Origin of the sequence: Shewanella colwelliana ATCC 39565 (assembly GCF_000518705.1) — a bacterium.
GTDB lineage: Bacteria > Pseudomonadota > Gammaproteobacteria > Enterobacterales > Shewanellaceae > Shewanella > Shewanella colwelliana.
Genome location: NZ_JAEC01000017.1, coordinates 1 through 115,343 on the forward strand (window position 1 = coordinate 1; position 115,343 = coordinate 115,343).

Annotated in this window: 92 protein-coding genes, 2 pseudogenes and 2 riboswitches; of the genes and pseudogenes, 45 read left to right on the forward strand and 49 right to left on the reverse strand. The window is 46.7% G+C overall.

Going from position 1 to position 115,343, the window contains the following annotated elements; all coding sequences use genetic code 11:
• Positions 1 to 191 (reverse strand): phage integrase N-terminal SAM-like domain-containing protein (locus tag L876_RS0108940; protein ID WP_028763494.1); only part of this gene is annotated, 191 nt, incomplete at its 3' end.
• A 246-nt stretch (positions 192 to 437) separates the two neighbouring features.
• On the opposite strand from L876_RS0108940, the gene L876_RS0108945 reads away from it, so the two are divergent.
• Complete coding sequence (locus tag L876_RS0108945; RefSeq protein WP_028763495.1) at positions 438 to 896, forward strand: hypothetical protein; 459 nt, start codon at positions 438 to 440, stop codon at positions 894 to 896.
• A gap of 1,448 nt (positions 897 to 2,344) precedes the next feature.
• Here the strand turns inward: L876_RS0108945 and xseA are convergent.
• Positions 2,345 to 3,673 carry an exodeoxyribonuclease VII large subunit gene (xseA, locus tag L876_RS0108960; protein ID WP_028763497.1) on the reverse strand — a complete coding sequence of 443 codons (1,329 nt, stop codon included), beginning with the start codon at positions 3,671 to 3,673 and terminating at the stop codon, positions 2,345 to 2,347.
• A gap of 119 nt (positions 3,674 to 3,792) precedes the next feature.
• On the opposite strand from xseA, the gene guaB reads away from it, so the two are divergent.
• The 3 genes from guaB to tadA all read left to right on the forward strand — a co-directional run bounded on the left by guaB (position 3,793) and on the right by tadA (position 7,545).
• On the forward strand, positions 3,793 to 5,259 hold the full coding sequence (gene guaB, locus L876_RS0108965; RefSeq protein WP_028763498.1) for an IMP dehydrogenase: 1,467 nt from the start codon (positions 3,793 to 3,795) through the stop codon (positions 5,257 to 5,259).
• Positions 5,260 to 5,367: 108 nt separating this feature from the next.
• On the forward strand, positions 5,368 to 6,945 hold the full coding sequence (guaA, locus tag L876_RS0108970; RefSeq protein ID WP_028763499.1) for a glutamine-hydrolyzing GMP synthase: 1,578 nt from the start codon (positions 5,368 to 5,370) through the stop codon (positions 6,943 to 6,945).
• A 48-nt stretch (positions 6,946 to 6,993) separates the two neighbouring features.
• Positions 6,994 to 7,545, forward strand: a complete 552-nt coding sequence (tadA, locus tag L876_RS0108975; RefSeq protein WP_081730665.1) for a tRNA adenosine(34) deaminase TadA — start codon at positions 6,994 to 6,996, stop codon at positions 7,543 to 7,545.
• A gap of 23 nt (positions 7,546 to 7,568) precedes the next feature.
• Here the strand turns inward: tadA and L876_RS23175 are convergent, their stop codons facing one another.
• Together L876_RS23175 and mltF are read right to left on the reverse strand one after the other, a co-directional pair.
• Positions 7,569 to 7,697 (reverse strand): hypothetical protein, encoded by a 129-nt coding sequence (locus L876_RS23175; RefSeq protein WP_259651095.1) that lies wholly within the window; start codon positions 7,695 to 7,697, stop codon positions 7,569 to 7,571.
• Positions 7,698 to 7,752: 55 nt separating this feature from the next.
• The gene (gene mltF, locus L876_RS0108980; RefSeq protein ID WP_028763501.1) at positions 7,753 to 9,186 is read right to left on the reverse strand and encodes a membrane-bound lytic murein transglycosylase MltF; all 1,434 of its coding nucleotides are present in this window, start codon (positions 9,184 to 9,186) and stop codon (positions 7,753 to 7,755) included.
• A 324-nt stretch (positions 9,187 to 9,510) separates the two neighbouring features.
• Between mltF and purL the strand changes: the two genes are divergently transcribed.
• The 4 genes from purL to cydX all read left to right on the forward strand — a co-directional run bounded on the left by purL (position 9,511) and on the right by cydX (position 17,479).
• Entirely contained in the window at positions 9,511 to 13,392 is a 3,882-nt protein-coding gene (gene purL, locus L876_RS0108985; RefSeq protein ID WP_028763502.1) for a phosphoribosylformylglycinamidine synthase, read from the forward strand.
• Positions 13,393 to 14,636: 1,244 nt separating this feature from the next.
• Positions 14,637 to 16,193, forward strand: a complete 1,557-nt coding sequence (locus L876_RS0108990; protein WP_028763503.1) for a cytochrome ubiquinol oxidase subunit I — start codon at positions 14,637 to 14,639, stop codon at positions 16,191 to 16,193.
• 15 nt (positions 16,194 to 16,208) lie between these two features.
• The gene (gene cydB / locus L876_RS0108995; protein WP_028763504.1) at positions 16,209 to 17,348 is read left to right on the forward strand and encodes a cytochrome d ubiquinol oxidase subunit II; all 1,140 of its coding nucleotides are present in this window, start codon (positions 16,209 to 16,211) and stop codon (positions 17,346 to 17,348) included.
• 14 nt (positions 17,349 to 17,362) lie between these two features.
• On the forward strand, positions 17,363 to 17,479 hold the full coding sequence (cydX, locus tag L876_RS22450) for a cytochrome bd-I oxidase subunit CydX (RefSeq protein WP_028763505.1): 117 nt from the start codon (positions 17,363 to 17,365) through the stop codon (positions 17,477 to 17,479).
• 239 nt (positions 17,480 to 17,718) lie between these two features.
• Here the strand turns inward: cydX and L876_RS0109005 are convergent, their stop codons facing one another.
• Positions 17,719 to 18,933, reverse strand: coding sequence for a porin family protein (locus tag L876_RS0109005; protein ID WP_028763506.1), 1,215 nt, complete (start codon positions 18,931 to 18,933; stop codon positions 17,719 to 17,721).
• A gap of 598 nt (positions 18,934 to 19,531) precedes the next feature.
• Entirely contained in the window at positions 19,532 to 20,338 is an 807-nt protein-coding gene (locus tag L876_RS0109010) for a substrate-binding periplasmic protein (protein WP_051413043.1), read from the reverse strand.
• Between the two features lie 173 nt (positions 20,339 to 20,511).
• Here L876_RS0109010 and L876_RS22725 point away from each other — a divergent pair, with 173 nt between their 5' ends.
• On the forward strand, positions 20,512 to 20,673 hold the full coding sequence (locus L876_RS22725; protein ID WP_156029394.1) for a hypothetical protein: 162 nt from the start codon (positions 20,512 to 20,514) through the stop codon (positions 20,671 to 20,673).
• Positions 20,674 to 20,789: 116 nt separating this feature from the next.
• On the opposite strand, the gene add is transcribed toward L876_RS22725, so the two are convergent.
• Together add and L876_RS0109030 are read right to left on the reverse strand one after the other, a co-directional pair.
• A complete protein-coding gene (gene add, locus L876_RS0109020) occupies positions 20,790 to 21,785 on the reverse strand; it encodes an adenosine deaminase (RefSeq protein WP_028763508.1) in 996 nt (331 codons plus the stop codon).
• Between the two features lie 97 nt (positions 21,786 to 21,882).
• Positions 21,883 to 21,982, reverse strand: a riboswitch (purine riboswitch).
• Between the two features lie 373 nt (positions 21,983 to 22,355).
• On the reverse strand, positions 22,356 to 24,065 hold the full coding sequence (locus L876_RS0109030) for a proline--tRNA ligase (protein WP_028763509.1): 1,710 nt from the start codon (positions 24,063 to 24,065) through the stop codon (positions 22,356 to 22,358).
• Between the two features lie 362 nt (positions 24,066 to 24,427).
• Between L876_RS0109030 and L876_RS0109035 the strand changes: the two genes are divergently transcribed.
• The gene (locus tag L876_RS0109035) at positions 24,428 to 24,964 is read left to right on the forward strand and encodes a GNAT family N-acetyltransferase (protein WP_028763510.1); all 537 of its coding nucleotides are present in this window, start codon (positions 24,428 to 24,430) and stop codon (positions 24,962 to 24,964) included.
• Positions 24,965 to 25,022: 58 nt separating this feature from the next.
• Here the strand turns inward: L876_RS0109035 and L876_RS0109040 are convergent, their stop codons facing one another.
• The 7 genes from L876_RS0109040 to L876_RS0109070 form a co-directional block, all read right to left on the reverse strand.
• Positions 25,023 to 26,585 (reverse strand): M28 family metallopeptidase, encoded by a 1,563-nt coding sequence (locus tag L876_RS0109040; protein ID WP_428829718.1) that lies wholly within the window; start codon positions 26,583 to 26,585, stop codon positions 25,023 to 25,025.
• Positions 26,586 to 26,743: 158 nt separating this feature from the next.
• Complete coding sequence (locus tag L876_RS0109045) at positions 26,744 to 27,361, reverse strand: acyltransferase (RefSeq protein ID WP_156029395.1); 618 nt, start codon at positions 27,359 to 27,361, stop codon at positions 26,744 to 26,746.
• Positions 27,354 to 28,115 carry a tRNA (N6-threonylcarbamoyladenosine(37)-N6)-methyltransferase TrmO gene (tsaA, locus tag L876_RS21435; protein ID WP_051413045.1) on the reverse strand — a complete coding sequence of 254 codons (762 nt, stop codon included), beginning with the start codon at positions 28,113 to 28,115 and terminating at the stop codon, positions 27,354 to 27,356. The genes L876_RS0109045 and tsaA overlap by 8 nt, the downstream gene beginning before the upstream one ends.
• Before the next feature lie 37 nt (positions 28,116 to 28,152).
• Entirely contained in the window at positions 28,153 to 28,539 is a 387-nt protein-coding gene (gene rcsF, locus L876_RS0109055; protein WP_028763513.1) for an Rcs stress response system protein RcsF, read from the reverse strand.
• Between the two features lie 77 nt (positions 28,540 to 28,616).
• Complete coding sequence (locus L876_RS0109060) at positions 28,617 to 29,891, reverse strand: amidohydrolase family protein (protein ID WP_028763514.1); 1,275 nt, start codon at positions 29,889 to 29,891, stop codon at positions 28,617 to 28,619.
• Positions 29,891 to 32,890: an amidohydrolase family protein gene (locus tag L876_RS0109065; protein ID WP_248674540.1), complete on the reverse strand. Its 3,000-nt coding sequence runs from the start codon at positions 32,888 to 32,890 to the stop codon at positions 29,891 to 29,893. Before L876_RS0109065 ends, L876_RS0109060 begins: the two co-directional genes overlap by 1 nt.
• Before the next feature lie 292 nt (positions 32,891 to 33,182).
• A complete protein-coding gene (locus L876_RS0109070; RefSeq protein ID WP_028763516.1) occupies positions 33,183 to 33,575 on the reverse strand; it encodes an H-NS histone family protein in 393 nt (130 codons plus the stop codon).
• 297 nt (positions 33,576 to 33,872) lie between these two features.
• On the opposite strand from L876_RS0109070, the gene L876_RS0109075 reads away from it, so the two are divergent.
• The 3 genes from L876_RS0109075 (at position 33,873) to L876_RS0109085 (ending at position 37,557) form a co-directional block, all read left to right on the forward strand.
• Positions 33,873 to 34,622: an electron transfer flavoprotein subunit beta/FixA family protein gene (locus L876_RS0109075; protein ID WP_028763517.1), complete on the forward strand. Its 750-nt coding sequence runs from the start codon at positions 33,873 to 33,875 to the stop codon at positions 34,620 to 34,622.
• Positions 34,622 to 35,545: an electron transfer flavoprotein subunit alpha/FixB family protein gene (locus tag L876_RS0109080; protein WP_028763518.1), complete on the forward strand. Its 924-nt coding sequence runs from the start codon at positions 34,622 to 34,624 to the stop codon at positions 35,543 to 35,545. Before L876_RS0109075 ends, L876_RS0109080 begins: the two co-directional genes overlap by 1 nt.
• Before the next feature lie 148 nt (positions 35,546 to 35,693).
• Positions 35,694 to 35,910: riboswitch (Lysine riboswitch) on the forward strand.
• Positions 35,911 to 35,988: 78 nt separating this feature from the next.
• The gene (locus L876_RS0109085) at positions 35,989 to 37,557 is read left to right on the forward strand and encodes a Na+/H+ antiporter NhaC family protein (RefSeq protein WP_028763519.1); all 1,569 of its coding nucleotides are present in this window, start codon (positions 35,989 to 35,991) and stop codon (positions 37,555 to 37,557) included.
• A gap of 76 nt (positions 37,558 to 37,633) precedes the next feature.
• On the opposite strand, the gene L876_RS0109090 is transcribed toward L876_RS0109085, so the two are convergent.
• Positions 37,634 to 39,772 carry a M3 family metallopeptidase gene (locus L876_RS0109090; RefSeq protein WP_028763520.1) on the reverse strand — a complete coding sequence of 713 codons (2,139 nt, stop codon included), beginning with the start codon at positions 39,770 to 39,772 and terminating at the stop codon, positions 37,634 to 37,636.
• 264 nt (positions 39,773 to 40,036) lie between these two features.
• On the opposite strand from L876_RS0109090, the gene L876_RS0109095 reads away from it, so the two are divergent.
• On the forward strand, positions 40,037 to 40,615 hold the full coding sequence (locus tag L876_RS0109095) for a thymidine kinase (protein WP_028763521.1): 579 nt from the start codon (positions 40,037 to 40,039) through the stop codon (positions 40,613 to 40,615).
• A 147-nt stretch (positions 40,616 to 40,762) separates the two neighbouring features.
• Here L876_RS0109095 and L876_RS0109100 read toward each other — a convergent pair whose 3' ends face one another.
• From L876_RS0109100 to L876_RS0109135, 8 genes are all read right to left on the reverse strand, one after another.
• Positions 40,763 to 41,419, reverse strand: a complete 657-nt coding sequence (locus L876_RS0109100) for a 3-oxoacid CoA-transferase subunit B (RefSeq protein WP_028763522.1) — start codon at positions 41,417 to 41,419, stop codon at positions 40,763 to 40,765.
• Positions 41,420 to 41,430: 11 nt separating this feature from the next.
• A complete protein-coding gene (locus L876_RS0109105) occupies positions 41,431 to 42,138 on the reverse strand; it encodes a CoA transferase subunit A (RefSeq protein WP_028763523.1) in 708 nt (235 codons plus the stop codon).
• A 47-nt stretch (positions 42,139 to 42,185) separates the two neighbouring features.
• Positions 42,186 to 43,076, reverse strand: coding sequence for a hydroxymethylglutaryl-CoA lyase (locus L876_RS0109110; protein WP_028763524.1), 891 nt, complete (start codon positions 43,074 to 43,076; stop codon positions 42,186 to 42,188).
• Entirely contained in the window at positions 43,073 to 45,112 is a 2,040-nt protein-coding gene (locus tag L876_RS0109115; protein ID WP_028763525.1) for an acetyl-CoA carboxylase biotin carboxylase subunit, read from the reverse strand. Before L876_RS0109115 ends, L876_RS0109110 begins: the two co-directional genes overlap by 4 nt.
• 55 nt (positions 45,113 to 45,167) lie before the next feature.
• Positions 45,168 to 45,974: an enoyl-CoA hydratase-related protein gene (locus L876_RS0109120; protein WP_028763526.1), complete on the reverse strand. Its 807-nt coding sequence runs from the start codon at positions 45,972 to 45,974 to the stop codon at positions 45,168 to 45,170.
• A 51-nt stretch (positions 45,975 to 46,025) separates the two neighbouring features.
• The gene (locus L876_RS0109125; protein ID WP_028763527.1) at positions 46,026 to 47,633 is read right to left on the reverse strand and encodes a carboxyl transferase domain-containing protein; all 1,608 of its coding nucleotides are present in this window, start codon (positions 47,631 to 47,633) and stop codon (positions 46,026 to 46,028) included.
• A gap of 91 nt (positions 47,634 to 47,724) precedes the next feature.
• A complete protein-coding gene (locus L876_RS0109130) occupies positions 47,725 to 48,894 on the reverse strand; it encodes an isovaleryl-CoA dehydrogenase (protein WP_028763528.1) in 1,170 nt (389 codons plus the stop codon).
• 100 nt (positions 48,895 to 48,994) lie between these two features.
• A complete protein-coding gene (locus L876_RS0109135) occupies positions 48,995 to 49,390 on the reverse strand; it encodes a MerR family transcriptional regulator (RefSeq protein WP_028763529.1) in 396 nt (131 codons plus the stop codon).
• Between the two features lie 405 nt (positions 49,391 to 49,795).
• Here L876_RS0109135 and L876_RS0109140 point away from each other — a divergent pair, with 405 nt between their 5' ends.
• From L876_RS0109140 to L876_RS0109165, 6 genes and pseudogenes are all read left to right on the forward strand, one after another.
• Entirely contained in the window at positions 49,796 to 51,700 is a 1,905-nt protein-coding gene (locus L876_RS0109140; protein ID WP_051413046.1) for a propionyl-CoA synthetase, read from the forward strand.
• A 136-nt stretch (positions 51,701 to 51,836) separates the two neighbouring features.
• The gene (locus tag L876_RS0109145) at positions 51,837 to 52,169 is read left to right on the forward strand and encodes a VOC family protein (protein WP_028763531.1); all 333 of its coding nucleotides are present in this window, start codon (positions 51,837 to 51,839) and stop codon (positions 52,167 to 52,169) included.
• Between the two features lie 33 nt (positions 52,170 to 52,202).
• A pseudogene (locus L876_RS23010) lies at positions 52,203 to 52,583 on the forward strand (GFA family protein).
• Positions 52,584 to 52,647: 64 nt separating this feature from the next.
• On the forward strand, positions 52,648 to 53,064 hold the full coding sequence (locus tag L876_RS0109155) for a GNAT family N-acetyltransferase (RefSeq protein ID WP_028763532.1): 417 nt from the start codon (positions 52,648 to 52,650) through the stop codon (positions 53,062 to 53,064).
• Between the two features lie 50 nt (positions 53,065 to 53,114).
• Positions 53,115 to 53,564, forward strand: a complete 450-nt coding sequence (locus L876_RS0109160; RefSeq protein ID WP_028763533.1) for a hypothetical protein — start codon at positions 53,115 to 53,117, stop codon at positions 53,562 to 53,564.
• An 82-nt stretch (positions 53,565 to 53,646) separates the two neighbouring features.
• The gene (locus L876_RS0109165; RefSeq protein ID WP_028763534.1) at positions 53,647 to 53,838 is read left to right on the forward strand and encodes a DUF3185 family protein; all 192 of its coding nucleotides are present in this window, start codon (positions 53,647 to 53,649) and stop codon (positions 53,836 to 53,838) included.
• A 69-nt stretch (positions 53,839 to 53,907) separates the two neighbouring features.
• On the opposite strand, the gene L876_RS0109170 is transcribed toward L876_RS0109165, so the two are convergent.
• Complete coding sequence (locus L876_RS0109170) at positions 53,908 to 54,906, reverse strand: NADP-dependent oxidoreductase (RefSeq protein WP_028763535.1); 999 nt, start codon at positions 54,904 to 54,906, stop codon at positions 53,908 to 53,910.
• Between the two features lie 203 nt (positions 54,907 to 55,109).
• Here L876_RS0109170 and L876_RS0109175 point away from each other — a divergent pair, with 203 nt between their 5' ends.
• Together L876_RS0109175 and gndA are read left to right on the forward strand one after the other, a co-directional pair.
• Positions 55,110 to 55,592: a MarR family winged helix-turn-helix transcriptional regulator gene (locus tag L876_RS0109175; RefSeq protein ID WP_028763536.1), complete on the forward strand. Its 483-nt coding sequence runs from the start codon at positions 55,110 to 55,112 to the stop codon at positions 55,590 to 55,592.
• Positions 55,593 to 55,843: 251 nt separating this feature from the next.
• Positions 55,844 to 57,385 (forward strand): NADP-dependent phosphogluconate dehydrogenase, encoded by a 1,542-nt coding sequence (gndA, locus tag L876_RS0109180; RefSeq protein ID WP_028763537.1) that lies wholly within the window; start codon positions 55,844 to 55,846, stop codon positions 57,383 to 57,385.
• Positions 57,386 to 57,476: 91 nt separating this feature from the next.
• On the opposite strand, the gene L876_RS0109185 is transcribed toward gndA, so the two are convergent.
• Complete coding sequence (locus tag L876_RS0109185; protein WP_028763538.1) at positions 57,477 to 59,009, reverse strand: DUF3612 domain-containing protein; 1,533 nt, start codon at positions 59,007 to 59,009, stop codon at positions 57,477 to 57,479.
• 190 nt (positions 59,010 to 59,199) lie between these two features.
• On the opposite strand from L876_RS0109185, the gene L876_RS0109190 reads away from it, so the two are divergent.
• Entirely contained in the window at positions 59,200 to 59,748 is a 549-nt protein-coding gene (locus L876_RS0109190; protein ID WP_028763539.1) for an aldolase/citrate lyase/malate synthase family protein, read from the forward strand.
• Between the two features lie 63 nt (positions 59,749 to 59,811).
• Here L876_RS0109190 and L876_RS0109195 read toward each other — a convergent pair whose 3' ends face one another.
• Positions 59,812 to 60,687, reverse strand: coding sequence for a 1,4-dihydroxy-2-naphthoate polyprenyltransferase (locus L876_RS0109195; RefSeq protein WP_028763540.1), 876 nt, complete (start codon positions 60,685 to 60,687; stop codon positions 59,812 to 59,814).
• 409 nt (positions 60,688 to 61,096) lie between these two features.
• Between L876_RS0109195 and L876_RS0109200 the strand changes: the two genes are divergently transcribed.
• The 6 genes from L876_RS0109200 (at position 61,097) to ompW (ending at position 67,370) form a co-directional block, all read left to right on the forward strand.
• Positions 61,097 to 62,014, forward strand: coding sequence for an SDR family NAD(P)-dependent oxidoreductase (locus L876_RS0109200; protein ID WP_028763541.1), 918 nt, complete (start codon positions 61,097 to 61,099; stop codon positions 62,012 to 62,014).
• Positions 62,015 to 62,122: 108 nt separating this feature from the next.
• Positions 62,123 to 62,986, forward strand: coding sequence for an acyl-CoA thioesterase II (tesB, locus tag L876_RS0109205; protein ID WP_028763542.1), 864 nt, complete (start codon positions 62,123 to 62,125; stop codon positions 62,984 to 62,986).
• Positions 62,987 to 63,004: 18 nt separating this feature from the next.
• Positions 63,005 to 63,403 carry a YbaY family lipoprotein gene (locus L876_RS0109210; RefSeq protein ID WP_028763543.1) on the forward strand — a complete coding sequence of 133 codons (399 nt, stop codon included), beginning with the start codon at positions 63,005 to 63,007 and terminating at the stop codon, positions 63,401 to 63,403.
• 166 nt (positions 63,404 to 63,569) lie between these two features.
• Positions 63,570 to 65,771, forward strand: a complete 2,202-nt coding sequence (locus tag L876_RS21445) for a hypothetical protein (RefSeq protein ID WP_051413047.1) — start codon at positions 63,570 to 63,572, stop codon at positions 65,769 to 65,771.
• A 65-nt stretch (positions 65,772 to 65,836) separates the two neighbouring features.
• Complete coding sequence (locus L876_RS0109220) at positions 65,837 to 66,454, forward strand: nucleotidyltransferase family protein (RefSeq protein WP_248674543.1); 618 nt, start codon at positions 65,837 to 65,839, stop codon at positions 66,452 to 66,454.
• A 271-nt stretch (positions 66,455 to 66,725) separates the two neighbouring features.
• Positions 66,726 to 67,370, forward strand: a complete 645-nt coding sequence (gene ompW, locus L876_RS0109225; RefSeq protein ID WP_028763545.1) for an outer membrane protein OmpW — start codon at positions 66,726 to 66,728, stop codon at positions 67,368 to 67,370.
• 63 nt (positions 67,371 to 67,433) lie between these two features.
• Here ompW and L876_RS0109230 read toward each other — a convergent pair whose 3' ends face one another.
• Positions 67,434 to 68,216, reverse strand: a complete 783-nt coding sequence (locus L876_RS0109230) for an SDR family NAD(P)-dependent oxidoreductase (RefSeq protein WP_028763546.1) — start codon at positions 68,214 to 68,216, stop codon at positions 67,434 to 67,436.
• 119 nt (positions 68,217 to 68,335) lie between these two features.
• Here L876_RS0109230 and L876_RS0109235 point away from each other — a divergent pair, with 119 nt between their 5' ends.
• The 5 genes from L876_RS0109235 to L876_RS0109255 all read left to right on the forward strand — a co-directional run bounded on the left by L876_RS0109235 (position 68,336) and on the right by L876_RS0109255 (position 73,049).
• Entirely contained in the window at positions 68,336 to 68,737 is a 402-nt protein-coding gene (locus L876_RS0109235; RefSeq protein WP_028763547.1) for a YbaY family lipoprotein, read from the forward strand.
• A gap of 78 nt (positions 68,738 to 68,815) precedes the next feature.
• Positions 68,816 to 69,769: a homoserine O-acetyltransferase MetA gene (gene metA, locus L876_RS0109240; RefSeq protein ID WP_028763548.1), complete on the forward strand. Its 954-nt coding sequence runs from the start codon at positions 68,816 to 68,818 to the stop codon at positions 69,767 to 69,769.
• Positions 69,766 to 70,299 carry a GNAT family N-acetyltransferase gene (locus L876_RS0109245; RefSeq protein WP_028763549.1) on the forward strand — a complete coding sequence of 178 codons (534 nt, stop codon included), beginning with the start codon at positions 69,766 to 69,768 and terminating at the stop codon, positions 70,297 to 70,299. Before metA ends, L876_RS0109245 begins: the two co-directional genes overlap by 4 nt.
• A 174-nt stretch (positions 70,300 to 70,473) precedes the next feature.
• A complete protein-coding gene (locus tag L876_RS0109250) occupies positions 70,474 to 71,094 on the forward strand; it encodes an NAD(P)H-dependent oxidoreductase (protein ID WP_028763550.1) in 621 nt (206 codons plus the stop codon).
• 2 nt (positions 71,095 to 71,096) lie between these two features.
• Complete coding sequence (locus L876_RS0109255) at positions 71,097 to 73,049, forward strand: monovalent cation:proton antiporter-2 (CPA2) family protein (protein ID WP_028763551.1); 1,953 nt, start codon at positions 71,097 to 71,099, stop codon at positions 73,047 to 73,049.
• Between the two features lie 81 nt (positions 73,050 to 73,130).
• On the opposite strand, the gene L876_RS0109260 is transcribed toward L876_RS0109255, so the two are convergent.
• Positions 73,131 to 73,964: an RluA family pseudouridine synthase gene (locus L876_RS0109260; RefSeq protein WP_028763552.1), complete on the reverse strand. Its 834-nt coding sequence runs from the start codon at positions 73,962 to 73,964 to the stop codon at positions 73,131 to 73,133.
• Positions 73,965 to 74,180: 216 nt separating this feature from the next.
• Between L876_RS0109260 and L876_RS0109265 the strand changes: the two genes are divergently transcribed.
• The gene (locus tag L876_RS0109265; RefSeq protein ID WP_248674545.1) at positions 74,181 to 75,041 is read left to right on the forward strand and encodes a substrate-binding periplasmic protein; all 861 of its coding nucleotides are present in this window, start codon (positions 74,181 to 74,183) and stop codon (positions 75,039 to 75,041) included.
• 115 nt (positions 75,042 to 75,156) lie between these two features.
• Here L876_RS0109265 and L876_RS0109270 read toward each other — a convergent pair whose 3' ends face one another.
• Positions 75,157 to 75,939 (reverse strand): type 2 periplasmic-binding domain-containing protein, encoded by a 783-nt coding sequence (locus L876_RS0109270; RefSeq protein ID WP_028763554.1) that lies wholly within the window; start codon positions 75,937 to 75,939, stop codon positions 75,157 to 75,159.
• 203 nt (positions 75,940 to 76,142) lie between these two features.
• On the opposite strand from L876_RS0109270, the gene L876_RS0109275 reads away from it, so the two are divergent.
• From L876_RS0109275 to L876_RS0109300, 6 genes are all read left to right on the forward strand, one after another.
• Complete coding sequence (locus tag L876_RS0109275; protein ID WP_028763555.1) at positions 76,143 to 77,894, forward strand: phospho-sugar mutase; 1,752 nt, start codon at positions 76,143 to 76,145, stop codon at positions 77,892 to 77,894.
• 195 nt (positions 77,895 to 78,089) lie between these two features.
• Positions 78,090 to 79,091, forward strand: a complete 1,002-nt coding sequence (locus L876_RS21450) for a hypothetical protein (protein WP_248674547.1) — start codon at positions 78,090 to 78,092, stop codon at positions 79,089 to 79,091.
• Positions 79,092 to 79,215: 124 nt separating this feature from the next.
• Positions 79,216 to 79,599: a VOC family protein gene (locus L876_RS0109285; RefSeq protein WP_028763556.1), complete on the forward strand. Its 384-nt coding sequence runs from the start codon at positions 79,216 to 79,218 to the stop codon at positions 79,597 to 79,599.
• A gap of 28 nt (positions 79,600 to 79,627) precedes the next feature.
• Entirely contained in the window at positions 79,628 to 80,095 is a 468-nt protein-coding gene (locus tag L876_RS0109290; RefSeq protein WP_028763557.1) for a GyrI-like domain-containing protein, read from the forward strand.
• Between the two features lie 51 nt (positions 80,096 to 80,146).
• Complete coding sequence (locus L876_RS0109295; protein ID WP_028763558.1) at positions 80,147 to 80,836, forward strand: helix-turn-helix transcriptional regulator; 690 nt, start codon at positions 80,147 to 80,149, stop codon at positions 80,834 to 80,836.
• Complete coding sequence (locus L876_RS0109300; RefSeq protein WP_037428288.1) at positions 80,833 to 81,246, forward strand: thiol-disulfide oxidoreductase DCC family protein; 414 nt, start codon at positions 80,833 to 80,835, stop codon at positions 81,244 to 81,246. The genes L876_RS0109295 and L876_RS0109300 overlap by 4 nt, the downstream gene beginning before the upstream one ends.
• Before the next feature lie 59 nt (positions 81,247 to 81,305).
• Here L876_RS0109300 and panP read toward each other — a convergent pair whose 3' ends face one another.
• From panP to L876_RS0109340, 8 genes and pseudogenes are all read right to left on the reverse strand, one after another.
• The gene (gene panP / locus L876_RS0109305) at positions 81,306 to 82,949 is read right to left on the reverse strand and encodes a pyridoxal-dependent aspartate 1-decarboxylase PanP (protein WP_028763560.1); all 1,644 of its coding nucleotides are present in this window, start codon (positions 82,947 to 82,949) and stop codon (positions 81,306 to 81,308) included.
• Between the two features lie 173 nt (positions 82,950 to 83,122).
• A pseudogene (locus L876_RS21455) lies at positions 83,123 to 84,269 on the reverse strand (glycerate kinase).
• 85 nt (positions 84,270 to 84,354) lie between these two features.
• Positions 84,355 to 85,713, reverse strand: coding sequence for a GntP family permease (locus tag L876_RS0109315; protein ID WP_028763561.1), 1,359 nt, complete (start codon positions 85,711 to 85,713; stop codon positions 84,355 to 84,357).
• A 247-nt stretch (positions 85,714 to 85,960) separates the two neighbouring features.
• Positions 85,961 to 86,731 carry a gamma-glutamyl-gamma-aminobutyrate hydrolase family protein gene (locus L876_RS0109320; RefSeq protein WP_028763562.1) on the reverse strand — a complete coding sequence of 257 codons (771 nt, stop codon included), beginning with the start codon at positions 86,729 to 86,731 and terminating at the stop codon, positions 85,961 to 85,963.
• A gap of 307 nt (positions 86,732 to 87,038) precedes the next feature.
• On the reverse strand, positions 87,039 to 87,233 hold the full coding sequence (locus tag L876_RS0109325; RefSeq protein WP_028763563.1) for a hypothetical protein: 195 nt from the start codon (positions 87,231 to 87,233) through the stop codon (positions 87,039 to 87,041).
• An 89-nt stretch (positions 87,234 to 87,322) separates the two neighbouring features.
• Complete coding sequence (locus L876_RS0109330) at positions 87,323 to 87,772, reverse strand: hypothetical protein (protein ID WP_028763564.1); 450 nt, start codon at positions 87,770 to 87,772, stop codon at positions 87,323 to 87,325.
• A 118-nt stretch (positions 87,773 to 87,890) separates the two neighbouring features.
• Positions 87,891 to 88,328 carry a hypothetical protein gene (locus L876_RS0109335; RefSeq protein WP_028763565.1) on the reverse strand — a complete coding sequence of 146 codons (438 nt, stop codon included), beginning with the start codon at positions 88,326 to 88,328 and terminating at the stop codon, positions 87,891 to 87,893.
• Between the two features lie 92 nt (positions 88,329 to 88,420).
• On the reverse strand, positions 88,421 to 88,783 hold the full coding sequence (locus L876_RS0109340) for a hypothetical protein (RefSeq protein ID WP_028763566.1): 363 nt from the start codon (positions 88,781 to 88,783) through the stop codon (positions 88,421 to 88,423).
• A gap of 296 nt (positions 88,784 to 89,079) precedes the next feature.
• Between L876_RS0109340 and L876_RS0109345 the strand changes: the two genes are divergently transcribed.
• Both L876_RS0109345 and L876_RS0109350 read left to right on the forward strand, forming a co-directional pair.
• Positions 89,080 to 89,718 carry a hypothetical protein gene (locus L876_RS0109345; protein ID WP_028763567.1) on the forward strand — a complete coding sequence of 213 codons (639 nt, stop codon included), beginning with the start codon at positions 89,080 to 89,082 and terminating at the stop codon, positions 89,716 to 89,718.
• A 148-nt stretch (positions 89,719 to 89,866) separates the two neighbouring features.
• Positions 89,867 to 91,561 (forward strand): RluA family pseudouridine synthase, encoded by a 1,695-nt coding sequence (locus tag L876_RS0109350; RefSeq protein ID WP_037428310.1) that lies wholly within the window; start codon positions 89,867 to 89,869, stop codon positions 91,559 to 91,561.
• Between the two features lie 2 nt (positions 91,562 to 91,563).
• Here the strand turns inward: L876_RS0109350 and L876_RS0109355 are convergent, their stop codons facing one another.
• From L876_RS0109355 to L876_RS0109405, 11 genes are all read right to left on the reverse strand, one after another.
• Positions 91,564 to 92,715 carry a sugar diacid recognition domain-containing protein gene (locus L876_RS0109355; RefSeq protein WP_028763569.1) on the reverse strand — a complete coding sequence of 384 codons (1,152 nt, stop codon included), beginning with the start codon at positions 92,713 to 92,715 and terminating at the stop codon, positions 91,564 to 91,566.
• Between the two features lie 66 nt (positions 92,716 to 92,781).
• Positions 92,782 to 93,783, reverse strand: a complete 1,002-nt coding sequence (locus L876_RS0109360; protein WP_051413050.1) for a sensor domain-containing diguanylate cyclase — start codon at positions 93,781 to 93,783, stop codon at positions 92,782 to 92,784.
• A 166-nt stretch (positions 93,784 to 93,949) separates the two neighbouring features.
• Positions 93,950 to 96,049, reverse strand: a complete 2,100-nt coding sequence (locus tag L876_RS0109365; protein ID WP_028763571.1) for an MtrB/PioB family decaheme-associated outer membrane protein — start codon at positions 96,047 to 96,049, stop codon at positions 93,950 to 93,952.
• Positions 96,050 to 96,061: 12 nt separating this feature from the next.
• Positions 96,062 to 97,051, reverse strand: a complete 990-nt coding sequence (locus L876_RS0109370; protein ID WP_028763572.1) for a DmsE family decaheme c-type cytochrome — start codon at positions 97,049 to 97,051, stop codon at positions 96,062 to 96,064.
• A 79-nt stretch (positions 97,052 to 97,130) separates the two neighbouring features.
• Positions 97,131 to 99,143, reverse strand: a complete 2,013-nt coding sequence (locus tag L876_RS0109375) for an OmcA/MtrC family decaheme c-type cytochrome (RefSeq protein WP_308444919.1) — start codon at positions 99,141 to 99,143, stop codon at positions 97,131 to 97,133.
• A gap of 377 nt (positions 99,144 to 99,520) precedes the next feature.
• Positions 99,521 to 101,692, reverse strand: a complete 2,172-nt coding sequence (locus tag L876_RS0109380; RefSeq protein ID WP_162148995.1) for an OmcA/MtrC family decaheme c-type cytochrome — start codon at positions 101,690 to 101,692, stop codon at positions 99,521 to 99,523.
• A 486-nt stretch (positions 101,693 to 102,178) separates the two neighbouring features.
• Entirely contained in the window at positions 102,179 to 104,449 is a 2,271-nt protein-coding gene (locus L876_RS0109385; protein WP_156029397.1) for a multiheme c-type cytochrome, read from the reverse strand.
• A gap of 658 nt (positions 104,450 to 105,107) precedes the next feature.
• Positions 105,108 to 107,279 carry an OmcA/MtrC family decaheme c-type cytochrome gene (locus L876_RS0109390; protein WP_028763576.1) on the reverse strand — a complete coding sequence of 724 codons (2,172 nt, stop codon included), beginning with the start codon at positions 107,277 to 107,279 and terminating at the stop codon, positions 105,108 to 105,110.
• 60 nt (positions 107,280 to 107,339) lie between these two features.
• Entirely contained in the window at positions 107,340 to 109,262 is a 1,923-nt protein-coding gene (locus L876_RS0109395) for an OmcA/MtrC family decaheme c-type cytochrome (protein WP_028763577.1), read from the reverse strand.
• 35 nt (positions 109,263 to 109,297) lie between these two features.
• Positions 109,298 to 111,409: an MtrB/PioB family decaheme-associated outer membrane protein gene (locus L876_RS0109400; protein ID WP_037428290.1), complete on the reverse strand. Its 2,112-nt coding sequence runs from the start codon at positions 111,407 to 111,409 to the stop codon at positions 109,298 to 109,300.
• 13 nt (positions 111,410 to 111,422) lie between these two features.
• Positions 111,423 to 112,334 (reverse strand): DmsE family decaheme c-type cytochrome, encoded by a 912-nt coding sequence (locus L876_RS0109405; protein WP_373316118.1) that lies wholly within the window; start codon positions 112,332 to 112,334, stop codon positions 111,423 to 111,425.
• Positions 112,335 to 112,783: 449 nt separating this feature from the next.
• Here L876_RS0109405 and L876_RS0109410 point away from each other — a divergent pair, with 449 nt between their 5' ends.
• Positions 112,784 to 113,023 (forward strand): FeoA family protein, encoded by a 240-nt coding sequence (locus L876_RS0109410; RefSeq protein ID WP_028763580.1) that lies wholly within the window; start codon positions 112,784 to 112,786, stop codon positions 113,021 to 113,023.
• Entirely contained in the window at positions 113,016 to 115,310 is a 2,295-nt protein-coding gene (gene feoB / locus L876_RS0109415; protein ID WP_028763581.1) for a Fe(2+) transporter permease subunit FeoB, read from the forward strand. Before L876_RS0109410 ends, feoB begins: the two co-directional genes overlap by 8 nt.
• Positions 115,311 to 115,343: the final 33 nt, after the last annotated feature.

Sequence of the window (115,343 nt, forward strand, 5' to 3'; positions counted from 1 at the left end):
ATCAGTTGAGCAAAGTAGCGCTTCAAATCGTCGGTGCTCAGGTTATCAGGGCAACAGTCAAAGTAAGCAGCAATACGCCGAACTGCTCGGCTATAGGCATCGATGGTAGCGGGTCGCTTGCCTTGCAGTGTTAAGTTGGTAAGATGTTGTTCATAAAGAGAATCAAAGCGTTGTTGTTCGGATGTGTTCATGACAATACTCCTAGATTTACGACCAAGGCCGGTCGCCTCTAGAAAGTATTTAGGATGGAAAAGTAAACAGGCTTGTTATCTCTTCTGCCGCACAGCGGCTTCGTTCAACAAAGCGTTTAAGACAGATTCCCAACGCATGGCATTTTTCATTCCATCGTTGGGTTTTGTGTTTACGCTGCAATGGTTTAGGTTAGGTGGTCGCGTTGCTCACTACTTAACGCGGCGGTAGATTTTTTGGAGACATTAATGGGTGATTTCGCATATTTGAGTAATAAATATGGTTTGAGTGCCGAAAATGCTGATGAATTAGTAGAACGAATTTTAGAATCAGACGTGAAAATCGCTAAAAGTGAGGCTGAAAAAATTTCTCTCAACAAAGGTAGGGACGTACACCTCATTCGGTTGACGAAAGAGAAACCAGCGAAAGTGTTCGAAGTAGAGCTTAATACTCAGTTGAGTGAATCTATTTTATTTTCTGGTTTTAACTACCTTGATAGCCCAGATTATCGAAGTCCTGGTTCTTGGTTCGTTGATAGGGGCTTTACTGTTAGGTCTAAGGATTTTGGGAGTTATTGGCTACAAGTAGCATTTGCAGAGTCTGGTCCTGTAAATATTACTAGAAGTGAAGTTATTGAATATTTGAAGCTAATCGGACTGCCTTTCGATGAGAGTAAGATAGGTGAGTTTTGTGTCACTAAAATTTAGATGCGTTTGTAAACACAAATCTTACAAACAATTTAAGAGTGATTCGGCACACGTGGCATTTTTACTATGCGTTAGTTTTAATGGTTAAGGTGGCATGCGGAAGCATCGGTATTGCTTGCGTACGTTGGGCCTTAGAGTAATTGGAGATAAAGTGGATATTATTAGTATATTAGGAACGATAGTTGGTTGTGTTGGCCTTATCGTTGCATTTTGGCAATATCGGAAAACTAAGAGCCTTGAAGGCAATATTCGTTCCCATAATTGGTTTATGTATCAGAGAGTTAACAATACAAATGGAACCACGCAAATAGCGTTAGAACTATACAAAAAAATCACCAATCTGAAATAGACTTAGATGTATTTGAGCAGTTAGCAAGAGCTGACAGTTGTGGTCAGGAGCTATTCAAAGAGATAATCAAACAAATTCATATGCATGAGCCTTCTTTTACAGAGAAGGACTTTGAGCGCTGGAAACGTGAGGGTAAGTTGTCAGACTCTAAGTTTGATTTGTTCTTGCAATTTTCTACTGATGCAGAAATGAAAGTAATAAATAAAAGCACGGAGTAAAATTACTCTACAAAGCATTTAAGAGTGATTCGCAACGCTTGGCAGTTTCGCTTCGCTCAAGTATAGCCAAGCGTCGCTCACACCTTAATGCGGCGTTACGAATACTTTTCCTAATCCTTCAGTCTACCTTTAGAGTGTTTGCGTTAGCGCACTTCTGTCCAAAAATGATTTAACTTTTGATTGTTAGATTGATACCCGAAAGGTTAAATCGGAGAGATAAAATAACCCTGTGTAGATGCGGCTGAGGGTATCGAAAACATGGATGTTTTCGTTAAGCGGTCAGGGATGACGTATAGCGTCCCGAAGCAGTATCTGCACATAAGCGAGCCGCAGGCTTTTAACTACAATGAAGATTCGACTTTAAACACAAATTCCAATTCCAATTCCAATACAGCCAAATGTTACAAGCCAAAAATGCCAACACCTTCATTCGAAGGCCAACACATTTTTGTCCAAAAACGATTTAACTTTTGATTGTTAGATTGATACCCGAAAGGCTAAATCGGAGAGATAAAATAACCCTGTGTAGATGCGGCTGCGAACGTTGATGGCATGGCCGAAAATGTTCCCGACATTTATCGGCACTCCCTACTTCCATGTAGGTCAGATGTTTTCGTTAAGCGGTCAGGGATGACGTATAGCGTCCCGAAGCAGTATCTGCACATGAAGGTCGTTCCGTCACATCCATGTGATCACGACATTCGTATATCCATATACATCACCGCTGCAGGCTTTTAACTACAATGAATATTCGACTTTAAACACAAATCCCAATTCCAAAACAGCCAAATGTTAAACCACAAAAATGCCAACACCTTCATTAGAAGGCTTACCTAGTAGGGGGGAAATAACTGAGTTAGTTAGGCTAACTTAGCCGTCAGTCATAACACGGTTGATTGCACTTCACCATCGATGAGCTTAGTGGTTAGCTTGTCGCCGGCGTTAACATCGGTAACCTTCTGAACGACTTTTCCATTGATGTCCAAGGTGATGCTATAACCGCGACTTAAGGTGGCGAGCGGGCTGACAGTGTCTAACTGATGGGCTGTGTGGCGCAGCGAATTGTCCGCGTGACTTAATTGGCGATTAATTGCCCCTTGCAGTCTTTGGTTGAGGTGATCGAGACGATTAAACTCTAGCGTTAGCCGATTGCATGGAGACTGTTGATTGAGTCTTGCCTGTAGCGATTGATGTCGATTCTCAAGTCGGTGGAGTTTGTGGCTCATTACCGCCCAGAGCCTTAATTGCATCTCATCGAAACTTTGCTCAAATTGCTGTAGGCGACGTTTGGGGTCCTGACGTTGTAATCTGTGTTCAAGCTGATTAAAGCGTTGTCCCTGTTTAAGCTGATAATGTTGCCAGCTTTGTTTAAGCCGGGTTATAGCCATCGTCAGCTTGTCGCTTTTACTCAAGGCATCTTGTGACAATACCTCAGCAGCCGCTGAAGGCGTTGGCGCGCGCAGATCGGCAACATAGTCACTGATAGTGGTATCAACCTCGTGACCGACCGCTGAGACCACTGGAAGCGCACTGTTATAGATAGTATGGGCTAAGGCCTCGCTATTGAAACACCATAAATCTTCTAACGAACCGCCGCCGCGGGTGACCAAGAGTACATCGACCTCGTTGCGGTCATTGGCTTGCATAATGGCGTGGCAGATTGAGCGGTCAGCGTGTTCGCCCTGTACCGCAGTAGGGTAAATGATCACTTCAAGGGATGGGTCGCGACGTTTTAATACATGCAAAATATCGCGTATTGCAGCGCCGGTGGGCGAGGTAATAATGCCGATACGTTGGATATTGCTTGGCAGTGGGCGTTTAGTGTCAGCGGCGAACAAGCCTTCAGCAGCCAGCTTCATCTTGAGTGCTTCATATTGCTGAGCTAGCAAGCCGTCACCAGCGGGTAGCATCGACTCAATAATCAGTTGATAGTCGCCTCGCGGCTCATAAACGCTAATGGAACCTTTTACCAGTACCTGTTGACCATTGACGGGACGGAAGCTGACGCTGCGGTTTTTTCCTTTGAACATCGCCGAGCGGATTTGAGCCAAATTGTCTTTTAAGGTTAAATACCAATGGCCTGAACTTGGCGCCGAAAAATTGGAGATCTCGGCTTCTAGCCAGATCCTGCCCAGTTCGCCTTCAAGCAGTTGTCTGACCTCTCCATTGAGGCGTGACACGGTGTAAACGTTATTTTTCGGCATTTTCATAGAAATTTTGCATCTAAAGCGACTTTTTTACTATTTTCCATTTACCAAGCCCAATATGCAAGGTATAATCCCGCCGCAATATTTTACCTCTTATATCACCTACATGGGGAGATGTTGCCATGCTACGTTTAAAAAAAGAAGCACTAACCTTTGACGATGTTTTGCTTGTTCCTGCACACTCGACTGTACTCCCTAATACTGCTGTTCTCAAAACACGCTTAACTCAAACAATAGAACTCAATATGCCGATTGTGTCTGCAGCCATGGATACCGTGACTGAAGCACGTCTTGCCATCGCAATGGCGCAAGAAGGCGGTCTTGGTTTTATTCATAAAAATATGAGCATAGAGCAGCAGGCGGAGCAAGTTCGCCAAGTGAAGATCTATGAGGCTGGTATCGTGCAGCAACCTGTAACGGTCACGCCTTCGACAACCCTTGCTGACCTTAAAATATTAACCCAAAAGAATGGCTTTGCGGGTTACCCCGTTGTTGATGATGCGAACGAATTGGTGGGTATTATTACCGGCCGTGACGTACGTTTTATCACAGATTGGAGCCGCACCGTTGAGCAAGTGATGACGCCTAAAGCGCGCCTTGTGACAGTACCAGAAGGTACGCCGCTTGATGAAGTGCAAAAGCTGATGCATGCGCACCGTGTTGAGAAAGTGCTAGTGGTCGATGCTGATTACCGACTTAAGGGTTTGATCACCGTAAAAGATTTCCAAAAAGCAGAAGAGAAGCCAAACGCCTGTAAAGATGAGTTTGGTCGTTTACGTGTTGGCGCTGCTGTTGGTGCTGGTGCAGGTAACGAAGATCGTGTTGACGCACTCGTTGCTGCTGGTATCGACGTACTGCTTATCGACTCATCGCACGGCCACTCTGAGGGCGTGTTACAGCGTATTCGCGATACGCGTGCTAAATACCCAGATCTACAAATTGTTGGCGGTAACGTTGCAACGGCTGAAGGCGCATTAGCCTTGGTTGAAGCGGGCGTTAACGCGGTTAAAGTCGGCATTGGCCCTGGCTCTATTTGTACTACGCGTATTGTTACCGGTGTAGGTGTGCCACAAATTACGGTGGTATCTGATGCGGCAGCCGCGATTAAGCACCTAGATATCCCTGTGATTGCCGATGGTGGTATCCGTTTCTCGGGTGACTTGGCTAAAGCATTGGCTGCAGGTGCATCATGTATCATGGCCGGTTCTATGTTTGCTGGTACTGATGAAGCACCAGGCGAAACAGAACTACACAATGGCCGTGCGTATAAATCATACCGTGGTATGGGCTCACTGGGCGCCATGACTCAAGGTTCATCAGACCGTTACTTCCAAACCGATAATGCGGCGGACAAGCTTGTCCCTGAAGGGATTGAAGGCCGTGTACCTTATAAAGGTAAGCTTAAAGAGATCATTCATCAGTACATGGGTGGTTTGCGTTCATGCATGGGACTAACAGGCTGTCCTACCATTAAGGACCTCAGCGAGAAAGCGGAATTTGTGAAGGTGACATCGGCAGGTATGGGTGAGTCTCATGTGCATGATGTGACCATCAGTAAAGAAGCGCCTAACTATCGTAGCCGTTCATAAAAGATTGATATCAGGCAGTGTTATTGAAAAATGCACTGCTTTTTTATAATTGTATTGGTCGATGCTAAGTCGACCATCAGCAACAATTTGAAAGAGATAAGGTAAACCATGAGCAATATTCATGATCATAAGATCCTAATCCTAGATTTTGGATCTCAGTACACGCAATTGATTGCCCGCCGTATTCGTGAGATCGGTGTTTACTGTGAGCTTTGGGCCTGGGATGTGTCTGAAGCGCAAATCAAAGAGTTTGCCCCAAACGGTATTATCCTTGCTGGTGGCCCTGAAAGCGTGACCGCTGAAAACTCACCGCGTGCGCCTGAGTATGTATTTAATGCAGGCGTGCCAGTGTTGGGTATCTGTTATGGCATGCAAACTATGTCTGAACAGCTTGGCGGTAAGGTGATCCAAGGTGTTGGTGAAGGCGAGTTTGGTTATGCTCAAGTTGAGGTTCAAACCACTTCTGCACTGTTTAAAGCCATTGAAGATGCAGTAAGCCCTACCGGTAAGCCGCTGCTTGATGTTTGGATGAGCCACGGTGACAAGGTTTCAGAAATTCCTGAAGGGTTTGTGACGGTAGCCAATACTGAAACCTGTCCGTTTGCAGCAATGGCCAATGAAGAGAAGCAGTTTTACGGCGTGCAGTTTCACCCAGAGGTGACCCATACCCGTCAGGGTAAGCGGATGCTAGAGCACTTTGCGTTAGATATCTGTCAGTGTGAAGCCAACTGGAAGCCATCATCAATTATTGAAGATGCCGTTGAGCGCTTAAAGCAACAGATTGGCGACGATGAAGTGATTTTAGGTTTGTCTGGCGGCGTTGATTCATCGGTTGTAGCTATGCTATTGCACCGTGCTATTGGTAAAAAACTGACCTGTGTATTCGTCGATAATGGTTTGTTACGCCTTAATGAAGCGGACCAAGTATTAGAGATGTTCGGCGATCATTTTGGACTTAACATTGTCCATGTTGACGCAGAAAATCGTTTCCTTGATGCCTTAGCCAGCGAAGCTGAGCCAGAAGCTAAGCGTAAGATCATTGGTAAAGTGTTTGTCGATATTTTCGATGAAGAGTCGAAGAAATGCGCCAATGCAAAGTGGCTAGCACAAGGCACTATCTACCCAGATGTGATTGAATCTGCGGGCAGTGCAACAGGCAAAGCGCACGTGATTAAGTCGCACCATAATGTGGGCGGGTTGCCTGATGATATGGAGCTGGGCTTAGTTGAGCCGCTGCGTGAGCTGTTTAAAGATGAAGTGCGTAAGATTGGCCTAGAACTCGGTCTGCCTTACAATATGCTTTACCGTCACCCGTTCCCAGGACCTGGTCTTGGCGTACGTGTGCTAGGCGAAGTGAAAAAAGAGTATTGTGATCTGCTTCGCCGCGCAGATGCTATCTTTATTGAAGAGCTGCATAAAGCCGACCTATACAATAAAGTTAGCCAAGCCTTTACTGTGTTTTTACCGGTTCGTTCGGTTGGCGTTATGGGTGATGGTCGTAAATATGATTGGGTGGTATCGCTACGTGCAGTAGAAACAATCGACTTTATGACGGCACACTGGGCACATCTGCCTTACGACTTCTTGGGTCGTGTGTCGAACCGCATTATTAATGAGATTGATGGCATCTCGCGTGTGGTTTACGACATTTCAGGTAAGCCACCTGCGACCATTGAGTGGGAATAATGGGTTAAGTTTTACCCATTAGATGATTGAAAAAAGGAGCATACAACTATGCTCCTTTTTTTGCTTACGATGTTGTATGGAGAGATGATAGTGTCTCAGCAAGAGCTTGATATTCATTATATGCAGATGGCTTTAGCTTTGGCGGAGCAAGCTGAGCAGCATGGTGAAGTGCCCGTGGGTGCAGTACTGGTGCAGAAAGACAAAGTTGTTGCGCGTGGCTTTAACCTCAATATCCTTAATCATGATGCATCGGCGCATGCCGAAATGGAGTGTATTCGCGCGGCGGGTAAAGTGTTGGATAACTATCGTCTGCTTGATACCACACTTTACGTCACACTCGAGCCCTGTGCCATGTGTGCGGGGGCGATGGTGCATGCAAGGATCTCAAGGTTGGTATTTGGCGCAGCCGATTTGAAAACAGGGGCGGCGGGCAGCGTACTTAATCTGGTGAACAACGAGGCATTTAATCATCAGCTTTCAGTTACCTCTGGTGTTTTAGCCCAAGAGTGTAGTGAGCAGTTGAGTGCGTTTTTTCGACGTCGTCGTAAAGAGAAGAAGGCGTTAAAGATGGCGGAAAAACAAAAAGGGCTTAATGAATAAGCCCCCGTTCTTTTCGTTGATAGTTAGCTGTCCATACAAGGCTGCTTGATAAAGGTAAAGTACTGTTTCTGCCTATTCATGGTTTGCTGGTGCCGCGTTTTAAGTTGAGTACGGCGTCTTGATGACATGCTGTTTAATGTTTTTTTTCTCATCTTGTTGCTCCTGTAAGTCTTAGCAGACAATCCTTTTGTACTGCATTGGCTTTTTTTATTGAGGTTGCGCCCCAGACAACTGGTTTTCCTCTTGTTTCTCAGCGGTCTGCTGAGTTTCATCCATTAAATCTTGCTGTAATTCTTGATTCTGATTATCAATCCATACCAAGGTATCATAATAACGCCTTATGTTATCAACATAATGCACCGCTTCACTGCCTCGGGCATAGCCATAACGGGTTTGCTTATAGTATTTACGTTTTTGCAGCAGGGGTAATACCTGTTTCAGATCCCGCCATGCACTGGGGTTGAGTCCCATCGATTGCGCTAGCTTACGTGCATCTTCCACATGGCCATAGCCAATATTATAAGAGGCCAATGCAAACCACATGCGTTGGTTTTCTGGGATCGACTCTGGCAAGCGATTGAGAATGTCATTGAGATATTTAGCACCGCCTTTAATGCTCTGCACCGGATCGAGACGATTAGAGATCCCCACTTGCTTCGCTGTTGGTAGGGTTAACATCATCAGGCCGCGAACACCGGTCGGTGAGCGAGCGTTAGGGTTCCAATGGGATTCTTGATAGGCCGTTGCGGCGAGCTTACGCCAGTCGAGATCGCCCGCATATTCTTGAAAGCGCTCTCGATACTTAGGTAACTTACTATCGATGGCGCGTAAAAAGGCGCGAGTATCGACGTAGTCAAAACGTTTAACGTGGGCAAAATATTTTTCATTGAGATGAGCTAAGGTGCCCGATCGGCGCTCGTTGTGCCAAAAGTTCAATAGCTGGCTCATCAGCAGGTCGCTATTGTTTGGCGGTAACAGCCATACGACGGCTTGATCCTCGCGCAGTACTGGACCTGCTCTCAGTTCAGGCATATAGCGGCGATTAATTTCAAAGGTGGTGGAGTCGGCAATGGTATAGGCTATCTCATCGCGGGCGATCATTGCCAATAACTCTTCGCTGTCTTTATCTTCCTCTTGTGCCCACACCAATTCAGGGTAGAGCTTTTGCAACTCGGCTAGCGTTTCAATAAACGACGAGTCAGAGATGACGGTGATGTCCTTGTCCAGTTGACTGACATCGCCTGGGTATTTGATCCCCTGTTTGTAGACTAAGACTTGGTTGACATAGTACAGCGGTGGCCCTAGCCGAAACTGTTGACGTCGGCTGTTGGTGTCGGCCAAACCGGCGGCAATTAGATCAATTTCCCCCGATTGTAAGGCTTTGTAGAGTTCACCAATGGTGGCATACGCTTGCATGTCGAGTTCAAGGTTTAAATAGTCGGCAAATCGACTGGCCATTTCATAGTCAAATCCTGCCGTGCCTTGGCCTGTGGTGACGTAGATTTGGGCCCCATAGAGCGTGCCGACGTTCAGGTGAGTTTTGACCACTTGTGGGGAGGGCGATTTTGTCTGTTCCACGCTGGGTTGCTGACAGGCAGTCAGTAACAAAAGGCAGCTTAGAATAAACAAAATTTTTCTCATTAAGGTCCTATTTTTAAGTCAGTTTTTACAGGGCAGTCGACAATTATATCATAAGGAAATCAAACTGAATAATGGCTGGGTTTTGCGGGCGCCTACCCACACTAAATTGGGGCGAAAACAGCGACAAATACGCTTTAATTATGGAGCATATTTAGCGGTGCGGGTGACTTTCTTTATCTCGCGAAGCTGTTTTCGCTTTATGGTGATAATAAAACTCAGGAAACTCTGTTTTGAAGCGACTCTACGGATGATTTGTGGGCGACATTTCCCTATAATAGCGCCAGATCTGACCCTGCAATTATAAATATAAGGTGAATAGACGTGATGGAGATCATCCGCGGAGCCCCTGCTTTATCAGCGTTTAGAGTTCAAAAGTTAATGGAAGCCTGTGAAAATGCAGCACTTCCAGTACAAGAAATCTATGCTGAGTATGTTCATTTAGCCGATTTAACTGATGCGTTAGATGCTGAAGAAACTCAGCAACTAGAGAAACTATTGACCTACGGTCCAGCCATCGAAGCGCATGCGCCTGAAGGTGCACTGTATTTCGTAACCCCACGCCCCGGTACCATCTCTCCATGGTCATCAAAAGCAACCGACATTGCGCATAACTGCGGCTTAGACAAAGTTAAGCGTTTAGAGCGCGGTGTTGCTTACTATGTTCAAAGTGACACGCTGAGCGATGAGCAACAAAAACTGTTAAAGAGCTTACTGCATGACCGCATGGTTGAAGTGATCATCAGTGAATTTACTCAGGCTAGTCGCTTATTTGTCAAAACCGCTCCAGCTGCAGTGACTAGCGTTAATATTCTTGGTGAAGGTAAGCGTGCCCTAGAGGTCGCAAACGTTGAGCTTGGTTTAGCACTCGCCCCTGATGAAATTGATTACCTGGTTGAGAACTTCGTGCGATTAGGGCGTAACCCTAACGACGTGGAGCTGATGATGTTTGCTCAGGCAAACTCTGAGCATTGTCGTCACAAGATTTTCAACGCCGATTGGACAATAGACGGTGAAGTGCAGCCTAAATCATTATTTAAAATGATTAAGAACACTTTTGAAAAAACGCCAGAGTATGTGTTGTCTGCCTATAAAGATAACGCCGCCGTGATGGAAGGCTCTGTTGCTGGACGCTTCTTCCCTGAGCAAAACGGTGTCTATGCTTATCACACCGAACCTATGCATATCTTGATGAAAGTTGAGACCCATAACCATCCAACGGCAATTAGCCCTTATCCAGGCGCAGCGACAGGTTCTGGCGGTGAGATCCGTGATGAAGGGGCGACCGGGCGTGGCTCTAAGCCAAAAGCCGGCTTAACAGGTTTTAGTGTCTCTAACCTTAAAATACCAGGCTTTGTTCAGCCATGGGAAGCCGATTACGGTAAGCCTGATCGTATCGTGACCGCATTAGATATTATGACTGAAGGTCCGCTGGGCGGCGCAGCATTTAACAATGAGTTTGGTCGTCCGGCACTATTAGGTTATTTCCGTACCTACGAACAAGAAGTGGCCAGCCATAATGGCGTTGAGGTGCGTGGTTATCACAAACCTATCATGCTAGCTGGTGGCTTAGGTAACATTCGCGAAGAGCATGTGCAAAAAGGTGAGATCACCGTTGGTGCAAAATTAATTGTACTGGGTGGCCCTGCGATGAACATCGGCCTTGGTGGTGGTGCTGCCTCTTCAATGGCCTCTGGCCAGTCTAGCGAAGATCTCGATTTTGCTTCTGTACAACGTGAAAATCCAGAGATGGAACGTCGTTGCCAAGAGGTTATCGATCGCTGTTGGCAGATGGGCGACGACAACCCAATTCAGTTTATTCACGATGTGGGCGCGGGTGGTTTGTCTAATGCTTTCCCTGAGTTAGTGAACGATGGTGAGCGTGGCGGTAAATTTGAGCTGCGTAATGTCCCCTCTGATGAACCAGGCATGAGCCCACTTGAGATCTGGTGTAACGAGTCGCAAGAGCGTTACGTGATGTCAGTCGCGCCTGAAAACCTAGAGGTTTTCACTAAGATTTGTGAGCGTGAACGCGCACCCTTTGCAGTAGTGGGTGTAGCAACCGAAGAACGTCACCTATCACTGTCTGACGAGCATTTTGATAATAAGCCTATCGACCTGCCGCTTGAAGTGCTACTAGGTAAAGCGCCTAAGATGAGCCGTGATGTTGAGACCAAGAAGGCGGTATCGCCAGCATTGGACCAAGCTCAAGTCGATCTGAAAGATGCCGTGCGCCGCGTACTACGTCTTCCAACGGTTGCAGAGAAAACTTTCCTTATTACCATTGGTGACCGCACGGTAACCGGCTTAGTCAATCGTGATCAGATGGTCGGCCCTTGGCAGGTTCCTGTCGCCGATTGCGCCGTTACTGCGTCGAGCTTTGACTCTTACACGGGTGAAGCGATGTCTATGGGTGAGCGCACACCGCTAGCGTTACTCGATTTTGGTGCCTCAGCCCGTATGGCCGTGGCCGAGTCAATCATGAATATCGCGGGTAGTGATATTGGTTCCTTCAAGCGTATTAAGCTATCGGCGAACTGGATGTCAGCAGCGGGTCACCCAGGTGAAGATGCAGGTCTTTATGAAGCTGTTAAAGCGGTTGGCGAAGAGTTATGTCCTGAACTTGAGCTGACGATTCCTGTTGGCAAAGACTCTATGTCGATGAAGACGGCTTGGCAAGACAATGGCGTCGATAAAGCGGTTACCTCACCGATGTCTTTGGTGATCACCGCGTTTGGTGTCGTACAAGACATTCGTAACACTGTGACCCCAGAATTACGCAGTGATAAGGGCGATACACAACTGCTGCTGCTTGATTTAAGCCAAGGTCAAAATCGTCTGGGTGGTTCATGTTTGGCTCAGGTCTATAGTGAGCTAGGCGATGTTGCTCCAGACCTTACCGATGCCGGATTACTGCGCGGTTTCTTTGAGGTGACCCAAGCTTTAGTGGCAGACAAGCGTGTGATCGCTTACCACGATCGCAGCGATGGTGGTTTACTCACGACGCTAGTTGAGATGGCCTTTGCGGGGAATACCGGTCTAGATATCGATGTTAGCCGCTTAAGCGGTACCCATGTTGAGCGTCTATTTAACGAAGAGTTGGGTGGCGTGATTCAAGTGGCTGCTGGTGAGGCTGCAGAGATCACTGCAATGTATGAAGCGGCGGGCGTTGCTTGTCATTGTATCGCCACTCCAGTTGCTGGTGACACCCTTGTTATCCGTGACGGTGATACGCAACTGTTAACTGAGTCTCGTACAGAACTGCGTACCATTTGGGCTGAAACGACTTATCGTATGCAAGCGATGCGAGACAACCCTGAGTGTGCGCTTGAAGAGTTCAAGCTCAAACAGGTCGCCGATGCGCCAGGTTTGACTGTCGACCTAAAATTTGACCCAAGCGAAGATGTTGCAGCGCCTTATATCCTTAAGGGCGTGGCACCTAAAATGGCTATTTTACGTGAGCAGGGCGTGAACTCCCATCTTGAGATGGCAGCGGCATTTGATCGTGCTGGTTTCGAAAGTCGTGACGTACATATGTCAGATATCTTAGCTGGTCGCATTAACCTTGAGGAATTCCAAGGCTTAGCAGCATGTGGTGGTTTCTCATACGGTGACGTATTAGGTGCGGGTGAGGGTTGGGCGAAGTCGATATTGTTCAATGCGCGTGCGCGTGAGCAGTTCAGCCAGTTCTTTGCTCGCCAAGATAGTTTTGCTCTTGGTGTGTGTAACGGTTGTCAGATGTTGTCTAACCTGAAAGATATCATTCCTGGTACCGAGCACTGGCCGCATTTTGTGCGTAACCGCTCTGAGCGTTTCGAAGCGCGTTTCAGCTTAGTTGAAGTGCAAAAGAGTCCATCGTTGTTCTTTGAGGGCATGGAAGGCTCGCGTATGCCAATCGCTGTGTCTCATGGCGAAGGTCGTGCCGAATTTGCATCAGCTGAAGCCCTAGCAGCTGCTGAGGCCTCGGGCACAGTTGCACTGCGCTTTGTTGATGGGTATGGGCAAATTGCCACTCAGTACCCAGAAAACCCAAATGGATCACCTAATGCACTAACAGGGATTTGTAGCACTGATGGCCGTGTGACTATCATGATGCCACATCCTGAGCGTGTATTTAGAACGGTGGCTAACTCATGGCATCCGGATGAGTGGGGTGAAGATAGTCCATGGATGAGAATGTTCCGCAATGTAAGAGCTAATTTAGGCTAAACGTAAGTTCAGCGCTAACTCGCTAAAAAGGGCCTCGAAATTTCGAGGCCCTTTTTTATACCTATTTATAGATACTTTAAAGGCTCTTTTAAACAGTAGCTTAGTTGATAAATGCTATATCACTGGATGCTAAATCGCCACAAACTCACCTTATAGACTGATTTTTATCTAACAGTGGGGAAAGTGAGTTTTTTTACAGAATAGGTGTTTAGTGCAGAAAACTAGGTTAGGATTATTAGCGTTCGCTAAAGTAGCGGTGTTGTGAATGCCGTTTTGCGGCATAACAAAAAGCCACCACTCCGTAAACGAGGTGGTGGCCGCTTTGCGCTAACAAAACTTCAAGTAAATCTTTGGTACTAAAAAGCGGGTTAAAGCTCTCTAGCTGTATACAGTTCAACGAAAGTACGCTTGTAGCTGTTAACTAGACGTTCGAATAGGTTTCTCATTTTAACTCTCCACACAGTGATTGATGATGTGAGCGGAGTTGGACTTTACCGGGCTACTTCACCGGGTTGACCAGGCCGTCTCCTTAACACAGGGCATATATTAAGGGTTTTGAATGAGCACGACAAACGATTAAAACTTTAAATTGGGATTAGTTTTTTTAATGGTTGGTTTGTTCTTTTGTTTTTATTATTTGCTTTGACTCGATACAACTGGTTGATTTGCATTGATATTTGTGGGTCTGGCCTTTCTGGTTTTCATCAGTTATGCTATCCCTTGATTTGTTAAGTTTTGTTAAATACTATCTTTTCCTGCTATATGCTATTAAGTGGGTGAAAAAATATTTTTCATTACTCCAGGTTGCGCTCCTACCATTTTTTTTAATTATTAGCAATAGTGTTGCCAGGTGAACTGTGTAGTCGGCCGCAAAACCCATTATTCGCACTATGATTGATTGATTTGAATCAATTTTGAATGGTATAAAATACCCACGGCATACTTGCGTTTTATTTCGTAAGCTCCTGAATAAAAAGATTTAAAGTATTTGTTGTTTTTGTTTTTGTTTTTAGTAATCTTGATCGCAGAATACTTCCGATTTGTGATCTAGGTCTCTAGATTGAGTGTGAAATGTTCATTTTGAATTATGTGAGAGTCAAATTGAGCAAAAAGTAAAAAATTGACGGTTTGCGGGGCTAGCCCATTGCTGACCACTTTTTATAATAAAATTCCTACATAGGCATCTATTATGGTTGATGGGGATCTAATCATAGTAGATGGTCGTACCACCTAAGGAGTCACTGATGATTTTAGAAGAGGTTGTAGAGCTATCGCGTTTGCAGTTCGCGTTAACAGCTATGTATCACTTCCTGTTTGTACCTTTGACCTTGGGGCTAGCATTTATTCTAGCCATTATGGAATCACTTTATGTGATGACCGATAAGCAGATCTATAAAGATATGACCAAGTTTTGGGGTAAGTTGTTTGGTATTAACTTTGCCCTCGGTGTTACCACCGGTCTGGCGATGGAGTTCCAATTCGGAACTAACTGGTCATATTACTCACATTATGTGGGCGATATTTTCGGTGCACCACTTGCGATTGAAGGTCTAATGGCCTTCTTTTTAGAATCTACGCTTGTGGGTATGTTCTTCTTTGGTTGGGATCGCTTCAGTAAGCGTCAGCATCTCGCCGTGACCTGGTTAGTGGCTTTAGGCTCTAACATGTCTGCATTGTGGATTTTGGTGGCTAACGGTTGGATGCAAAACCCAGTGGGTAGCGTTTTTAACTACGAAACCATGCGTATGGAGATGACCAGCTTTGCAGAGGTGTTGTTTAACCCTGTTGCTCAGGTGAAGTTTGTTCATACCGTTGCATCGGGTTATGTCGCAGGTGCCATGTTCGTCTTGGCGATCAGCTCATACTATATTTTGAAAAAGCGTGACCTACCTTTTGCACGTCGCTCATTTGCGATTGCGGCAAGCTTTGGTATGGCCTCAATTCTATCTGTCATCGTATTAGGCGACGAGTCTGGCTATAAAGTGGGTGAGGCGCAGCGTGTTAAGTTAGCGGCTATCGAAGCGGAATGGCACACAGAGCCTGCTCCTGCAGCATTTACTGCGGTAGGTTTCCCTAATCAAGAAACCATGCATACCGATTATGCTATCAAGATCCCTTATGCAATGGGGATTATTGCTACCCGTTCATTGGATGAAGAGGTGACCGGTATTCATGATCTCATTATTGATCATGAAGTACGTATTCGTAACGGTATGAAAGCCTACGCTATGCTAACCGAGCTTCGTGCGGGTAATGAAACGCCTGAGCTACGTGCCGCTTTTGAAGAGGCTAAGGTTGATTTAGGTTACGGCTTACTGCTTAAACGCTATACGGATAAAGTGGTTGATGCGACTGAAGAGCAGATTAAAGCGGCGGCTAAAGATTCGATTCCGAATGTTGCGCCTATGTTCTGGACTTTCCGCGTGATGGTGGGTGCTGGTATGGTGATGTTACTGGTATTTGCCGCAGCGTTTTGGCAGAGCACACGTCATCGCATTGAAGAGAAGCCTTGGGTCCTTAAAGCTGCGCTATATAGCTTACCGCTGCCATGGATTGCCATTGAGTGTGGTTGGTTTGTGGCTGAGTATGGTCGCCAACCTTGGACTATCTCAGAGGTGCTACCTACCTTTATGTCGGCATCAAGTCTGTCGGTGGGTGACTTGTGGTTCAGTATTATCTCTATCACGCTGTTCTATTCAATTCTATTGGTTATCGAGCTGTTCTTAATGATTAAGTTTGCTCGCAAGGGACCAAGTAGTTTGAAGACGGGTCGTTATCACTTTGAAAAGCTAGATGCTTAAGCCGGAGATCTGATTATGTTTGATTATGAGATGTTAAGATTCATCTGGTGGGCACTGATTGGTGTGCTTTTCATCGGATTTGCCGTGACAGACGGTTTTGATATGGGCGTTGGTGCGCTGTTGCCGATTATCGGTAAGGATGACACTGAGCGTCGTATCATGATTAACTCCATCGCTCCCCATTGGGATGGCAACCAAGTATGGCTGATTACTACTGGTGGTGCGTTGTTTGCTGCGTGGCCTATGGTATATGCCGTATCATTCTCTGGTTTCTATGTGGCGATGATGCTTACCCTGTTTGCCTTGTTCTTAAGACCTGTAGGCTTTGACTACCGCTCTAAGATTGAAGATCCAAGATGGCGTAAGTCTTGGGACTGGGCACTGTTTGTTGGCGGATTTGTTCCACCTTTAATTATTGGTGTGGCATTTGGTAATTTGCTCCAAGGTGTACCGTTTAACTTTGATGAGTATTTACGTGCCACTTACCATGGTGGATTCTTCGGTCTACTTAATCCATTTGGTTTACTCGCGGGCTTAGTTAGCGTCAGTATGTTTATGATGCAAGGTGCCTCGTGGTTACAGATGAAGACTGAAGGAGAGCTACGTGTTCGTGCCGTGAGAGCTACCCAAGTGTTTGCAGCGCTGTTAGCGGTACTCTTTACCCTTGCGGGTGTGTGGCTAGCGACAGGCATTGATGGCTACGTTATTACCTCTACAATTGATACCGCAGGTGCATCGAACCCTGAGTTGAAAACCGTCGCCATTGAAGCGGGTGCTTGGTTGGCCAACTATGATAAGTATCCGTTAACCATGCTATTCCCAATATTGGGTATCGCTATGCCGTTGCTAGTGCTTGTGGTTAGTCACTTTAATCGCTCAGGTTTTGCGTTTTTATTTAGCTCTGTGGCCGTTGCTATGGTTATTTTAACTTGCGGTGCAGCCATGTTCCCGTTTGTTATGCCATCTTCACTTGAGCCAAATGTGAGCTTAACCATGTGGGATGCGACAGCAAGCCACATGGCACTAACGGTAATGACTTGGGCTGCAGCCATCTTCGTCCCGATTGTATTAAGTTACACTGTGTGGACTTACTTGAAGATGTTTGGTCGCCTAAGCCGCAGCTTTATTGAAAACAATAAAACGTCACTTTACTAATAGGAGCCTAGACTATGTGGTATTTTGCTTGGATTTTGGGCGTATTGTTAGCTTGCTCCTTCGGTATTATTAACGCGCTTTGGCTTGAAAATACTGAGAATATGGATAGAGATATCGATAAAGAAGATTAAGCGCGTGCCGCTGTTGCATCCGCTTATTGATTAAATCGATCGCTGGTTTTATCTGTAAACATTGACTAAATCCGAGTGCATAACATGCACTCGGATTTTTTATTGCAAAACGATTAGGTAACGACTGATACCGATTGGTATTAAGTACGCGGATAGACGGACGAAAAAAACCGCATCCATTAGGGATGCGGTTTTCGTTATCGATTGAACTGCTTTGACTTACCTAATGATGGCTTCGTTTAGAAATAGTAACCGAAGTTGATGTTTAGGCGTTTGTTGGTTTCACCATCACCGACCATAGTACCGCCGATAAAAGGCTGATTCTCTGCGACGACAAAGTCGACATAGGTATACAAGCCGCCAGCAGTTATGGCCATGCCAGTTACGTTCATAAAGGTATCAGCTTGCATTGACGGTTTGTCGGTAACTAATGAGTAATCATTATAGAAAGTCAGATTGGATATAGGGCCAATATCAACGGGAAGGCTATAAGCGACGTTGGCGATATAGGTAGTTGCTTCTGACGGAATTGAGTCGTAGAAGTGGTAGGCGGCGACGACAACACGTTCTAGATCCATACCATCAACATCGTATTTATAGTCAGTGACCTGCAACTTAACGTTCCAGCGGTCATAGTTAATCACACCATGTAAGGCGGCTGCGACGTTGTCGCCATCGGTACCACTTTCAATCTCCAGTTGACCAGCTTGCAATGACACACCCAGTTCAATTTTTAGATCATCAAATGCCATATTATGGGCATAACGGCCATTGAACGTATTGAGTTCGGCTGCAGCATTCCCGTCACTCGGGGCATCATAGATCCCTTCGCCTGGTAAGCGAATCCCAACCACGTCATAGGCATAACGGTCGGTTCGGTCAGAGACATAACCATCAAGGCCACCTTGCTCATCATTTTTGTAGAAAGCGAGGTCAAGTTGATTATTGTCACCCTTATAGGTGTAATTAAGGCCTAAATCATAGTCATCCTCTAAGCCTAGGTAGAAGTTAGAACTAAAGAAGTAGTTATTAGACGCGTAAGTCAAAATACCAAACGGCACCTGAGTCACACCAATTTTACCTTGTTGTTTATCATCAAAGTTGTAACCCACCCAAGCATGATGGATGACGTTCATGTACTCGAACCAGCGGTATTGCGCTGAAAAAATGATGTCGTCGAGGTTGCCATTAACATCTATGCGAAACAGGTCGAAGTCAAAATCACCACTACGATCGCTATTGCCATCGTTATAGTCTTCATAGGAGTATTGGAAACGGGCTGCACCGCCAAATTTAATGGCGTTGCCTTTATCTTGCGCTGTCTGCTCTTTGTCAGACTCCAACTGATCGATACGCGCTTTAAGCGCCGCGATCTCTTCATCTACTGGCGCAGCATAGGCGTTAGCGGTGAGTGCTAACGCAATACAGGAGGCCACAAGTGTATGTCGAATCATCATTTATCCTTGTTTGCTCAAATTGTTTTGTGAGTCGTTGTTAGTAGAAGAACCTGATTGCTAGGCACAAGTGATTCTTCCTAGTTTCGTTGGTTTTATGGTATTTGCTACTCTCAGTTGGGACTCAACGGTGAGTCCCATTTATCAGCGTTCATACTCATATAGCGAATGTATTGTATACATGCCGCCCTTAATAATAGTTAGTGTTGAAACTACTCGTGCTGGTTTTTTGTCGAGCGACCATTATTGTTTAACTCTTATTTTCCAAAATATAAGAAAAAGATATTAAAAGTAGTGGTTAAACCGTAACATATGCGGCCTTTGCTTAACAGTTTTGTGCGTAAAAGTTGTTATCTGAAACGAATTTTCGTATTGGCATTGTTAGTGGACTAACTAATTTTGGCGGCTTAGAAACCTAAATTTAGGACGACGCTGTTGATGCCTAGCCTTTTAACCTCTGATTTGAGGTGGAAACAACGTCGGTGAGGTTTGTGTGTTAGTGAGGTGTCAAGCAATGACATTTTATCAGGCTTTTTTAGCATGGTTAGCGCTGATTAGGTTACGGCTGTCAAAACCTTCAATAGATTGGCGGTGGGGTTTACTGAATGTCTGCTGTCGACTTTTTAGACTGCAAGCCAGGTGTATATTTTGAGTAAATTTGATCGTGTAGCGGACTGTCTTTTAATGCTTCAAAGTGCTGATTAAATGCATCTCTTGCTGCTTTGCTTCTAAATAAAAAACCACAATGGTTTTGTCCAAATAACGGAAACATATCCACGCTCTGCTGGGTATTTATGATTGCTTTTTGGCTTACTAAGCCCTGATAGTATTTGAAAATTTGTAAGTCCATCTGGATCACATCGACCCGTTTGAGGTAGAGCATTTTGATTTGGTTTTCTTGATTGTAGGTTTCAGCATAATTGGGGTTCGCGCGAACCATCTCGACATATTCCCCACCCAGTGTATTCGCTGCACCTTGCCAAGACAGCACGTTTAAAGTGGTTAAGTCCATAATCTTGTCAAATTGATAATTGCGTTCAGAGAGTGAAATTGCAAAATTCTCATAGCGATAAAACAGCAGTGATAGATAACCTTCGAGACCTTCTTTGGCTACCATACTGGGGGTTATATCGGTAACCACATCAACCTGATGCTTTATATAGGCTGTCACACGTCTAGCATAGGGGTAGTATACCGGCACGACTTGATACCCCGCGGGCTCAACACTGGCACGAGTGATATCCAGCAAAATTCCGCTATCGGTATCGGCAAATACCCATGGGGGTAAACTATTTCCGTAGGCAATTCTCAATGGCGTAGCACCTGCAACCGTCGGCCAAATAAATAACGCCACAGCGAGCCATTTCAAGCAGGCTCTTGGAATAAGAATCAAGAACTCAGTCATCCGTATGGGTCCAGTATGCACAGTTAAGCGAGTGCATTAAGTATAATGCATAATTTTCTACCTAGATTGGCATGCAAATCCATGCATCGAAATCTTCTGGTCATCCATAGTGAAGTAACACTGCTCGATTGGGTGTGCTCTGCAATTGTTTGTGTGCCTGTTGCTAGCCTGTAATGGCAGCTGAAAATGATCGGGAAGGGATTGGCTTGCTCGACGGTCAAGGCCATTCGCTGCGAGGTGTTGAAGCGCGTGTTGAGTTAGGGCGAAAATTCGGATTAGATGTACCAGATCAAGAAGGGGCGACTTTGTTAGGCAGTGACTTCGGCCTTGATTAAGGGGGGATTTTAGCGTGCCCAAACAGCCCCTTAATAGAGTGGGGCTGTTTGGGCACAGTGTGGTTTGACGATGTCGGTGCGGTCATTAAGCTGGGTAGCGTCATGACCGCCTTTATCTATTTGGCGAAACTTAGCAGATGTTGTTTGACGTCGTTAGAGGTAAAAGCCTGATCGATACTGGTGCGGTAGATGTTGTAGTAATCCGCTTCAGACAGATCAAATGTTTGCATGATTTTGCGCACTTCATCGGTCATTGTAGTATTCGATACCGTGCGGTTGTCGGTGTTGATGGTTGTTGGTAAATTATCATCGTAAAATGCCTTGATGGGGTGGTCACTGAGCACCTCAACCGCTTTGGTTTGAATATTACTGCTCGGACAAGTTTCTAAGCCAACATTGTGCAGTTTAACTTGCTGATAGGCCCCTTCATGACTCGTGATATGAATACCGTGTCCAACGCGCTGAGCATGAAGCAAAGTGATTGCATCAAAGACGTTTTGGCCAACGCCTTGCTCTCCCGCATGAATGGTGATGTTGTAACCTTTTTGTTTAGCGTATTCAGCGTAAGGAATAAACGCTTCGCAAAAGCCGGGTAACTCGGCTCCCGCTAAATCAAATGCTGCAACACCTTTGTTAAGAAACGCTGCACCGGCATCAATGACGGCGTAGATATTGTCTTTGGGGAAGGTTCTTAATATCGATAAAATATAGTTACCCTTGATATCATACTTTTGCTCAGCGCGTTGCATTCCTGCAACGGCGGCCGCAATAATGTCATCAAAGCTAAGGCCTTGCTGTTGGTGCAACTGTGGACCAAAGCGGACCTCTAAATATTTAACATTTTCTAGGGCAGCATCTTCAAACAACTCAAAGGAGGTGCGCTCAATGGCGTCGGCGGTCTGCATCACGGATAGTGGCAGCTCGAAACGCATTAAATACTCTTCTAAGTTGGGACAGGTTTCCGGCGCAATCATCAATGCATTGATTTCATTAATGTCTTGGCTGGGTAATGATAGATTTTGGCTAGCTGCAAGATCGATAATTGTTTGTGGGCGAACACTACCGTCTAAGTGACAATGAAGATCGATCTTGGGTAAGCTTAAATAATTCATGAGTCTCTACCTTTATGAGATAACGCCAAATTTGCTCTATTAATGAATGCAAGCGCTCGACTTCCATACTGATTATAGATAGACAATATCTGGCTGGGTATAAAGTTACAGACTTCATAATCAAGAATTTAAGGCTCTTGGTAGAAACTCCCAAACCATATTATTGGGATTATACGAAGCGATTTTTCGGACTATACCATCCCAGATACTGCCATGCAACGGCCGTAATGTGTTTATGTTAATGGAATATCTCAATAGTGTGAAGCCAATATAGTTGAGTCGCTAACAAAAGCAAAATGCCAGCTATAGCGACAGATTGTGATTGGTATAAAGAGTGTTTATTCCTCTTTCGGGGCGATTACCTAATGAAGAGTGAGTGCGGTAGGTTGAACACGCTGTTGATCTGACTGTGGCCAATAACGCTTATCGACAATGTATAGCGTAATATCAATCGGTGGTTGTTTATGAGTCATAAAAAAACGCCTAGATCACTCTAGGCGTTTTTATTTATTTGCTGTCAGTCATGACGATACAAACTCAATTCATTCAGTCTGAGTTAACCCGTCTAATCTAGCTATTAGACTTAATGAAGTCGATGATTTTATCGAATGGGATATCTTGCTTTTCACCCGTGCGACGATTCTTATATTCGAATACGCCATTGTCGATGTTACGATCTCCAATCACGATAACATGTGGCAAACCAATTAGCTCCATATCGGCAAACATCACACCTGGGCGCTCTTTACGGTCGTCAAACAGTACTTCGATACCCGCATCATTAAGGTCTTTATACAGCTGTTCAGCCATATCTTTGACGCGATGTGACTTATGCATGTTCATCGGTAAGATACCGACTTTGAATGGCGCAATGGCTTCTGGCCAGATGATACCGCGATCATCATGGTTTTGCTCAATGGCTGCGGCAACGATGCGGCTAACACCGACACCGTAGCAACCCATGAGTAGGGTTTTTGACTTACCGTTCTCATCTAGAACGTTAGCGCCCATAGACTCTGAGTAGTTAGTTCCTAACTGGAAGATATGACCCACTTCGATACCGCGCAGTAGACCGATAGTACCTTGACCACATGGGCTGGCTTCGCCTTCAATCACATTACGTAGGTCGGCTACCTCTGCTTGTGGCAGGTCTCGCTCCCAGTTAATACCCACATAATGCTTACCATCTTGGTTAGCACCAGCTGAAAAATCGCTCATGATATTAACACTGTGGTCAATATATACTGGGATCTCAAGGCCAACTGGACCTAATGAACCAGGTCCTGCGCCAAGGGCTTTACGGATATCGGCTTCATCGGCCATTTCGAACGGTGCAAGCACCGCGTCAATTTTTTCCGCTTTCACTTCATTTAGCTCATGATCGCCACGAACGATGATAGCAACTAGCGGTGTCTCCTCGCTCGCACCCTTAACTATAATGGTCTTAACTGTTTTTTCGATAGCGATACCATGTTGCTCAACCAGCTCTTCGATAGTTTTAGCATTTGGCGTGTCGATAACGCTCATTTCCATCGTTGCTACGCCACGAGGCTCTGTTGGGATTGGCGCTTCGGCTTTCTCGATGTTAGCGGCGTAATCACTCTCAGTAGAGTAGGCGATTAAATCTTCACCACTATTGGCCAGTACGTGGAACTCATGGGACAGGCTACCCCCGATTGAACCGGTATCGGCCAATACAGGACGGAAGGCTAGACCCATACGGCCTAGAATATTGCTGTAGGCGCTATACATGTCTTGGTAGGTGGCGTCCATCGTGTCTTGATCAAGATGGAAAGAGTAGGCATCTTTCATCAAGAACTCACGTGAGCGCATCACACCAAAACGTGGACGTACTTCATCACGGAACTTAGTTTGGATCTGGTAAAGGTTTAGTGGTAACTGCTTATAAGAGTTCACTTCTTTACGCACGATATCGGTGATCACTTCTTCATGGGTTGGGCCTAAGACGAAGTCACGGTTGTGACGGTCTTGGAAGCGCAGTAGCTCAGGACCAAACTTTTCCCAACGACCCGTTTCAACCCAAAGATCTGCTGGCTGAACCATGGGCATTAAGATCTCAACAGCACCTGCATTGTTCATCTCTTCACGAACGATTGCTTCAACCTTACGCAATACACGTAAGCCTGTCGGCAACCAGCTGTAAAGACCTGATGCGTTACGACGGATCATACCCGCACGTAGCATTAATTGATGACTAATCACCTCAGCGTTAGCTGGGGTCTCTTTTTGTGTTGACAGCAGGTACTTGCTAACTCGCATTCCCAATATCCAGTTTAATAGTGAAATAGGCCGACATTTTAGCACCCTGTGTCTTGATGTCACCTAGTTTGTGAGCTGGTTGAGTCGCGATTGCCTGCGGGGAGGGACTAACGGCTAAAACCACGCTAAATCGATGATGTGTCAAAGAGTGAACAAAGATGACAAGGTTCAAATATGCCCTTAAAAACCCTAGCGGTACCGAATATGTCGCACATAAAGCGGCTTAAAATTTGCTTTATTAGTACGAACAAGGATACTTTTGCTAAATTGGAACCATTGCAGTGCCATTAACATTTTGTGTCGAGAATATTCGGCCTGCTAATAGCTTGCTAGGCTCGCCTAGCGAACAGGGAGTTTGACTATTGGAAATAAGAGTCGCAACACGTTCAGATTTACCCGCTTTTTTTGAATACCTTGATAAGCAGATAAGAGAGAATGGCGCTGATGACTTTCCACTGTTTCAGCCCATGTCCCGTGACGAGTCATATTTGAACGACGCGATGAGAACGCGCTTTACTCAAGGTATCGACAAGATGATAGGGGAGAGTGGTTGGCGTAAAATGTGGTTAGCAATGGTCGACGACAGGGTGGTGGGTCACATAGATATTCGACCGCATCCAGAGAATCATACCCAGCATCGTGCACTATTGGGGATGGGCGTTGACTTGGCGATTCGTGGTCAAGGCCTTGCTGGAAAATTGCTTAATACCTTGTTTGATTGGACGGCGAATAGCAGCCATTTGGAGTATCTTGATTTGTGGGTGCTATCTGATAATCAAGCGGCTTATAAGCTCTACCAGCGCAATGATTTTATTAAATGCGGTGAAGTGAATGACATGTTCAAGATTGATGGTCGCTCACTCTCTTACACCATGATGTCGCGTCGAACTGCGCTCTAATCTCATCAGGGATTAATCGAATAAAAAGGGAGGCTTTCGCCTCCCTTTTTCAATCCTTTTATAAGCCATCTTGCGCGCGGCGCTTCTTAAAATCAGAGGCTTCGAGCCATTTAGGCCAATCACTGCTATTGGCTAACTGATTTAATATATCGCTGATAAGACTCAAATCTTGCGCGACGCCACCAAGATCCCAATTGGGAGCATAATCATCGGCTCCCTGATGGTATTTATGGGCGATATAGTCTGGGTCGGTATCACCTAGGCTCATAAACATTAAGCCTGGTACGCCTTGCTTGGCGAGCGCAAAATGATCTGAGCGGAACATCAAGCCATTTTGGGGACGCGGATCGGCTTTAACCCAGCGACCGTTCGCTTTCGCTGCCTTATCTAAGTAGCTCTCTAGCTCAGAGACTCCTTCACCATAGCGTAAAATGTAATCGACCCCTTTACCAACATTCATGCCATCGATATTTAAAAATGACACCAATTTTTTGGTGGCAACGGGAGGATGCTCGGCAAAATATTGCGCCCCAATCAGTCCCGTTTCTTCGGCGGTAAAGGCGGCAAATAGCATAGAACGTTTTGGCGCATCATCACCTGTTAACCCTTTGAAGTGACGGGCAAGTTGCAATACCCCTGCGACGCCAGAGGCATTGTCGACTGCACCATTATAAATACGTGTTTTGCCATCTTGAACCGTTTTACCTAAGTGATCCCAATGGGCATGCATCACTAGCCACTCATCTGCTTGGCTGGTGCCTGGCAACAAGCCTGCAATATTATAGGAGGTGGCGAGCTCAATCTCATTGTCTAGCGTGAGGTTGGCTTTTAGATTGAGGGGAATGGCTTTGAATCCGGGCTTGGCAGCGGTTAGCTTGAGTTGATCGTAATTGCGTCCTGCAGCGGTAAATACCTTTTGTGCCACACTGTGCTGTATCCAGCCCATGACGCCAACTTGAGACAAGTTGTTATTGTTATCCACTAAAGTGTATTTGGTGTTGGTATTGCTGTTTTGCACCACATTCCAGCCATATGCTGCGGGTGCGGTCTCATGGACGATAAATACCGCTTTCGCCCCTTGTCTGGCCGCTTCCTCATATTTATAGGTCCAGCGCCCATAATAGGTCATGGCGTTGCCTTTAAAGAGGTTGGGATCTTGGGTGGCAAAACCGGGATCGTTGACCAGTACGATAACGGTTTTGCCTTTAACGTCGATATTGGCATAATCGTTCCACTTATATTCAGGCGCATTAATACCATAGCCAACGAAGATAACGTCGCTGTTGTTGACGGCGACTTTTTCTTGGATCTGCTGAGTACGTGCGGTGAACTCTATGCCATTGTTAAAGCTTAAATCACCGATGTGGAGCTGCATCGTTTGTGCGGCGCTGATCTTTGCCATCGGCACACTCTGTTTGTAGCTGTCACCAAAGCCTGGTTTTAGGCCCATCGCTTTATAGGCTGTTTCAAGGTAATCAAGAGTGAGTGTTTCTCCCTTTGACAAGGGGCCGCGTCCTTCGAACTCGTCGCTGGCGAGGGTTTGTACGTCTTGACGGAAGGAGGCTTGGTCAAACACAAATGGTGCGGCACTGGCGGCTGGCAACAGCAATAGGCAGAGCACACCCAAGAGGCGAGAGGTATTCACAGACGACGTCCTTTAGTGATGATTATGGATGTTATTGTTAGCGCATTGTAACGCTAATTCCGTCGATGATGATAGTTTATGAGCAAGGCATTGCCACAGTCGGAAGGTGGCGTATATGGTTGATCCGCTTTACCCTATCTTTTATCTCTTCTATCGCCAATGATTTTGGCTGGATTACCGGCGACGATGGCGTAATCGGGCACATCTTTGGTGACGACTGCGCCCATGCCAATGACCGCGCAATCACCTATGGCGACACCATCGACAATACCCGCTTGAGCACCAATCCACACATCCTTACCGATAACAATGCCTTGAGAGTTAGCGCTTTGCTGGTAGATTGGACTATCTGGCGACATGCCGTGGTTAAAAGCGTAGATGGTGACATTATTGGCGATGCGAGTTTGGTCACCAATGATGATTTTTCCTCGGCCACCATCTAATGAGCAGCCATGGTTGATGGCGACTTCGTTGCCCATAACAATAGGACCGTGTAAAAAACTATCGGCGGCTATCATACATTGGTCGCCCATCACGATATCACGCCCCGGTTCGGCAAACAGTTTTGCTTGTGGTGCGATAAAACAGTTGTTACCAATGGATACGGTTTCTACTGCCATCAAATGGGCTTGAATGGCGTCTTGCCAAGGTCTGGCCCAGCTCAGGTGTTTTGGCTTTAATGAGAAATAGAGCCAAGGCATGTAAGCTAAGCGTTGCTTATGTTGGGCTTGATAATCAATGGCCTCAGACATGTTTTCGGTCCAAGTCCTGTTGTTCATTGGCGCCCTCGGCTATGGTCGAGCGCCGTATCGCTTCGACGATTATCACTTCATCAACCACTCGCCACAAAATATCTAAATCGTATAGTGCGACTTGATACTGCTTAGGGTCGGCTTTCGCTTTCTTGTAAGCTGGTCTTGGGTCTTGGGCGAGTACGCCTTCAATAATAGCTTGCAGGTTAGGGTATTGTTGTTGCTCATATTTGGCCAATTGAGCGACCACATCATTAGCAAATTTAACTTTGGCTAATATAGGTGCCTCATGGGCAATACCACCCTGTGCATCGCTAATGGCATCGGAAAAGGGGATGTAAGGTTTAATGTCTAAAATGGGCGTGCCATCGAGCAGATCCATCGCCGAGATCTCTAACACCACCTTACCTTTGCGCTGATGGATGCCGTGCAGTTTCACTACGGATTGACCTATACCGTTGGGTCGAAAAGTTGAGCGAGTCGCAAAGACCCCTAATTTTTCATTGCCGCCCAAACGCGGTGGTCTTACCGTGGTTTTCCAGCCCTGTGCTAAGTTTTCGTGAAAGCTAAATAGCAGCCAGATGTGAGAGTACTGCTCAAGCCCACGTACAGTGTCGATATGATTGAACGGGGCTTGTAGTTCAACATATCCGCGGGCGGCCGTGACTAGGCCTGGTTGTCTAGGTATGCCGAATTTTTGCTTATAGGGGCTGCGGCAAATCGCCACTGCCTGAATTTCACGGGTCATGGTCATTAATTAGGTTTCTTCTGCGGTGCAGGGCGATGATAGATTAGTTAGCTTTAGCCGTTGGTGTGAGAATCGCTTGGCCAACACAGATTGCACGGGTAACGCAGGCCTGGGTGGCTTCTTCAAACATAAGGCAACGTTTGACCAATAGTCCATTAGCCCCTTTGTCTGCAGCGGCACGGCGTGCTGCAGTGCGTGCTTCGCTGATAGACGCAGGCACATCATTTGCGCGTGCTTGGCAAGACTCGCCTTCGACTAAACCTTTGACCTCATAGACCTCACTGGGCTGGCTACCCTCTTGGTAAAGCACGACATCGGTGACGGCAAAATAGTCGTTAATGGCTTGACCATCTAAGTTACTGTTGAAGGTGTATTCACCTGCACAGCCACCTAAGAGTAAGGCGAATAAAGCGAGCGTTGTCTTTTTCATGGTAAAGGCCTGTGTTGTGGGGCCAGCCAATGTAGATCAGGATAACTGACCTACATTGAACTGTTTAGGGCAAAATTCTAACGCTTTAGATACTTTTGATAAAGTTGTTGTTGACGATTATTGAGATCTATTTGGCGACCATCGATAAACAGCGCTTCAATCTTGCTCGATAATGGGTCAAGAATGTCGCCAGCAGAAATGATTAGGTTGGCTTTATAGCCGACGCCTATCGCGCCCATATCCTCAAGACCTAAGATTTTTGCGGCATCTAAGGTGATGCTTTTTAGCGCCTCTTGGCGGCTGAGTCCGTAAGCAACGGTTTGGCCTGCGGCGAAGGGCAAGTTACGCGCGTTCCAATCAGAGCTAAAACCGAGGGCAAAAGGGATATCGGCTTGCTTTAACAGTGATGGGATCTTAAAGCTCATCTCTGTCGGTTCATCGGTGCGCATCGGCAGGCTTAAGGTGCGGGTATAGATAACCTTAGCGTCGACCTCTTTGAGTTGGTCTGCCACACGCCAAGCATCATATCCGCCTACAATCACCAGCTTAAACTGGTAAGGCTTTGTCATCGCAATGGCTTGCTCAATCTGCTCGGCGCTATTGGCGTGCACAAATAGCTGACCTTTCCCTTGATAGAGGGATTGCATGGCTTGCCAACGGTTGTCGGTTTTATCTATGGTGCCAGCCTGCGCCGCCATATGGTACCTATAGCCGTCGATGAGTGTGGTCTCGATAGTATCGAGTTGCGCATCATATTGGGCTAATTGCTTTTTTTGTGTCTCTTCGTCGTGGGCAAGGCGCCTAAGGGTTGGCCAATAAAGATGAAATTGTGCTTGGGTTGGCACTAAAGCATCTTCAATGGTCCAACTGTCTAATGACACCAGTGATGACTGACCCGCTAGTGCTTCACCTTGGGGCACGACTTGAGCATGGGTAATGCCATTAACGCGGACGGTGGGGATGATCTCTGAGTCAGGATTAAAGGCACTTATTGCCAGTAGTTGTGGGTTGCTTTCGCCTGCCTCATAACTGTCGTTACTCGGGCGCATCATTTCCACTTCCACTAAGCCCATGCTGGTGTCTAGGGCGATTAAGCCAGGGTAAACATGTTTGCCTTTGGCATCAATAACCTGTGCATCTTGAGTACTGACCTCTGGTCCTATGGCCACAATCTGCCCCTGCTCAATGCGCAGTGAACTGCCCGTTTGTACACCATCAATGACGGTATGTAAGGTGGCATTTTGAATGACAATTGGCCCTTGTTGAGGGCTGGCTGGCACCATGTCGTGAGCTAAAACAAGGCTACTGCTTAGTGCACAGGTGACGGCTAAAAGTCTTGGAAATTGTTTCATTAGTGCGCCTCCGTTGCCGCTGTTTGATGCCAAACGTCATATTGTGTATCGCAGTGCCATTCCGGTTCGAGGATTTCGGCTGGTTTTTCGCCCTCTACCGCAGGATGTTCACTTTGTAATATGGCTTGGATCAATGCGGCGCGCTCTGTTGCAACAGCAGTCTGCATCGCTTTGTCTTGCTGGCGGTCAAAGTAGCGACGTCCCTCAATCCAGGTGGCATCAACTGTGGCATATACTGATAAAGGTGAGTTATCCCACAGTACTAGATCCGCCTGTTTACCTCGCTCGATTGAACCGACATATTCATCGATACCAAGTTGCTTGGCAGGATTAATCGTCAGCATATTCCATGCGTCGACCTGACTCATGCCGCAATACATCACAGACTTAGCTGCTTCTTGATTGAGGCGTCGTTGCATCTCATAGTCGTCAGAGTTAATGCTGGTTAATACGCCCTTGTTGTTCATTAAGCAGGTATTTTGCGGAATGGCGTCATACACCTCAAACTTGTATGCCCACCAATCGGAGAACGTTGAAGCATAGGCACCATGTTTTGCCATCTCATCGGCGACCTTGTACCCTTCCAAAATATGGGTGAAGGTGCCAACGCGAAAATCATAGGCTTCGGCGAGCCGTAAAAACATTAAGATTTCAGATTGCACGTAGGAGTGAATATGCACTTCACGCTCGCCTTTGAGCACTTGGCTTATCGCTTCTAGGCGGTAGTTAGGCTTAGGCGCTATCTGGCGACGTTTCTCGCTTGAGCGTAGATTTTGATAATCACGTGTGGCCTTGTCATAGGCTAATGCTTCATTAAAGGCTTCTTCGAAAAGCGACCTGACACCCATACGACTTTGTGGAAAGCGACGGGTAAAGTTATCGCCCCAGTTACTCTGTTTAACATTTTCCCCTAAGGCGAATTTGATACTGGCGGGGGCTTGGTCAAACTTAATGCCCTCGGCATCTTCGCCCCAACGCATCCGAATTACTTGCGCCTGCCCACCGATAGGATTAGCGCTGCCATGCAGCAGTTGAGCTGTGGTCACACCACCTGCCAGCGCACGATAGATTCCGATAGAGTCTGGATTGAGTACATCGCTGATGCGAACTTCAGAGGTGATGGCGTCGGTGCCCTCATTCGTACCGCCATTGAGGGCGATATGAGAGTGCTCATCAATAATCCCGGCGGTAATGTGTTTGCCAGTTCCATCGATCACCTGGTAGCCAGAAGGCGTTGATAGCTTTTGCCCTACCTTTTCTATTTTTCCTCGTGTGATTATTAGGTCGCTATTGGTCAATATCCCTTCGGGCGTTGATGTCCAGATGGTGGCATTTTTGATATGTAGCTTTTCGGTTTTTGGTTGATTTAGCAAACCATAAGCGACATTGGGCTGTGTCAGCCGTGAGATTAACATCTTACTGGGCTTGTTGGTTTGGTCAGATTCTTCCGCCTCTTTAGCCAACTGAACACCTGCGACTGGGTGGGTGCGGTTATTTTTGTCTAACATGCGTCCATGGATCCCTTGCTCGTCAAACCAGAGTGTAAAGCGGTTGACGCCATCAAAACCTGCTTGGCCCATATCGGCATTAAAGGTGAGTCGCTGCTTGGCGTAGCTGACATCTCGTAGTGTGATCTCCTGTTCGCCGCTGCTTAAGAGCCCTTTAAGCTTGTCACCGGTTTCAATGCTTAGATCTAAGGTTAAATCACCAAGACTTATTTGGTAATCATGGTTTAACCACTGCTGGTCGCGCGAAATAAGCGCTGTTTCTTGGCCTTGTAGCCAAACGCTGTGGATTTTCCCGTTATCAAATAGATCCCCATTTGCGATAACTAAGTCAGCCATGTAGCCAGCTTTTAACTTGCCGCTAAACTCACTTATTCCTGCTATTTCTGCGGCATCAGTGGTTAACGCTGCAAGCGCCGCTTGTTTACTTAAACCCGCTTTGACCGCTTGTTTAAGGCGTGGCCAAAATGCGTCGGGTTTGATGCCATGCTGAGTCAAGGCAAAGGGGATTTCTGCGTTGGCGATAACCATTGGGTTACTTGGCGCTCTGTCCCAATGCCGTAATTGTGCCAGCGGAATTTGGCGTTCACTGCCATCATCTTTTACTTTTGGCGCCGCAGGGAAATTAAGCGGCAAAATAAGGCTATATCCGGTGGCCTTAATTTCATCTATTCGTACATATTCTCTTCCACTTGCTAATAAACTGCCTGGTAATTGATGCTCATTCAGTAACCGGCCTGCGCGTAATAATCCGTTAAGGTCATTGCTAGCAAATATCGTTGGCTCTTTTTCTATATTGGCTAAACGGGCCAAGGCGATATTAAATTCTATTTTCTCATTAGTGGTGTTTGAAAAAGATTTATCGATATTGGCGTTATACCATTTTGCATCAGCAAGAGTTTGTCTGATTAGCGCCATACTGCCCATTAATGAACTGGGGTAATCTTGCAACGAACTGCCTTTATCGAATGCCATTAAATGGCTAGACTTGGCCTGATAGATAATGTCGTTGGCTTTTAATTGTGCCAATGACACTGTGGTGGCTCGGCCTCTAAAAATACCGTCTTGGAGTCCGGTTTGCACACTGGTAAAGCCATTATTGACCCACTTTTTAGCAGCTTCACTATCAGGGTAGATATAGTTAATCCACTCTTTTTCTGCATGGACGGCCCCATTTTCAGCATTACCGCCGATACGCTTAATTTCGTAAACCGGTGGGCTGGTCGTTTCCTGAGGGTATTTAAAATCGATGCCATACTCGGCATAAGGATCAATAAACCCCGGGTAGATAGTGTGGCCAGTTAAATCGATAATATACGCATCTTGAGGGAGCTTTCCGTCGGTGATGACAGCGCGTATTTTACTATTCTCTATCAGTAGGGTGGCATTATCGAGTTGTTTACCGGGTTCTACCATCAGCCTTGCATTGGTTAACGCAGTTAATTTTGGTGTATTATCAGTGAGTTGACTGTTTGCTTGCAGTGTTGGACTCATCAATATACCCGCTAGTATCGATAGAGTCGCAAGAGAGTGAGCGTTAGACATAGTTATTATTAGGCTTTACAGAGCGTGAAGATGGTCAAAGATTATCTTAATTTGTGAACAATTACCAAAGTGGCGTGTGCTTGTGAGATAAAATTTATGCTGGTCTTATCAGTTTATCATTTAGCGGTATTGTAAACGCGCCAAGTTAGTTCAACGCTGTCGACGAAAAAATAAAGCCAACATAAATATGTTGGCTTTATTTCTGACTAAGTCATTTACTCACTTAGTTTTGCAAAATGTGTTAGATAAGGAAGTCTTCTAGACTCTTACCATTGTCTAACTCATTTTTAAATACAGTCGGTGTACGACCTTGGCCCGTCCAAGTGATTGTTTCACCATCGACGACAATTTTATATTTAGCTGGACGCGGGGCACGTTTCTTCGGTGCCGCTTTAGTCGCTACAGCACCTAAATCATCAATAGATAAACCGACAGCTTCCATCTGTAGGCGGATCTCTTCGATTTTTGCATTACGTTCAGCCATTGCTGCACTTTCTTCTTCAGCTTGCTGGGCTTTTTCAGTGATGATTTTTTCAAGCTTAGCTGCAACATCTTTTAAATCTTCAACTGACAGTTCTTTAACAGCAGCTTTAAAACGGCGACCATGGGTCAAAATATCTAGAAATTCGCTCATGTTAATAAATTCCTGCTCGAATATATAAAGTAAATATGATTACGGCGTTAATAATAGAAACTAATATCCGCTTTATCAAACTAATTAAATAATTATTTAGCTATATATTGTAAATATTATTTCATAAGGGCAATTTCGGCTTAATTAGCTACTGTAATTCAGGCCATACATCCTAGACACAAACAACTGTTTGACTTCTTGTTGACGTTAACGTCAATGGCACGTAAAGTGACATAAGTTTGTGATAGCTCGCTATGCACTATTTTGTCCAGATTAAAGACGTAAGAAGGAAGCCTTATGAAAGTTTTGGTGCCAGTTAAACGCGTCGTCGATGCCAATGTTAAAGTCAGAGTTAACGCTGACAATACTAATGTCGATACCGCAAATCTTAAGATGGCGATTAACCCATTTTGTGAGATTGCTGTAGAAGAGGCCGTTCGTTTAAAGGAAGCTGGTGTTGTCAGCGAAATCGTTGTCGTAACGATTGGCCCTAAAGCGGCACAAGAGCAACTTCGTACAGCCATGGCACTTGGTGCTGATCGCGGTATCCATGTTGAGACCGATGATGAGTTTGCATCGCTTTCAATTGCTAAGATGCTTAACGCGATTCAAAATCAAGAACAGGCACAGTTAATCCTTCTGGGTAAACAATCTATTGATGGTGACAACAACCAAACAGGCCAGATGTTGGCGGCGCTTGGTAACATGCCACAAGCGACTTTTGCTTCTGAGGTCAAGGTTGAAGGTGACAGTGTTATTGTGACTCGAGAAATCGACGGTGGACTCCAAACCCTTAAGATGCCTATGCCTGCGGTGATCACCACAGATCTGCGTTTGAACGAACCTCGTTACGCAAAACTGCCAAATATTATGAAAGCAAAACGTAAGCCACTCGATACTGTTACGGTTGAAAGCTTAGGTGTGACGTTGAAGCAGCATCAAAATATCGTCAAGGTTGCACCGCCAGCGCAGCGTCAAGCGGGTGTGATGGTTGCGTCTGTGGAAGAGCTGGTTGAAAAGTTAAAGAATGAAGCGAAGGTGATCTAATGGCTATTTTAGTAATTGCAGAACATGATAATGCGACCCTAAAACTAGATACGGCTAAAGTCGTTGCCTGCGCTCAGGCAATTGGTGCTGACGTTGATCTATTGGTTGCAGGAGATGATTGTAGTGCAGTGGTTGATGCTGCGAAACAGTTAACGGGTGTGCGCAAGGTATTGGTTGCCGATAATGCCGTGTATGGCAATGGTATTGCTGAAAACCTAGGTGATTTATTGGTGTCGATAGCCGCTGATTACCAACATATGTTAGCAACCGCATCGAGCTTAGGTAAAGATGTCATGCCACGCGTTGCGGCGCTACTTGATGTCGCGCAGATCTCTGAAGTGGTTGAAGTGGTTAGCGAAGATACTTTTGTGCGTCCTATCTATGCTGGTAGCGCATTGGCAACAGTGCAGAGTTTAGATGCGGTCAAAGTAATGACCGTTCGTAGCAGTGCATTCGATGCCGTTGCCAATGATGGCAATGCAGAGGTGGTCAGCTTAGATGGCGTATTTAACAGTGCGGTAGAGTTTGTGTCGCAAACTTTGACTAAATCTGAGCGCCCAGATCTGGGTGCTGCATCAGTGGTGGTTTCAGGTGGCCGAGCGATGGGTAGTGCAGATAATTTTGCAATACTTGAGCAGCTTGCCGATAAACTTGGCGGCGCACTAGGTGCCTCACGTGCTGCAGTGGATGCGGGTTATGTGCCTAATGATCTTCAGGTTGGACAAACGGGTAAAATCGTTGCACCGGATCTCTATATCGCTGTAGGTATCTCAGGTGCGATTCAGCACTTAGCCGGGATGAAAGACTCTAAGGTGATTGTGGCGATTAACAAAGATCCAGAAGCGCCTATTTTCCAAGTTGCTGACTACGGTTTGGAAGCGGATCTGTTTGATGCGGTGCCTAAGCTACTTGAGCTTATTTAAAATTATGTAAACAGTTGGTGAATGCGTTGGTGTTCATTACAATCTTATTGTGATATAGATCACAGCGAGCGGCTTTGAGGTAGCATCCTTTAAGCCGCTTATGTTTTTATGTGCCTCACGTTGACCGATAGTGACATTGGTTGGCGTCCTGAGACGTAGAGGTGCATTAAATATCAGTAGTATTCGTTAGGGTGATGCCGTATAGCGAATAGGAAAGGATTTGGTGCCGAAGTGGTTGAGTTCATCAAAGCTCGCTGCTGGGGCTGTCATCGAATAGAGACAGCACTGCCATAGTGCTTTTTATCCGGAATGATAAAAAGATTGTATACCGAAGCATGGTATCACTATGGAGCGCTACTGATAGGACAGGTGAGGTATCGTTAGCTATATGCCACCAGTTCAGTTGCCCTCCATTCGTAATTAAACGAAGACAATATAAAACAATGACAACTTTGAGTTATGCCGATTCGGCACTTTCTTTGCTGCCGCCTGTAGTAGCGATTCTGCTTGCGATTTTTACACGCCGTGTTTTGCTCTCTTTGGGGTTAGGGATCCTGCTCGGTGCCATTTTTATTGCCGACTATTCACTCTCGGGCACAGGGCAATATCTAGGTCAGCAGGTGGTGGGACTATTTTGGGATGATGGTTCCTTAAACAGCTGGAATGTTTATCTACTCGGCTTTTTGATTTTACTGGGGATGATAACAGCGCTGATCACTGTCAGTGGCGCGGCTAAAGCCTTTGCCGATTGGGCACGTCAACATATCCGTAGTAAGCGTGATGCCAAGTTACTCACCATGTTCTTAGGTTGTGTGGTCTTTATCGATGACTACTTTAACAGCTTAGTGGTGGGGAGTGTCGCGCGTCCATTGACCGACCGCTACTATATTTCACGCAGTAAACTCGCTTATTTGCTGGATTCAACTGCTGCGCCGATCTGTGTGATTTCACCAGTATCAAGCTGGGGCGCGTATATTATTGCCCTCATCGGCGGCATCTTAACCGCACATGGCTTTACCGACACGGGCCATTTGAGTGTGTTTATTCAGATGATCCCCATGAATTTCTACGCCATCTTTGCGCTATTGCTGCTACTTTGCGTTGCCTTTATGGGCTTAGATGTTGGCCCAATGCGCCAGCATGAACTCAATGCCCAAAAAGGCATATTATATGATGAGAGCAAAGGCTTACCGCCAGGCGCAAACAGTGATCTACCCGAGGCCGATACTGGTAAGATTCTGGGTCTGTTTTTACCGATAACTGTATTGGTCTTTGCGACTATCTATTTCATGATCAGCAGTGGCGCTGACGCCCTCGCGGCCGACAGCCTGCCCTTTAGTGTGATTGGTGCGTTTGAAAAAACTGACGTTGCTTCATCACTTTTTTACGGGGCTATCGTTGGTTTACTGGCGACTTTAGTGTTGGTTGTTAGCCAAGGGCTAGACAAGAAGTTAATTGTTAAAGGTGTCGTTGCAGGCGCACGCTCTATGCTGCCAGCTATCTATATCTTGTTGTTTGCGTGGACCATCGCCGGTGTCATTGGACAGATGGAAACCGGTAAATATATGGCTAGCCTAGCCACGGGTAACATTCCGTTTGCTCTGTTGCCTGCGGTACTGTTTGTACTGGCTGGCCTGACAGCATTTTCAACAGGCACCAGCTGGGGAACGTTTGGGATTATGTTGCCTATCGCCGCCGATATGGCGATGGGGACGCATACCAATATGATGTTACCTATGTTAGCGGCTGTGTTGGCGGGGGCGGTATTTGGTGACCACTGTTCACCTATCTCTGACACGACCATTTTGTCGTCAACTGGCGCTAACTGTCATCATATCGACCATGTGCTTACCCAGCTACCTTATGCCGTGATAGTGGCGGTGATCAGTCTTGGTGGTTATACAGTGCTTGGCTTTACTGAGTCATTAGCTGCTGGATTGGCAACCTGTAGTATCTTGTTTGTGATAAGTATTTTTATACTACGTCACAAGGCAAACCAGCCGGTTAGCTGATTTTGAATGTGTTTAGATAATAAAAATGCCGCTAAATTAGCGGCATTTTTTCTGGGTTGATTGCTGGGTGATAAGCCTAATTTAGTCCACGACGCTTAAGTAGCGCATCTGTGGTGGGGGCTTCACCGCGGAAGGCTTTATAGGCTTCCATTGGAGGGATGCTATTACCCACTTCACGAATGGTCTTACGGAACTTCATCCCTATCTCACGGTTTAAGCCGCCTTGCGTCTGTACGTAAGCAAAGGCATCGGCCGCTAAGATCTCACTCCACATATAGGCATAGTAGCTGGCAGAGTAGCCACCTGGGAATGCATGAGCAAAGTAGGTCGACTTATAGCGTGGTGGCACGGCGGCGATATCGACGCCATGTTTTTTCAGTGCTGCCGCTTCAAACTGTGCAACATCTTGCAAGGCGGCGTCTGCAGGCAGTGAATGCCACTCTAAATCTACCAGAGCTGCAGCCATATACTCGAGTGTATCGAAGCCTTGGTTAAAGCTGCGAGATTTGAGCAGTTTGTTTAAAAGCTCCTTAGGGATCACTTCACCTGTCTGATAGTGTTTGGCGTAATTGGCTAACACTTCTGGGTGCGCGGCCCAATCCTCTTCGAAAGTCGATGGGAACTCAACAAAGTCACGGGATACTGCCGTTCCAGATAGGCTAGGGTAGGTCACCTTTGAGAACATGCCATGGGTACCGTGACCCATCTCATGGAACATGGTGGTGACTTCATCGTAGCTGACGAAGGTTGGCTCGCCATCCGGTGCCTTTTTGATGTTCATGACATTGACGACTACAGGCTTGCTGTTTAATAGTGTTGATTGGGTCACGAATGAGCTCATCCATGCACCGCCACGTTTGCCTTCTCGGGCAAAATAGTCGGCGTAGAAGATAGCCATTGAGCTACCATCGACATCAAACATCTCGTAGGCTTTAATATCTTCATGGTATACAGGCAGATCAGGACGTGGTTTTAAGGTGACACCGTAGAGTTTTTCTAGGGTAAAGAAGACACCATCTTCTAGTACGCGGTTGAATTCAAAATAGGGTTTGATTGAAGCTTCATCGAGATCGAATTTTTCCTGACGCACTTTTTCGGCATAGAATGCCCAATCCCAAGGCGCTAGCGTAAACTGGCCGCCCGTTTTGTTGATCATCGTCTGAATGTCGTCGGCTTCTTTTTGGGTGTTGGCCACAACAGCTGGAACCATAGAGCCAAACATCTCGTATACAGCTTCAGGCGTTTTAGCCATCTGCGGCGTCAGGCGATAGTCAGCCCAGCTATCATAACCTAGCAGTGCCGCACGCTCGGCGCGCAGCTGTGCTAGGCGTGATACCAACGAGGCGGTTTCATTGTCACCGCTCATGCCGCGATCAGAAGAGGCTTGCCAGACTTGTTGGCGTAGTTCGCGATTTTCCAGTTTAGCCAATATCGGCTGACGGGTGGTGTTGGTAATACTGATAAGGTACTTCCCCTCATGACCTTGTGCTTTGGCGTCAGCCTTTGCTGCGCGGATTTCACTGTCGGAGAGGCCTTTCAGTTCACCTGCAGAATCAACGATGACCGCGATCTCTTTAGTGAGTCTCAGTAGGCGCTGACTAAATTCGTTGGTCAGGGTTGATTGCTCTTCATTAAGCACACGAATTTGGGCTTTTTGGGTGTCGGTTAACTTAGCGCCAGCCATGACGAAACGTTGATGGTAGATCTCAATGAGGCGCACTTCTTCGGCAGTTAGCCCTAACTGCTGGCGTTGCTGATAAAGGGTGTCGATACGGGTAAATAGCGCCGAGTTAAGGTGGATGTTGTCAGAGTGCGCCGCCATTTTGGGGGCCATCTCACCTTGAATTTTCCGCAAGGTTGGGTTGCTGTTGGAGCCCGCTAAATTATAGAACACCTTTGAGGCGCGGTTCAGTAGTTCGCCACTGGTTTCTAGGGCGACGATAGTGTTTTCAAAACTCGGTTGCTCGCTGTTATTAGCAATCGTGAGTACTTGCTGATAATGCGCCGCAATGCCTTGTTCTAGTGCAGGTTGAAAATGGATGTCTTTAATGATGCTAAAGTCAGGTGCTTGATACTGAAGTAAGCTGGCACTCATCAATGGGTTTTGACTTTGAGGTGCGGCTATAGCTGGGGAGTTTGTGGTGTTATCACTTAACGAACAGCCTGAGATCATCAATGTCGTGGCTATCGATACTGCAAGTAATGTTTTACGCATGTGTGGAAAAGTCCTCAATTGTTGTATGACTATTATTCTTGTAGATTCAAGGTAACAAGGCTTACTTAAAACTGTCTGAAAACCTTGATGGTTCACGCTCATTATTCATGGTTTTCGAGGCGCAATTATATTTAATGTGCTTAATTGAGATTTGCGTTGTAAAAAGCGTGTTAAAGGTCTTTTTATACGCGGGGTTTACGCTGCTAAATTGCACGAGATAATGCTAGAATCTCAAGCTAAAAAATAAATAAAGGAAACTTTCCCTTGGCGCAGCTCTATTTCTACTACTCGGCGATGAATGCGGGTAAATCGACGTCTCTATTACAGTCTTCTTATAACTATCGTGAACGTGGTATGAACACCTTAGTGATGACCGCATCCATTGATGATCGTTATGGGGTGGGTAAAGTCGCATCACGTATCGGTATTGAGACCGATGCTCAGGTGTTTGGCAGTAATGATAATTTAAGTGAGATGATTCGTAGCGCCAATGAAGCACAAACATTGCACTGTATCTTAATCGATGAATCTCAGTTTCTCAGTAAAGAGCAAGTTAAGCAGCTGACTTATGTGGTGGATATATTAGACATCCCTGTGCTGTGTTATGGCCTTAAAACCGATTTCCAGGGGGAGCTATTTAGCGGTAGCCAATATTTGCTCGCATGGGCAGATAAGCTGGTTGAACTTAAAACCATTTGTCACTGCGGCCGTAAGGCGAACATGGTAGTGCGATTAGATGGTGAAGGTAAGCCGATGAAAGAGGGTGAACAGGTCGCTATTGGTGGTAACGAGAGTTATGAGTCGGTGTGCCGTAAACACTTCCGTGAGTTTTTGTGGGACTAATTTCACTTCTCTCACTGTATATTCACAAAAAGGTGACTTAAAAAGGTCTCTTTTATGTTGAGTGAGCCAAAGCTGTAAGTCCTGTATTTGATAAGAAAACCACCCAGTTGGGTGGTTTTTGATACTGACGCTATTGGATAGGTAATACTAAAACATCATCTCAGGGACATGCTCTGGTACGACAAGCTTACCTGCTGTTTTTTCAACGATCTCCTCAACGCTAACACCTGGTGCACGCTCAAGCAGGTGGAAGGCGCCGTCTTTGATCTCAAGAAATGCTAAATCAGTGAGCACTCGTTTAATGCAGCCATATCCTGTTAGCGGTAACTCACATACAGGTAACAGCTTTGAGTTGCCATATTTATCAGCGTGCATCATGGTGACAATAATATTGTCAGCACCAGCCACTAAGTCCATGGCACCACCCATTCCTTTGATCAGTTTGCCAGGGATCATCCAAGAGGCGATTGAACCGTTCACATCGACTTCAAATGCACCTAATACGGTTAAATCAACATGGCCGCCGCGGATCATGGCAAAGCTTTCCGCCGATGAGAAAAAAGACGCGCCAGCCACTGCGGTAACGGTTTGCTTACCCGCATTAATCAGATCGGCATCGATAGTCTCTTCAGTGGGGAACTCCCCCATACCCAGCAGGCCGTTTTCAGATTGCAGCATGACTTCCATGCCATCAGGAATATAGTTAGCAACTAACGTTGGAATACCAATACCTAGATTGACATAAAAGCCATCTTGCAGCTCTTGGGAAACACGTTGTGCCAGTTGTTCTCTTGATAAAGCCATGGTGTTTCCTCCTAGTTAGCCGCTGTTTTAACGGTACGTTGCTCGATGCGTTTTTCAAAAGTCCCTTGGATCACGCGGTCAACATAGATCCCCGGAGTGTGGATATGATCCGGATCAAGTTCGCCAGGTTGCACGATATGTTCAGCTTCTACCACGGTAATTTTACCTGCGGTGGCCATCATAGGGTTGAAGTTAGCGGCTGTTTTGCGGAACACTAAGTTACCCATTGTGTCGGCTTTCCACGCACGAACTAAGGCAAAATCTGCTGTGAGTGCAGGCTCTAGCACATAATGACGCCCTTCAATCTCTCGGGTCTCTTTGCCTTCAGCGACTGGCGTGCCGTACCCTGTTGCGGTAAAGAAAGCGGGAATCCCCGCGCCGCCCGCTCGAATTTTTTCAGCTAAAGTTCCTTGAGGCGTCAAGATAACGTTTAGCTCGCCCGACAACATCTGCTGCTCAAAGGTGGCATTTTCGCCCACGTATGAGGCGATCATTGTACTGATTTGACGGCTTTTAAGCAGCAAGCCTAAACCAAAGTCATCAACGCCTGCGTTGTTTGAGATTGCGGTAAGTCCGGTAGGACCCATTTTGACCATCTGCGCGATGAGCCCCTCTGGGATACCACATAAACCAAATCCGCCGACCATAACAGTCATGTTGTCGCTTAACCCTGCGAGTGCTTCATCGTAGCTGCCAACCAGCTTATTGAGTCCTGCCATTATAATTATCTCCTTTGAGAGTCATCCTAGACTAGGTCTAAGACTATTTATGCTGTTGTCGCTAGTGCGACCTTTGAACCCGAGGCTCTACCAATCGCGCGGCTAATACTGTTACCAGCGTCGATAAGTTGCTGAAGTTCGATACCAGTATCAATACCTAATCCATGTAACATATAAACGAGATCTTCCGTCGCCAAATTACCCGATGCGCCTTTGGCGTAGGGACAACCGCCAAGCCCTGCGACTGAACTATCAATCACGCTGACACCGGTTTCTAAACAGGCGAGGATATTGGCAAGTGCCTGACCATAGGTGTCATGAAAGTGAAGTGCGAGCTTATCAACGGGGACTTTATTGGCGACAGCTTCCACCATATTACGGGCATTTTTAGCTGTGCCAACGCCTATGGTGTCACCCAGTGAAATCTCATAGCAGCCCATTTTGTAAAGGATTTCTGCCACGCGAGCCACTTCGCTCACCGCAATATCCCCCTCATAAGGGCAACCCAATACACAGGACACATAGCCACGAACGCGGATATTGCTCGCGCTAGCGCGCTCCATTACTGGGATAAAGCGTTCAATAGACTCTTCAATTGAGCAGTTAATATTACGTTGGCTAAAGCTTTGCGACGCGGCGCCAAAGATGGCAACCTCATCGGCACCAGCGTCAAGCGCAAGTTCCAGTCCCTTTAGGTTAGGGGTGAGGGCGCTGTAGACCACACCGCTACGCTTGTTGAGGCGTTTGAATATCTCAGCCGAATCGGCCATCTGCGGTACCCACTTAGGTGATACAAAGCTGCCCGCTTCAATGCGGGTTAACCCTGCGGCACCGAGTTTGTCGATAAGCAGCAGTTTATCGGCTGTCGTGACGGCTTTCTCATTTTGCAGCCCGTCGCGAGCCCCAACTTCGAAGATGCTAACTTTAGTTGGCATCATGATGGTTTATCCTCTTTAGGCGTGACCTCTAACAGTAGCGCACCGTCGCTGACCAGTTCACCTGGTTCAAAAAAGAAAGCGTTAACTGTGCCATCAAATGGCGCTTCGATGGTGTACTCCATTTTCATCGCCTCCATGACCATTAAGCCTTGGCCCTGGGTGACCTCATTACCGACCTCCACCAAATGGGTCACAATAGTGCCATTCATCGGCGCTTTAAGCTTATCTTCACTACTGGATTGTTCTTCAATCACTTCGGTTTGAAGGGCGCGGTAGTGGTAGCTGCCCGTTGGTAAAAATAGGGTAAAGTCATCACCTTCACGGCTGACAGGAACTTTACTCTTATGACCATTGATCTCGGCATGCAGCAGATCTTGTTTAAGCTCGCCGCTGAGGATCAGTCGCTGCTCATTGAGCATTAGGTAGTAACAATCGCCCACTTGGCTTAAGGTGAGGTGCTGTATTTGTTGCTGATCATCAAGCAGTGACAACTGATGTATGCCGCTGCGATTTAGTCTAAACCCTGTGACCTCACCCCATGGTGAGTAGGGATCTTGGCTGTTTGTTGCGGTCAGCTTTGCCTGCTCTTTTTGCGCGCTTAGATGATAAAGTGCGGCCAGTGCTAACGCACTATTTTGCTCGCCACTATTGTCACCATCGAGATCTGCGCCAATCAGGGTTTCGCCGTAACGGTCTATGAAGTCGGTGCTAAAGTCAGCGTCACTAAAGGCGCGATGCTCAGCAATATTGGCTAAGAACTCGATATTGTGTTTTAGGCCACTGATTTGATAAGACTCAAGCGCATGCACTAAGCGTTGCAGTGCACGTGGCCTCGACTCATCCCAGACGATGAGCTTGGCGATCATCGGATCGTAAAAGTTACTGATCACATCGTTTTCGCGAATACCAGAGTCGATACGCACATAGCGGTTTTGCTCTGGTTCACGTAGAAAGTTCAACTTACCGCTAGCGGGTAAAAATTCATTTTGGGGATCTTCAGCGTAAATGCGCACTTCAAACGAGTGGCCGTGAATACGTACTTCATCTTGGCTGAGGGGTAACTCGCTACCGCTGGCGACCATTAACTGCCATTTGACCAAGTCTTGCCCTGTAACCATCTCGGTGACCGGGTGTTCGACCTGCAGACGGGTGTTCATCTCCATAAAATAGAAACTGCTGGCCTCGTCAGTGGCGTGGGTATCGAGTAGGAACTCGACCGTACCAGCGCCTACATAATCAATGGCTTTAGCCGCTGCCACTGCTGCCTCTCCCATGGCGCGACGTAAGCTGTCTGATAGACCCGGTGCTGGGGCTTCCTCTACCACTTTTTGGTGACGACGTTGAATTGAGCAGTCTCGGTCTGACAGATAGATGCAGTTACCTTGGGTGTCGGCAAATACTTGTACTTCCACATGGCGCGGCTGTCTTAAATAACGCTCAATCAGTAACTTATCATTACCAAATGAGGAGGCGGCTTCACGGCGGGCAGAGTTAATGGCCTCTAAAGCTTCCTTTTCAGACTCAACAATTCGCATCCCTTTCCCGCCGCCGCCATAGGCTGCTTTGATAAGTTGTGGGAAACCAATCTCTGTTGACGCCTTAAGGAGCGTCTCATCGCTCTGATCGTCACCATGGTAGCCAGGCACTAATGGTACATTGGCTTTTTCCATGATGATCTTAGCCGCACTTTTACTGCCCATGGCATCGATGGCATCGGCACCAGGCCCAACAAAGGCGATACCCGCTTGTTCACACTGGCGAGCAAAGCCTGCGTTTTCCGACAGGAACCCGTAACCTGGGTGAACGGCTTGGGCGCCACTGCGCTTAGCGATATCTAAAATTAGCTCACCTTTTAGGTAAGACTCGCTCGGTGCGCTGCCGCCCAGATAGAAAGATTCATCAGCCATGGCCACATGACGTGCATCTTTGTCGGCATCAGAGTATAAGGCTACGGTTTTTACGCCCATGGCATTGGCGGTCTTGATGATGCGACAAGCAATTTCACCGCGGTTGGCAATAAGTAATTTGGTAAACATAACTAGCGTGCTCCCGGGTTTGGCTTGGCAATAGGGTATTGATTCATCGTTGTTTTCATATCGCTTTCCAATCAGGCTTGCGTTTATCAAAAAAGGCGTTGAGTCCCTCTTGGCCCTCATTAGAGACCCTAATGCGGGCAATGCGCTCACTTGTATAGGCCAGCGTATCGGCATCGATAACCCCATCTTCGAGACGGGACAATAAGGTTTTGACCCATGCCATGCCCTGAGGACTGTTGCTCAATAGGGCTGCAATGATCGGCTCGGCGGCGGCTTCAAGATCGTCGCTAACTTCATGCACCACATCGAGCTTTAGCGCTTGCTCGGCGCTAAAACGTTCGGCGGTTAGCATGTAACGGCGTGACGCGCGTTGTCCCATGGTGCGTGCCACGTAGGGGCTTATTACGGCTGGAATTAATCCCAGTTTTACTTCGCTTAAACAGAAGCTTGCTCGTGTGGTGGCGATAGCGATATCACTGGCGCAGATTAAACCCAGCGCGCCGCCAAATGCAGCGCCTTGCACTAAAGCAACTGTGGGTTTAGGAAACTTATCTAATTTATGCATCAAGGTGGCTAGCGCATTGGCATCGGCCAAGTTTTGCTCAAAATCCATCTTTGCTTGTTTGCGCATCCAGTTGAGATCGGCACCGGCGCTGAAATTCTTGCCATTGGCTTTAAGCACTAATACTTGGCAGTCATCATTGCTGGCAAAGCCATCTAGCGCAGCGATCATCTCGCTTATCATCACCTCATCGAAGGCGTTGTGTTTGTCGGCGCGATTTAGCACCATCTCTCCCACGCCGCTATGTAAAGCGCAAGAGAGGTACTCAAATTGTGTGGTGTGTGGTGTGTTACTTGTCATGATATTGCTTCCTTAGCTGCAGGTCAGAAACTCGGTTAACTGGAGGTTCGCTTACATGCGGAACACACCAAACTTAGTCTCTTTGACTGGCGCATTTAAGGCCGCTGACAAGGCTAAACCGACAACATCACGTGTTTGTGCTGGGTCAATAATGCCATCATCCCACAAGCGTGCGCTGGCATGATACGGATGACCCTCTTTGTCATATTGCTCAACAATCGGCGCGCGAAACGCGGCTTCATCCTCACTTGACCATTCAACCCCTTTACGGGCAAGTCCGTCTCGGCGAACGGTCGCCAATACGCCTGCAGCTTGTTCGCCACCCATGACTGAGATTCGTGCGTTAGGCCACATCCACATCATGGTCGGTTCAAATGCTCGGCCACACATACCGTAGTTACCTGCGCCATAACTACCACCAATAATGACAGTGAATTTAGGCACGTTGGCACACGATACCGCAGTCACCATTTTGGCTCCGTGTTTCGCAATGCCTTCATGCTCATATTTTTTGCCTACCATAAAGCCTGTGATGTTTTGTAAAAACAGCAGTGGGATTTTGCGTTGGCAACATAGCTCAATAAAGTGTGCGCCTTTTTGCGCCGACTCTGAGAATAAAATGCCGTTGTTGGCCACGATACCGACAGGATAGCCATGAATACGGGCAAAGCCACACACTAAGGTTGCGCCATAGTTAGCTTTGAACTCGTCAAAATCAGAGTCATCGACGATACGGGCAATGACCTCTTTAACATCGAAAGGCTTCTTCAAATCGGTACCGACGATGCCGTAGAGTTCGTTAATATCGTACTTAGGGGGTTTAGCTGGGCTGAGTAAGCTTTCTATCTGCTTATTATGATTGAGACGTGTAACGGCTTTACGTGCCAGTTCTAATGCGTGTTCATCGTTTTGTGCCATATGGTCGGCAACACCCGATATTTTAGTGTGTACTTCAGCGCCACCGAGTTCTTCGGCCGTGACCTCTTCACCGGTTGCAGCCTTTACTAATGGTGGCCCCGCCAAGAAGATAGTGCCTTGCTCTTTAACAATAATTGACTCATCGGCCATGGCAGGCACATAAGCGCCACCTGCGGTACATAGACCCATTACCACTGCGATTTGCGGAATACCCAACGCTGACATTTGGGCTTGATTGTAGAAGATGCGGCCAAAATGGTCGCGGTCGGGGAACACCTCATCTTGACGTGGCAAGTTAGCTCCGCCCGAGTCCACCAAATAGATGCATGGGAGGTGGCATTGTTTGGCGATATCTTGAGCACGAAGATGCTTTTTGACCGTAATAGGGTAGTAGGTGCCGCCTTTAACGGTGGCGTCGTTAGCGATGATCATGCATTCGACACCACTAACACGGCCAATACCCGCAATGATCCCTGCTGCGGGCACGACATCATCGTAAACTTGATAAGCGGCAAACTGTGAGATCTCTAGAAAAGGCGAACCCGAGTCGAGTAGTTTCTCAACCCGCTGGCGTGGTGATAGTTTACCGCGCGCCAGATGGCGCTCCATGGCGACAGGTCCGCCACCTAGCTCTATGTCGGCGAGTTTAAGTTTAAGATCGGCGACCACATCGCTCATCTGTTGATGCTTAGCTTTGAACTCATCGCTGCGGGGGTTGATTCTACTGCTCAGTTGCGTCACGGCAATGTTCCTTTTTAATACTGTGAAGGTCTCGATAAGCGCGGTGGCTTACCCGTTGGCCGAGCAGTGCTCGGCCTAGTAGAAGCTAAGCCTATTTCGACTCGTTGAACAGTTCTCGGCCAATCAACATACGGCGAATTTCCGAGGTGCCTGCGCCAATTTCATACAGCTTGGCATCACGCAGTAAGCGACCCGTCGCGTATTCGTTAACGTAACCGTTACCGCCAAGTAATTGGATAGCATCTAGGGCCATTTTTGTGGCCAACTCGGCTGAGTAAAGAATAGCGCCAGCGGCATCTTTGCGGGTGGTTTCACCGCGATCGCACGATTTAGCAACGTTATAGATGTAAGATTTTGCCGCGTTCATACCTGTGTACATGTCTGCGAGCTTGCCTTGAACTAGCTGGAATTGACCAATAGACTTACCAAACTGCTCACGTTCATGGATGTATGGCACCACAATATCCATACAAGCCGTCATGATGCCAAGCGGCCCACCAGACAACACGACGCGCTCATAATCTAGGCCGCTCATCAGTACCTTAACGCCATTGTTGAGGCCACCTAGGATGTTCTCTTCAGGTACTTCGCAATCTTCAAACACAAGTTCACAGGTGTTTGAGCCGCGCATGCCCAGTTTGTCTAGTTTCTGTGCTTGACTAAACCCTTTGCTGCCGCGCTCAACGATAAAGGCGGTGATGCCGTGGGCACCTTTGTCTAAATCGGTTTTGGCGTAGATAACATAGGTGTTAGCATCGGGGCCGTTAGTGATCCACATCTTATTGCCGTTGAGGATATAACGATCACCCTCTTTACGAGCATGTAGCTTCATCGACACCACATCTGAGCCAGCATTGGGCTCGCTCATGGCCAAAGCGCCAATATGTTCGCCACTCACCAGTTTGGGCAGGTATTTAGCTTTTTGCGCTGCGTTGCCGTTGCGGTTGATCTGGTTAACACATAGGTTAGAGTGCGCGCCATAGCTGAGACCAATTGACGCAGAGGCACGTGATATCTCCTCCATCGCGACGACATGAGCAAGGTAGCCCATGTCTGCGCCGCCATATTCTTCGGGGACGGTAACCCCTAATAGTCCCATGTCACCTAGGACTGGCCAGAGTTCATTTGGGAAGGCATTTTCCTGATCGACCTTGGCAGTGATAGGGGCGATTTCGTTGGCTGCGAAGCTTTGCACTGCATCACGCAGCATATCGACATCTTCACCAAGGCCGAAATTTAGAGAGGAGTAGAGTTGAGTCATTGTTTTATCCTACAGGTCTATTTTTTATAATTTTTTTAATAATGATTGTTTTAGTATTCGTTGCTTGTGTTAATTTTGTATGGTCTACGCTAACAGATGATTATTGCTGTTGTTCAAGCGCTGCACGGCATTGCTGCTCGGCGGAGTTGAGTTCCATTAGCACTACTTTGATATCATCCATCTGCTGCTGCAGCGCCGATTTTTTATCTTCAACGAGCTCAAGCATGGTATGCAGTTGGCTAGAGCTGTTTTTGTCGGCATCGTAAAGCTCAAACAAGCGACGTGTTTCCGCCAAGGAGAAGCCGAGGCGTTTACCGCGTAAAATCAGTTTGAGGCGTACCCTATCTTTCAGACCATAGATGCGAGTTTGCCCACGACGCTTGGGCTTTAGCAGGCCTTGGTCTTCATAAAAGCGGATACTACGGGTGGTGATATCAAACTCTTTCGACAGCTCGCTAATCGAATAAGTGGTTTGGGGGCTGTGTTTGTCACTCATCAAAAAAATACCATAACAATTAACATTCATTGAACGATATATGAAGTTTACGTAAAGGTAAAGATTTTAGGTTTGTCAATTGGGGTTAATTATTGATTTAGCTGTCAGGATTTTGTGACGTAAAAGGGCAATGCTTTTTTGCTGAGATTTAGCTAACCAATTAATTAAAATCAATAAAGTTAGTGTTTAGTTAGTTTTTCTTTCAAGTGTGATATTTCTCCTCGTGCTGTTTGATCTACTTTAGGGGTTATCCCAAGGTCTAATGGGCAATGTGTGGCCTTTGTTCATAATGGCTGCAATGGTCTGATGGCGGATAACGCTGTTGTGCCAACCAAACACGCAGGAAGGGGTAGTCGACAGTCAATGTGACCATAGTGTCAACGGCTGTCATGGGGAGACGGTCACATGAAGGAATTGCATAACCAGTTACATCAAGAATCAATTAATCATCCAGAAACCTTTTGGGCAAAGGCTGCTGATGCCTTGAGTTGGCAAACGCCGTTTGCCAAGGTGCTCGATGCTAGCGACGCGCCAATGTATCGCTGGTTCAGCGGCGGGGAGCTTAATACTTGCTATAACGCCGTGGACAGGCATGTAGAGGCAGGTCGAGGTGATCAGGTTGCTATTCAATATGTTAGTCCGGTGACAGATACCGAGTATGGCATAACCTATAACGAGTTACTGGCGCAAGTGAGCCGTCTAGCAGGTTACATGGCAAGCCAAGGAGTGACTAAGGGGGATAGGGTGATCATCTATATGCCGATGATCCCTGAGACCGCTTATGCGATGCTGGCTTGCGCGCGTCTTGGTGCCATTCATTCGGTAGTGTTTGGTGGTTTTGCTGCCAATGAGCTGGCGACACGCATTAATGATGCAAAGCCAAAAATGATCTTATCTGCCTCTTGTGGTATCGAACCCTCAGGTGTCGTGGCTTATAAACCTCTGCTTGATGATGCAATTGCTCAGGCAAGTCATCAGGTAGAGCAATGCCTTGTTCTGAGTCGCTCGCAGTTGCATGCTGATTTAGTGGCGGGACGGGATGTGGATTGGCAAAGGGCGATGGCCGATGCGCCAAATATTGATTGTCAGCCCGTTGCTGCCACTGACCCACTCTACGTGCTTTATACCTCAGGTACTACAGGGCAACCAAAAGGCGTTGTGCGGGATAATGGCGGCCATGCCGTGGCGCTCGCTTGGTCGATGAAGAACATTTATGACATTAATGCTGGCGATGTATTTTGGGCGGCCTCAGATGTGGGTTGGGTCGTTGGCCACTCATACATTGTTTATGGTCCCCTATTAGTCGGTGCGACCACCTTGCTATTTGAAGGTAAACCAGTCGGTACTCCCGATCCTGGTATTTTTTGGCGCACCATAGCCAACTATAACGTTAAGAGCTTCTTTACTGCACCGACAGCGATTCGCGCAATTAAGCGTGACGATCCCGATGGTGATTTTTTAAATGATGTCGATTTAAGCGGCTTACAAACCTTATTTTTGGCGGGTGAACGTTGTGACCCAGATACCTTACATTGGGCTGAGCAGCGACTTAATAAACCTGTTATCGACCACTGGTGGCAAACGGAGACAGGTTGGCCTGTAGCGGCAAACATGATGGGCACAGCACCGGTTCCGGTTAAGGCCGGATCGCCAGCGTTAGCCGTGCCTGGTTATGACGTGCAAGTGGTTGATGAGGTGGGCGAACAGGTACCAGCTGATCAAACGGGTAATGTGGTGATTAAATTGCCATTGCCCCCAGGTACCTTGGCAACCCTTTGGCAAAATGAGGCGCGTTATAAAGAGAGTTACCTGTCGATGTACCCGGGATTTTATCTTACCGGCGATGCGGGTTACATGGATGAAGAGGGCTACCTTTATATCATGAGTCGCATTGATGACATCATCAATGTTGCGGGTCATCGTCTATCGACGGGGCGTTTTGAAGAAGTGTTGTGTCAACATGAAGCAGTAGCTGAGGCTGCGGTGATCGGTGTCGATGATAAGCTCAAAGGTCAGGTGCCGTTGGGACTGGTCGTTCTGAAGAAGGGGTGTACCTTAAGTGATGAACAACTCTATAAAGAGTTGATTGCTATCGTTCGTGATCAAATCGGCCCAGTGGCTTCTTTTAGGCTGGTGAGCGCGGTACCTAAATTGCCCAAGACACGTTCGGGTAAAATTTTGCGCGGTACCATGCGTAAAATTGCCGATAATCAGAACTATAAGATGCCCGCCACTATTGAGGATCCCTATACGTTAGAGTTAGTGCGCAATGCATTGACCCGCATGGGATACGCCGATGCACATGTATAGCGAAAAAGTCACTTAGCATCAACTAAAGGGCCTTTTGGCCCTTTTTTAACGTCATTTTTTAAAAGAGACTTTATTCATTGTTAAAGAGTGATGTAGCTTAGCGAGACACCTTGTTTAGCAATCATGGCGACCAAAGATGAAGTATAGTCATTTAGGCATCCCAACGACTGAATCTTTTGAAGGCGAAATTGATATTCCGCATCTTCAATTGACTGTATCAGATCACCTTAATAACCCATATGGGATTCAATGGATGCGCTTTTGGCCGGATGCACCCTATCCTGAATTGGTTAAAACCGTGCCACATGCTGCATTTGAAGTTGATGATCTCGTTGCAGAACTTAAGGGAAAAAATGTGCTGATTGCCCCCAACTCGCCTAGTGACGGGCTACTGGTCGCTTTTATTGAGGTAAACGGGGCACCTGTAGAACTGATGCAATATGTGAATACAGCAAAGATAAGTCGGTAAGGAATCAATATGATGATCAACTAAGTTGGTAACATGGTTATTGAGCCAATCCATCGGGCGACCTGTGTTTGCGGCGCAGTTGAGTTAGCATTGACCTTGCCAAACGGTATCGAGAATCCTCGGCGTTGCGGTTGCTCTATTTGCAGAAGGAAGGGCGCTATCGTTGGCTCTGTGGCGTTAAGTGGTATTAACCTTGTTAAAGGAGCCGAGTTTTTGAAGGCTTATCAATTTAATACCTGTATAGCCAAACACTACTTTTGCAGCCAATGTGATATCTAGACTCATCACCAACGTCGTTCGAATCCCTGTGAGTATGGATTCAATAGTAGCTGTTTAGAGGGGGTTAACCCGTTTGATTTAGGTGATGCCGTGACGAATGACGGGGTTAATCACCCCGCAGATAGAACTGAATGAAATTGGGCAACAATCTTAGCTTGACGGGACTGCTTGCCATCAAAGTTAACGTTAAGGAGATTATGTGACATTTGAAGTGATTAACGAAGAAGATACGCAGGTGTTTGACACCTTGGTTGCAGGCGTGCGGCAGCACAATATTGAACATATTAGCGCCGAAACTTCTAAGCCGTTATCTGTGGTGTCACGTGATGGAGCTGGCAATATTATTGGTGGTGTGTCAGGGCGAACCGTTTATAAAAACTTCCTTATAGGCGTGCTTTGGGTCGATAAGGTGGCCAGGGGAACGGGGCTTGGTCGTCAATTAATGGCATTGGCTGAAGCAGAAGCCAAGCAGCGCGGCTGTGTAGTGGCTCAGGTTGATACCTTGTCAGTACAAGCGCCGAAGTTCTATGAAAAACTGGGGTTCGATGTTGTGGGCAGAGTACCGAGTTTTGCGGGTAGCCCTGAGCGGTTTTTTATGTTGAAACAATATCAGTGATAGATAGCGGATTTCGCTATTGTGTCTTGGGGTAAACAGGCAAGATCTTAATGCATAAATCGATATCATTAGCAGCGTATGTAAAAAAGCGTAATGGGGTGCCACTTGGCGAATCTGGCTCGATGCGCAATATGTTGCAGCGCTCATTGGGGGCTGGTAATTTTTATTTCTTTTGGCGATATTGGAACCCTATTTGGGGCTATTATCTGTCGCGGCAAGTTATGAAGCCACTAAGCTATGCGTTACCCATCTGGTTGGCGACCATTTTGACCTTCAGTGTCAGCGGGGCATTGCATGATTTAGCTGTGATGTTAGTAAAGTGGCAACTCGTTTTCTTATTTACGCCCTGGTTTACGCTGATGGGAATAATCGTGGTGTTGTCTAAGCAGTTTGACTGGTCTTATGCAGGTTTCCCTTGGGTAGTGAGAATGTTGTTTAATGTTGCCTTTATTGGCGGTAGTCTCATGCTAGTGCACTGGGGGCAGTCGTTGATAGGATAAGACGAGCTTGATCTTATCTCGTTGGACTCTAGCTGCTGTATAAAGTACATAAATTCATAAAAATAAAGGATGTAGATTCATTATGGTCAACAAATTAATAGGTATTGCGTTCATCGCGGTCGGTGTCGCGTTGGCGGTGTGGGGCTATAACATTTATGATTCGGCGACGTCTCAGATAAGCCGCGCATTCAGTGGTGATACGCCACTTGAAGCGTGGGCTGGTATGGTGGGCGGCGGAGTATGCGTGCTGTTAGGTATAGTTAAGTTAAAATAGTCTTACGCGATAACGAAATGAAAAAGCCGACTCATCATAAGTCGGCTTTTTAACCGTTAAGTAACGAATTTAGGCGAGTTTTACCACCATTTTGCCGCTGTTCTTACCTTCAAATAGACCGATGAATGCATTTGGTGCTTGCTCAAGTCCTTCGTAGATAGTTTGCTCAGCTTTGACCTGACCACTCGCTAACCATTGCCCCATCTGCTTGGCAAATTCAGGATAGTGTGCCCAGTGCTCAAATACGATAAAACCTTCAATCTTCAGTTTTTTCATGATGATGTAGGCTAGATTACTCGGTCCTGGTGTGGGGATAGTGTCATTGTACTGTGAAATCATGCCACACACGGCGATACGGCCATGGTCGTTCATGTTATCCAGCGCTGCAGAAAGGTGCTCGCCACCTACGTTTTCATAATAGACATCGATACCTTGTGGCGCAGCGGCTAATAATGCGGCGCTTAAATTATCAGTGGTCTTATAGTTAATCACTTGTTCGACGCCCATGGCTTTTAGGGTCTCAGCTTTTTCATCTGAGCCAACAGACGCGACCACCTTTGCTCCCATTAACAGCCCAAGCTGGCAGGCTACACTGCCCACAGCACCAGAAGCTGCTGACACAAAAAGTGTCTCACCTTCTTTGAGTTCGGCAATACGGTTAAGACCTGTCCACGCCGTCATCCCAGGCATTCCCAGCACGCCAAGAAAATGTGATGGGCACAATGGCGTTTCAGGTAACAGGGTATGGTCGCTGCCGTCTGTTATATAGTGACTGCGCCAGCCATTCATGCTGCTCACTTTGGCACCGACAGGAAAATCAGCATGGTTAGATTCGATTATCTCGCCGATGGCACCGCCTTCAAGCACCTCGCCCAGTGCAAATGGCGCGATGTAACTTTTTCTATCAATCATGCGGCCTCGCATATAGGGGTCGACAGACATCCAGAGATTCTTCACCAAAAACTCACCCGCTTTGATTGGCGCTAGGCTGGCATCAGTGAGCGAGAAGTTTGTTAGGCTTGGCATGCCTTCGGGACGAGAATTCAAAACAATTTGTTGTACGTTCATAAAAAACCTTTTTACTTTGTGCGCTAATTAATTGTGGTGCACTCTACAACCATCTTGTGTACAATGCAAATGCTTTGCGCGCAAAGTAAATGTGACGCTAGACTATCTGTTTTGCCGAGATTGACACAAGGCTTACTGCATCATAGTGTGCAAAATGCGGCTTTCAGTATATAGAGATAAATAAGTAATCTAGGGTAATGACAGTGACTGAACAATCCATTCCATCGACATCCGTTGGTGATGAAACGGCAAGCTTAACCACAGGCAAAGGCTTGTCTGATAATGTTTGCTTTGCACTTTATACTGCGTCCAATGCGCTGGTTCGTGCTTATCGCCCATTATTGGAGCGCTGTGATCTCACCTATCCGCAGTATTTGGTGATGCAGGCGTTATGGTTTGAAGATGACGCAAGTTTGACGGCGCTGTCGCTGGCGACTCGACTTGATCTGGGGACCTTGACCCCTATTGTCAAACGATTAGAAGCAAAAGGCTTGGTGGCGCGTAAAGTGGACCTGACTGACGAGCGTAAGAAGGTGATTAGCGTCACTGCGGCAGGCGTAGCCCTTAAGCAAGAGGCCTTGGCGCTGAAACAGGTGTTACTCGAGAAGGTAAGTATCTCAGAGCAAGAGATTGCTCAGTTGCGCGATCTCTGTCTGACTTTGACTCATGATTTGAATCAAAAGTAGTGTTTTGATTCAACAAATTGTGCTTATTTTTTTTGAGAATACACTGTTCGCTACTGTGTTCAGTGATTCGAGATATTGCCTAGTAATTAACTTACCAATTTTTGTATAATCCCCGCCAATTTATTGCCTATCAACAGTGCAATGTCATGAGCGTGGTTGTAAACGAATACAAGCGCCTGATTTGACTAAACTTGAGCTGAAAACTATAACAGATAGGCGTCTACAACCTCTGTTTCCCGTGGGAAAATCTAATGCAAAATCACCCAGACCTTCTCGATATAGGTGTGATTGGCTTAGGTGTGATGGGTAAAAACCTCGCACTGAACATTGCCGATAATCACTACAACGTTGCCGCTTTCGATCTCGATACTCAAAGAATCGCTGGGCTGCTAAAGCAGGAGAAAGATGAACGGCTTGCAGGCAAAGCACAACGGATTGAAGGCTGTAGCAATCTTTCAGAAATGTTGTCTAGACTCGCAACACCACGGGTATTGGTGTTGTCCGTGCCAGCGGGTGGGCCCGTTGATGGTGTGTGTAACGCACTGATTGAGGCGGGGATTGAGTCAGACGATATTGTCATCGATACGGGTAATAGTCTATGGACTGATACCGTCGCGCGTGAAGCACACTATGCAGGGAAGTTTGTCTTTTTTAGCTGCGCAGTGTCTGGCGGTGAAATGGGCGCGCGTTTTGGTCCATCGTTAATGCCAAGTGGTGATGCAAAAGCGTGGGATAGGATTAAACCTATTTGGCAAGCCATTGCGGCTAAAGTCGACCCGACGACAGGCTTACCCATCGAACGTCAAGAACCAGGTAATCCCGTGACAGAAGGGGAACCTTGCACAACCTACATTGGTCCTGCTGGCGCTGGCCACTACGTTAAAATGGTGCACAACGGTATTGAATATGCCGACATGCAACTTATTTGTGAAGCATATCAGCTATTAAGCGATGCCTGTGGCATGAGTGCCAGTGAGATTGGTCAGGTGTTTGCGCGTTGGAACAAAGGGGACTTAAACAGCTATCTGATGGAGATCAGCGCCGATGTGCTGTCTCAAGCCGACCCGATTACGGGTAAACCACTGGTGGAGATGATCCTTGATAAAGCGGGCCAGAAAGGCACAGGTTTATGGACCGCAGTCAGTAGTTTGCAAATCGGCTGTCCAGCGCCGACCATTGCCGAGGCCGTTTATGCGCGAGCGGTTAGCACCCAGAAAACCCAGCGTCAGCAGTTAAGCAAACTGTTAGCGGGCCCGCAGCCGATGAAAATGAGCGCTGAAGAGCAGGCTCAATTTATCTCGCAGTTAGAAAATGCCCTCTACTGCGCCAAGATTGCCTGCTACGCCCAGGGGTTTCAGCTAATGGCGATGACGGCAAAAGAGAAACAATGGCAATTAGACTTTGCTGAAATCGCTAAGATTTGGCGTGCAGGCTGTATTATCCGTGCCACGTTTTTACAATCCATCACCAAGGCGTATCAACAGGCCAGTGATCGCGGTGAAGAGCTCGCTAACTTGCTGATGGCTGACAGTTTCAGCAATGCACTGTCGGCAAAGCAGCTAGATTGGCGTCAAGCGGTAGCCAAAGCCATTATTGGTGGCGTGCCAGTGCCGTGTATCGGTTCTGCTCTGGCGTATTATGACAGCTATCGCTGTGAAACCTTGCCCGCCAATCTGCTTCAAGGTCAGCGTGATTTCTTTGGTGCTCACACCTTTGAGCGCATTGATGCACCAGCCGGTGAAAAATATCACCTTAATTGGAGCCATAGTGAGCGCACGATAGAGAAGCGATAAGCGCAAAAACATTATGATAAATGCTTAAAGGCCGCCATCTTGGGAAAGAGGGCGGCCTTTTCATTATACCCATCATTACTGGGCGGCAGCATTAACCACCGCAGGTGCCACTTTCATAACAGCTTGGTTTACGCGGACAGGTTGAGCCTCGAGAGCAAATTAATCGGGCTTCATTATCTATACCTCGTTCAACCCAATTGATGTTGAGGATTTTTGCAACGCGCTTGATATCTGTTTTTATGCTGGTGGGTAAGTTCGCCGAGCCACCATTATCAACGCAGACCTTTTTGAGTTCGTGAGCGATGGATTGTGCATCGCCACCTTGCGCTTCGATAGCAGGGTTCAGATCTATGCCTGCACACAACACATGAGGGTTGCCCGCTAAATCACTAACACGAATTGATTCGCAGCAATAGATTTTGGGTTCGGCAGCAACATCCAAAATTGATATCTGCGCTGATGAGCCCGTTGACGCGGCATTAATCATGCGAAACACAGCCCAATGTTGGCAAGGATCTTCGACTTGACGCATATTGCCCCAGGGCAGCGGGATACCGTTACCGCGATAAACGGCTTTGAGCTTACCTGGTGAGTACGCATCAAAATAGTGCCAATGGCTATAGGGAGAAACCGCTGTCATACGCCGCATGGCAACCGATGGTGAAACCCCCACAAGTTTAGCGACGTCAATTTCATAACCATGGCGGTCGAGCAGTTGTCTAAACGGGACTTTAGGGCAGAGCAGAGCACCGGCAAAAAAGCTGGACTCAAAATCACGCCACGCATGCAATATGTCCTGGGCATCGACCGTAGATGATTGCGGCGCGTTAAAGGTCTCCTCGCCAAGGCTAGTACCGTGGCTGCGACCAGCAATCATCACGCTCTTCAGACCATCTTTATTGTGTAAAACGCTGTGGCCAATATGGACCGCAAGGTCATATTTAAGGCGGTTGGTATGGGATTTGAGTAACTTATTAAGGTAGATTTTATTAGGCAGCTCAAAGTAGGAGGTGATGATATGTTGCTCGCTAGCACCGGCCTCTTTGACTATCTCTAACGGGGCTTTGTTAAACCATTTGATGGTGAGCCCTAGGCGTTCAACAATACCTTGCAGATCCTCAAGGCTCAGCGGCATACGCTTAAGCCCTACCTCTTCGGCAGCTCGTTCAAGATCTGGGAAGTGATTTTGGTGATGTTCCTGATGCGCTCTGATTAACAGATGAGCAAATTGTCGGCCGCTAATACCGGTTTGTGACAGCATCTCGGGAATGGCAATCTGTAAAATTTCATTAGAAAATAAAAAGCTGGGCTCCAGTGCCATGCCGCTAATTCCACCACGAGAACCTTTTACTGGCGTGATCGCTTGCTCTTCTGGAGCATCGTCGAGGAACCAGTCGACCTCTTTTTGAAATACTGCGGCTATTACCGCTAACATGCCCGCACTGGGTACTCGCTTACCCCTTTCTATCATAGATAAGTAGGAGACAGAGGGTGCGGAGTCGGCATCGACTCTGACACAGCGAGCCGATAGATCTTCCATGGTCAAATTATTTCGTTTTCTAAGGTTGCGGATCTTAGTGCCTAGAAAATGTGACTTTCTCATCAAGCTGGTTGTTGTCTTCATTTTGTAAAATTCACACTGTGAAATTTCTATTGTGAAATTGTAATGAAAAAAGCGCTAGACTACAAATTAAGCAATCAGGGAAGTTTACTGGATGCCCAATTAGCCTAGTTTGGCAGGGTTCATTCACTGAATTCTTGAGATGCAAAACGCGAGCGATACCCTACTAAGTCACTAATAAAAGGATGAGGCTATGAATATTCAGGCAGCGCAACATAATCTAATAGACCAAAGTATTTACAACTTCATCAAGCAGGTAATACCTATGACATTGAGCAACGGAAATACAGCCATAGATCAAACCAACCAAACTAATAATACGATGGTTTATGCCAAGCAGATCCTTGACCAGTACTTTCCACTCAGTGTCGGCTCACACCAGGATGTGTGTAGTTATGTGATTTACTACAACCAGCTACTCGCCTTTTTTGCCGATGGCACTCAAAGTGGCCTAGAGCAGCCCAAGCAGTTTGTGGCATTAACGGGTCATAAGTGCGAACCAACCTCTTTGGTACTAAAGAATAACGGCTTCCATGTTGAGATCTCCATCGATCGTCGTGGCACGCAAGGCATTGAAGACCTTGCTGGTATTGATGATGTGCAAGTAGAAGCGGCACTCATGACGATTGTAAACAGTGAACAAGCACCGAATAAACGCAGTTGGAGCAGCCTTGTCACTGGACAAGCAGGGTGTAGTGGTAAGCAGTTTACAGCTAAAGATGGTAGTGACTACCAGTTATAAGCTAGGGGATGCTCGCTAGATAGCAAACGCCAGTCGATAGACTGGCGTTTTTTGTGGTTGCGCTTACTGAATGGCGATTAACCCAGCACTAAAGAGTGCACTAAAGATAACCGTTAATTTAGCGGTTCTCCCCAACAGCGGATTAAGCGCCTCGCCAGAGGTTTGGCTAAACTCGCTATGCAGTTTGCGGGCTAATATAATCGACAGTCCCGCTAGTAGTACGGGCATGCCAGGTAAAAAACCCAGAAAGAAACCACCAATAATGAGAGCGAATGGCAGGTAAACCAGTGCTTGGTAGAGCACACGGGCCTGACCTTCACCAATCTTAACGGCCAAAGTATGTTTACCCGCTTTGGTGTCGGTAGGAATATCGCGGGTGTTATTGACTAACATTACCGCGGCATTGAATAGTCCGATAGCACTGCCTAGCAGCCAAGCGGCACCACTGGTGTCACCGGCTTGTAAAAAGTAACTGCCAACAACAGCGACTAGGCCAAAAAAGATAAAGGCCGCAACTTCACCCAGCCCGTGAGAGGCTAACGGATAGGGGCCACCACTATAACCCAATGCTCCCAGCACTGATGCGGCGGCTAATATCGCAATCGGCCAGCCGCCGTGGTAGATGAGGTAAGAGCCAACAGTTAATGCCAATATTAAGCATAACCCCATCGCATTACGCACTTTTTCCGGCGAGAGTAAGCCACTTTGTGTGACACGTACAGGACCCAAACGCTCTTCGGTATCGACCCCACTTTTAAAGTCAAAATAGTCGTTTGCTAGATTTACGGCAATCTGCAATAGCAAAGCACAAAGCATTGATACAGCCGCGACTAGCCAGCTAAATTGGTCTAAATGTAGGGCGAGAGCGTTGCCCACCAGTAATGGGCCAATCGCTGCAGGTAGCGTACGGGGGCGGGTAGCAAGGATCCAAGGATTCATTATTATAGTTCAATTATGTTAGGTGAAAGGCAGAACGCTTTAAACCAACAGCATAGCAAAAAATGGCAATCTGCTGAAGCGCTTGTATTGGCTTATTGTGAACTCTCCCTGTTAATTTACGCAGATTAATAGCGGGCTATCTGCTTAAGAGTTAAGCGATTTGTCAACAGCTGTTAATAAATTGTGAAATCATGATCGGGCGCACATACATCGGCTTCAATTTGGTGAAATTTGTCGATAGCTTCAAAGAATAAGCTGATGACATGTGCTGTTATAAGGCACTGTAGTGTGCAAGGTTATCTCTCTATAAATTATTGTATCTAATTGGTTTATATTGTTTTTACATTAATTAGGTGGGTCTGTATTGAGCGTGCACATGTAAGCTGATGTTGAATAAGGAATTAAGCTGATGCGTTTTGATGATCAAGTTGCTGTGATCACTGGAGCAGGAGCTGGCTTAGGAAGAGCTTATGCTATCGCCCTCGCTGAGCGTGGTGCTCGGGTTGCACTCATTGATTCAGGTTGCGCCGATAGTCGCTATCCTAAAGAGCTGCGCTCAGGGCTTGATAACACACTAAGAACGCTGAAGGAGCTTGGCGCTACAGCGGTGAGTTATCGAATCGATGTGCGAGATCATGATGCTGTTGTCACTATGATTGAGTGTTTGCAGTCATTGTGGGGACGTATCGATATTTTGATTAATAATGCCAGCATTCATCAACCCTGCGCATTTGATGCGCTTACCATAGAGCAATGGCAGCAGCAGTTAGATGTCGATGTCAACGGTAGCTTTTACTTAGCCAAAGCGGTGTGGCCACTAATGAAGTTGCAGGGATATGGCCGAATAATCATGAGTGGCGCGGCCAGTGGTCTCTATGGTGATATGCATGAAACCTGCTTTAGTACCAGTAAAATGGCATTAATGGGCTTGGTCAATAGTTTGTCTATTGAGGGAAGAGAGTACAACATTGGGGTTAACTCGATTACGCCCCATGCATTAACCGACATGACGGCCAGCCATTTAGCCCCTTCGGTTAAACCGCTATTTTCAAAGTCTTCGGTCAATGCCACCATGTTATACCTAAGCTCAAAGTGGGCACCAACGGGTCAACATTTTCTGGTGGCTGCTGGCAGTGTCAGTCATGGTATGTTTACAGAATTTCAACCGCTTAGAATTGGCGAAGATGATTGTAAGCCTGAAGTTATCCACGAAAATTGGCATACCCATTATCAGCAACTCCCAGTGGTGTTGCATCAAAGTGGCGAAGAGCAGATAACGGCTTGGGCCAAACGCAGCGCCGCAGAGCGTCATGTGGTTATCGAGTAATGGTTATGTTGGTTTAGGTTACAGGGTTAAAATCGCAGCGACGCTAGCAAGATAATGGCTAACTAAGGTAAGCTTACCGGTCTATATTTTTGTGGTCGGTGGGATCTCATGAGCCAAGTGTTAAATGATCTATTGTCGCTGCTCTCTCTAGAGCAGATAGAGGTTGGACTGTATAGAGGACAAAGCCAAGATTTGGGTTTTGGCCATGTCTTCGGTGGCCAAGTGATGGGTCAAGCCTTAAGTGCTGCCGCGCAAACGGTAGCGGCAGACCGACAAGTTCATTCATTTCACTCCTATTTTTTGCGTGCTGGCGATGAGAAACTCCCCATTGTTTATGATGTTGAAATCATGCGAGATGGCGGCAGTTTTAGCGCTCGTCGTGTCAAAGCGATTCAAAAAGGTCGGCCTATTTTTTATATGACTTGTTCATTCCAACGTCATGAAGAAGGGTTTAATCATCAGAGTCAAATGCCAGAGGTGCCAGGACCTGATGGGTTGCTCAATCAACAAGAACTGGCAATGACACTTCGCAATAAAGTGCCTGCAAAAGTGTTAGAGAAGTTTATGGCCGACTCACCGCTGGAGATGCGTCTAGTTAACCCCAGCGATCCCTTTGCGCCTAAAGAGAGCGAGCCTAAACGCTATGTTTGGATCCGTGCCAATGGTAGTATCCCTAACGATCTCTCTGTACATGAGTATCTACTGGCTTATGCATCAGATTTTAATTTCTTGGTTACCGCAGCGCAGCCACACGGTGTGTCTTTTGTGACCCCAGGAATGCGTATGGCTACCATAGATCACGCCATGTGGTTCCACCGCCCCTTGGATCTTAATCAATGGCTACTTTATGCCATTGATAGTCCTAATGCTGGTGGGGGTAGGGGCTTTGTGCGTGGTGAGTTTTATACCCAAAGTGGTGAGTTAGTTGCGTCAGCCACCCAAGAGGGATTAATGCGTTTAGTGAAAGATTAAACCGTTACTAGGATATAAATGAATATGAAAGTGAAAAGTGTAATCGCGTTTTTTTGTCTGTTGCTGTTAAGTGCGTGTGTGACTGTTGAGCCTGAGCCACCGGTGATTATTAATGGTGCGGCGGGGTATTTGGAAAAGGTCAACTTGCCTCAAGGTAGCTCTATTACCATTGCGGTGATCGATTTGGACACGCCTGGCGCTATCATCGCACAGAAGTCGTTTAATATTGCCAGAGCACCCGTGCCCTTTAAGTTTACCTTTGATGCTGAAACCATTGACAGCAAAGTTAATTACGGTGTGGTAGCCATGATTCAATATCAAGGTAAGGTGATCTTTCAAACCTACGACAAGTTTCCTGTGATAAACAATGGTAAGTTCACCACTGAAGTACTGATGAAATTGGTAAATAACCGATAACTAGTATTATGAGCTATTGATTAAAAGGAGCTAAGGCTCCTTTTTTTGTGGATGATAAATAAGGATATACTGATTAACAATGAGCTTTTTTCATCTATAAAGGCTTGCTCTTGAATATTGTATCCAATACTCTGGTTGGATAATAATAATTTCAAGGAGTGAATACGTGACTTTTATTGGCAGTCATCAAGTTATTGGTAGCTCGCGAGCCAGCGAGTTATCTGATGAGCAAACGTGTGACACTGTTTACTCATCCCCTACCCAGATGCATTTAACCGCCCCTCAATGCTTGCCTCATCTCGGCCTATTGTTGATAGGAATCTTCATGGTGTTGATAATGGGATGTGGCCAGTCCCCGTCAGAAAAACTGCTGACAGAGTCGCCCAAGTCAATTGAGCAAGCAAGCCCACAGGCTACAACCGTGGCCTCCGTTAATGCGCTGGCCAAGGAGTATCATCAATATTGGCAGTTGGCGGAACAGGGGATCCGCTGGCAAGTTGGGCAGCCACATAGCGATCAGTTAGAGATGAGTGGCCTACAGATATCGGCAGTGATTGATTATGGTGTGGATGAGGCGGGTAATACAGCACTGTCGCGCACATTAGTGTGGCCAATGCTCAGAACACTGCCTAACGATACCCATGCAAGCTTAATGCGCACTTTTAGCACCTCGGTGATGCCACAGCTAACCCTAGATGGAGAAGAAGTGACAAACAGGGGGCTAGTCGAGGTGATCTTTGATGGTGTACTGACATTGACTCAGCAGCTGACAAAAGATGTCAGCTTGGTGCGAACCTTGACCATCCACCCCTATGAGCCCGGATTTATTGAACGCTGGCAGATAACCAATTTAGGTGAACAGCCTGTTTTAGCAGTACTAACTGAGATTGACTATCAAGAGGTCACTGGGGCTGAAAATGGCCTGTATGGACGCTATAAGATAGCGGTGAGCGCGCCAGCTAAATCTCAGGTTATTGCGCCAAATAGCCACTTAATTAACGACATTGTATTTAGCGCTCAACTCGCAGATGAGATGGTCTATATCGATCCTACCGAGGCAATCGCTACCAGACATCGTCAGCTGGATGGTTGGCGTAATACGCTGCAGTTTGAAAGTCCAGACCCTCTGCTTAATCAAATGTTTGAGTTTGCCAAATTACGCGCGACAGAGTCTATTTTTGCCACGCGTAATGGCTTGGCCCATGGCCCTGGCGGTACTCGCTACTACGCTGCTGTCTGGGCAAATGATCAGGCCGAATATGTCAATCCATTCTTTCCCTACTTAGGAGATGCAAAAGGTGTAGCATCGGCGCTCAATAGTTTTAAATGGTTCGCCAATTACATGAACCCTGAGTTTAGTGCGCTTCCTTCATCTATCATCGCTGAAGGCACTGATTTTTGGAATGGTGCTGGCGACCGTGGTGATTGCGCCATGATAGCTTATGGTGCCAGCGACTTTGCCCTAAGCTTAGGTCGAGAAGATAACGCACGTGAACTATTGCCTTTGATTGAGTGGTGCCTTGAGTACAATCGCCATCAACGCATGGAAAATGGGATCATTGCTAGTGATAGTGATGAACTTGAAGGGCGTTTTCCTGCGGGGAATGCCAATTTGAGTACCAATATGTTGGCCTATGGCGGACTCGTTCGCGCAGCAAGATTAAAAAAGGCTCTAGGCGACGATGATCAAGGGCTGGAACAAGAGGCACAAGCGCTAAAACTAGCTATCATAGCTCATTTCAGCGCCGAGGTTGCTGGTTACCAAACCTACCGTTATTACGAAGGCAATGACAAGCTTAGAGCCTGGATAGCACTGCCATTGGCCTTTGGGTTTGAGCACCACAAGGCGGGTACCATAGATGCCTTGTTATCAGAAAATCTGTGGACTAAAGATGGCTTATTGACCGAAGAGGGAGATAAAACGTTTTGGGATCGCTCTACCTTATATGGTTTTAGGGCGTTAATGAAAGCCGGTGAATTACAGCGAGTATGGCCCTATTTTGAATATTACTCCCACAAACGTCTTACTGGTGAACATGTGCCCTATGCGGTGGAAGCGTGGCCTGAAGGGGATCAGCGACATCTCAGCGCAGAAAGTGGTTTGTATGCCAGAGTGATCATTGAGGGACTATTTGGGATTGAACCGATAGGTTTTCAGCAGTTTATGTTGGCACCTAGATTGCCAGCGCATTGGAATGACATGGCACTTAGGCATATTAAGGCCTTTGGCGCTGATTTCGATATCGTGGTTAGACGAGTTGAGGGCGGAGTCAATATTGATATTATTAGTGCGGGCAGGGTGATACAGCAGCATTTTTGGGATCAAGGCTCGCCACTACCAGTAACGCTCACATTAATTCAGCCATAAAAGTCATCGCCTCAATCTTATCGCTGGGGTAGGATATTGCTACCCCAGAAGCCGATAACATTCTTGTGAATCATCAAAACATCTCTAATTCCCAGCAGTTGTGTCTGTGGCTAAAGCAAGATGCCATGCGTATGGATGCACTGAAGTATGCTGCGCAGCTTAACCTTCCTCAGTGGTGTATTGCCGCAGGGTTTGTGCGTAACTTAGTGTGGGATAGGCTTCACGGGCGTTTGAATACCCCATTAACCGATATTGATGTTATCTATTTCGACCCCTCTGATCTCAGTAAAGACAGTGAATATGGTTATCAAGCCAAGTTGCAAACATTAGCGCCGGATTATCCATGGTCGGTAAAAAATCAGGCTAGAATGCACATTCGTAATGGCGATGAGCCTTATACCTCGACCCTTGATGCCATGGGTTACTGGCCTGAGTTAGAGACAGCTGTGGGCGTGAGCTTTTCCTTAGCTGAGGCCGCAGAGCCTCTGGTGCAGCATGCCCCTTTGATTAGCAACCTTGACACACTGCAGGGCATCGAGATTTTTGCCCCGTTTGGGCTTACTTCGCTATTTGATTTAAGAGTTAGCCCTAATTCAAAACGGGATATTAAGCTATTCCATCAAAGGGTGAAGCAAAAAAGCTGGCTTGGACAATATCCTAAACTCTCCTGCACTACCGAATAAGTCGCACATCCTACCTTTGTTAACGCGTTAAGTAGATAACCTCTAATTTACCCTTAGCTTAATTTGCGCTATGTCACTTTTTTCAAAGGTGCATTGTCTATAACGCTTATCTTTTTGTGATCGATATAGCTTTTGCCTATCTAAAAAGTGGTATAGCGACCTGATATTGATTTGGATCAAGATGTAGCGAGTTTGGATCTGGCAGGATACGCGCAAATGTTAAGGATTTTGATAATAATAACGACGTAAACTGTTGTATTAATGGAGTAGTATGATGAAAAAAAGTATCGTTTCAGGTCTAATCGCAGCCGCCCTACTATCGACTGGTTTTGCCGCTTCTGTTTCTGCTCACCAAGCTGGTGATATCATTGTTCGCGCTGGTGCGGTAGTTGTTGCACCAAATGAATCTAGCCCTGTTGTTGCAGAAGTTGCAGAGTTCACTGTCAGCAACAATACTCAGCTAGGGCTAAACTTTGGTTATATGCTAACTGACAATATCGGTGTTGAGTTGTTGGCTGCGACGCCATTCTCACACGACATCTCTTTAGGGGCGCTTAAGATTGCTGAGACAAAGCATTTACCGCCTACTTTAGTGGCTCAGTACTATTTTGGTTCTGCTGACTCAAAACTACGCCCATATATCGGTGCTGGTGTTAACTTCACTAACTTTTTTGACAATGAATTTACCAATGACCTTGATGGCGCATTAACCGATCTAAGTTTGTCAAATTCATGGGGCTTAGCGGCACAAGCTGGTATCGACTACCAAGTAAATAAAAATTGGTTGGTGAATGCTTCAGTTTGGTATGCGCAGATCAGCACTGACGTAACGTTTAATTTAGGTGGCGCTGCTCAGAAAGTTGAAACCGATATCGACCCATGGGTATATATGGTCAGCGTTGGCTACACCTTCTAAGGTTTACTGAACTTGATCAAAAAGGAGCCGTTTGGCTCCTTTTTTTGTGGCGGTTGTACCGGTTTATTTTGCAGTCTTGTTGGCTTTCTCTGCCGCTTTAGCTTCCAATCGCTGGGCTTTGGTGCGCCAGTGCCTAGTGTTATAAATAAACTCTGGTAATAGCTTGGTTAACCAGGCGACCAATCGCCAGCGCTTAGTGATATACACTTTCCGTTTGGCTTTTTTCATTGCACTAATCACTTGTCTTGCCACCTCGTCAGGTGGCGAAAGCCATAGTCGACTCTTTTGCATGGCCGCTTTATCGAGTAACCCGAGCTGGAGATCTGTGATGGTTATCGGCAGTTTTAGACGCTGAGCGTGCATGCTCAGCCCCTCAAGGTAGTTGGTCGCATAGGCTTTCGATGCATGGTAGGCCACGCTAGGACCGCCTCTTAGTCCAGCAATGGAGTTTATGGCCGCTAACTGACCATAGCCTTGCTGGGTAAATAGCCGAAAAGCCGTATTGCATATGGCGCTAAAGCCCTGCACATTGACGGTAATAATATCTTCTTCTGGTTGCCATGGTAATGCGGGATCATAGCTATTAAGGCCAGTGTTCACGATCACTAAATGCGCACCGTCTAATTCATGCCACAGAGATTCTAAGGTGGCAATAATGGCTTGAGGTTGATCAATTTGCAGTGGAAGCACACGGACTTTGGTTGGTAATGATTGAGCAAATTCAGATAACGAATCCGGATCTTGGGCGAGAAGTGCTAATTCAACACCTTGCTCAGCAAGTTGTTTGGCGACTTCGCGACTTAATAGTGAGCTTGCGCCCACAATAATGGCAGTAGCTTGGGTCATTAGGCTATTCGATGACAAATGGTTGGCCTATGATATGAACATCTCAACGATAGAACAAGATTTAAAGTGTAGACATATGGACATCCAGAAGTCTTGATGTATGATTAGGAGCATAGAGTATGAACAGATGGTTAAAATCCCTTTTGCCTGTGGCGATGGCAGCAAGTGTGTTAGTGGGGTGTGCAACACCTAATGCCAGTGTCGAGATCCAAGGCGAGGTGTGGTTTAAAGAGCGTATTGCACTGCCAGCCGAGGCGATATTGTCGGTGCAACTGCAAGATGTCTCTAAAATGGATGTCCCCGCAGTGGTAATTGCCGAGTTGGAGCGCAGCGATGTGACAACGCCCGCGCCATTTCAGTTTGTTATCCCAAGTGATCAATTTGAACCCGGGCATCGCTATGCCATCGGAGCCAAAATCACCTTAGGCGATGAGCTGATGTTTATTAATACTCAGTCGTACCCTATCGACATTAGCAATCAAGGGCCTATGTCGGTACTTATACAAAAAGTCGGTCGTTAATCTTATCCATTACCGCGTCGACTTTATGGTCATGGCATGCCTCTATGGGTATGTTTCACACAGTTAAAGAGGCGCGGTATGCCGGTAAAAATTCCAGATAATCTGCCAGCAGCAGGTATTTTAGAATCTGAAAACATCTTTGTTATGTCCGAAACTCGGGCGGCAAATCAGGATATTAGACCGATGAAGGTACTGATCTTAAACCTGATGCCAAATAAGATTGAAACCGAAACTCAACTGCTGCGCTTGCTGGGCAACACGCCACTTCAGGTGGATGTGGATCTGCTGCGTATTCACGATAAAGAGTCAAAACATACCTCTATCGATCATATGAATAATTTCTATCGCGACTTTGAAGATGTGCGCCATAGAAACTATGATGGTTTAATCATTACTGGTGCTCCTTTGGGGCAGATAGCCTTTGAAGATGTGGTCTACTGGGATCATATCCGTGAGATCATTGACTGGTCTCAGGCCCATGTCACTTCAGTGTTATTTCTCTGTTGGGCGGCCCATGCGGCGCTCTATCACTTATACGGGCTAAAGAGAAAACTACTGGCAAAGAAGCGCTCTGGGGTATTTTCTCACCAGCGCAGTAAACACTATTTTCCATTACTGCGTGGTTTTGATGAGGAGTTTTATGCACCCCATTCACGCTTTGCTGAGATGGATGTTGATGAGTTAAATGCGCACCCTGAGCTGCAAGTGCTCACCGAGTCAGAAGAAGCGGGTGCCTATATGGTGCTTAGCCGTAGCAATCGCAACCTATTCGTGACGGGTCATCCCGAGTATCAAAAGGCAACCTTGAAAGAGGAGTATCAGCGTGATCTTGGTGAAGGACTTAACCCCGATGTACCAATGAACTATTTTCGCAACGATGATCCGACGCAAGAGCCCGTTGCACGCTGGCACAGCCATGGAAGCTTGCTAGTTAGTAACTGGCTGAATTACTACGTCTATCAGCTTACGCCTTATGACCTTGATGACATGAGCGCTATGACCCCTTGGGAAAGTGATGGGGTCGTTAAATGAGCGAATTGTCAAATACCACCTTGATAGATACACCAAGATTGCAGATGCGTGAGTTTACCCTCGATGATGCTGACGCGGTACTGGCCTTTTCGATTCATCCTGAGGTGGTACGATACACAGGTGATGCAGGCAAGGTTAACTCGCTTGAAGATGCCAAACGGGTTATCAAAGATTATTGGTTGGCGGGGTATCGCGAACATGGTTTCGCGCGATATGCGCTGATCTGCAAGCAAGATAATCAATTGATCGGGTTTTGTGGCATAAAATATGAACCCCATCTCAATCGTGGCGCCGGGGGAATCGATATTGGTTATCGGATGTTACCCGACTATTGGGGGCAAGGATTGGCCACAGAAGCGGTAAAGGCTTGCTTGGACTATGCGCACAGCACCTTAGGGGTCGAAAAGGTTTACGCAGAAGTGATGGTTGAAAACAGCGCCTCAAGTAAGGTGTTGCTCAAGGCGGGTATGCGGCATATTGATAGTTATCAAGATGACGGTTACCAACTGTATCTCTATGAGACCTGCTAGGCGCCACGTTTTAAGTAAATCATATCTCGCTTGAGAAACCACCTCCAACAGGCTATTTTATCTAGACTTATCAGGTTCTATTGGCTTTTTTTTCTAGAACCGTCGCGACGTTTCATACTCCTCCCATTAACCCATCATTTGACTAATGGTAGAAGTATTAGGTAAAGGACTGCTATGTCTGAGATTAAAAAGCGTATTTTGTTATTGCTGGCGCATCCCTCACAGCACCGCTCTGAAGTAAATATTCCCTTATTTGAAACGGCTAAAGCCATTGAGGGGGTCACGGCTGTTGATCTATACGGTGAATACCCCACCTTCGATATTGATATTGAGCAAGAGCAGCAACGGCTTGTGGATCACGACATCATTATTTTTCAGTTTCCTCTCTATTGGTACTCCACTCCCGCAATGTTAAAGGAGTGGCAAGATCTGGTGCTGGAGTATGGGTTTGCCTATGGCACCGATGGGGAGCAACTCAAGGGTAAGCCGTTTTTGTGTGCCTTGACCGCAGGGGGAAAAGAGGAAGCTTACCAAGCTCAAGGTTATAACCATTTCACAATCAGGCAGCTATTGGCGCCCCTTGAACAAACTGCCAGTCTCACCGGAATGCACTATCTACCGCCATTAGCACTGTTTGGCGCGAGAACGGCATCAGAGGATGATCGTATGGATGCCCATCGCCGCAAGTGGCGTCGATTACTTAAAGCACTAGTGGAAGATCGCGTCGATTTAGACATGGCGTCTGGGCTGGGGAAGCTCAATCACAGTTTAGATCAAATTATCTTGGGGGATTAAGGATGACCGGGTATTTCTTACAAGCCTTTATCTATTTAGTCGCTGCGGTGATTGCTGTACCGCTAGCCAAACGCTTTGGTTTAGGCTCTGTGCTGGGTTACTTAATTGCTGGGGTGGTCATTGGTCCTGTGGTTGGCTTAGTGGGCGATGAGACTAATGTGATTCAACACTTCGCTGAGTTTGGTGTCGTCATGATGCTATTTGTGGTGGGCTTGGAGTTGGAGCCGAAGATGCTGTGGGCGATGCGCCACAGATTGATGGGGCTGGGTGGTTTACAAGTTGGACTAACGACTATCGCCGTGATGGCTATCGCACTGTGGTTTAGTATCCAATGGTCCATCGCTCTGACCATTGGCTTAGTGTTTGCGTTGTCGTCGACCGCTATTGTGTTGCAAACCTTTAACGAGAAAGGTTTAGGCAAGACCGAAGGGGGACGCAACGCGTTTTCAGTACTGCTGTTTCAAGATATCGCTGTGATCCCTATGCTCGCCTTTATTCCATTGCTCGCATTGCCGGAGTTGATCGACAAGGCACAGTTGGCTGTTGGCGAGGCGGCAGAGCATCATGAGGAGATCAGCTTAGTGGCTGGATTACCTGGTTGGGCTTACGGTTTGGTGATCACTGCTGCTATCGCCATGGTGGTGGTCGGTGGCCACTATCTGAGTCGGCCACTATTTCGGTTTGTGGCCAGTTCGGGTTTACGGGAGATATTTACCGCCACCGCACTGATGCTAGTGATAGGAATTGCCGCCTTGATGAGTCTAGTCGGGCTTTCACCTGCCTTGGGCACGTTCCTCGCTGGAGTCGTGCTTGCCAATAGTGAGTTTCGTCATGAGCTGGAGTCCAATATCGACCCATTTAAAGGCCTATTGTTGGGGCTCTTTTTTATTACCGTCGGCGCGGGAATTGATTTTGGCATCTTAGCCCAAGACTTAGGTTTAATCTTAGGTCTGACTTTAGGCCTTATGCTGCTTAAAGCGCTGGTGTTGCTGCTGCTTGCGGTTGTATTTAAAATCCGTCATAGCGATAAGTGGTTGTTTGCCCTGAGCTTGGCTCAAGCGGGGGAGTTTGGGTTTGTACTGCTCAGTTTTACGGTGCAAAACCATGTGATTCCTATGGAAATGGCGCAGGTTTTATCCTTAGTGGTGGCGCTGAGCATGTTTTTGACCCCAGGATTATTTATTCTGTTTGATAAGGTCATTGTGCCGCGTTATCGACAGGGTAGTCATCAGCGTGAGGCCGATGTGATTGATGAACAAGGAACGGTGATTATTGCTGGTGTTGGTCGCTTCGGCCAGATAGTCAATCGGATGCTCACCGCGAATGGGGTGAAAACCGTGGTACTGGATCATCAAGTCAGCCAAGTTGATATTCTCAGAAGTATCAATGTTAAAAGCTACTTTGGTGATGCCACCCGGCCTGATCTGCTTCATACCGCGGGTATCGAAGAGGCTTCGTTATTAGTGGTGGCAATGGACAATCCTGAGAGCACTACGGAGTTGGTGAAGTATGTTAAGCAGACCTATCCCAGAGTGAAAGTGTTAGCGCGGGCATTTGACCGTGGTCATGCCTATATCTTACACAGTGCTGGGGCTGATCATATTCAAAAGGAGACTTTTCATTCTAGTATTGAACTTGGGGTCGACGCGTTGAAGTGTCTTGGGTTTCACCCATTTCAAGTTGAGCAGCAAAAAAATACCTTTAAGCGGATTGAGCAGCGTAGTTCAAAAATTCTCTACCAAGCGTGGTGTGATGACAGCTCAGGTGAGCGTTTCGACAATAACTACCGCAAGCTGTTTATTGAGCTTGAGGAAACCATAAAGGCGGCGATGCTAAAAGATCGCAGCGATAAGCATGCGACCAGTGAACGAGGTTGGACACCGCCACCAAAAGGGTATGATGAGGTGCTTGATCATGACGATGCTCAGCGAGCAGATAACGATGCCAACGGATAGCTAGCGTGAGAAAAAGCCATCACAATCGTGATGGCTTTTTCGTGGTGTGCACTCATTGAATTCCCATGCAGGGGACAATGTTTACAAATGAGGTTTTAACGCATCAGGCAGATCTTGATTAACTGTCTCACCGCTTATTGGGCAGATAAAAGTGAGAAAACAGGCGGTGAGCTGCAAATTTGGCGCATGTTCGTCTGCATGACCATGTTGACGATCGCCAACGACGGGATGACCTAAACTGGCCATATGAATGCGAATTTGATGCTTGCGGCCCGTATCAATCTTCACTTGGACGAGTGAGCGATCTTGTTTCTTGTCATATTCAATCAAGGTTGCGTGAGAACACGCCACTTTGCCATCAACATCTGAGTCAATGTGCTGTGTCCTTGATGGAAATTCACCTTCAACGATAACCCGATACTGTTTGTCTAATTGACGCTGCTCAAACAGTGCTGCCAGTGCCGCTGTTGCAGATTTGCTGTGACCAATTAAGACCAAGCCTGTTGCCGCTCTATCTAATCGATGAATGATAAACGCTGGACGCTGCGGGCTTAAGTGCGTTTCAACAAAGCGATTGATGGTGGTATGGTCGCTCCATTTTGAGCCTTGGCATAGCATAGCGTAAGGCTTATACCAAATGCTGTAATCGCCTTTATCTAACAGCAATAATGCATCATCAACTGTCTGTGCCAACACGGCTTGGTTGTAATAAAGATGCAGCTCATCACCAACTTTTAAGCGTTTTTTAGCACGACGAAGACGTTGGGTATATTTACCACGAGTTAGCCATACCGCCCCCTTTGCCATGGCTTGCTTGATTACCTGCTTAGACAGTTGGCTGTGCGCGGCTAACAAGGCCACCGCATCATCGTCAGTGGCAATGGTAAGGTGGCATTCAAATTTACTGCTGGTCATTGGAGCGCTATCTCTTGGGCTGTTCGGCGCGTGCAAGTTTACACTAACTTGGCGGGCATTGGACACCTGCTTATACTGTGGGTGGTTTAATGTGTTTAGTGTTAATCGGCAAATTTATGCTGCTATAATGAGGTGGTGTCATTTGTTGCCGACTGCTCGATTGAGAGCAACGCCGAGGCAAGTGGATAGATGGAGTTAACTTCAAAGGATGAAGCCATGATTCGACTGCTGTTGAGCTGCTACCTGCTCATGATGTGCTGGAGTACAGCGACACAGGCCGCTGAGCCTATGTTGGTGCGTTATAATTTGTCGATACAATTTGTTGATCCCAAACAAAGCTATTATATCGACCTGTTGCGCTTGGCAATGGAGAAAAGTCGCAGTCAATATGGTGATTATCAGTTAGAACCTGTCACGATGGAGATGCCCCAAGGGCGGACGATAAAGTTGGTCGAACAGCAACAGTTAGATGTGGTTTGGACTATGACATCTAAAACGCGAGAGCAGACCTTAAGCGCTATCTATTTCCCACTGTTAAAAGGGTTAATGGGTCATCGAATCGCCATTGTTCGTGCCGAAGACAAACAAAAATTTGCCGATATCAATAGTGTCGAACAGCTTAAGCGATTGATTGTGGGTCAGGGTACCGATTGGCCCGATAGCGATATTTTGCAGCAACAAGGCTTTACTTTAGTGCGCGGCGCGGCGAAGAACTTAATTGCCATGTTAAATAAGGCGCGTTTCGACTATTTTCTCCGCGCGTTACATGAGCCTTGGGATGAAGTGGTTGGGCACCCAGAACTTATTGTTGATGAGTCTTTTATGGTGACTTACCCATCGCCAATCTATTTTTTTGTTAATCGAGATAATACCTTGCTGGCAGAGCGCATTGAGCATGGACTGCGCGCTGCGTTAGTGGATGGAAGTTTCGATGACCTGTTTTATCATCATGCAATTACGGCCGATATGTTACAGCGCGCTAACCTACCTAATCGACGTGTATTTAAACTCGACAATCCGTTGTTATCTGATAGCTCCAAGAATCTACTCAGTGAACGATCTTTGTGGTTTGACTAGTTGTGCCTATTCATACATCGCTATGTTACGCCAATCATAACCTTGCCAATACACCCTCTCAAACCCTCACATTTTCTCGTGTCCAAGCCATGTTAACTATGTTCTGCTTTGCGCTTTAGCGCGACTCCTCAGACTTTGCAGGAAGAGCTGTATCATATTGTTGCATTTTCTGTTGCCACTGGTAGTTACTTATCAGCTGCTCAATCAGGGGGGTTATGGCGTTAAACTCAGCACTTAGCCGCTTTGGCACCAATATATGACGGGTGTATTGGTCATGGGGCACGCTGGAGAAGTAGAGTGCTTGGTTAGTGTTCAGTAAATTTTGGTAATAAATGGTCGTGGCACGGGAAACAATAGCGCAGTCAAAACGATTCTTTAGCAGCATTTTTATCAGTTGCGATTCATTGGCCGTGTTAATGCGGGTTACAAACCCATCGGCAACGAGCTGATCAATCGTGTGGTAACGAAACCCTGTGATCCCGCCGACTCGCTTATCGTAAAGGGCTTGTGGCGTCTTAAACTCCACAGGGTTACTCAAGTGCGAAATGATCTCATCTTGGTCCTGCATAAATGGGACAGACCATAGATAGGTGGATTGATTCAAGTCTTTAAACCAGATGGGATTAACCCCAATGACCATACCTTCAAATTCATTGATACTGAGTTGGTAATTAAGACGTTTACGCGGAATATAGGAGACTGTAAATTTATAGGTTTGCTGATGTTGATTAAAAAATCTCGCAATATCATAGAACAAGCCAACCTCCTTTGCGGGATTAATCACATAAGGTGGCATGTAATGATAAGTGTAAAGTGCAATATCTTGACGCTCACCGTCAGAGGTACTTGCCCAAGCTGAACAACACAGTAGCGATATGGCGAACCAAAAAAATTTCAATAGTCTTTCTCCTCTCCCTATTAAAGTTAACGTGCAATGACAAGCTCGCAAGTTTTAAGACCGTTTTTCGTTCATTTAAATTACATGGTTAAATCATCTTTAATGCAAATTCACTTGTTCTAGGTGCGTCACCAGCATACTGTTAATGGTAATTGTTCTCAGTAATTTTTGGCAAAAATAGTCATGCTAAAAAGGGGTTGGTAATGGACACACATTTACAGGCAAAGATTCACCATTGGTTGAATCTTGATAAAGATGAAAGCAGTCGTCGTGAGATCCAAGCATTAATCGATAGTGGCGACAGCGAAGTATTAGCGGCACGTTTTAGTGGGCGTTTAGCTTTTGGCACCGCAGGCATTCGCGGTGTTGTTGGCGCAGGACCGATGCGGATGAATCGCCTTGTGGTACAACAAACGTCCATGGGGGTAGCACAATATTTGATGGCGCAGGTCAGTGACTGTGCTGAACGTGGTGTGGTTGTTGGTTATGATGGTCGCCATGACAGTAAGCAATTTGCCCATGATACGGCCATGGTGTTAGCCGCTGCAGGGATTAAAGTGTATCTCACGGTCAAGATTGCACCGACACCGCTGGTGGCCTTCGGTGTTCTGCATCTTGGCGCAGCGGCTGGCATTGTGGTGACTGCAAGTCATAATCCGCCGCAATACAATGGCTATAAGGTTTATTGGGGTAATGGTGCGCAGATTATTCCTCCCCATGACACAGGTATTGCTGCCTGTATTGAACATGCCGCCACAGCACCTATTGGTTTAATGTCACTAGAGAAAGCACGCTTAGCGGATCGTTTGGTGATGCTAGATGATGATTTTTATCAAGCTTATCGACAAGGTATTCGTCAGGCCGAGGTGCTGCAAAATCATACATCGCCAGAAAAAGTGAGTTTGGCTTACACCGCCATGCATGGCGTGGGGGCCGAGATGGCTGAAATGGTACTGAAGGATGCCGGGGTGACCCAGGTCTATAGCGTAGCGGCGCAACGAGAACCCGATGGCGACTTCCCTACGGTGAACTTTCCAAACCCTGAGGAGGCTGGGGCGATGGATTTGGTCATGGCAGAAGCGCATAAACACTCGGCGATGTTAGCGTGTGCTAACGATCCCGATGCCGATCGTTTTGCCGTAGCGGTTCGTCTCAGCCATGCCACGCCCGAGATGGATGCTAGTGCTGCCTATCAAATGTTAACGGGTGACCAGGTTGGCGTGCTCTTTGGTCACTATCTGTTGTCCCATGCCAGTGATGATCAGCGCCTCACGTGTCGCACCATTGTCTCATCCAGCTTGCTATCGCAAATTGCCACATCGATGAATGCGGTTTGCGAAACTACCTTAACAGGGTTTAAATGGCTCACCAATGTAGGGATGAGTAAACAATCTGCCGATAACCGCTTCATATTTGCCTATGAAGAGGCACTCGGTTACACCATAGGTAATATGGTGTGGGATAAAGATGGTCTTTCGGCCCTGGTTGCATTTGCGCAGCTCACTGCTGAGTTGGCATCCAAGGGACAAACGATTTGGGATCGCTTAGACGCCATCTATCGACAGTATGGTTTTTACCTTAATGAACAGGTCAGTATTGCTTTATCTGCGAGCGATATGAGTCAACCAACGATAGGTGATCGCCTTCGTCGTCAGCCACCGACTGAGATAGCGGAGCGCGCAATTATCAGTGTCGATGATATCAGTATTGGTATACGGCGTTTTGCCGACGGCAGTGAATGTGTTATCGACCTCCCTGTCAGTGATGTACTGATTTATCAGCTTGAAGGAGGCGCGAGAGTGATCGTAAGGCCTTCAGGCACTGAGCCGAAAGTGAAGTGTTACTACGAGGTGATTGAGCAATTCAGCGCCGATGATACCTTGCAGGATGTGCAGCAACGCGCAGCGCTGGCAATGGCTAAGCTAACCACAATGCATCAACAATCTTTAGCGTAAAGGCTCTCGCTTTCGGGTTTTAATATCGGCGGCAGTTTAACGTATTGTTGCCGTTATAACCCATTGAGTCAGCGTGCTTTGTTACTGCAATTGGTACGCAACAAGTGTTAAGATTAGGCATGATTTTTGTTGTGAGCCTGTCTGTTGATTAAGTGCTTTTTGATTATCTGTTGCTTGAGTATAGGCTTACTGCCTATGCTACTGGTTGTCGCCCAAGCGGCACCTATGGCTTTGCTAGGGAATGCTAAAGCGGCGAGCACACGCCAAGATGAGCCTTCTGCCAGCAAAGCGCCTTCAGCCGAGCAAGCCTCTTCACCTAAGCTCGCCGAGGCGCCAGCAGATGCTCCCTGTTTCAGCCAGTCTCAAATGGACACTAGGTTTGACCAAGCCTTTGACTATCTAAATACTAAATTTTGCCAACCTGCCATTTGGTTTGACAGCTTTTTTGTCGATGATCGGATAGAAGAAGATGCCCGAGCCGGCACCATAGTGCGCTGGTATAACGACTTTTCTTACTACGAGAAAGAGGGATTTAAGTATCGCGCAAACCTGAATGCAAGACTCAATTTACCTGGGGTGAATAAGCGGCTCAAACTGATTTTAGACTCCACCGGTGAGGATGACCCCTTTGCATTTCTCAAAGGGCCGGATGACACAGGTGAGCGTGATGTTGGATTGCGATATGATTGGTACTCGCGCGATCGAGTCAGTTTTAATCTGAGTGCCAATTTTAAGCCCAAGCTGCAGGCGCGTTGGCGTTATACCTATCCGCTGACCCAAAACACCATTACGCGTTTAACCCAAAAGCTCTATCAGGAGAAAAAGGTCACCGGTGAGTCCACCGAGTTCGATATTGAACACTCTTTTAATGAAACCTTTCTTGTCCGTTGGAGCGCTGTAGCTCAGTATGAAAATCGTGGTAATGGTTGGGAGTTTGGCAGTAGCGCTAAGCTATATCAATATATTAGTAACAAAGCGGCGATCAGCTATCAGGCCAGTATTTATGGCGTTGCCCAGCCCTATCACTATGTCAAAAATGCTAATGTCGGTATGACCTATCGACAAAATTTTCTTCGAGATTGGTTGTTTTATGCCATTACACCAGAGTACAACTGGGGCAAAGAGGATGAGCAAACACCACGACTTAATCAGGCCATCATTACGCTAAGTTTAGAGATCATGTTCCAAAATATTTAGATCCATATTTAAGTCTACTGACACTATGCTGTCAGTAGGGACGATTTACTCTATTTGGGTTGCTAAGTGTTTGAGCCGTTGTCGCAGTTGACAGGCACATTTAGCCTAATTCAAGGAGAGAAATATGTTACAGCAAGCACCGCTCGTTTGGGGCGAAATCGCCGTTGAGAATATGGATCGAGCTTTAGCATTTTATGGTCAACATTTTGATGTGAGCTTCCGCCGTGAAATCATGAATGATATGGAGATGGCGATATTGGAAACCGAAGATAAGCAAGCTGCAAGTATAGGTTTGGTGAAGCATGAAATGATGCTGCCAAGCATGAATGGTAGTGTCGTTTATCTGCATTTGTCCGATAAGCTTGAACCGCTTGTGGCGCGTTTAGCTGCTAACGGGGTCAGCATATTGTTGCCCGTGATGGCGATTAAAGAGGGGGAATGCGGTTTTATCAGCTTGTTTGTCGATAGCGAAGGCAATAAAGTGGGTTTGTGGTCAGCCAACCGATAACCATTGGTCATGGATAGGAGAGAAAGAGATGGAACTTGTTACCCTTCATAAGCTGGTGATTCATGGCGTGACAACTCGGACTACTAATGCGGATGAAACTGTCGCAGAGAGTCAAAAAATCGCTCCGTTATGGCAGCGCTTTATGGGACTGTATGGCGAACAGATCATCAATAAGCAGCCGGCCTATGGTGTTTACTATGGCTATGAGTCCAACATGGATGGCGCTTATTCTGTCATGGTAGGGTTTATGGCGGATGGCGAGAACGGTGGGCTTATTGGCGATGGCCTTGAATCGATAACCCTAGCGCCGGGTAACTACTTACATTTTCATGCTCAAGGTGAGATGCCACAATCTGTGGTGGGCTTGTGGCAAGAGATCTGGCAATATTTTGCAGCGCTATCTTGCCCCTATACGCGTCAATATCTTACCGACTTTGAGTGCTATCCATCCGGTGATAGCGTTGATATCTATATCGGCGTCCATACCGCAATTTAACATTCATCATTGTGAGGGCGCTATCCATGGCGCCCTAATTTGGGGAGAGTGATGCGCCGCGCCGACCGTTTATTTCAAATTGTCCAGCTGTTAAAAGGGCGAAGACTCGTCACCGCGCAGCAGATGGCTGAACGCTTAGAGGTTTCAACACGTACTATCTATCGTGATATTCAAGATCTGTCCTTATCGGGTATTCCCATCGAGGGGGAAGCCGGTGTCGGTTACTTATTGAGGCATGAAGTCAACGTGCCGCCATTGATGTTTAATGAACAGGAACTTGAGGCGATACAAGTGGGGATGCGTATGGTTCAAGCTTGGGGGGGGCATGAGCTTTCCAGCGCGGCCAAACAGGCGATGATTAAAGTTGAAGCGGTACTTCCCGCTCGGCTTCAGGCATACCAGTCGTTGATGTTTGCCCCTGATTTTTACATCAATAACCAAGAGTTTGCTTTTTTAGATGTGTTACGTAAAGCCTCGCGGGAGCGAGAATATCTCCAGCTTAGCTACCAAGATGCCAATCAGAGCGCCAGCCAAAGGCTGATTAGGCCATTAGCCCTCTATTTTTGGAAAGGGGTATGGACACTGCTTGCTTGGTGCGAGCTGAGAAATGACTTTCGAAACTTTCGTGTCGACAGAGTGATTGACCTTGCTCCGCAAGCTGACCATTTTACGCTAACCCCTGGCCAAGAGATGACCGATTACATCGCCTTGATGCAGGCCCAATATCAGGAGTCCTTGTGACTGAGAGTCAATCTTATCTGGTGGTGTTTGATGGTATCTGTAATTTATGTCATGGCGCCGTCAGCTTTATTATCGCGCATGACCCTAATGCTGTGTGTCAGTTTGTTGCCTTGCAGAGTCCCACCGCACAAACTTTGCTTGCTAAGGCATCTATCTCACAAGCTGCAATGCAAGCGGATACCGTCTATTTGATCAAAAATGGCGAAGTTTTTATCAAGAGTGAAGCGGCGATTGAAATTGCTCAGTCCTTAACCGGTTGCTGGCCTTGGCTGCGTTTTTTTCGCTGGTTGCCGTTAGGGGTAAGAGATGGTTGCTATGACCTTATTGTGCGTTATCGCTATCGTCTATTTGGTCAGCGTCCGCTCTGTTTATTGCCTGACGATGAAACCAAAAGCCGCTTCGTGAAATAACGCGGCCGTGTGGTGCATACAATAGAAGGCTGACTTTTGCGCTTGTTTAAAGTTAACGGTTAGCTTAAGGCTAACAGTTGCGGTAAGAATAACGCGTCTTGCTGCGCTATTTCACGTTGCTCTGCGAGTACCTGTTGCAAGATGTCATGGCCCGTTAGCGGGTTTGCTAACACCACCCTAAATACCACAGAGGTTAAACCTAAGTTGTTATCTGGCGTGATACGCGTGCGTGATACAAATGATTTGCCCTGTTCCCGTTGACGCTTTTGCACAAACTTAGTTAAGCCATCGAGTAGCTGGTTTATTTGGGTCACTAACTCTAGGTCGTCATGCTTGACTGCATGAGTCAGTAGGGCTTGTACTTGAGCTGGCACATAGCGATAAGTCAGCAGGCATAGCTCTGGCGCCGATACCAACTGAAAATCACCTTGCTGCTTAATCAGTTCGGCAAAATAGCGTGCTTTTTCTAAGCTGTTGTTAATCAGTATCTCATAGCCGTCTCGGCCAATGACCTGTAAACAAGCATGCACTAACATCGCCATCCCGGGGCGCGAACCCTCTAGGGTTTGGCTGCCTAAATCTTTTGAACCTTTACGCAGAATATATTCGGCGTGATGTTTAATGGCGTTGGCAAATTCAGGGTCTTTAAACAGCACCATGCCTGCGCCCATAGGTACATACATCTGTTTATGGGCATCAATGGTGATGGAGTCGGCCCGCTCGATACCTGCCAGCAGATAACGATATTTGTTTGATAACAGGCTAGCGCCGCCCCATGCGGCATCTACATGGAAGTGACACCCTAACGTATGGGCTAAGTCGGCCAGTTCATTAAGTGGGTCGATATTACCGGTTTCTGTGGTGCCTGCCACACCAACAATAGCCATCACTTTGATATTTTTTGCCGCAAGCTGTTCAGCGGCTTGGCGCATTTTATCTACATCGACTTTGTTGTCATCGCTACAGGGAATACTGACAATATTGTCACGGCCTATGCCTAACAGATCGGCCGATTTTCCAAGGGAGTAGTGCCCTCGGGTTGACACCAAAATGGCTAAATCGTCATAGCCATAATGACGTAGACCAGCCATTAGGCCTGATGCCGCGATCCCTTTAAAGTCGCCACTAGCTTGTAGTACACGGTTACGGGCAATCCATAATGCGGTGATATTGGCCACGGTGCCGCCGGAGCAAAATGCCCCAAGAGAGTGGCTAGCACTGTGCATCCAATTGTTATAAAAACTATCGCTTTGGCCATATACCAAATGGTGCATCATGCCCAGCACTTGACGTTCTAGTGGCGTGAAGGCTTTGGATGTTTCTATCTTAACGAGGTTTTGATTCAGCCCGACCATCATCTTAGACAGTGGCAAGACAAAGTAGGGCAGCGCAGAGGTCATGTGACCGATAAAGCTCGGTGCAGAGGTGTGCACGCTGTGGGCTACTAGGGTTTGCATCATCTGCTCGGCATAGTCGGAGACAAAGCTCGGTGAGGCTGGAACCTGGTGCGCTTGGAAATCTTTTTCTATCTCGGTTAACGGCTTTTCGACAGCAACAATGTTCTCTTTAAGAAAGCCCATTAGGTTTTCAGAGAGCTCTTTTTCAATTTGCCCCAAGGTGGAATGGGGCGCTTCTGGCAGGGTGAATATACGCATTAACGCTTCTTCGGATGCCGTTGCTTGTCGTTGTGGTTTTGATGTCATCGAACTGTGTCGCTTAACTGAGACTCAGCCTAAAATGCAGGCATCTAGTCGGTCAAAAAAAGGAGCTAACTGTACTGTAAGCTGTATACGGCATCAAGGAGAAAAATGAAATGCTTGGTCGACTCAGTGTAAAGAAGCGAGTCAGGCTATTGACCTGAACTCGCGCCTTACTCTTATCTAGGCCGATTGGTGTTATACAATGCAGCAATGTTAATAGAGGTTGTGTAGAGGTTGTGCTTGGCATTGCTCAATACACTCTCTAGAGCCATGGCTCGGGGGGGTAATGGAAAAAATGGCATCAATACCATGCTCAAGTAAGATGTTGGCATCATCGCTGACACACCCGGCAATAGCGATTACAGGAATACCGAGTTTATTGGCTTCACGCGTCACGCCCATTGGGGTCTTGCCATGTAATGTCTGACTATCTAAGCGCCCCTCTCCTGTGATCGCAAGGGTCGCGCCTTTAAGAGTGTTAGCCAAGCCCACCGCCTTCATGACAATATCGATGCCGGGCTTTAGGTCAGCATTAAGAAAGGCTAACACCGCAAAACCCATGCCGCCAGCCGCGCCAGCGCCAGGAGAGTGTCGATGGTCGGTTAAGGTCTGTGTTGCCGTGATATCGGCTAACTGAGACAGGGCTTTGTCGAGCTGTTCAATCATCTCTGTTGTCGCGCCTTTTTGAGGGCCAAAGACCGCAGAGGCCCCGTTGCTGCCGCAAAGTGGGTTGTTGACATCACAGGCAACCTCAAGTTGACAGCGTGACAGCCCAGGATGCAACTGGCTAATATCGATAGTACACAGTTGTGCAAGGGCTGCTCCACCAGGGGAGATAGGTTGACCATGGGCATCAAGAAAATGTGCGCCAAGTGCTTGTAACATCCCCACACCACCATCGTTGGTAGCACTCCCGCCTAAGCCAAGAATGATATGTTTAATCCCCGAATTGAGGGCATGGCAAATTAGCTCGCCTGTACCATAGCTGGTGGTATATTGCGGATCGCGGCGACTGTGGGGTACATGTTGAAGCCCCGATGCCGCGGCCATTTCAATTACGGCCGTGTGGGTATTCTCGCCCCCCAAAATACCGTAGTGGGCACTGACTGGCTCACCAAGGGGGCCGATGACTGTTAGCTCAATTATTTTACCGCCTGTTGCATCAACCAGAGATTGCACCGTTCCTTCGCCGCCATCAGCAACGGGCACTTTTACATAGTCAGCATTGGGGAGCACTTCACGAAATCCGCGTTCAATTTCGTTCGCAACTTCCATAGCGCTCAGGCTTTCTTTGTATGAATCGGGCGCAATGACTATTTTCATTGATATTTCCTATAAGTCAGGGGGGAATAACCAGAGTTAATGGCTGTCATGATACTGGTAGGCATCATGACGGCCATGACAGGCTTTAGAGTAGAACGAGGCTGAGTAAATAGACAAGTATCATGGCGGTCACCCCTTGTACTAAGGTTGCCATGGTTTGTGCTTTATAGGCTCGTTTAACACTCATGCGGCTAAATTGGGTGACGACCCAGAAAAAACTATCGTTGGCGTGGGAAACGGTCATGGCGCCTGCACCAATGGCCATCACTGTCAGCACGCGGCCCATGTCGCTGGCAAGACCAATATCACCCAACATGGGCGCAACAAGTGCTGAGGTTGCGACGAGCGCCACAGTCGATGAACCTTGCGCCGATTTAAGCGCCGCTGCAACGATAAAGGGCATAAAGATGCCAATGCCCAATGCTGACAGCGAACTACCCAAAAAGGTTCCGATCTCAGTGGCTTTTAACACTGCGCCAAATGCACCACCTGCACCCGTGATAAGCAAAATCGGGGCAGCGACCACGAGCCCTTGGCTGATGCGCTCGCTAAACTCCTTAATCTTGTTACTGCCTTTTAATAGCAGTAGCGATAATAGTAGACCTATCATCAGTGCGTTCACGGGTTGGCCAAGGAATACCAATAGGTCAAATAGCCCATCAGTCCCAAGGGGCTTAGAGGGGAAGTTGGCAATCGATCCTAGGCAGATCAGTAAAATCGGGACAAAGATAGGAGCAAAGGCTTTGGCCGGAGAAGGCAAGGTGCCGTACGCGGCTTTGAGCGATTCAAAATCTTCAACGTGCTGTTTTAACTCTTCAGCGCCCTCGCCATCGGGTTCGACATTAGCAAAGCGGTTAGCCCATAGCATTCCCGCTAGAGCGGCAACGGCAGCCACAAAGACACCAACACCGATGACTAGACCGAGGTTTGATTCAAGGCCTAAGTTACCTGCCGCCGCAATAGGACCGGGTGTTGGCGGTACAAAAGTATGCGTGGCATAAAGGCCCGTTGCGAGTGCGACACTCATCGACACGCTTGAGACTTTCATGCGATTGGCCATGGATTGCTTTAATGAGTTGAGGATGACAAACCCCGAATCACAGAACACAGGAATAGAGACCAAGTAACCTATGATTGACATGGTCAGTGTTGGAAAGCGTTGTCCCAACACTTTAATGACCACATCAGCCATGGTTATTGCCGCGCCACTCTTCTCTAAAATTGTACCGATAATGGTACCGAGCACAATAACCAGACCGATATAGCCTAATATACCGCCAAACCCTGTAGTGATGGTTTTGGCAATATCGCTACTCGGCAGCCCATAGGCAAATGCCGCAATAAATGAGGCTAAAATCAGGGTTAAAAATGGATGAAGTTTAAACTTGGAGGTAGCAATGACGATAAACGCAATCACCGCTAGCAGGATCAGTACTAGGTTCATAGGGGTCCCTATCTTGGGTTAGTATTGTTTATTAATTTGAACTATGACCCGCTTAGTCTGCGTCACATATGTGAGGGCTAAGGTATTTCAGGCTTTGGCTATTATCCGCAGATTAAGACAATCTGGCTTTATTCTTACCCACTAAAATAAGCCATTAATTACATTGATTTTTGTGCGAGCGCACAAAGCTGGGCGGGCGACAAACCCAAATGGCCCCATTTGGGTTTGCTGTACAGCGGTTAATGAGTTACTTGCTTAGCGCATGAGCTTGGCAAGCCTCGCCGAAGGTTTGAAATAACTTGATTGAATCGGGGTTGTCACGGGTCTGCCACTCAGGATGCCACTGAACACCTAAAATAAATTGCTCGAAGGCAGGGCCATGAATCGCTTCAATTAGGCCGTCGTCAGCATGAGCGAGTGGCTCAAGGCCCTCACCTAAGGTATCTATGCCTTGGCCGTGAAGTGAGTTAATCGTGGTGCAGTCGCCTAATAGGGCATGCAGCCAAGTGCCTGGGACAATGTTTACCGTGTGCCGTGGACCATACTGTTCATCGACCGATGTATTAGGGTCTTCACGATGGTCATCAAGATGATCTTCGGCATACACTTTTTGGTGCAGATCACCACCAAGGGCGACATTGATCTCTTGCATGCCTCGGCACACGCCCAATAACGGCAGTTTGCGTTTTAATGCGGCATGAATAATGGCAATGTCAAAATTGTCTCGGTCTACATCTTGAGTCTTTTCAGGGGTGAGGTTTTCTTGGCCATAAAGCGCGGGGTCAATGTTTGAACCTGCCCCAGAAAGGTAAACGCCATCGGCCATATCAAGGTACTGTTCAATGTCATCAATACCAAAACAGCTTGGCACCAGCAATGGGATACAGTTGGCAAATTCGACAATGGGTTGCATATATTTGTGGGTCATGACTTGGTAGGGGTGGCCATTTCTGTCTTGTCGTCCCATGGTCATTAATATCGTGGGTTTCTTAGCGTTTTTTGTTTGTGTTGTGGGCATAGATCACCTGATGCAAATATCATTAATGAGCTTTCGTCTTAGCCGTTTCATCATGCTAAATTCGAAAGGCGAACACGTGATAAGTTCACATTGTTCGAGCTTCAGTCTGCCCCAATATTGTTCGTTATGTCAAACAAATTTAAAGTGATGTTTTTAATATTTTACGCTAGTAATCATTTTGCCCTAGTAGTCATTTGATGGAAGGGGAAAGGTTACTAACCGTGACAGGCTTTTGGCTAGCGTCGAATGATGAATGGGTAAGGGGGGAGGTACTTCACCCTATAGCAAAGTACGCTAACCAGTATCGTTAGCCTTTTTTATTAGCCCAGTAGCCACAGTATAGCCAACCAACTGGCGGCATAGTAAAATTAAGCAGTAGCGCGTAAAGACCAACTAATGCCAAATTGTCGGCCTTTCCCTTAGCAAATTTTAGTGTGCTAACGATCATGATGATGGCTAATACAAACACGATTTGGCCTATCAGTGTCGCGTTTATCGACATGTAAAATCCTTTCTTGAATGACTAGAGTGGGCGATTGCCGCTCACTCTATCTGCAGTTATGTGCTCGTTACTGTAATGGCTATTTTGGATCAGTGGACGAACTTGCGAGGCATAACCCTATTGGGCATTCGCTCAAACGCCAACAGCCAAAGGATAGGCATGAATAAGATTTCTAAAAATATCCCCACCGAGCCAGCATCACCGCGTAACAAGGTGTCATTAAAAAACCTAACAATGCCTACGGGATCCCAAGGCACATAATGGATGTTGCCGTGTAAACTCATTGAGAGAACAATAACAAGGCCAATGCATAACCACTTGTTATCTGATTCATAACTGTGGACAAGATAGGCTGGGAGTAGGGCCGCTAGACCAATACCGATAAAATTTTGGGCGATATGGTAAAAATGGAAGTTATCTTGCCATTGAAACCACCAAAATATTTTACCGGCAGCAGCGACTCCAATAGCGGCAATAGATAGTGCGTAGTAACAAATCGCCAGGCTGATATTCAATAAGAGCAATCTAACAACAGTCATCTTTTCTTCCTTGAACGGTTAATGATCTGCGCATGTTAGCGCAAAGCTTGTGCGCTAACATGCGCGGTAATTATTCGCTAGTCAACTGTATAGCTTTTTTTTAATGGGGTTGTACAGGTTATACATTGAGGCGTGGCCACATTTGCAAGGTACCGACGGCGTACAATAATCCTATGGTTAAGCATATCCCTGAACTCACTAGCCAGAACGTCAGGCTATTGCCTGGAAACATTGGCATTAGCCATATAAAACCGACACCACGGATTAAATAGATAGATGAAATAACAATTAAAGCTAAACGAATAAGAGGCAGCTGACGAATCACCTTTGCGGCAGATAAACCGTATAAAGTCCAGATTGAAAGTACAACGACAATCACTGACGTAACGGCTGAAGGATACCAATGACCTTGCTCTGCTAGTGTTGCCATCTGTTCACCTGCACCGAAAAAACGATACCAATCACCACCAAAGATGATACAACCTAAATGAGCCATTGCAGCTAAACCACTGCAATAAGCAGCCAAAACTAAGGCTTTATTCTCTGCGTTGAACATTATTCCTCCTTAAAAATGGCTAACGCTTTGGCTAGGGACGACTGCTATTTACGTGCCCCTGCCCAACTTGTTGGGCGAACTCAACAAACTTGTTATGAGTCACAAGGTTTAATGCCATGTGTATTCCAATGTTTCAGCATGTATAGGTTAAAAGTTGAGGCATAAATAGGTGCTATTGCTTGCAACTTTTCTTGCTCGTAACTATCGACCATATCCGAAATTTGAATTAATCGCACCTTGTCGTCAGTGATACATTCTTCATCAAAATATGGAACCGTGATAAACATACCAATAACGCCGACAAATCGACGATCTCCACTCGCAATTGATTTTTCAAAATCTTCTTTGGGATCTGCATTTAGTAACCACTTCAGCTCCTCGGAGACTTTGCTTTCACCCCTGTATTCACAACCTAATAGAGAAAATATGACTAAAAAGAGAATCCGTAGTTTCATTTTTTGAATGACTCATAGCGTCGAGATCTGGAGGGAGGATTAGGGGCACCCGCGAGTAAACGTTCTGTAGCTGCGTCTTATTAAGTAATAGATTTCTATTGTCTCTTTACGCATTTGGGTAAGTTCCTAATTTCTTTTTGGGGGTTGAATGATTCGCCGGCAAAATTGAACAAGTTGATATAGAGGTTTCTACAACAATTGATTAAATCACTTAAGGTGACAAGCGTCAAAGAAATAAGTACTTCGATACAGTAGCGTTAATATCAGTGTCGAACTTAGATCTCAGGCAGATAGTCATGAACAGATTTTCAATACCACTATTCACAGCACTTATCCTCATGACAAGCGTTAACGCTTGCGCTGATGACGATCTCATTATCCTTACCGCGAGTCAGTTTCAGGAGTGTATAGATGCCTCTGTGATACTAAAGCAAGATGTTAAAGAGGCGGACGAGCGCACTGACATTATAGAAAGAGACAGCAAGCACAACACTGCCTACAGTGGTGCGATTGAAGGGCTTGAATTTAGAATTAAATCTTTTGAAGAGGAATTTTGGTCTGATATTGGCTATGAACTGATGAACTTAGATTTCGAGCTCATGGATCTAGATGAGGAACGTCATTCAGTGAGGGTTGCTGAAATTAACAAAAGGATAAAAGTGCTAGAGGCAGAGAAAGCGAGTACCCAACACTATGACTTTTACCTAGAGCTAATTAGAGCCAAAAACATGTTAGCGTATCTAGAAAAATCTTGGAGCTCTATTGCTTTGGATATTTTTGAAGAGGATTTCCAAGCAACTAAAAGGTTAAACCAGAAAATTGCGGACGTAACGGCTTCCTGTATCACAGGTAAAGGAATTGAAGAGGATGTAAGAGTGGAGATCTGTAACCAAGGAGATAATAAATATGCTCCCATGTGCGGCTACGAAGAATAGATTTGGCCAATTTTAGTTGACCACTACAGCATTCATCTGATCGCTAAATAATGACTTCAACGCCCTGACAGCGTAAAATCCTCTGCTTCGTTAGCGAGTGTTAACTTCGTCTCGCTCACTCAGTATCAGCAAAAGATGTTAAATGCCCATGTATTCTGCTCAGCACTGTTTTACTCTGTTTAAATCGCCAATCGATAGTTATCAACTACCCGAACGTTTCACTTTTCCGTTTTATTATGAGCCGCACCCCTTATGTGTGTTGGCGGCTGCGGAGTTACAAACATATTTGAGCACGCAGACTGACTGGCAGCATAACTTTGGCTTAGGCAACGATAAAGCCAATGCCATTGGTAAGATGTTTGGTGTGTTGTTGGTGCGTAACAACCGCGGAGAATTAGGGTATTTAGCCGCATTTTCTGGCAAGCTGGCCGAACAAAATCTCATTAATGGTTTTGTGCCGCCAGTATTTGATATGTTGACGGAAGATGGCTTCTTTCATGCTGAGCAACAAGCGATAAATCAGTTGACCTATGAGCTAACTCACCTTGAGGATTCGACCGAACTATCGATGTTGAGAGAGCAATTAGCTGCACTAGTACAAGCGGCGGATGATGAGCTTGAAGCAATGCGCGCAACAATTATCGCAGGGCGTAAAGCACGTAAGCTAAAGCGAACCCAGGCTGAAGCTGAATTGAATCCACAGGAGTTGGCGGTGCTTAACCTGCAGCTAGGTCAAGAGAGTGTGGCACAAAAGAATCAGCTAAAAGCGATTAAAGCGCATTGGGATAGCGGTATTGCAACCGTTAATGCCTCGCTACAAAGGTTAGAAAATGAGATTGAGTCACTCAAAGTACGTCGCGCTATGCAGTCCAACGTTTTGCAGCAAAAGCTATTCGCTCAGTATCGCTTTTTAAATCAAGCGGGAGAACTGCGCGATCTTAATCAGATATTTAAGGATGCACCCACTCATCAACCGCCAGCGGGGGCGGGGGAGTGCGCCGCCCCTAAGTTACTGCAATATGCGTTTAGCCATGGATTCACCCCCTTAGCCATAGCGGAGTTTTGGTGGGGAGCCTCACCTAAATCTGAGGTGAAACAACATAAAAATTTCTATGGTGCATGCCAAGGTAAGTGCCAACCCATTTTGAGCCATATGCTTGACGGAATTGAGATGGACGATAATCCACTGTTAGCTAATCCTGCAGAGGGAAAGTCGATTGAGATTATCTACCAAGATGAAGCGATTGTTGTGGTCAATAAGCCAGCCGAGTTTCTCTCTGTACCAGGTAAAAATATTAGCGATTCAGTGTATGCCCGGATGAAGGCGCTGTTTCCAATGGCCACTGGGCCGCTTATTGTGCACCGCTTGGATATGTCTACCTCAGGCTTAATGGTGATTGCACTGACACGGGAAGCCAATAAATCTTTGGCGCAGCAGTTTATTGCACGGACGGTAGAGAAGCGCTATGTGGCGCAAGTAGCTGGTGTGGTCGAAGGTGAACAAGGTGAAATAAGCCTGCCGCTTAGGGTCGATTTAGATGATAGACCACGGCAATTGGTCTGTTATGAGCATGGTAAACATGCTCATACACGTTGGCAGGTTAAGTCGCGCACTTTGGCCAACACCCTGCTCTATCTTTACCCTCATACTGGCCGTACACATCAATTGCGGGTGCATTGTGCCCATCATGATGGTCTGCACCTGCCGATTATTGGCGACGATCTGTACGGCAGTAAAGCCAACCGTTTACATCTGCACGCGCAAAGATTGGTGTTAAATCATCCGTTGACCAACGAGCGTATGATCTTTGAAGTGGATGTGGATTTTAGCCTTGCGCCTTAATCTTACTTGGCCGCTAACATGGCTTGTCCCAAATAGAGTTGCAAAAGTCCGTTGAGGCTATTGAGGTCGATATTGGTAATTTGAGCAATTTTTTCAAGGCGATACCTTAAGGTATTACGGTGCACAAACAGGTGTTTTGCGCAGGCCTGTTGATCGCCAAAATGGTTGAGATAGGCGGTGAGGGTTTTGCGTAGTTGTTGATTACTATCTTGTTCAATTAAGCGCTCAAAGGGTTGCAATAACTGCTGCCCGCGCCAGTCATCTTTTAGGCCCGATAACATCACCAGTAGGGCATAGTCTTCAAACAGATATTTACTCTGCTCTGGATGCATTTGCATCCCAAATCGTAGGGTTTCTTTGGCGGTTTGGTAAGAGCGATGAATGTCGGTTGGCAGGGGGAAATAGCGGCCGAGGGCGATGTTGAGCTTGGCACTCATTTCACTAGGCAGGCGTTTAAGCAATTGATCGATACGCTGACTTTCAAGGTTGGCACTCCACTGCTTGCCATCAAGAAATGCGGGTTTGAGGATTACCAGTTCTGTCATTGAACTCATGGCTATTAAGTTCCCACGGGAAGGGGTTTCCAATAGGTTGAGTACCTGTTTTAACAGTGAGTTTGCCGTGGTTTGGGCATTGTCATCTTGCACCTGAATAACGGCGACAACGCGAGGTGTGTTTAAGTCAATGTTAAGCCGAGTCGCCCAAGACTGCAGGTGCGTCATGTCGCGGTGTTCCCCCTTAATCAGCTGGAGAATAAACTCCTCTTGTTGGCGGTTTTGCCACTGTACAAGTTCAAGGGAGTTCGCTTGCTCGACAATCATTTCGGCGCTCATTTTGAGTAGCTCACCATAGGCGATAAGGTGCTCAGGTTCGCCAGTGATGCCGATGACACCGATGATTTCGCCTTGATAATGGAGCGGTAGATTAATGCCTGGTTTAACCCCTTGCAAGTTGTCAGCGCCAGCGGCGTTAATCTCGACGGTACGGTTTTGACTGATAGCGAGTAATGCGCCTTCGTGCACTGAGCCAATGCGATGTGGGTCGCCTGAGCCTAAAATGGTGCCTTGATTATTCATCACATTGATATTATGACCAATAATGGCCATGGTGCGATTGACTATTTGTTGTGCTAACGACGCATCGAGGAAATACACTGGCAGGCTACATGAGTGTTAAAAAGATGGCATTTAGCTTACGTGAAAAGCAATTTTACCACCAGTTTAGCTTTGGGGTTTTGTGGCGTGCTTCGCCTGTTTTTGGCTATACATCTGTTGATCGGCGATATCTAGTAGCGTTTGATTAGCGCCAACATCATCGGGTTTGATAACGGCATAACCCATGGAGTATTCGATGGCGGGAGTGATATCGAGTTGAGCCAATGCGCGTTGTAATCGCTTGTCATACAGACTAATACTGGCTGGGGTTTCGGCATGGATCAGCACTACAAATTCGTCACCGCCCCAGCGCGCCACTAAGTCACAGGTGCGACTGTTGCTTTTTAATGTTTTGGCGAATGTTTTAAGGTGCTCATCGCCCACTTGATGACCGTAGCGGTCATTGATCATTTTAAAGTGGTCTAGATCGAAATAGAGCAGCACTAATTGTCGATTAAGGCGTCTGGCTAACTCTCGCGTGCTGTTCATCAAATCGCTAAAACCACGGCGATTGTAGATGAGTGTTAGTGGGTCGGTATAGCTAAGGGTTAGCAGTTGGTTTTCACGGTAGAGGTGTTTGAGATCGCTGTCTATCACCTCTTTAATCACTGCCAGCGCTTTGACATAGGAGTCGGGATAATTGGTGGGGTGGGTGTCGAGCACACACAGGGTACCAAAGACAGAGCCGTCGGGCCAACAGATGGGCATTCCGAGATAAGAGGCATAGTTATCTTCGGTGTATTCGGGGTTGTCTAACCATTGTTCGTCGGCACCAGCATCTCGCACGTATAGCGCTTTTGAGTCTTTGACCACGTGATGGCAATAGATATTAGTATCCACATCACTATGGCCGCCCGGTGAGTAGCGAGTATCTGGCAGCTCAGAGGCGACGATCACTTCGATACCTTTACGATTGGCTTGGTTGATGAAGGTAGCCGGGGCATCAAACATTGCAGCCACGGTATTGACGAGGCGCTGCCAACGTAACCAGTCAATCTGTTCGATCTCCATATCGAGCAGTGAGTTGTAGGGGTAGGGACCAAAGTGAGTGGGTTGCTGACGTTTCATAGGTTGTCCAGAATCGGATGATATTGATAAGTTTAGTCAATATTTGGCAATTTGAGCTGTGGATTAGGTTGTGGCTGAGCCAAGGGGGAAAGATAGGCTTTGAATGAGATCGGGTAATAAAAAGCCCGCTAAGAGAGCGGGCTTTTCTTGAGGTACTCGTGCTAGATTACAGCTTGTAGCTCATGCTCAACATCACCATGTGTGCGGTGTAGTTGTGACTGTTTGAACCAAAGCTAACTACGTTCCAAATACCATCAGGGGCAATTTGATTGCCTGGATCATTGTCTTTGTAGTTTTCCATTTTGTAATCAAGACGTAGCGCCATTTTGTCAGTTGCCTGATATTGGCCATAAACATTGATGTTATGGACGTTAGCGTAGTAGTCGCCATAGTCACCCGTAATGCCTTGAGTCACTTGTGTGTTGCTGCTTGAATCTGAGTAGGTGTAATCCACGCCTAGACGCAGTTTTTTCTCTAACAGATTGTTGTAGCTGAACCCTGCACCAATAACATCGACTTGATCTTCAATTACGCTGTACCAGTTTGGCGCGCTAAAGTTAGTGCTACCAGCCTGCTGAGAATCGATGTTCTGACGGTTATAGAAGGCGTTAATCATCATGTCGTCGTTAATGAGATAACTGGCGCTGACGTCATAGCTGATATCTTTCGATTCAGTTAGGCCAATCTGCGTGTCGTTATAATCATCAAGGGCGTAGCGTGCACCAAAATCAACCGTTAGGGCATCAATTGGGCTGTGGCTAATACGTGCTTCTACCATGGTACGCTTACGGTCTGCGAGGTTATATTTACGTAGCAGGTCGTTCGACTCAGATGAGGTCCACTCTGACGCTTGGTAAGTCGAACCATCACGTTCGCCGTAGCTACCCTTGATCCACATATCCCAGTTATCAAATGCACTTAAACGGAATTTAGTCCAAAGTGTATTTTCGTCTGTGGTTTCACGGTCTTGGTAACTGCGCTCATCACGACGGAAATCATAACCCGCTTCGAGTTTCATGCCTCGGCTGAGACGGAAGTCAGCACCGAGTTTAGCGCGCTGCGTAGTGATGTCGTAAGGGGTGTTGTAGGCAGCTTTACCCGTGGTGGCGTCTATGCTGATCTGTGTCCACTCTTCAACATTGGTCTTGTTGTCGCGATCATTGTAGTCATAACTTGCGTTTAACCGCACGGTACGATTGATGCGTGATACCACTTTAAGGTTGATGCCACTTATATCAACTTTGCCATCTAATGACTCTGCTGGTACTTGGTAACCGTAACCTGAGGTGACAAACGCTTGGTCTTGCGTCATTTGACCGTAATGTACACGACCACTCATGATGGTGCGACCAGCAGTATATTGGCCCATTAACGACACCGTGTGGGCTTCGTTATCTGGGTCAAGTGCCATAGTACCTTGAGTTTGTGCGCCAAACGTTGGGTTGAAGGCATTGTCAAAGGTCAGTTGACTATACTGGTTTTTAAAGCTAGAACCTGAATAGTTCAGTGCTGTAAACCAGTTGTCGCCGCGCAGTTTGACACCCGCTTCAACCGTATCAGTGGTGTAATCTACCGGCTCAGCAAGCATCATAGACTGATTGAAGAAACTACCAGACGCTTGTTTAAGGCCTGTTTTATCTTCACGTTGATAGGTGATGTAAGTGCTCCACAGCTCCTCACCTTGGTACTCGAATCCTAGCCCAGCGCGTTTGCGCTTAAGCGAGAGTTCCATTGGGTTTAGGCTGCTGTAAAGCTGGCTCATATCTTGGCTAGAACCGGCCGTTTGCCAGTTATCAGGCAAGGTCAAGTCACCGCTACCGACACCTTGGTAAGGGGTCATTGCACTGTCTGTTTTATAGGTGGCAATTTGTCGGTAGTTAACGTTTAAGTTGTATTGACCTACTTTGCCCGCATCGATATCGAGGGATCCGTTTTCCATGCCGAGGTTTTGTGCCTCAACGCTGGCACGGTAACCCGACTCGCTGACGTAGTTAAGGTCGGCATCAACTTTACCCGCAAACTCATCTTCGGCAGCAAAGGCATTAGCCGAGCGAATGTCACTGCTATCGTTGTAACCAACCCCAACGCCAACAGTGCCAGATACGCCAGTATCAATTGCGCAACGTTTACACGCCCACTTATCATATTTTACTTTAGCGGTATTGGCATTTTGCAAGCCATAACCTTCGGCTACCGCGATGCTAGGTAACGCAATACCTGCATTAGCGATAAGGGCGAGGGTGACCAAATTAAGTTTGAATTTCATCTTCTCGTCTCCTTAGCGCTGGAATAGCTTGCCAGATGGATGGTTAGAACCATGGATCTGGTTGTGACAGTTCAAGCAGCTACGACCACCGGTGAACGCATTACCACCCACACTTGAGCCTTGCTCTGTGTTACCCATGTAAGCATTGCTCGCATGGCCATCACTGGCGTGGCACTGCTGGCACAGTTGTGGTGCGCGGGTCTTTAACATGCCTTCATTAACGCTGCCATGTGGGTTATGACATGTCACACAGTTCTCAGTGACGGGTGCATGCTCCCATAGCTTTGGGCCACGTTTTTCGGCATGGCAGGCGTAGCAGGTTTCATTTACGCTTGGTTTGACCAAGTCTGAATCTGACATAGTGCCGTGTGGATTATGACAGTCGCTACATACCATCTGTGCCCATTTCATTGGGTGGCTTGAGCGCTTGTTCATGTCAGCTTTTTGCTTAGTGTGACAACTGGTACAGACTTCCATCTCAGTGTTTTTTGACAGCACTGGATCTTTGTCGGTATGCACAGAGTGACACGAGGCACAGGCAACATCGGCATTGTCGTGATGACCGCCATTCCAAGACATACGCTTATCATCTTGGTGACAACTCATACAGACGCTGTTTTGTTTCTCAGCTGACAGGGTCGAGTCTGGGCCAAAGGCGATCATTGGCTCATTACCACCACGGTTATGCTTACCCATAGGGCCATGGCAAGACTCACATTGCAGACCAGCCATTGGGCTGTTGCTTGAGTTTGCTGCGCCATGGACACCTTTGAACAGATCCATGACCTTTTCAGATTTGCCGTGACACATTAAGCAAGAGTCGGCACCTTTTGGTGAGTATTGGCCTTCCGCGAACTTTTTGTCCAAGGTGGCTTCAACTTCATCAGGCGTCATTTTGGCGTCCCACTTTGAAGCGATGGCACTGTGGCTAACGCCCAAAGTTAACACCGCGGCAGTGATGACTGCAGGGATGAGGCTTTTGAGTTTATTTGTGATTTTCATAATAGACTTCCTAATTTGCACAAATTTTCGAAAAGTGGGGGAGCGGGCTCCCCCCGTTTTTCATTTCAAGATGCGCAAATTACATCTTAACCGCAGTGTGATCCGCTGGCGTTGGTGCGTGGCAGTAGAAACAGGTTTCTAGTTGCGCAGCATCAGTCGCTTCGGCTTTAGAAACATTAACGAGTGCGCCTTGTCCTTCAACATGAGCCTTAAACTTGTCCATGTTGTAGCTGTGGCAAGATGCACATGTTGCCGCGATAGGAGTCGTGTATAGGCTGCCTGAGTAATTAGGGTTAGCCGTTGCAATTGCCCCTTTCTTCTTAAAGGCATCACGGTCGAAGTCGCTATGGCACTGATCACAGTTCATACCTGGGATAACAGCGTAGTCACCTTGGCTATGAGTCTTGTGAAGTTTTGTCTCTAGTGCACCCATGTTACCGCCGCCAGCGTAAGTACCATCAGGCGTATGACAAGCGACACAAGCATCAACACCAATGATAGGTTGGTCGTTAGCGTCTTTAGTATGGGAAAGCTGCTCAGACATCACGAATCCAGCATGGTGTCCACCTTTGTGAACTTGGAACTCGCTGGTATGACAGTTTGCACATGCGCTAAAGTTGACTGAATCAACATGACGCATGCTTGGTGCTTTACCTGACAGCGTTGCAAAAGCAAGGTCGGCCTTCATGCCGGTATATTTGTCAGTGTCTTTGCCATCGAAATCAGCGTCGTCACATTTTACAAATTGACCTTGTGCAGAACACATTGCCCAACCAACAAAGGTAAAGGCTGTTTCGTTGTCAGCCCCTTCAGCACCTAGTTTAAGTTCTTTGGTTGTGGTGTAGACTAATTTACCTTCTTCAACCTTAGCGGCCGCATCAAGTACACCGTTCTTAATTGCATTGATGGAGTCTTTACCACCGTAACCTAAGGTCACATTATTTGGACCTACGTTAGTGATGATCTCAAAGCGTTGAACCATAGGTAAAATGGTATTGATGTCAACGGCATTACCAGCGGCGTCAACCACCTGAATACTAACGGTTGCGGCTTGCGTTGTCGTATCAATTGCTGAAGCGACATTGATGCCATAGGTGTCAATGAGGGCTTTGGTATCGCCAAAGCTGCTGGTATGTAACTCTTCAGTCCAGCTGGCATTATGACAAGCAACACAGTTGCTGTTGTCATTTTGTTGTGAATGGCCTTTACCTGCTTTGAAGTCGATATCGGCGTGACAACTCGTACAAGTTTCCATGGTTGGAACACGAGACCAGTTACCCCATTCAGCAAGTTCTTCAGATTCAACGTGACAAGACTTACAGTTGTTTTGCAGTAAGTGTTCTGCCGCTTTGCCTGTGTACTCTTTGCCATACTTATCGCTAAAGGTTTTAGCAGTATTATGAATATTGTGGATAAGATGATTCCACTGAGATTCGGTAGACATTGAGCTGCTGTGGCACGTTGCACAGGTTTCCTGGGTGTAGTAGCTGCTGTGACGTGTAGTGAGTGGCTCACCTTCGGCGTGACAGGCGGTACATGTTTCATGGGTCACGATATCTTTGGTGTATTTGGCTTCATAGCCATAGCCATCAAAATCTTCAACGATTTCACGACGCGGAACACTGGTGACACCATCAAGCAGCGTAGAGTCTTTGCCACCTGCGTAAACATTATAGCGTTGAGTTAATTCTTGGTTTAGACCATTAACCTCAAAAGTGAAGTTGTAGCTACCGTCTTTATTATCGGTGTAGTTTTGTGTGCCAGAAACGCGCGCGGTGCGTGTCCATTGTGCACTGTTACCCGCACCCGTCGCACCCATAGGGGTGAGCTGCGCGGCAACAAGACCTAGGTCTTGCAGTCCAATAACGGGCAGATCTTCTTCGTTGGTGGCAAACACGGTAACTGTGGGTACACCGTTGTCGTAAGCAACCTTGGTCACATCTAGATTAAGGGTGTTGATATACTCGGCAGCGGGACCACCTGGTTCACCAGGATTGCCATCACTACCATCGCTGCCGCCACAACCACTGAGAGCCATAGAGACTGCACCTGCTGCGAGAAGCAGCGCAAACTTATTATTTTGTACGTTCATCATTTTTCCCTGCATAGGTTTGGCATCGTCTTAAGTGCATGGACAGTAATCTGTTCCGATTCTCAATTATAAGTAGTGCGACCTAAGTCAATGCTGGAAATAGAAATCCCCAAGGAAATGCTAACGTAACAGGCGACTAAAATCTGCCAATCAGGGTCTAATGTGTGACCAAGATCTTTCTATTTCTAAAGGGGTACTTAAGGAGGGGGGGAAAGCCGTCACTAGATCAAAAAACTGCTGCAAAATTAACAGCTTTTTGTTGGTTTGTTTTCAAAATGCTCACAATTGTTTCGATATAAAAACAAAGGGGGGCAAAAGCCTCCCTTTGGTGTGTGTTTAGTCAGCATTCAACAAGGGCTGAGCTGACTATTTAATCACTAGTGGCTGCTGCCCCAATTGGCATGAGCTTCTAGGATTTGGCTGTCTTTATGACAGGTTGAACAGGTTTCTGCTGGGTTTAGCATGTCGTATTCAGATGCTGGAACACCAAGAGTCGTTAGTGGTGCGCCATCTTCTTTTAGCAAGCCACCGTTACTCTTAATGTGCGCAGCCGTTGCGTCATTTAAGCCGTATGGCGCTTGGTGACAGCTAACACATGCAGCAGTTTGTGGTGAGACAACTAGTTGCTCGTTAGTGTCACTTAGACGCTGTGCATCAGTTGTACCAAAGGCAACAGGTGCAGCTTTTGGATCAATCTTGCTCAGAGAGAAACCGTTGTCGCCGTGACAGGCTTGACACTCTGTCTTCTTGAAGAACAGGCTGCCATCTGTGTCATAGACGTAATGCTTGCTGTGAACAATATAAGCTAGGTTAGAAGAACCTGCGCCTTTCTTGTCACGTGTGCCATTGTGGCAGCTTGCACAACCGTCCATATCGTTACTGAAACGGTGCTTGATAGCCGTTGTATGACATTGCTTACATGCGGTCATTTCAGCGTGTTGGATACGAGGAGACTTATCTAGCATAGTGCCGTCAACAGCAAAGTAAGCAGTATCTGATGGAACATAAGGACCAGCATTGGTGGCCACTTTACCATCTTCACTTAACGTACAGTCAGCAACAGCGCCTTTGCCGTCGAAACAGATGTGTAATTGGCTGCTCAATGCAACGCTTACACCTTCGGTTTCCATGACTTTTGCCACAGCGAAGTCACCGTCAGCAATTGTGACATTGATGCTACCTTCAGTACCTTCAGTAAAGTTGCCGTAACCCACCTTCTGGTAGTTCACAAGGAAGTCATCTTGCACAACGCCATTAAACACGATGGCACTGGTAAAGCCGCCATATTTGTATGGTGTTGGGTCGATTTGCGCTAGCGTTACCTTAGTATCGCCAGCCATTACAGTCATGTTAGCCGTTACAGTCTTAGTGTCTGCACTGTAGCTCATGCTGTTAAATGTGACGGTTGCCATTGCAGCTTGTGCCTTGTCATTTTTCAGGTAGTGACCTGACTCAGCGCCACGTACACCGCCGTTTGGATCGTTATGACAGCTAACACAGTTTTGTTTACTTTCAGCGATTTGGTTGTTTTCGCTATCCCAATGCCAGCTTGGTACGGCATATGGACTGTTATGACAGTTCATGCAGGTTGCAGTATCTAAGTCTGCTTTCCAAGCATCTGCCATTGCTAAACCTTCATCGGCTTGGTGACAGGTTTGACAGTTAGATGCACTTTGAGGGTAGATACCATTAAATGTTGAATGGCTATGGATCTCGTGCGCCATGCCTTTGATCGAACCATCAAACTCATAGCTGCGAACCACGGTACCAGCATCATCTTTCTCATCTTTCATGTATGAGTTGTAGTCAGTGTGACAGAAAGTACACGACTCAAGAGTGACATGCTTGCCACCATGCATTGATAGCGCACCATCCTGACCTGGACGGTGACAGCTTTGACAAGTTTCGTTAGCAATCAAGGCTTTTGGCTTGTCTTGTGTGGTGTCTGAACTTGGCTGCCAGTAGAAAAAGCTATTATCAACAAGCGTGTCACCCGCATTGTTATTGGCTTTAACACCAAGATAAATACCGTTGGTTACATCTGCGTCATACGCATATTTTTCTAGGGTATCGATAGCTTTATCAAGGACAAGTGTGTAGGTACCATCGCCATTATCGGTCAGGCAAGTTTCACAGTTTTTACCTTGGAAGTAAGAGGAACCTGTGTAGTGGTCGTCACCTTTATCCTTGTTAAAGTAGCTTAGCCAGATATCTCTTGGCTTACCTTCAAGATCGGTACTTCCTACTTCATCTTCGGTGCCCACTCGGCCGAAAGAAACGGCAGCAATGTCAGAGGGGGCTAGCTCGAAAACGGCAGTTCCATTAGCATCAGATAGGTCGAAGTTGATGGTTAAAAAGCCAGCATCATCAATGCTTGCTGATTGAATTTTGGCATCAAGGTGAGAAACTGCACCTATAGGAGTGCCGACAGTACCAGGTTTTCCATCTTCACCATCTTTTCCGTCGCTGCCGCAACCTGAAATGGCTAAAGAGAGAAGCCCTGCACCTAATACGGCTTTTGTCGCCGCATTAAAATTGAACTTTTTCATCATGATTATTCCCTGCAATAGTTTTAATCATCACTTTTTGATTGTTTGCTACGTAAAACAAGCTTCGCAATTGAGAACGAGTGTTATTTGTTGGTATTCAATGCAATCAATGAGTGTGTGGAATTAATTTCCACCTCTAAGGCTATCTAAACAGCAACTTTTTAGCAGTTGTTTCAGTGCGCTTATGTGATTGAGATCTGACTATTTCTTTAGAGGTAGAAAAAAACTGCCTTTTTAAGCGGTTTTTCATTTTCACTTAATCAACTTAGTTGAATCAATAGCTTAAATGTTGCGCACTTGTATCGTAAAAGGGTTGATGTAACGCTAGCGTAGTGAAGAGGGAAGCACTGCTCTTAGCCTACGGAAATAAAAAGGAATAATGATTTTCTGAAGGGGGAAAAGATGGGGGGGACTGAGGGAAATAAAAAAGAGTGGAAAGGATGACTTTCCACTCTTGGTTGTAGGGTGAGAACCTAGCTTAGTAAATTAGTCTTGCTTGTGTAACTCTGCCACTTTATCTGTGCTGTGACAGGTTAAGCATGACTCGCTATTTAGCATAGCTTCTTCATAGCTGCCAGCGACGACACCTCCCATACTTTCGATGTGAGATTTAGCCGAATCTTGACCACCGCCAATATCGTAGCTGCTAGAAACGTGGCACGATGCACACACCCCCGCTTGTGGGCTAGAGAAAGTGTCATCTTTTCTATTCCAGCGCATAGGGGTTGAACGCGCATTTTCTAAGCCAAAGTTACTGTCGCTATGACAGGCGCTACAGTTCGCACTGCTGACGAGTGATTGAACATCTTCGCGGCCGTGGGCTTTACCGAAAGTACCATGAACACGAACAATCATACTGTTGTAATCACCGGCCTCATGGCATTGAGCACAAGTATGGATATCGGCATTACGATAGTGCGCGGCACCTTTGCGTGCGACCATGTCATTGTTATGACAGCTTGCACAGTTTTCATAATCAACCGCGCTTGCACGTTCACTACCTTGGGTGCCATCAAGTTTAACAAACTCAGTTTTAGCGGCGTTAGGGCTGAGGACACCAGTACAGTTGCTTTCAGTATCAAGCGCCGATAGCGTAGATGTTTTATTGCTAAAACACGTGCTAAAGCTTGAGGTGATAGCGAGGTCTGCACCGTTATTGATAGCTTCAGCTAACGAAGGCAAGCCATAACCACCATTTGAACCATCAACGGTAACAGTGTAACTGCCATCTTCATTGACGCTGGCACTGCCGCTGGTACGGCCGGCTAAGAATGCATCAGGTGATACGGCATCAATAGCGTTAACGTAAAGGGTTACACGAGGAACATAGTCACTCGTTACAGCATCTTCACCCTTCATCAGGTTCATGGTGAAAGTTAGCGTTGAGGTGGCTTCATCCCAGTTGATCTGACTATAGCTAGCGTCAACTAAGGTACCGGCTTGCGATGCGGCTTCACGACTATCTTTTTCATGGCCTGCAAAGTGGCGGAATGCACCACCTCGAGTGTTGCCATCACTTGAACTATGACAAGCAACACAACCAACGAGCACAGTATCTTCGCCAATCACCTCTGTACGGTTACCGTAGTGGTAGTCACCATGACATGACTGACAGCTCACTACATCTTTATCTGCAAACCAAGCTAATGCATGGGTTGTAAGATCTTCAGGCAGTGTTTCTTCAGTCTCTGTGTAGCTAACGTGACAGCTTTGGCAGTCTGCCGTTGAGGTAGGGAAGTTAAGCTCAGCTTTTGGATTGCCCTCACTATCAAGCGCTGCACCATCAAATTCATAGGCAAATGCGGGGTTTTTAGCTGGATTTGCAATCACTGAGCTGAATTTACCTAGCTCACGACGGTCACCTTCAGTAAGACCACTATGAATACCGTGTATTAGGCCTTTGGTCGAGCCATCGAAGTTAAACTCAACGGTATTACCTTCCCCGTCGACACCCGAACCGCTATAGACGGTGTAATCGGTATGACAAAAGCCACAACCGTCGGCGGTGTTACCGTAGTTACCGTGGCGGATATGGTCTTGACCAACGTGACAGTTAGTACAGGTTTCCATCTCTACCACTTTCTTAGGTGAACTGACTGACTGTTGCGTCAGTGGATCCCAATAGTAAGCCTCGACATTTTTTAACTTGTTTTGCCCAACACCATAGGTCATCACGTAGATACCTTGGATCTGGTTGGCATCATAGTCGTAGTCTAAGCCGTTAGTATCTATGATATTAGGCGCGGTGATTTTGTATTTACCTTGGCCTAAATATTCAAGACAGGTTTCATTTTCTGGACAGTCACGTGTTGGACGCCAGTTATTGGTACCCGTCATCGGTACACCATTTTTAGTGGTGTTACGATAAGAGAGCCAAATTTGCTCATTGCCATCGGCTCTAGCGGTAACTTGGTTGCCATCTTCGAGTGAGAAAGGGGTGAACGCTTCAGTGCGCGTACCCATGCGGCCGAAAGCGATCCTTAGCGGATCTGTCAAGGTTTCTAAACCTGTGACGGCAACGCCGTTAGGATTGGTAAGGCTAAATTCAAAGCTCAATGTTTTTGAAGTTTCATCGTAGCTGGCTTGCTCTACTTGAGTCTGCACAGCCGTTGCACTATTAATATCGATGGCAATTTCACCTGGCTTGCCATCTTCACCATCTTTGCCATCGCTGCCATTACAGCCGATAAGCGCTAAGGACAATGCCCCAACGCCAAAAGCTGTTTTGATAGCGGCACTGATTGAATACCGTTTCATCATTATTTCCCCTGCATGAGATTAAGATTTTTCTCAATTTTGTACTTCTTAGTATGAGTAGAGGATGCTTAAGCAATTGCTATTGCCTCAATTGCTTACTGCTTCCCCTTGGCATGATCTTACCTATAAGGGGGTATCTAAATTGGAGTGGTGTTCGTAAATGTGAGTCACGTCCTAAAACATAGGTAAATAACTGATGCAAATGTTAAAGTTGTTTTTAAACAGCGAGTTGAGTGTATTTTTTATGTCGGGTAGCCGTTTGTATTGCTGTGCCATGGACATATCTTAAACTAGCCTTAATAAGCTAATATAAATGGTGGTTATTTTTGATGTGGCTCAATTTTAATTGCATGTTTTTCGTCCGAAAAATGGTGGTGAATTTTAGAATATGAGTTTCCTGTTGGTGCGTTGTGACTTGGATGTTGTGGAGTTGTGTGTTGGTTGGGTGGAGGTGGTAATGGTTGTGTCACAAGGTTAAGCGGCACTTATGGGTACCGCTTTCTATGTCGTCACTTATGTAGTCATTAATGTTGTGTCACCTTTAGTCATCGTTGTGCCGTCTTTAGCGGTCAAAGTTTAGTGGTCTAATCTTGGTGGTAATGACTGACACCTCAATCATTACCACACACTATTTAACTTGCATTCTTTAGTACATCACTTACCACTTAACGGGGTGGACGGCATCAACGCCCAGCGCTTTACCTTCACTGTGGCACGTTGCGCAAGTTTCACTGCCAGCGGTATAAGTGCCGCGTGGATCGCTTGCTGCGCCGCCGTTACTTTTGATATGCGCTAAGAGTGAGCCTTTCTCGCCATGGCAGCTGACACAGGTTGCGGCAATAGGCGAGTACTCAGTCTCATTACCTTGTGTATCTACTGTTAATGTGGCTGGTACTGTTGCCAAGTCTGATAGGGTCAATTGACCTTTGTCATGGCACACTGCGCAGTTGCCATAATGCTCAGGGAAACTAACAACCTTGGTGGCATCATCTCCTTGCTGCTTAGTGCGTTTATTGGCGTGGTGTGCATGTATTCTGACTTTAAAGTCGATATGATCTTGCGCTGTTTGATTACTCTTGTAAGTGGGGTTGTGACACATTTGGCACTCGCCTTCAAAGTTGGTGTAGTTGCCATCATGTTTCATCTTGGTGCCAAATTTACCCAAGTACTTGTCGTCATGGCAGTTTGCGCAGGTCTCATTACTGATCACCACACGTCTGGCCATGATTGATGAGTCACCATTGAGATTAAATGCGACTAGCTCGCCAGGTAGGACCGCAGGGTTATTGGCTTCATCTGATCCGGTACCACAATCAACAGCGGTTAATGTATCGCGATCAACACAAAGGTGCGTGGTGATCACTGCCGTTGCCGCTTGCATCATATCCGGTGTGAGTGAGGTGGGCTGGCTATAAGTGTATATTCCATCGCTACCTGAGGTTGGTGTGAGTTCATGCAACTTATAGTTTTGTTTACCCGAGGTGAAATCAATATCGTTACCAAAACCAAAGTAGATATTACTATAGTTAATACGCTTATCTGCATTAGGGCTCATGGCGGCAGTGGTTAAGCTGGTGTCGCTAACTGCAACGCTAAAGGTCAACAAGCCTGCTTCTAACGATACTGAACCAGGCACTAGCGCTGCTTTGTAGCTCGACCTTGCATTGTCTTTGGCAATAGCGTCGGTCACGTGATGGGCTGCACCTTCATCGCCTTGGTCTGCATGACAGGTACCGCAGCTGTGATCGGGCTGATACTTAGTATGCATATCGGCCTTGATGGTGGCAGGATCGGTAGAGTCTGAGTGACATGAACCGCACGCTAATGCGCGATGATGTTTAAAGTTAAACGCATCGGCAGGGCGGTTATCTCCTTCTTGGTGACAGGCCCGGCAATCATACATATCGGCAGGAAAAGTCACCTTGCTGTAGTCATGGACACTTCCTCTATAGCCAACCATTAAGTATTTAGCGCGATGGATTTGGTGCACCATATAACCCATATCAATGGGGGCGCCTGTTTCAGGGTCCCCTGCATAGCTGGTGTGGCACATTTGACAGTTCTCGATGGCGTAACGCTTGGTGCCATGCATGATGAGCTTAGGTGCCCAAGCATGATCATAGTCGTCGTTATGGCAACGCAGGCAGGAGTTTTCAAGAAATTCTACAGTGCGAGTGTCTAAGCCGGAAACCTGCTCGCCCGAAGCGGGTAGGAAGTCAAAATGACTATTGACCAGTTTATTGGTATCGCCATCGGCTCGCATCTCCATGGTGATCCTGTGAGTAAGGCTATCATCATAGGTGAGATCTAAATCACCCATGGCGGTGGCATCATTAAGGTTGAATGCGAAGGTGTAACGGTAGAGCCCAGCGCTCACTTTTTCGACGCAGTCTTGCTTACAGTTGGTTTCAATGGTGGGTTGGATCTGCTCGCCAGCTTTGTCTTCATAACCAGCAGGAATATTAGCGGTGACCGGGGCAACCATCTTGTTCATGTAGTTGACCCATTGTGGCGTTTTATAGCCTTTGCCGCTCTGGGGCATTAACTTCGCGATACCCATGCCTAGCGTATCGATACCTGGATAAGTATCAAAGTCGGTAATGCCAACGCCGTTGGCGTTTTCCACACGAAATTCGACAATTATCGCGCCGTCAGTAATTGCCGCGGTTGTGATGGTGGTGACTAGCTCATTGGCTTGGCCGACGGATAAGCCGATTTCGCCGTTGGGACCGTCTTCACCATCTTTTCCGTCGCTACCACAGCCGAATAAGAGTGCTGTGCAAGCTAGACTGATTAAACTCAGTGTCTTGCTTTTTGTTTTAATATCCATAGTTTGGCGTTCCATCATTCATTTGTTCTATTCACGCCGAGTACGACCTCGGCGCAGTGGCTATTTAATAGGATGCACTTTTAATACATCTGCTGGCGCTCCTGCGCTATGGCATGTATTACAGCTTTCAGTGCCAGCGGTAGCATCGGCAAGTGTTCCCATAAACACAGCGCCTTGCTGCAGCATATGGTTTTTGCTGGTATTGCCGCTGTGGCAATCACTACAAATGGCCGCGATAGGGCTAGTAAAGCGATCGCCACTAATGGCTAAGGGTTTGACACCAGCGTTCAACGGCAAGGCTGCCGTAAGCAGGCCATCAGTATCTTGGGCGTGGCACTGTGCACAGTTGCCGATATCGCCGGGATAATTAATGGCTTCATAGCCCTCTCTGTTGCCACTGTGAATACCGTGCGCAAGGTGTTTAAAGTCAGCCGTTGTGGTAGAAGGTGTGTCGGTTGCATCGGCTAGCATATTGGGGTTATGGCACACTTGGCATTGGCCTTCTAGGTCATTGCGTGAACCATGAAAAACCAGTTGTTGGTCGCCATGACAACTACCACAACTTTCATTGGTGACCACCACGCGTCGGCCTGTGTCGCTAATTGCTGTTGCCGTAAAGAATTGATGACTCGATTTTATAACGACTTCGCTATTGCTTTGGGCTGTACAATCTCCCAAGACGCCATTAGCTGCACAAATTTTACCTTGGATGGCCAGAGTGCCTTGGTCGTCTTCACTGCCCACAGGAATGGTTACGCCACTCACTTGATAAGTGTAGCTGCCGTTGCTGCCCGATAGCGGCGTGGTCTCTTGCAATTTGATTGATTTGGGTGAGCGCGTAGCATAGTCAAAGCTGGTGCCCCAATTGGCGTATACCCGTAAGTCTGAGACAAAACTCAGCTTATCGGCACTGTCTGTATAGATGTCGCCAGTTTGCGGGTTGGTCAGGGCGATGGTGAAGGTTACTGTGTCACCACTGAGGTTTGCGGCAGAGATAGTTGGTGCAAACTGCATCAGTGCTTCATCGTTACCGCCATCATTGTGCACACTCATTGTCCACTCGGCATTATGGCAGGCTACGCAGTTGGCGTTGTTGTCTTGAGTAGGGTGTCCTTCACCGGCTTTAAAGTCGATATAGGTATGACACGATCCACAACTTTCCATGGTCGGCACGCGCGCCCAGTTTTTATGCTCGGTTAAGGTATCATCTGCTTTGTGGCAGGTTTGACAGTCGGCTAATGAACCAGGGAACCCGCTAAGGTGCTTACCGTGTATCATTTGCGGGAAGATATTGTCCGGATTGCTGACCTTATCGGCATTGTGACAGGTGACACAGGTTTCTATTTGATTGTACTTCTTGCCGTGGAAAGCCAAATCATTGTGGCAGGTGTTACAGGTTTCCATGGCTACTATGTTGCGGGTGTAGACCGGGTCGCTGTTGTTACCTGTCGTTTGGGCTTGCCAGTCGAGATGTTGGTTGGTGACTGGTAATGCTGTGCCATCGGCAAGATTATCACCACCAACTTTGATCACCATGCGTTGGGTCGCTCCGGCTTGATAGTCGACATTGTTCATTCCATTGAAAGCACCACTGAACGTATAGCTATAGTGACCATTCTTATGGTCGATAAATTCACCAGGGCAGCTTGCTACACAGCTTTCTGAGGTAAAATGTTGCCACTGTGAACTGTCTCCTGCGTTGCTATAACCCTGGGGCAATAGCTGAGCGGCGAGGTAGGTAGCACTCGGCACGCCGACAACGGGTTCGTCATCTTGATTGGTTATTCGATAGTCAACGGTTGCAATACCGTCTTGCATCATAACCTCATTAATGCTGATTTTTAGGCTAACAATATCCATGGCGGGCTCGCCACCAGGGTCTCCAGGGTTGCCAGGTTTACCGTCGTCGCCACCACAGCCAGATAGCAGTAGGGCAAGGCCTAACGAGGCGCCGTAGAGTGCTTTATTTGTCATCTTGTTCATCATCTCTTCCTTGGAATCTTGTTAAGCGTTACGCACTAAAGTTTGTAGCTTAATGTTAGACCGAAATAGTGGGCGCTATAGTCATGACTGAGCGAACCAAAGGTCAGTACATTGGGAATACTGTCGACACTTAACCCACTGTTGGCCCAATCGGCATCTTGATACTGCTCAAAAATCCAATCAAATCTCAAGCCAATCGTTTCACTCATCTGATAGTCGGCGAAGGCGTTAACATTGTGCTGGGTTGAATAGTAGCTGCCATAAGGCGAGCTAAATCCCTGAGACACTTCGGTGTCGCTTTGGCCGTCGGAATAGGTGTAATCCAGTCCTAACTTGAGTTTTTTATCCATCAAGTTTTGATAACCAATTCCTGCGCCCACTAAGGTTGAATTGTCTTCACTGTTGGTAAACCAATTGGGGCCGGCAAAGTTACTGCTGCCAGCTTGCTCGCTATCGCGCCAGTCTTGATTTAGATAAGCATTAAGGTGCAGGTCGGCATTGACTGCATATTGAATAGAGAGGTCGTAGCCTTGGGTGTTGATATCGGTAAGGCCTATCAAGGTGTCGTTATAATCATCTTGCTGCTTATGCAAATTAGCGGTGACGGAAAACGCCCCTTGGCTATAACTTGTGTACAGCCCATAGCGTTGACGTTCGCGATCTGCGAGGTAGCTCTTACGCATTAGTGGGTTGCTTTGACTTGCTGTAGTCGTGACAGCTAGATAGTCACTGCCTGTGCGTTCGGCGGCTTCGGCTTTTAACCACAGGTGCCATGTAGACGATATGCGATAATTGAATCGTGCGAACAGTGATGACTCTTTGAGTGTCTCTCTATCTAAATCGCTGTAATTGTTATGCTCATAGGCATACCCGACATCAAGGTTAGTGGCGCGCGTGAAGCGGTACTTGGCGCCAAGTTTGGCTTGTTGCTTAGTGCGGTCGTATTCAAGATTGGTTGCAGTACCACTGTAGTAGCTATCTGTAACGACTTGTGGATAAGCGTTGAGCTCACTTTTGTTGTCGCGGTCTCGATAATCATAACTGGCACGAAGAGAGAACTCTCGGGTGACACGCCCACTATAGTTGAGTTTCATCTCAATCATATCCACCTGACCAGTTAGATCTTCTGCCGGTAACATTGGCGAGGGCCCATTGATAGTCGCTGGTAAATAGTTTTGATCTTGAGTCATTCGCGTAAAACCAAGATGCATAATTACCTGTTGGCCATCAGCGGAAAATTGCGAGTGCCCAGCGATACGGTAGGCTTTATTGTCGGGTGCTACTGCGCTTTGGCCATAATAGGCTGCGCCAAAGGTGGGGGTGAATGCCGACTGCCAATTGACCGCTTGCTGATCATTTTTATATTCACTTAATTGCGCATTGATACCCGCTAACCAATTGTCGCCCTTAAAGTAGAGCTTGGCACTAACCTCATCGGTTGAGTCATCAACTTGTTGCGCGAGCATCGCGCTGTTAGTCAATAGGTTTGCGCTAAAGGCTCGCTTACCTTCTCGTTGCTCGTGTTGATAACCTATCTCTGCCTTATAAAAGGTGCCTTGGTATTTGCCCTCGAGATTGTAGCGGTCACGCTTAATAGCAAGCTCATTAGCATTGAGACTCGCACTAAGCTCGCTCATTTGCGAGGTGGTGGCACCTGTTTGCCATTGAGTCGGTAACTGATATTGGTCGGCTTGATATTGATAGGGGCTTAGCGCTTGATTGCTATCATAGCGAGCAATACCTCTGTAAGCGGCAAAAATCTCATATTGCCCCGGTCGTCCCGTGGTGATGCTAGCACTACCATTATCTAAGCCTAATCTATCGGCATCGACGTCAGTTCGATATCCCGAATTGGTCTTATGGTTTACGTTAGCGTTGACATACACCACTGTGCCGTCTTTATCTGTACCCGATGTGTTGCCAAAATGGGTATCGTCGCCATCGTTTTGCGCCACGCCTAACCCAATATCACCCTTTGTTCCTGTTGTGTGTGTGCAGCGTTTGCACTCCCATGCATCCAACTTTAATTTATCCCGGTTAGCCGATTGAATACCGTAGCCGTCGGCATAGCTCATGGTACTCGCTATCGCCAGTGCCAGTGCGCTTAGGCAAAGAGGAAGCTTAGTTACCGTAATAGGTTTTTTCATTGCAATTACTCCCTTATCGCTGCAATAACTTGCCAGATGGATGATTAGAACCGTGTACTTGGTTATGGCAGTTCATGCAGCTTTGACCGGCATTGAACGCATTAGGTGTATTACCAAATACGGCATTAGAAGCGTGGCCATCCGATGCATGACATTGCTGACATAGCTGTGGTGGCTTAGCGATTAGCATGGCTTCATTAACGCTGCCGTGAGGATTGTGGCAGTTGGCACAGTTATCTGTGACTGGCGCATGCTCCCATAGTTTAGGACCACGTTTTTCGGCGTGACAGGCGTAACAGTTTTCGTTAACGCTCATCTGTTTAAGGTTGGACTCGCTCAAGCTACCATGAGGGTTATGACAATCGCTGCAGACCATTTGATCCCATTTTATTGGGTGAGAGCTGCGTTTATGTAGATCGGCTTTTTGCTGCGTATGGCAAGCGGTACACACTTCGACTTCTTTGGCTCGGTCTGAAATGGGGTCATGCCCGGTGTGGACACTATGACAATCGCTGCAGGCAACATCGGCGTTATCATGGTGATTCCCCTTCCATGCCATACGTTGGTCATCATTGTGGCAACTCATACAGACACTGTTTTGTTTGTCAGTGGGAACTGGAGACCCTTGGCCAAAGGTGATCATTGGCTCCTTGCCGCCACGGTTATGCTTTCCCATGGGGCCGTGACAAGCTTCACATTGCAGGTCAGCCATTGGTGAGCCTTTCACATTAGCATCGCCATGAACGCCATCGAAAAGATCCATAACGGCTTGGCTCTTTCGGTGGCACATTAAGCAGCTGTCGGCGCCTTTGGGGGAGTACTGCCCTTCGGCAAACTTTTTATCAAGTAAAGACTCCACCTCTTTAGCGGGCATGTCATCCCAAGGTGTCGCATTAACGGCTAATGTTATTACTGTTGATGCCATCAGTAAGCTCGCAACAGCTAAGCCTCTGATCCAAATTGATTCCATTTTCATCATTGTCCATCCCAAGCACGTGGTGTTTTAATTTTTATCTTAATGATTTACTAAATTACCAATCCTAAATAATAGGGCAAAAATGTGACGCGTGTGTATGTTTTATGTTGCGAGCTGGGCTAGGAAAGTGATGATTTTTAATGAATTAGATTAAAGTGTGATCTTTGTCACGTTATGGGTTGGGTGAGCTTGGTGCTAAGAGGTTTAAATGAAAATGGTTATCACTTACTAAATGGTTTTACTCATTGAGATATCTGTCACATAATATAAAATACAATTGAAAATTATTATCGTTTAGAATCACAAATATTGATCTAGATAAAGTTTTTACAAGCCATGCTCCGTTAAAATCGGTGTTAGTAAAGCGCAATTGAGGCCTGAAAGGGTAGAAACAATACATGAAATTGAGCGAATTAAAGCCTGGTGACAGTGCAGTGATTTCAGAAGTGGGGCAGATTAGCCTGCCTTCAGTCGTTAAACGCAAGCTTTTGTCTATGGGAATAACACCTAATACGTCCATCACTTTATTACGACGTGCGCCACTCGGCTCAGGTATTGAATTGGACATTCGTGGCAGCAAGTTATGTATGCGTAAAGATTTGGCAGATGTGATTGAGGTGGATATTGCCCATGGCTAAACAATTTCATTGTGTGACAGTTGGTAACCCTAACGCAGGTAAATCGACACTTTTTAATGCGCTCACAGGTGCTAATCAGCAGGTTGGTAACTGGTCAGGGGTGACCGTTGAAAAGAAAACTGGTCAGTTTACGCTTAATGAGACTGATGTATTTCTTACTGACCTGCCAGGTATTTATGATCTCTTGCCTGCTGGGAGCAGTTGTGACTGCTCGTTAGATGAGCAGATTGCTCAGCAATATCTTGCCGACTCTAAGATGGACGGCATTATAAACCTGATTGATGCGACCAATATTGAACGACACCTTTACCTTACTGTCCAGCTGCGAGAGTTAGGAATTCCTTTGGTGGTCGTTGTGAATAAAATTGACGCGGCAAAAGCGCAAGGTATTGAAATTGATGTTGAGCAGATGGCGAAAGAACTGGGTTGCCCGGTTATTGCCGTGTGTTCACGAGATGAGCAAGATATTGTTCAGGTTAAAGCTCAAGTTGTTGATTTGTTAGACGGTAAAGTGTCTGAAGCCCCATTGATTCTTGATTACGACACCGAGATAGAGGCGGGGATAAAGGCGCTATTTTTGCGTGATGAATCACTTAGTCGTGGTCGAGCATTAGCCATGCTGGCCAATGGTTTAGGTTGTGGTCAGTGCAAAAATGGCCAGATGCTTACCGAAGTATCGCAATGCTCAGAGGGTTTGTCTGCCCAGGGCAAAGATATTGAAATCATGGTGGCCACCACGCGTTTCGATTTTGTTCAACGGGTATTTAAGCAGTCGGTTAAGAATGGTGATGTGCAAACGATCAGCGACAGATTAGATAAGTTGGTGCTGCATCCTATTGCAGGTGTTCCTATCTTTTTGTTTGTTATGTACTTAATGTTTATGTTTAGTATCAATGTGGGCAGTGCCTTCATTGATTTCTTTGACATCGCAGCGGGAGCATTGTTTGTCGACCATCTCGGCGCATTTATGAGTAACATCGGCGCGCCAGAATGGTTAGTAACCATTGTTGCGGGTGGTGTTGGCCAGGGGATTCAAACGGTTGCAACTTTTATCCCGGTTATTGCGGCGCTATTTCTGGCGTTATCAGTGCTTGAGGGCTTAGGTTATATGGCCAGGGCTGCGTTTGTGGTTGATGGTTTGATGCGTCGTATCGGTCTGCCAGGTAAAGCCTTTGTACCTATGATTGTTGGTTTTGGTTGTTCGGTGCCGGCGATTATGGCAACACGTACCTTAGGCAGCGAGCGTGAACGTATTGTCACTGGAATGATGGCTCCCTTCATGTCTTGTGGTGCTCGCTTACCTGTGTATGCACTATTTGCCGCCGCGTTTTTCCCTGAATCGGGTCAAAATTTGGTCTTCCTGCTTTATATCATTGGTATTTTCGCTGCGATTGGCACCGGATTATTACTGCGCTCCACGCTATTGCCAGGCAGCAGCAGCGCTGTGGTGATGGAATTGCCTAATTATGAGAAGCCTAAGTTTAAAACGGTAATGGCGAGAACGGGTAAGCGTACCAAGAGCTTTATTATGGGCGCGGGTAAAACGATTGTTATCGTTGTCACCTTGCTTAACTTCGTCAATGCAATTGGTATCGATGGTACGTTTGGTCATGAAGATAGCTCTGAATCTGTATTGAGTGTAGCAAGCCAAAAGGTCACACCTCTTTTTGCACCAATGGGAGTGGAACAAGACAACTGGCCTGCAACCGTTGGAATTATCACGGGTATTTTCGCTAAAGAAGCGGTAGTGGGCACCTTAAATAGCTTGTACTCAGATGCAAGTGCTGGTGATGAGGGGTTAGCACCGCTGTCGCAGAGCTTTGGTGAAGCGCTGGCGACAATTCCTGAGAACCTTTTTGGTATTGCACCTGAAGACCCGCTGTCTTTATCTGTAGGTGATATATCCACTATTGAATCGGCATCTGCAGAGCTAGAGATTGATACCTCAACCTTTAGTGCGCTTCAAGCTGGCTTTACAGGCATCACTGCAGCATTCGCCTATCTACTGTTTATTCTGCTTTATACACCATGCGTAGCGGCAATGGGGGCGCTAGTGGGCGAGTTTGGCTCTCGCTGGGCGACATTTGCAGCGACGTGGACCTTCGGTTTAGCATACGGTACGGCGACTGTGTTCTATCAGGCTGCAACCTTTAGTGCACATCCACTGCAGTCGAGCTTATGGATTGGATTTTTCCTTATTGCGTTGGCGAGTTTTTACTTGTGGTTAAAACGTAAGGGGAAAAAGACCCAAACCATTATCCCAGTGGTGAATGTTGTGACTGAATAGCGCACAAGAGATAAGCATAAAAGCAGCGGTATA

Bases quoted from the DNA above. Each gene is read 5' to 3' on its own strand.
- L876_RS0108945 (WP_028763495.1), top strand. From the start codon at position 438: ATGGGTGATTTCGCATATTTGAGTAATAAATATGGTTTGAGTGCCGAA.
- xseA (WP_028763497.1), bottom strand. From the start codon at position 3,673: ATGAAAATGCCGAAAAATAACGTTTACACCGTGTCACGCCTCAATGGA.
- guaB (WP_028763498.1), top strand. From the start codon at position 3,793: ATGCTACGTTTAAAAAAAGAAGCACTAACCTTTGACGATGTTTTGCTT.
- guaA (WP_028763499.1), top strand. From the start codon at position 5,368: ATGAGCAATATTCATGATCATAAGATCCTAATCCTAGATTTTGGATCT.
- tadA (WP_081730665.1), top strand. From the start codon at position 6,994: ATGCTCCTTTTTTTGCTTACGATGTTGTATGGAGAGATGATAGTGTCT.
- L876_RS23175 (WP_259651095.1), bottom strand. From the start codon at position 7,697: ATGAGAAAAAAAACATTAAACAGCATGTCATCAAGACGCCGTACTCAA.
- mltF (WP_028763501.1), bottom strand. From the start codon at position 9,186: ATGAGAAAAATTTTGTTTATTCTAAGCTGCCTTTTGTTACTGACTGCC.
- purL (WP_028763502.1), top strand. From the start codon at position 9,511: ATGGAGATCATCCGCGGAGCCCCTGCTTTATCAGCGTTTAGAGTTCAA.
- L876_RS0108990 (WP_028763503.1), top strand. From the start codon at position 14,637: ATGATTTTAGAAGAGGTTGTAGAGCTATCGCGTTTGCAGTTCGCGTTA.
- cydB (WP_028763504.1), top strand. From the start codon at position 16,209: ATGTTTGATTATGAGATGTTAAGATTCATCTGGTGGGCACTGATTGGT.
- cydX (WP_028763505.1), top strand. From the start codon at position 17,363: ATGTGGTATTTTGCTTGGATTTTGGGCGTATTGTTAGCTTGCTCCTTC.
- L876_RS0109005 (WP_028763506.1), bottom strand. From the start codon at position 18,933: ATGATTCGACATACACTTGTGGCCTCCTGTATTGCGTTAGCACTCACC.
- L876_RS0109010 (WP_051413043.1), bottom strand. From the start codon at position 20,338: ATGACTGAGTTCTTGATTCTTATTCCAAGAGCCTGCTTGAAATGGCTC.
- L876_RS22725 (WP_156029394.1), top strand. From the start codon at position 20,512: ATGGCAGCTGAAAATGATCGGGAAGGGATTGGCTTGCTCGACGGTCAA.
- add (WP_028763508.1), bottom strand. From the start codon at position 21,785: ATGAATTATTTAAGCTTACCCAAGATCGATCTTCATTGTCACTTAGAC.
- L876_RS0109030 (WP_028763509.1), bottom strand. From the start codon at position 24,065: ATGCGAGTTAGCAAGTACCTGCTGTCAACACAAAAAGAGACCCCAGCT.
- L876_RS0109045 (WP_156029395.1), bottom strand. From the start codon at position 27,361: ATGTCTGAGGCCATTGATTATCAAGCCCAACATAAGCAACGCTTAGCT.
- tsaA (WP_051413045.1), bottom strand. From the start codon at position 28,115: ATGACCATGACCCGTGAAATTCAGGCAGTGGCGATTTGCCGCAGCCCC.
- rcsF (WP_028763513.1), bottom strand. From the start codon at position 28,539: ATGAAAAAGACAACGCTCGCTTTATTCGCCTTACTCTTAGGTGGCTGT.
- L876_RS0109060 (WP_028763514.1), bottom strand. From the start codon at position 29,891: ATGAAACAATTTCCAAGACTTTTAGCCGTCACCTGTGCACTAAGCAGT.
- L876_RS0109065 (WP_248674540.1), bottom strand. From the start codon at position 32,890: ATGAGTCCAACACTGCAAGCAAACAGTCAACTCACTGATAATACACCA.
- L876_RS0109070 (WP_028763516.1), bottom strand. From the start codon at position 33,575: ATGAGCGAATTTCTAGATATTTTGACCCATGGTCGCCGTTTTAAAGCT.
- L876_RS0109075 (WP_028763517.1), top strand. From the start codon at position 33,873: ATGAAAGTTTTGGTGCCAGTTAAACGCGTCGTCGATGCCAATGTTAAA.
- L876_RS0109080 (WP_028763518.1), top strand. From the start codon at position 34,622: ATGGCTATTTTAGTAATTGCAGAACATGATAATGCGACCCTAAAACTA.
- L876_RS0109085 (WP_028763519.1), top strand. From the start codon at position 35,989: ATGACAACTTTGAGTTATGCCGATTCGGCACTTTCTTTGCTGCCGCCT.
- L876_RS0109090 (WP_028763520.1), bottom strand. From the start codon at position 39,772: ATGCGTAAAACATTACTTGCAGTATCGATAGCCACGACATTGATGATC.
- L876_RS0109100 (WP_028763522.1), bottom strand. From the start codon at position 41,419: ATGGCTTTATCAAGAGAACAACTGGCACAACGTGTTTCCCAAGAGCTG.
- L876_RS0109105 (WP_028763523.1), bottom strand. From the start codon at position 42,138: ATGGCAGGACTCAATAAGCTGGTTGGCAGCTACGATGAAGCACTCGCA.
- L876_RS0109110 (WP_028763524.1), bottom strand. From the start codon at position 43,076: ATGATGCCAACTAAAGTTAGCATCTTCGAAGTTGGGGCTCGCGACGGG.
- L876_RS0109115 (WP_028763525.1), bottom strand. From the start codon at position 45,112: ATGTTTACCAAATTACTTATTGCCAACCGCGGTGAAATTGCTTGTCGC.
- L876_RS0109120 (WP_028763526.1), bottom strand. From the start codon at position 45,974: ATGACAAGTAACACACCACACACCACACAATTTGAGTACCTCTCTTGC.
- L876_RS0109130 (WP_028763528.1), bottom strand. From the start codon at position 48,894: ATGACTCAACTCTACTCCTCTCTAAATTTCGGCCTTGGTGAAGATGTC.
- L876_RS0109135 (WP_028763529.1), bottom strand. From the start codon at position 49,390: ATGAGTGACAAACACAGCCCCCAAACCACTTATTCGATTAGCGAGCTG.
- L876_RS0109140 (WP_051413046.1), top strand. From the start codon at position 49,796: ATGAAGGAATTGCATAACCAGTTACATCAAGAATCAATTAATCATCCA.
- L876_RS0109145 (WP_028763531.1), top strand. From the start codon at position 51,837: ATGAAGTATAGTCATTTAGGCATCCCAACGACTGAATCTTTTGAAGGC.
- L876_RS0109160 (WP_028763533.1), top strand. From the start codon at position 53,115: ATGCATAAATCGATATCATTAGCAGCGTATGTAAAAAAGCGTAATGGG.
- L876_RS0109165 (WP_028763534.1), top strand. From the start codon at position 53,647: ATGGTCAACAAATTAATAGGTATTGCGTTCATCGCGGTCGGTGTCGCG.
- L876_RS0109170 (WP_028763535.1), bottom strand. From the start codon at position 54,906: ATGAACGTACAACAAATTGTTTTGAATTCTCGTCCCGAAGGCATGCCA.
- gndA (WP_028763537.1), top strand. From the start codon at position 55,844: ATGCAAAATCACCCAGACCTTCTCGATATAGGTGTGATTGGCTTAGGT.
- L876_RS0109185 (WP_028763538.1), bottom strand. From the start codon at position 59,009: ATGAAGACAACAACCAGCTTGATGAGAAAGTCACATTTTCTAGGCACT.
- L876_RS0109190 (WP_028763539.1), top strand. From the start codon at position 59,200: ATGAATATTCAGGCAGCGCAACATAATCTAATAGACCAAAGTATTTAC.
- L876_RS0109195 (WP_028763540.1), bottom strand. From the start codon at position 60,687: ATGAATCCTTGGATCCTTGCTACCCGCCCCCGTACGCTACCTGCAGCG.
- L876_RS0109200 (WP_028763541.1), top strand. From the start codon at position 61,097: ATGCGTTTTGATGATCAAGTTGCTGTGATCACTGGAGCAGGAGCTGGC.
- tesB (WP_028763542.1), top strand. From the start codon at position 62,123: ATGAGCCAAGTGTTAAATGATCTATTGTCGCTGCTCTCTCTAGAGCAG.
- L876_RS0109210 (WP_028763543.1), top strand. From the start codon at position 63,005: ATGAATATGAAAGTGAAAAGTGTAATCGCGTTTTTTTGTCTGTTGCTG.
- ompW (WP_028763545.1), top strand. From the start codon at position 66,726: ATGATGAAAAAAAGTATCGTTTCAGGTCTAATCGCAGCCGCCCTACTA.
- L876_RS0109230 (WP_028763546.1), bottom strand. From the start codon at position 68,216: ATGACCCAAGCTACTGCCATTATTGTGGGCGCAAGCTCACTATTAAGT.
- L876_RS0109235 (WP_028763547.1), top strand. From the start codon at position 68,336: ATGAACAGATGGTTAAAATCCCTTTTGCCTGTGGCGATGGCAGCAAGT.
- metA (WP_028763548.1), top strand. From the start codon at position 68,816: ATGCCGGTAAAAATTCCAGATAATCTGCCAGCAGCAGGTATTTTAGAA.
- L876_RS0109245 (WP_028763549.1), top strand. From the start codon at position 69,766: ATGAGCGAATTGTCAAATACCACCTTGATAGATACACCAAGATTGCAG.
- L876_RS0109250 (WP_028763550.1), top strand. From the start codon at position 70,474: ATGTCTGAGATTAAAAAGCGTATTTTGTTATTGCTGGCGCATCCCTCA.
- L876_RS0109255 (WP_028763551.1), top strand. From the start codon at position 71,097: ATGACCGGGTATTTCTTACAAGCCTTTATCTATTTAGTCGCTGCGGTG.
- L876_RS0109260 (WP_028763552.1), bottom strand. From the start codon at position 73,964: ATGACCAGCAGTAAATTTGAATGCCACCTTACCATTGCCACTGACGAT.
- L876_RS0109265 (WP_248674545.1), top strand. From the start codon at position 74,181: ATGATTCGACTGCTGTTGAGCTGCTACCTGCTCATGATGTGCTGGAGT.
- L876_RS0109275 (WP_028763555.1), top strand. From the start codon at position 76,143: ATGGACACACATTTACAGGCAAAGATTCACCATTGGTTGAATCTTGAT.
- L876_RS21450 (WP_248674547.1), top strand. From the start codon at position 78,090: ATGCTACTGGTTGTCGCCCAAGCGGCACCTATGGCTTTGCTAGGGAAT.
- L876_RS0109285 (WP_028763556.1), top strand. From the start codon at position 79,216: ATGTTACAGCAAGCACCGCTCGTTTGGGGCGAAATCGCCGTTGAGAAT.
- L876_RS0109290 (WP_028763557.1), top strand. From the start codon at position 79,628: ATGGAACTTGTTACCCTTCATAAGCTGGTGATTCATGGCGTGACAACT.
- L876_RS0109295 (WP_028763558.1), top strand. From the start codon at position 80,147: ATGCGCCGCGCCGACCGTTTATTTCAAATTGTCCAGCTGTTAAAAGGG.
- panP (WP_028763560.1), bottom strand. From the start codon at position 82,949: ATGACATCAAAACCACAACGACAAGCAACGGCATCCGAAGAAGCGTTA.
- L876_RS0109315 (WP_028763561.1), bottom strand. From the start codon at position 85,713: ATGAACCTAGTACTGATCCTGCTAGCGGTGATTGCGTTTATCGTCATT.
- L876_RS0109320 (WP_028763562.1), bottom strand. From the start codon at position 86,731: ATGCCCACAACACAAACAAAAAACGCTAAGAAACCCACGATATTAATG.
- L876_RS0109325 (WP_028763563.1), bottom strand. From the start codon at position 87,233: ATGTCGATAAACGCGACACTGATAGGCCAAATCGTGTTTGTATTAGCC.
- L876_RS0109330 (WP_028763564.1), bottom strand. From the start codon at position 87,772: ATGACTGTTGTTAGATTGCTCTTATTGAATATCAGCCTGGCGATTTGT.
- L876_RS0109335 (WP_028763565.1), bottom strand. From the start codon at position 88,328: ATGTTCAACGCAGAGAATAAAGCCTTAGTTTTGGCTGCTTATTGCAGT.
- L876_RS0109340 (WP_028763566.1), bottom strand. From the start codon at position 88,783: ATGAAACTACGGATTCTCTTTTTAGTCATATTTTCTCTATTAGGTTGT.
- L876_RS0109345 (WP_028763567.1), top strand. From the start codon at position 89,080: ATGAACAGATTTTCAATACCACTATTCACAGCACTTATCCTCATGACA.
- L876_RS0109350 (WP_037428310.1), top strand. From the start codon at position 89,867: ATGTATTCTGCTCAGCACTGTTTTACTCTGTTTAAATCGCCAATCGAT.
- L876_RS0109360 (WP_051413050.1), bottom strand. From the start codon at position 93,783: ATGAAACGTCAGCAACCCACTCACTTTGGTCCCTACCCCTACAACTCA.
- L876_RS0109365 (WP_028763571.1), bottom strand. From the start codon at position 96,049: ATGAAATTCAAACTTAATTTGGTCACCCTCGCCCTTATCGCTAATGCA.
- L876_RS0109370 (WP_028763572.1), bottom strand. From the start codon at position 97,051: ATGAAAATCACAAATAAACTCAAAAGCCTCATCCCTGCAGTCATCACT.
- L876_RS0109375 (WP_308444919.1), bottom strand. From the start codon at position 99,143: ATGAACGTACAAAATAATAAGTTTGCGCTGCTTCTCGCAGCAGGTGCA.
- L876_RS0109380 (WP_162148995.1), bottom strand. From the start codon at position 101,692: ATGAAAAAGTTCAATTTTAATGCGGCGACAAAAGCCGTATTAGGTGCA.
- L876_RS0109385 (WP_156029397.1), bottom strand. From the start codon at position 104,449: ATGAAACGGTATTCAATCAGTGCCGCTATCAAAACAGCTTTTGGCGTT.
- L876_RS0109390 (WP_028763576.1), bottom strand. From the start codon at position 107,279: ATGGATATTAAAACAAAAAGCAAGACACTGAGTTTAATCAGTCTAGCT.
- L876_RS0109395 (WP_028763577.1), bottom strand. From the start codon at position 109,262: ATGAACAAGATGACAAATAAAGCACTCTACGGCGCCTCGTTAGGCCTT.
- L876_RS0109400 (WP_037428290.1), bottom strand. From the start codon at position 111,409: ATGAAAAAACCTATTACGGTAACTAAGCTTCCTCTTTGCCTAAGCGCA.
- L876_RS0109405 (WP_373316118.1), bottom strand. From the start codon at position 112,334: ATGGCATCAACAGTAATAACATTAGCCGTTAATGCGACACCTTGGGAT.
- L876_RS0109410 (WP_028763580.1), top strand. From the start codon at position 112,784: ATGAAATTGAGCGAATTAAAGCCTGGTGACAGTGCAGTGATTTCAGAA.
- feoB (WP_028763581.1), top strand. From the start codon at position 113,016: ATGGCTAAACAATTTCATTGTGTGACAGTTGGTAACCCTAACGCAGGT.